This window comes from Paraburkholderia gardini, from assembly GCF_907164575.1.
GTDB lineage: Bacteria > Pseudomonadota > Gammaproteobacteria > Burkholderiales > Burkholderiaceae > Paraburkholderia > Paraburkholderia gardini.
The window spans coordinates 1-102,271 of the sequence record NZ_CAJQYY010000025.1; the positions used below are offsets into that span (position 1 = coordinate 1).

Genomic DNA, 102,271 nt, shown 5'->3' on the forward strand with positions numbered 1-102,271 from the left:
CGCGTGAATCACGCGTGCGGCCGCGCGCCGCCGCATGGGCGAGCGGCGACTGGACGCGCTCGTTCCATTCCGCGCCGGTGGCGCCGGGGCGTCTCGTCAATCATCTGTCGTATGGCCTGTATGTCCCACCGGGTCGCGCGCTCGAGGGTTTGCCGCTCGTCGTGATGCTGCACGGCTGTACACAGTCGATCGACGAATTCGCCGAAGGCACGCGCATGAACCTGCTCGCCGATCGTTTCGGTTTTGCGGTCGTTTATCCGGAGCAGTCGAAGCATGTTCATGCCCATCGCTGCTGGCACTGGTACGACGCCGGCGAGCAGGCGGGCGGCGCGGAGGCCCGCGCGGTGGTATCGCTCGTGGATACGCTGGTGGCGACCTACCGGTTCGACGGCGAGCGTGTGTATGTGGCGGGTCTGTCGGCGGGCGCGGGGCTTGCCTCGCTGCTGGCGCTTCTCTATCCCGAGCGTTTCGCCGCGGTCGGGCTGCACTCCGGTCCGGCCATGGGCGAAGCGCGTTCGGGCATCACCGCGATGGATGTGATGCGGCGCGGAGCCCGTCAGCATCCAGTCATGCTCGTCGATGCCGCCGTCGATATCGACGCCTATCCCGGCATGCCGGCGATCATCGTCCACGGCGATTCTGATCACGTCGTGGCGCCGGAAAATGCCGAGCAGCTCGCGATCCAGTTCGCGCGCCTGAACGGCGTGCTCGACGCGAGCGGCGAGCTGCGCGTCGGCGAAGTGCGCGAGGAACGGAAAGCCGGTGTCGTGACGCGCGACTACATCAAGGGCGGCCGGCGCGTGGTGCGTCTGTGCCGTGTGCAGGGCCTCGGACACGCGTGGAGTGGCGGCGACGACGCCGTTCCGTTCCACTCGTCAAAAGGGCCGGATGCATGCGCGCTGCTGTGGGAATTCTTCCGCTATCAGCGCCGCGTAACCGAAGCGGCACCGGCCCACGTGCCGTTGCACGCGGCGGCCGCACGACCGGCGTAGCGCGCGTCCAACGGTCGCATCAGATAAACATGGCAAACGATCAGGGTTTTCCCTATAATAAGGGTTATCCACTAGGGTAAAGCCCTGGATCATTTTCGGAGTTGACCATGTACCTGCTGACCCGCCTGTTCCTGTTCCTGACGAAATCGCCCGACCAGATCGCCAAAGAATACAACGACGAGTATCTCGCCGAAGCCACCGATCTGCACGACCTCGAATATCGCATGCGCAAGCTGGATCGCGAAGCGAATCGCCGCCAGCCGTCGTGGATGAGCCAGCACTAAGCTTTTTTTCAGTGCCCGGCCGCGTGCCTTGTAGTAAAGCTTTGCCGCAGTATCAGGTCGCTTTCCGAAGCGGGCCAGCGTGCGCTGACGCGCTTCGGCATGGTCGACCGCCGGTGATGGATAGTCTTTTCCCAACGTCACGCTTCATTTTTTCAGTTGTCCGGTTTTCGCCATCCATGGCGCATGGATCCACTTCGTGGATACGTCGGACAGTTGAGGCAAATAGCGCTCGATATGCGTTACCGGATTGAATATCCGGAATCAGGGTTGCGCGTCGCACCCAGTCGATGCCGCCCACTGCCATCCATCGTTATCCACCGAAAAATCGAAATCGTGCAGCAGCATGCGCGCACGGGTTGCGCCGCCAGTTTGGGGATGCAGGTGCGCGGATTGTCGTGCAGCACGATCAGATCATCGCCCATACGACCTGCTGTACTGACAATACCCTTGAAGCTGAACGCCGCATAGTCGGTCAACGGCGCCCATAGGGCGCCGCGCCGGCAATCTTTTACTGCACGCTGCAACGCAAGGCGGCGCTCAGACGATCTGCAGACGCACTGCCACGTTGTTGCGTGTTGCGTTCGAATACGGGCACACCTGATGAGCGGCATCGACGAGTTCACGTGCTGCGTCGGCGGCGAGGCCCGGCAGCGAGACGCGCAGTTCGATATCCAGTGCGAAGCCGCCCTTGTCGTTCGGGCCGACACCGACTTCCGCCGTGACGGTCGTATCCGCCGGAACCGCCTGCTTGCGCTGGCCAGCGACGAATTTCATCGCGCTCAGGAAACATGCCGAATAACCGGCTGCGAACAACTGCTCCGGGTTCGTGCCCTCGGCGCCGTTGCCGCCGAGTTCGCGCGGTGCGGCCAGTTTCACGTCCAGCACCTTGTCCGACGATACCGCGCGACCATCACGTCCACCGGTGCTCGTTGCCGTTGCCTTGTAAAGTACGCTCATGGTGTTGCTCCTTGAAAGTAGGTGCCACGCAGTGGGTGGCGGTCGCCATCGATCTGGCGTGTCGTTAAGATAGTACACAAATCATTTGTGTGCAAACTAATTTGGATATTTTTCGAAGCGTCGCCAGGCAACAGGCGGCTAGCTTTCGTTGTAGTCGTTGAGGGTGGTGCGCAGGCGCGTCAGGTCGTCGCGCAATTTGAGGAGGAATTCGGGTGTCTGCTGCGTTGCGCAGAAGATTTCGGCCGGCACTTCACGGGCGGTGCGTTTGAGCGCCGCGCCCGCCTTCGTGAGCCGGATATAGACGAGCCGCTCGTCGCTCACGCCGCGTGCACGTTCGATATAGCCCTGCGTCTCGAGGCGCTTGAGCAGCGGCGTGACCGTCGCCGAATCGAGATTCAGGCGGCTAGCGATGTCCTTGACCGTGATGTTGTCGGATTCCCAGAGCACCAGCATGGTCAGGTATTGCGGATAGGTCAGCCCGAGTTTTTCGAGGATGGGCTTATAAGCTTTCGTCATCGCAAGCGAAGTCGAATAGAGCGCGAAGCAAAGCTGCTCGTCGAGCGTGAAAGGGAAAACCGGGCGCTGGGTCATGGTGCTTACCGTCCAGAAAGTGTGCGCTAATCAATCGCGCGCAAATCATTGTGCACCAATCGCGGATGGCTTGCGAGTGGCTTGCGTCCCAAGTAGCGGCGAGCCGCGACGATGCGAGCGGTTCGATTCGGCGCGCCGCGGGTGCGGTTTCCAGCGAACTGCACGTCGCGGCGGCGCGGTTTCAGGCTGCTGGCGTAGTGGGTGAGCCCGGCGTTTCAGGCGACTGGATGCCGAAACAGCCGCGATACGTGGCATAAAACGAGCAGTACAGCATCGTGGTGACGACGATCGTCGCGGGCATCAGCACGACAAACGCGTATTCCCCGGCGCCGAGCGCCTGCATCAGCGTGGACAGCCCAAGCGAAACGGTGATCGCCATCGCAAACCACAGCGCGCCGAAGACGATGAACGCGCCACGATTGCGCCAGCAGCTCACGAGGCTGAAGAACATCGCCTTCACGGGCGGCACTTCGTGCCACGTAATCAGGATGGGCGAAAACCAGAACAGCATCGCGACCGGAATGTAGAACGCGAGCGCGGCCAGAATGCCGAGCGGAATATCGCTGCTGGCCATCGCCTCCGGCTCCATGGAGGCGGCGCCGATCATCACTTTCAGCAACGTGCCGCCGTCGGCGAGCGCCGAGCCGCCCAGCACGAGCGCCATCGCCACTACGTACAGCAGGCCGAGCGCGGCGAGCCGCTTCGCGGCCGTGCTGCCGTACGAGCGGAAACCGTCGGCGAGAATCGTCGGAAAAACCGGCTTGCCCGCGATCGTGTCACGACACGCCGCCATGAAGCCGACCGCCACGCCCGGAATGAACACGAGCGGCAGAAATCCGCCGATGACGGGAATCTGCGAGATCAGCATCATCGCGAGCAGATACGTGAAGAACAGCGTCAGGAACGCGAGCGGATTCTTGCGGAACAGCCAGATACCCTGCCGGAACCAGACGTAGCCGGTTTTCGCGGGAACTTCGATCAGTTGCATGGAGTGTGGATGCCTGGAAGTGCAACGCCGGACAGGCGCTCACGAAGAATGCGTTCGAAGTGGCCAGGATCGTGCGGCTTCAGCATTTCAGCTGCACGTGGCATGTAAAAGTCATAAAGGCGCGAGACCCAGAAACGGTATGCGCCCGCACGCAGCATGTCGCCCCAGTGACGGTTTTCCTGCGTGGTGAACGGACGCACGGTCTGGTACGCACGCAGCATTGCCTCGACGCGCGGCATGTCGAGCGCGCCTGTGGCGAGATCGGTGCACCAGTCGTTCACGGTCACGGCGACGTCGAAGAGCCACTTGTCGCAGCCGGCAAAGTAGAAGTCGAAGAAGCCGCCAAGGCGCACGTCGTGGCCGCTTTCGGGCGCCGCATGCGCGAACAGCACATTATCGCGGAAGAGATCGCAGTGGCACGGGCCCTCGGGCAGCGCGGCATAGTCGTCCGAGGCGAAGAACGCCTGCTGATGGGCGAGTTCCGTGCTCAACAGTTCGCGTTGCGCGCCGGTCAGAAACGGCAGCACCGCCGGCACGGTTTCCTGCCACCAGTCGAGGCTGCGCAGGTTCGGCTGATGGTTCGGGAAATCGCGGCCGGCGAGATGCATGCGCGCCAGCATCTGGCCGACTTCGACGCAGTGTTCCTCGCGCGGCGCGAGTTCCGGTGCGCCTTCGAGGCGCGTGACGATCGCCGCGGGCTTGCCGTGCAGCAGGCCGAAGAGCGCGCCGTCATCGCGCGGCATCGGGTCCGGCACGGGCACCTTGTGGGCGGCCAGATGGCGCATCAGATCCAGATAGAACGGTAATTGTTCCGCCGTCAGTTTTTCGAAAATCGTGAGGACGTAATCGCCGCGCGTCGTCGTCAGAAAGAAATTGCTGTTTTCGATGCCGGACTGGATGCCGCGAAAATCGACGGCTTCGCCGAGATCGTAATGACGCAGCCAGTGAGCGAGTTGGGTGTCGGTGACAGCGGTGAAGACGGCCATGCGGGAATGATGGAATCAGGTTGGTCGGACTGGCGCGTGTGGCCAGTACATTCGGAACGATCGCAGACGAAACCGGGGGCCGGCGCACCTCACGCACGCCATCCATCCGGGCATGCAGGCAGGCAGCGCACGCGCGCTGCCGCTGCACGATCAATAGTGCAGGTTGACCGACGGCAGGCGCGTGCTGGCGCGACCGTTGTCACGTACCTGCGGCGACGTGTCGAGCGGTGCGCTCATCTGGTAGCGCGTGCCGAAGTTCGAATGCACGTCGATTTCGACCGGTTTGCCCTTGTCGCGGTATTCGGTGATTTCGGTGCCGTTACCGCTGCGTTCGTAGAAACTCGGCGTGCGCGGCTGGTTGATTTCCACCTTGGAGCTGACTTCCGCGGCTGGGCGGTTGATCGCCTCCAGATCCGGCAAACCGGCCCGTTCGTTGGCGGCGTGGGCCTCGGCGGCAGCCTGGGCGTCGACGGCAGGCTGCGCGGCCGTCGCGACGCCGCTAAAGGCGAGCGTCAGCGCAACGGCGACGGGAAGGAGCGGCTTCATGGTAATTCTCCGGGTAGGTGCCCCGATTCTAGCAAATCCCACCTGCCAGAAGGGCGTGACCGCCTTATTTTGCGCTGCTTTCGCGACACCCGCCGGGATTTTCAGTACCCTTCCCGCGTGCGGGTTGCCACATCTGGACGTGTAATTTCCGTGGTAATGTCATCTCATCAAATGAGGCGATGAAGATGAATTACGACACGAACCCGCGCACTGTGCAGACGCCGGCCAGCGACTTCCCGACCGAGTCATTCGAAGACGCCACCGAAGCGGTCACGCGCCTGTCCGCCATTTACGAAGCCAACACATCGTTCCTGCGCGACGCGTTCGCGCGCTATCGCCGCAACGAGCCGTTCGAGCGCCGCGTGCGCGCGTGCTATCCGTTCGTGCGCATCCGCACCGAGGTCAATACGCACGTCGATTCGCGCCGCTCGTACGGTTTTGTGGCCGGCCCGGGCAGCTTTGAAACGACCGTTACACGCCCGGATCTGTTCGGCAACTACTATCGCGAACAGCTTCGCCTGCTCACGAAGAACCATCATGTCGCAATCGAAGTCGGCGTGTCGCAGTACCCGATTCCGGTTCACTTCGCGTTTGCCGAAGGCATTCATCTGGAAGGCGACCTCGATCGCGACCACCTGCTCGCGATGCGCGATGTGTTCGACACACCCGATCTCGCTTCGCTGGACGATCGCATCGTGAACGGCACGTACGAACCGCCACCGGGCGAGCCGCATCCGCTTGCGCTGTTCACGGCGGCGCGCGTCGATTTCTCGCTGCATCGTCTGAAGCATTACACGGCGACGTCGCCCACGCACGTGCAGAACTACGTGCTGTACACGAACTATCAGTTCTACATCGACGAATTCGTGAAGCTCGGCCGCACGATGATGACCGCCACCGACGACGAAGACCTGCGCGCGTATCGCAGCGAATACACATCGTTTGTCGAGCCCGGCGACGTGGTCACGTACAACGCGAACGTCGGCGAGCAGCAGGACGAGGGCAATGCGCCGCCGCGTCTGCCGCAGATGCCCGCGTATCACCTGAAGCGCGCCGACGGCAGCGGCATCACGATGATCAACATCGGCGTTGGGCCTTCGAACGCGAAGACGATCACCGATCACATCGCCGTGCTGCGTCCGCATGCGTGGATCATGCTCGGCCATTGCGCCGGTTTGCGCAACACGCAGCGGCTTGGCGACTATGTGCTCGCGCACGGCTATGTGCGCGAAGATCACGTACTCGACGACGATCTGCCGCTATGGGTGCCGATTCCGGCGCTCGCGGAAGTGCAGGTCGCGCTGGAACGCGCGGTCGCTGAAGTCACGAAGCTCGAGGGCATCGAGCTGAAGCGCGTGATGCGCACGGGCACGGTGGCGAGCGTCGATAACCGCAACTGGGAGCTGCGCGATCACCGCGAACCGGTGCTGCGCCTGTCGCAAAGCCGCGCGATCGCGCTCGATATGGAGAGCGCGACGATTGCAGCGAACGGCTTCCGGTTTCGCGTGCCATACGGCACGCTGCTGTGCGTGTCGGACAAGCCGCTGCACGGCGAACTCAAACTGCCCGGCATGGCCGACCAGTTCTATCGAGGGCAGGTCGACCAGCATCTGCGGATCGGCGTCAAGGCGATGGAGATACTGCGCACGAACGGACTGCACCGATTGCACAGCCGCAAGCTTCGCAGTTTCGCCGAGGTTGCGTTCCAGTAACGCGCCATGGCGCGCAGTTTGCAGCCCGCAATAGCAGGAAATAGCGGGGCATAGCGCGGATTAAAGCTGGCCGAATCCTGTCAGCCCGATCAGGCTGCCGGCGGCCAGCAACCACAACGGATGGATACGTGTGCGCCATGCAAGCGCGGCGCACACGCCTGTTGTTGCCCACGCGATCCACGTCGTATCGGACGCCTGCGCGATCAGCATGGCGCTCGCCGCGACGATGCCCGCAGTCACGGGCACCAGCGCCTTTTGCACGATCGTCCGCCATGGCCGGTCCTTGAAGCGCTCCCATGCGTGTAACGCAAGGATCGTCACGATCGAAGACGGTCCAAACTTCGCGATGGACGCGACCAGCATGCCGGCCCATCCCGCAACGTGCCAGCCGACGAGCGTCACCACCATCAGGTTCGGGCCCGGCGCGGCCTGGGCAAGCGCGAACAATGCGCTGAATTCGCTCGCCGGCATCCAGTGATGCACGTCGACGACCTGTCGCTGCATCTCGGGAAGAATCGTATTGCCGCCGCCGAACGCAAGCAGCGAAAGCTGCCCGAAAATCACGCCGAGCGAGATGAGGGTATCGGTCATCGTGCGGCCCTCACAGCGATGACGATGCTGAGCGCGGTGAGAACGAGCATCGTGGGGAGCAGTGGTAAACGCATGATCGCGATCGCGATGAAGCCAGGCACCGCGATGGCCAGCGCGACAGGATTGCGTCGCAACGGCAGCAGGATTTTCACGGACATCGCAACAAGGAGCCCCGCTGCGGCAGCGGCGAGCCCGGCGAAAAGATGCTTCACGTGCAGGTCGTTCTGCGTGTGTTCGTACAGCACGCCGAGTGCGATCACGACGAGCGAAGGGCCCGCGATCAGGCCGAGCAGGGCAGCCAGCGCACCGGACAGGCCTCGATATCGCATGCCGATCGCGACCGAAAGGTTAATGACATTTCCGCCGGGCAGGAACTGGCACAGGCCCAGCAGGTCGGTGAATTCGGCGGGAGTCAGCCAGCGCCGTTTTTCGACGACGATGTGTCGCGCGTGCGGTAGCGCGCCACCAAACGAGATGAATCCGAGGTTAAGAAAGCCGAGAAACAGGGCGACCGGCCCTGGTGCCGGCGCGGATCGGGTGGTGGACGTATCGTGATCCATATGTCATTGCGGGTGAAGTCTGAAGCTGTCGAGGTTATCGCGCTTCACACGCCGCGCAAAACGATTTTTACAGCGTCGTCTTGTGATCTAGAATCACAAGCATGGCCCGTGAACTTCCTCCCTTTTCCGCGCTGCGCGCGTTTGAAGCCGCCGCGCGGCACGAAACCTTTACTGCCGCCGCGAACGAACTGCATGTGACGCACGGTGCGATCAGCCGTCAGGTGGCGGCGTTCGAGGCGTGGGTCGGCGTGCAGGTATTTCATCGCAACGGCAAGCGCGTGCGGCTCACCGAAGACGGGCGCCGCTACCTCGCCACCGTGCAGGCCGCGTTCGACAGCATTGCAGTCGCGACGGAGCAGCTTCGCGATACGGGCGTCGTGCATGTGCTGCGTGTGAACGCGCTACCGACCTTCGCGATGAAGTGGCTGTTGCCGCGCCTGAACCAGTTTCAGCGTATCGCGCCCAGCGTGGAGTTGCGTCTCGCGACATCGAACGCGCCCGTTGAAGCGCTGGAGAACTTCGACGTGGCCGTGCGACGCGGACCGGCGCACTGGGCCAACTGTGCCAGCGGCCACTTTCTGGATGAGGCGGAGATACCGGTGTGCAGTCCGGCACTGCTGCAGCGCTCGCCGATCAACGTCGCCGACGATCTCGCGAAGCACGTGCTGCTGCATTCAGATACGCGCCCGGATGCATGGCGTCACTGGCTCGCCGCCGCGGGCGTCAAGGCGAAGTGCCGCAAGAAGCAGTCGTTCGATCACTTCTATCTGGCGTTACAGGCCGCGGTGGACGGTCTTGGCGTGGCGCTTGGGCCGTTGCCGCTGCTGTCGGAGGAACTGGCGTCGGGGCGTCTAGTATTGCCGCTCGACGGCCCGCGCATCGATGCGCGCGGTTACTGGTGGGTCGCGCGGCGCGAAGTGGCCGAAGCCCCGCTCGTCGCGCAGTTCTGCCGCTGGCTCGAGTCGCAGGCCGGGGCTGCATGAGGGCATGGCCCGTAAAGCCGCGAAGATCACGAAGCCATGAAGAGGGCGGCACGCGGCCGCCCATCGACATCAAAGATAAAACATGCGGTCTTCGTCGGACTTCGCCGGGGGATGTTCGCCTTCGTCGCGATCTTCGTAGAACGCGAGCACGGCTTCGAGCACCTGTTCCGGCTCGTCGATCACCTGCATCAGGTTCATGTCGTCGGGATTGATGAGGCCCATCGGCACGAGCGCTTCCTTGAACCACCCGAGCAGGCCGCTCCAGAACTCGCCGCCGACGAGAATGATCGGCACATGCCGCGACTTCTTCGTCTGGATCAGCGTGAGCACTTCAGCCAGTTCATCGAGTGTGCCGAAGCCGCCGGGCATCACGATCACGGCGTCCGAGTTCTTCACGAACGTAACCTTGCGCGTGAAGAAGTGGCGAAAGCGCAGCGAGATGTCCTGCCACTGGTTGCCCGACTGCTCGTGCGGCAGTTCGATGTTCAGGCCGACCGAAGGCGCCTTGCCCGCATGCGCGCCTTTGTTGGCCGCTTCCATGATGCCGGGGCCGCCGCCGGAGATCACGGCGAAGCCCGCGTCGGACAGTTTTCGCGCGATCTGCGTGGCGAGTTTGTAGTACGGCGAGTTCGGTTTCAGGCGCGCTGAACCATAGATGCTGACAGCCGGGCGGATCTCCGAGAGGTACTCGGTCGCCTCGATAAACTCTGCCATAATCGTGAACATCTGCCACGACGCGCGGGCCTTCTTGGCTGTCGCGCGCTCTTGATCTGCGAGTGATCGCAGACTCGGAATCACTTTTCTTTTGTTCATAATGCCCGAAGAACGAGTCCTTGAAACTGATCGGAATGCCAGGCTGGTAACTGGGCTGGAAGGTAAGACCCTGCTACTGGTGGACGGTTCGAGTTATCTGTACCGAGCCTACCATGCGATGCCCGATCTGCGTGGTCCCGACGGCGGGCCGACGGGTGCGCTGTACGGCATGATCAATATGCTTCGCCGCATGCGCAAGGAAGTTACGGCAGAGTATAGCGCGTGCGTGTTCGATGCAAAGGGCAAAACGTTTCGCGACGACTGGTATCCGGACTACAAGGCAAACCGGCCTTCGATGCCCGAGGATCTGGCGAAACAGATCGAGCCGATTCACGTCGCCGTGCGCGCGCTGGGCTGGCCGCTTTTGATGATCGAAGGCGTCGAAGCCGACGACGTCATCGGCACGCTGTGCTGTGCGGCCGCAAAATACGGCATGAACGTCGTCGTGTCGACGGGCGATAAAGACCTGGCGCAGCTCGTGACGGATCATGTCACCCTCATCAATACGATGACGAACGAAACGCTCGACCGCGCGGGCGTGCTCGCGAAGTTCGGCGTGTCGCCGGAGCGGATCGTCGATTATCTGTCGCTGATCGGCGATACCGTCGACAACGTGCCTGGCGTCGAGAAGTGCGGCCCGAAAACAGCGATCAAGTGGCTCACGCAATACGAAACGCTCGATGGCATCGTGGCACATGCGGACGAAATCAAAGGTGCGGTAGGAGACAATCTGCGCCGGGCGCTCGATTTTCTGCCGATGGCGAGAAAGCTCGTCACGGTCGATACGAACTGCGACCTGGCGGACCAGGTGGTGTCGATCGCCGATACGCTGCCGGCGCGGCCGGAATCGCGCGAGGAGCTGCGCGACGTGTTCACGCGCCACGGCTTCAAGACGTGGCTGCGCGAAGTGGAAATCGCCGACGCGGTGGAAGGTCCCGAGACCGACGTGCCACCCGCGCCCACCATCGAGGCGCCGGGCGAGCGCGAATACGACACGGTGCAGACGTGGGAACAGTTCGACGCGTGGCTCGCGAAGATCGAAGCCGCTGAGATCACCGCGTTCGATACGGAAACCACGTCGCTGGATCCGATGACGGCGCAGCTCGTCGGCCTGTCGGTGGCGGTCGAGCCGGGCAAGGCCGCGTATATTCCGGTCGCGCATCGCGGGCCGGATGCGCCGGTGCAGTTGCCGCGCGACGAAGTGCTCGCGAAACTCAAACCGTGGCTCGAAAACGCCGACAGGAAGAAGGTCGGCCAGCACATGAAGTACGACGAACAGGTGCTCGCGAACTACGGCATCGAGATGAACGGCATCGAGCACGACACGCTGCTGCAGTCGTATGTGCTGGAGTCGCATCGCCCGCATGACATGGACAGCCTCGCGCTGCGCCATCTCGGTCTGAAGACGATCAAGTACGAGGAGGTGGCAGGCAAGGGCGCAAGCCAGATCGGTTTCGACGAAGTCGCGCTCGAAACGGCCGCTGAATACGCCGCTGAAGATGCAGACATCACGTTGCGTCTGCATCAGGCGTTGTATCCGCAGATCGCCGTGGAGAAAGACCTCGATCACGTGTATCGCGCGATCGAACTGCCGACGTCCCGCGTATTGCGCAAGATGGAGCGCACGGGTGTGCTGATCGACGCCGAAAAGCTGCGCGTGCAAAGCGGGCAGATCGCGACGCGTCTCATCGAACTCGAAACCGAAGCGTATGTGCTCGCCGGCGGCGAATTCAATCTCGGCTCGCCCAAACAGATCGGCCAGATTTTCTTCGAGAAGCTGGAACTGCCGGTTGTCAAGAAAACGCCGAGCGGCGCGCCTTCGACGGATGAAGAAGTGCTGCAGAAGCTCGCCGAAGACTATCCGTTGCCGAAGATCCTGCTCGAACACCGCGGGCTGTCGAAGCTGAAGTCGACCTACACCGACAAGCTGCCGCGCATGGTGAACGCGCAGACGGGCCGTGTGCATACGAACTACGCGCAGGCCGTTGCAGTCACGGGCCGGCTTGCATCGAACGATCCGAATCTGCAGAACATTCCGGTTCGCACAGCCGAAGGCCGGCGTATTCGTGAAGCGTTTATCGCGAAGCCTGGCCACAAGCTCGTGTCGGCCGACTATTCGCAGATCGAGCTGCGCATCATGGCGCACATTTCCGGCGACGAGTCGTTGCTGCGCGCGTTCGCGCAGGGCGAAGACATCCACCGGGCGACGGCCGCCGAAGTATTCACCGTGACGCCGATCGAAGTCTCGAACGACCAGCGCCGTATCGCGAAGGTGATCAACTTCGGTTTGATCTACGGGATGAGTGCGTTTGGCCTCGCGTCCAACCTCGGCATCACGCGCGACGCGGCGAAACTGTATATCGACCGCTATTTCCAGCGTTATCCGGGCGTCGCGCGCTATATGGACGAAACGCGTCTGAGCGCCAAATCGAAGGGTTATGTCGAAACGGTGTTCGGGCGGCGCCTGTGGCTGCCGGAGATCAACGGGGGCAACGGCCCGCGCCGTCAGGCGGCGGAGCGCGCGGCGATCAACGCACCGATGCAGGGTACCGCGGCCGACCTCATCAAGCTGTCGATGATTGCCGTGCAGGACTGGATCGAACAATCGAAGATCGACACGCGGATGATCATGCAGGTTCACGATGAACTGATCCTCGAAGTGCCGGACAGCGAACTCTCCGAAGTGCGCAAACGTCTGCCCGAACTCATGTGCGGCGTGGCCGGGCTGAAGGTGCCGCTCGTCGCTGAAGTGGGCGCGGGCGCGAACTGGGAAGAGGCGCACTGATCAGGCGCGGGCTTGAGCCCGCTTCAGCGCCCGCGCACGCCGATATCGTCGTGCGCATGTCACACATGTGATTTGACAGCTTGTGACAAAGCGCATTGCTCGCTGACAATCGGTAATGGACGGCGTGTTACTGGCAGCGTGCGCCGTCCGCGACGCACAACCCCCGGTTAGCACGGAGAGTCTCGATGCATCGTTTCATTATCGTTGGTGGCGGGGCAGGTGGTCTTGAACTGGCGACACGTCTGGGCGATCGCTACGCTTCGCCCAGCAAGCGACACGCGGCAAAAGCGCAGGTGACGCTGGTCGACCGCTATCCCACGCACATCTGGAAGCCGCTGCTGCATGAGGTGGCGGCGGGCAGCATGGATCCGTTCACGCAGGAGCTCGAATACGCCGCACAGGCGCGCTGGCACGGCTTTGAGTTCCAGCAGGGCGAGCTTGCCGGGATCGACCGTGCGGCGAAGCGCATCACGCTCTCGGCCGTCGCGGACGATGACGGCGCCGAACTGCTTCCCCCGCGCGACCTCGAGTACGACACCCTGATCATCGCGATCGGTAGCACGACGGCTTTCTTCGGTGTGAAGGGCGCGGCTGAATTTTCGATCGCACTCGATACCGTGAGCGAGGCCGAGCGCTTTCGCAAGCGCCTCATCGCGGCCTGCATGCGCGCGGAGCATCAGGTGCACGAGCGCGTCGAGTCCGGGCCGGGGACATCGGCTTCCGGGGAACCGCGCATTCAGGTCGCGATTGTCGGCGGCGGCGCGACCGGCGTGGAATTGTCGGCCGAGCTGCGCAACACCGCGCAGGTATTGTCGGCGTACGGGTTGCACAAGCTCGATCCGCGTCATGACGTCGGTATCGTGCTGATCGAGGCGGGCTCACGGATTCTGCCCGCGTTGCAGGAGCGTGTTTCGACGGCCACCGCCGAACTGCTGACGCGGCTCGGCGTAAAAGTCATGACCGGCGAGACGGTCGCGGAAGTGGCGCCCGGTATCGTGCGAACCGCGAGCGGCAAAACGATTCGCGCCGATCTGACAGTGTGGGCGGCCGGCATCAAGGCGCCTCCGATTCTCGGCGAACTGGACGGTCTGCCAGTGAACCGGCTGGGCCAGATCGTCGTGCGCCGCACGCTGCAAACGGAAACCGACGACAACATTTTCGCGCTCGGCGATTGCGCGGCGTGCGCGTGGCCGGGTAACGAGCGCAACGTGCCGCCGCGCGCCCAGGCGGCGCACCAGCAGGCGAGTTTTCTGATGAAGTCGTTCGCGGCGCGCCTCGAGAACCGTCCGTTGCCGGAATTCACCTATCGCGACTTCGGCTCACTGGTGTCGCTCGGGCATTTCAGCGCTGTCGGCAACCTGATGGGCGGGGTGATCGGCGGCAACATGCTGATCGAAGGACTGTTCGCGCGCTTCATGTACATGTCGCTCTATCGTCTGCATATTGCCGCGCTGCACGGCTATCCGCGGATGGTGCTCGACACGTTCGCGCACTGGCTGCGTCGCTCGACGCTGCCACGCGTCAAACTTCACTGAGGTTTCCCGCGCTCCGCGACGGGGTCAGCGGGCTCCTGCGGCAGGATGGCGACGGTTGTATCCTGTCGACCAGAGTTCGCGCTTCAGCGCGTTACTCTGGTCCCATGCAAGGCACTTGCGGTCGACTGGAGTTCGGGCTTTAGCGCGTTACTCCGGTCCCATGCAAGAGGGTTGCTGTCTTCGTTCCCATGCCGTTCACACAAGGAGCTCGCATGCTGAAGCCTGATGTCGACAGTCTGGTCCCGCACATTCCTTTCGATCGCCGTACCTTCATCAAGGCCGCGCTCGGCACGGGCTTCGCCGCCGCCGTGATGCCGGTCTCGGCGCAGACCATCCATACCGATGACGAAGGGCTCGAAGCTGGCGAGATTGCAGTCCGTTCGGGCGGCACGATCGTACCGGCGTATCGCGCGCAGCCGAAGGGCAAGACGCATCTGCCGGTGATCATCGTCATCCATGAGATTTTCGGCGTGCATGAGCATATTGCCGACGTCTGCCGCCGTTTCGCCAAGGCCGGCTACCTGGCGATTGCGCCCAACCTGTACGAACGCGAAGGCGACCCGACGGTATACACGTCGATACAGCAGATCAACGACAACATCGCGAGCAAGGTGCCGGACGCGCAGGTCATGGGCGATCTCGACGCGACCGTCGCATGGGCGGCCGAGCATGGCGGCGATCTGAAGCGGGTTGGTATCAATGGCTTCTGCTGGGGCGGCCGGATTGCGTGGCTTTATGCGGAACACAATCCGCACCTGAAGGCCGCAGTGGTGTGGTACGGACGCGTGGTCGGCACACCGAATGCCGCCCAGCCGACGAATCCGCTCGATCGCGTCGGTGACCTGCGTGTGCCCGTGCTGGGCCTCTTTGGACGGCAGGACCAGAGCATTCCGCAGGACACGCTCGACAGGATGAAAGCGGCGATTGCCCAGGGGCCCGCGTCGGCACGTGGATCACAGTTCGTTGTCTATGACGATGCCGGGCACGCATTTTTCGCGGACTACCGGCCGAGCTATCGCAAGGCCGATGCGGAAGATGGCTGGCGGCGCGCGTTGGCCTGGTTCAGGCAACACGGCGTGGCCTGACCTGACCGGGCGACGCGACAACGCGCCATTGCCCGGGAGCAATGGCGCTTCACATGTTGCCTAAGGATTCGGGCCCGTTGCTACCGGACGCGACGGGTCGGCAACCCACTCGCTCCATGACCCACCATACAGCGACGCGCCGTGCAACCCGGCGATTTCCATCGCCAGCAGATTGTGACAGGCCGTCACACCTGAGCCGCATTGCACCACGACGCGGTCGGGCGCCGTCGTGGACAGCAGCGCGCCGAATTCCTCGCGCAGTGAATGCGCCGGCTTGAAGCGGCCGTCGGCGGTGAGATTGTCCTTGAAGAAGCGGTTCAGCGCGCCCGGAATGTGGCCGCCGACAGGGTCGATTGTTTCGTTTTCGCCGCGATACCGGTCGGGCGCGCGGGCGTCGACCACCATCAGTTCATGCGTGGTCAGATTGCGCTGGATCGCCTGCGTGTCGGTAGTCACCGACAGCGGCGCGCCAGGTGTGAAGTTGCCCTTCGTTTTGGCCGGTGCGTCCTTCGTGAGCGGCTGGCCCGCCGCCTGCCAGGCGTCCAGGCCGCCGTCGAGTACCGCGACCGAATCGTGCCCGACCCAGCGCAGCAGCCACCACAAACGGGCGGCATACATGCCGCCCTGAGCGTCGTATGCGACCACCTGCTTGCCGTTCGTGAGCCCGTACGCAACCAGCGTTTCGATGAACTTCGCGCGATCAGGCAACGGATGGCGTCCGTTTGAACCCGTTTTTGGCCCGGACAGGTCACGATCGAGATGCAGATACTGCGCGCCGGGAATGTGTTCTTTAGCCCAGGCCGTTTCGCCCGCGGCCGTATCGGCGAGATCGAAACGGCAATCGAAGGCCAGCACGCTGTCCGGCGCGGCAGCGAGCCGTTCCGCAAGATTCGTGGCGGAAATGAGCGTGGTGTAGTGAGTGTGCGGCATGACGACTCCTGAGACTGGCGTTTCCGGCGCGGCCGGCTGACGTTTCCAGTCTAAACAAAAAAAGACGGGCCGAAATCATATGGGGTGTTTCCGGCATACTTAATTCGCCCAGCTCTCCCGTTTCTGGAGCCGCAAGCGCACAATCCATGCCGCCGCCCAAGGCAAAAGACCGCTTAAGCCTTCAGCGGCGAAGCAGCCATCTCTTCGCGCGATTGCACCTGCAAAACCGCATCCCGCTTGTCGAGCAAATGCTGCCGGAGAATCGCGCTCAGCTTCTTCCCATCCCTCGCCTCGAGCGCTTTCAACATCTCATCGTGATCGTGAATCGCGCTATCCCACTTGGGGATCTGAAAATTCGACCGGAATCTCAACGCCTGCAAGCGCCGGTTAACGGCGACGTACGTTTGCCGCAGTGCTGAATTCCGTGCTGCTTCATTGATCTTGTCGTGAATTGCCTGGTTGCGGCTGTAGTAGCCAGCCAGATCGTTCTGCGTGCGACAGGCGAGCATCGCGTAATGCAGCGCCTTGATCTCGGCAAGCTCGGCAGCCGTCATCCGCTCTGCCGCCAGCTCTCCGGAAAAAGCTTCAAGACCACTCATCAATTCGAAGGTCTCGCGCAACTCCGCTACCGACATCTTCGATACCGACGCACCTCGATTCGGCGAAATCTCGATCAGCCCTTCCGCAGCCAGCACCTTCAGCGCTTCTCGCAACGGCGTGCGCGAAATCCCAAGCGTTTCGCATAGCTCGCGCTCGTTCAGTTTCTTGCCCGGTTCAAGTACCCCTTCGACGATAAAGCGGCGAATGTGCTCCACCACCGTGTCGTGCAGGCGCTGGCGCTCGACCTTTGGCATGAGCGGAGAAGTGACCACACCTACGTCGAAATTCGAATTTTGCATACAAAAATCCTCAACATCGTATGAGTCAGGATTTTATCGGAAGCGCGCAGATTAGTTAATAGCGAGGGTAAACACCGGTCTCAGCAGCCAATTTTCGGCTTGGGAATGCCGCCTTTCCTCTGATATAGTTTTTTGAATTCAAAATTCAAAAGGAGAAAACAGATGCTCAAGCTAGACTTTCACCCCGCTGGCCGTCACTTTCTGCAGATCCCGGGTCCGAGTCCGGTGCCCGATCGCATTCTCCGGGCGATGAGCTACCCGACTATCGATCACCGCGGGCCCGAGTTCGGCGAACTCGGTCTGAAGGTGCTGGAAGGCATCAAGAAAATCTTCAAGACGCAGCAACCGGTGGTGATCTATCCGGCCTCCGGCACCGGTGCATGGGAAGCGGCGTTGTCGAACACGCTGAGTCCCGGCGACCACGTGCTGATGTTCGAAACCGGGCACTTCGCGACGCTGTGGAAAAAGATGGCGGAAAGTCTCGGGCTGAAGCCTGAGTTTCTCGGCCTGCCCGGTATCGAGGGCTGGCGGCGTGGGGTTCAGCCGCAAATGATCGAGGAGCGTCTGCGCGCCGACACGCAGCACGCGATCAGGGCGGTATGCGTCGTGCACAACGAGACGTCCACGGGCGTCACCTCGGACATCGCCGCCGTGCGCCGCGCGATCGACGCCGCCGGCCATCCAGCGCTGCTGCTGGTCGACACGATTTCGGGCCTCGCCTGCGCCGACTATCGCCACGACGAATGGGGCGTCGACGTCACCGTGTCGGGCTCGCAAAAAGGTTTGATGCTGCCGCCCGGCATCAGCTTCAACGCAATCTCGCCAAAGGCGTTCGCCGCCAGCAAAGAGGCCAGACTGCCGCGCAGTTTCTGGGACTGGAGCGACATCGTCGAGATGAACAAGACCGGCTACTGGCCGTACACGCCGAACACGAATCTGCTATACGGGCTCAACGAGGCGCTGGAGATGATTCTCGGCGAAGGGCTCGAGAACGTGTTCGCCCGTCACGCGCGTCTCGCTGAAGCGACCCGCCGTGCGGTGCGGGCATGGGGTCTTGAGATTCAGTGTGCCGATCCGGCTGTGTATAGCCCTGTGCTGACCGGCGTGATGATGCCCGAGGGAATCGATGCCGATGCGGTGCGCAAGGTCATCTATGAACGCTTCGACATGTCGCTCGGCACAGGCCTCGGCAAGATGAAAGGACGCATGTTCCGCATCGGCCACCTGGGCGACTGCAACGACCTGATGCTGCTGGCGACGCTCGCCGGTTGCGAAATGGGCCTGCAGCTCGCGGGTGTGCCGCTCAAGGAAAGCGGCCTGCCTGCCGCCATGGCGTGGTTGAGCGAGCCGACGCAGGCCTCGGGGCTGAAAGCGGCGGCTTGAATGTTTCAGCGCGTCGGCGCCTGGTGCATCAGCGCAATGACTCAATGACGTGCAGCGACGCAGCAGGCATCTCGCAGCGAGGGAAGGCAGAGAGCGCTTCTCTCACGAAGCCGCGCATAGAACGCGGCTCATCAGCAACATGCAATGTCCCCGCAGCGTATGCCGCTGACGGGCGACGACGCAGCGCGCCATTCCTGGCGCGCCGTCGACAGACTGCAATGGAGAGAGACGATGAAGCGGTTTCGTGTAAGCAGTGCGACCAGTATTGTTCTAGTGATGCTATGCATCATGTACTTCATCACTTACCTTGACCGCGTCAACGTCAGCACCGCGGCGGCAGGTTTCGGCAAGGAGTTCGGGCTCTCGCATACGGAAGTGGGCCTGGTGTTTTCGGCCTTCGCGTATCCGTATCTGATTTTTCAGATCATCGGTGGCTGGGTCAGTGACCGTTTCGGTGCGAAGCGCACGCTGATTTTTTGCGGCGCTATCTGGGGCGTTGCGACTTTGCTGACCGGCCTTGCAGGTGGGCTGGTCTCGTTGCTGGCCGCACGCGTGCTGCTCGGCTTCGGCGAAGGCGCCACGTTTCCGGCCGCGACCTCCGCGATGGCGCGCTGGGTCGCGAAAGAAAAGCGTGGCTTCGCGCAGGGCATCACACACGCGGCGTCGCGTATCGGTAATGCGGTTGCACCCGGCCTGATCGTGCTGGTGATGGCGACCTGGGGCTGGCGCGAATCGTTCTATATCTGCGGCGTGTTTAGCCTGCTGTGGGTGGCGGTGTGGTCGTTCACGTTCACCGAACATCCGAAAGATCATCCGCGCATCACGACCGGGGAACTCGAAGTCTTGCCCCCGCCGAAGCCGAAAGCGACCAACGTGCCGTGGGGAAAACTGTTTCGCCGCATGTGGCCGGTCACGATCGTGTACTTCTGCTACGGCTGGACGTTGTGGCTGTTCCTCAGCTGGATTCCCCAGTACTTCCTGCACAGCTATCACCTGGAACTGAAAAAGTCGGCGATCTTCGCATCGGTCGTGTTTTTTGCCGGTGTGATCGGCGACACGCTCGGCGGTATCGTGACCGACTGGATCTTCAGACGTACCCGCAGCCTGAAGCGCGCACGTAGCTGGATGGTGTCGGCGTGCATGCTGTTCTGTCTGCTCTCGCTCATTCCGTTGATGTTCACGCATAACCTGTATCTGTCGATGACGTGTCTCGCGTCAGGCTTCTTCTTTGCCGAAATGACGATCGGTCCGATGTGGGCGATCCCGATGGACATCGCGCCGGAATACTCGGGCACCGCGAGCGGCATGATGAACACCGGCTCGGCGTTGGCCGCGATCATCTCGCCGGTGGTCGGCGGATTTCTGATCGACTACTTCGGCAACTGGCAATTGCCGTTCGCCGGCAGCATGTTGTTGATGGCGATTGGCGTGGTGCTTGCGTTCCGCATGCAGCCGGAAAGCAGGTTCGAGCGCGACGTGGGCGACAAAGCGCACATCGCGACGGGAGCAGGTGCGTAAACGCCATGCAGAACATGACGACAATTTTGAGTCAACGCCTCGCCGAGGCGCGCAGCAATCACCTGACGCTCAATGCGTTGCCGCTGGAGCAAACGCCCACTGACAGCGCCGCAGCCTACGCGATCCAGCACGCAATCCTGCGCGAACTGGGTGCGCCGGTCGGCGGCTGGAAGATCGGCGCGAAGTCGGACAGCGGGCCGGTTCAGGGGGCACCTTTGCCTGCCCCCGATCTGCATGCCGATGGCGCACGGCTACCGCGCGAAGCTTTTGCGCCATTGGGGCTCGAACTGGAGATCGCATTTCGTTTCGGTCGCCGCTTCGAGCCTTCGACAACACCTTATAGCGAAGCGGAAGTGCACGCGGGCATCGGCTCGTTCGGCGCGACCATCGAGATCGTGGCAAGCCGTTATGCAGCGTGGCCCAACGTCGACAAGCTGGCGCAACTGGCGGATCTGCAGAACAACGGTGCGCTGATCGTCGGTGAATTTACGCCGTATCGGGAAGACTTTCCGTTTGTAGCGCCGTCGTTGCAATTCAGTTTCGAGGGGGAGGATGTGGTCAAGGCAACACCTGCCAATCCAGCCGGTGATCCGCGGCGCCTGCTGACATGGCTCGTCAATCACGCCACGTCGCGTGGTATCGCGGTGACGCCGGAGATGGTCGTCACCACTGGCTCGTACACGGGAATGTTTTTTCCGCGGAGCGCGGGCACGGCGAGCGGACGCATTGATGGCCTTCCGCTGGTCAGCCTGACGCTGTACTAGCCGCTTTCTCATAGACCGACGATATGACGAACCCCACTTCCGCTTTACTCGTCAAGCCGATCCATCTGGTTCCTTCCACCGCGCGCCTGACGACGCCACTCGCGCAGCATCTGCGCAAGTCCTTGCGTGGCGACGTGTTATTCGACGCCGCGAGCCGCGGCCGTTACGCGACCGATGCGTCGATCTATCAGATCACCCCGATCGGCGTGGTGGTGCCACGAGATCAGGACGATCTGCGCATCGCACTGGAAATTGCGCGCAGCGAGAAAGTGCCGCTGCTTGCGCGCGGCGCGGGCACGAGCCAATGCGGGCAGACGGTCGGCGAGGCGCTGGTAATCGATACCAGCAAATGGCTGAACAACATCGTTGCATTCGATGCTGACGCGTGCACCGTGACGGTTGAACCGGGCATCGTGCTGGACCATCTGAACGCATGGCTGAAGCCGCATGGTCTGTGGTTTCCGGTCGATGTCTCGACGGCCGCGCAATGCACGATCGGCGGGATGGCGGGCAACAATTCGTGCGGCTCGCGCTCGATCGAATACGGCAACATGGTTCACAACGTCGAAGCCATCGACGCGATTCTCGCCGATGGCAGTGAAGCACGTTTTGCCTCGCTGCGCGAGGCGCCACAAGGCGCACGCCTGCAGCAGATATTCGAGGGCGTGAAGCAGATTGCCCAGCGCGAGCGCGATGAAATCGCGGCGCGCGTGCCAAAGGTCTTGCGTCGGGTAGCGGGCTACAACATCGACCTGTTCGATTGCCAGAACCCGCGCGCCTATACCGACGACGGCATCGCCAATCTTGCCCATCTGCTGGTCGGCTCCGAAGGCACGCTTGCATTCAGCCGGCAATTGACGCTGAAGCTCGTGCCGCTGCCCACGCACAAAACGCTAGGCGTAGTGAACTTTCCGACATTCTGGCAGGCGATGGATCTGACGCAGCATGTCGTCAAGCTGAAGCCGGTAGCGGTGGAACTGGTCGATCGCACCATGATCGATCTGGCGATGGACAATCCCGCCTTCCGTCCCGTGATCGGGAAAGCGCTGGTCGGTCGACCGCAAGCAATCCTGCTGGTGGAATTTGCTGGCGAGGACCGCGATGCGCAACTCGCGTCGCTCAGGCAGCTCACCGAACTGATGGCTGACCTCGGTTTGCCCGATTCGGTCGTCGAGATGCCTGCCGCGAACGAACAAAAAGCGTTGTGGGAAGTCCGTAAAGCGGGCTTGAACATCATGATGAGCATGAAGGGCGACGGCAAGCCGGTCTCCTTCATCGAAGACTGCGCGGTGCCGCTCGAGCATCTGGCGGAATACACGAGCCGCCTGACCGAGGTGTTCCACCGGAACGGCACGGAAGGCACCTGGTATGCCCATGCGAGCGTTGGCACGCTGCACGTGCGGCCAATTCTCGATATGCGGCGCGACGGCGCGCTCAAGATGCGCGCGATCGCCGAGGAAGCCGCTGCGTTGGTGCGCGAATACAAGGGGGCCTATTCGGGCGAACACGGCGACGGCTTGTGCCGGGGCGAATGGGTCGCGTGGCAATACGGGCCGCGTCTGAATCAGGCGTTTAGCGAGATCAAGGCACTGTTCGATCCGGATAACCGCTTCAATCCCGACAGGATCGTGCGTCCGCCGAAGATGGACGACGCGCGCAATTTCCGCTTTGCGCCGGGCTACAACGTGCTTCGGATCGAGACCGCGCTCGACTGGTCCGCATGGAACGTCGAACGCGATCCGTTGACGGGGCAGGAGACGCTGCCGGGCAGCGGCAACGATCTGTCAGGCGGGCTCGCGAAAGCTGTCGAGATGTGCAATAACAACGGCCATTGCCGCAAGTTCGACGCGGGCACCATGTGCCCGAGCTATCGCGTGACAAAGGACGAACAACATGTGACGCGAGGGCGCGCGAACACCTTGCGTCTGGCGATTTCCGGCCAGCTTGGCGAAGCGGGCCTCGCCAGCGACGAGGTCAAGGACACGCTCGATCTGTGCGTCTCATGCAAGGGCTGCAAGCGCGATTGTCCGACGGGCGTCGACATGGCCAGGTTCAAGATCGAGGCGCGGGCGGCACGCGTCAAAAGCCACGGCCTGGGTCTGCGCGACAGGCTGGTGGCCTTCATGCCGCGCTATGCGGCAACGGCGAGCCGCGTGCCGGGGTTGATGGCGCTGGCCGACAACGTGCCGGTGCTGTCGGCGTGGTTGAAGCGCGCGGTGGGCTTTGCGCCTGAACGCACGTTGCCGCGTTTCAGGAAATCGTTTCTGTCTGGCGCCGTGGCGGGCAAACTGGCTCAAGGCGGTGCGCTGAGAGAAGTGCTGTTGTTCGTCGATACGTTCAACAACAACATGGAGCCGGAAAACGCGCGCGCCGGGCAGCAGGTACTGGAAGCGGCCGGTTACACGGTGCACTTCAACACGCGACAGGGCGAGCGGCCGGTGTGTTGTGGTCGCACGTTCCTCGCTGCGGGTCTGGTCGACGAAGCGAAGCAGGAAGCGCGGCGCATGCTCGATCTGTTCAAGCCGTTCGTGGAGCGCGGCGTACCTGTTGTCGGACTGGAGCCGTCGTGTTTGCTATCGTTGCGCGACGAGTTTCTCCATTACGGTTTCGGCGAGGAAGCTGAGCGGCTTTCGAAGCAGGCTTTTCTATTCGAAGAGTTTCTGGTGCGGGAAGAAAAAGCCGGCCGTCTGCAGCTTGCGTTGAAGCCGTTGGCAAAGCGGCAGGCGCTCGTGCACGGCCACTGCCATCAAAAAGCCTTCGACGCGTTCACGCCCGTGCAAACCGTACTGAACTGGATTCCCGAACTGAATGTGTCGACGGTCGAATCGTCGTGCTGCGGCATGGCAGGCAGCTTCGGCTACGAGGCGGAGCACTACGCGACGTCTCAAGCGATGGCGGAACTGTCACTGCTGCCCGCGGTGCGCAAGATCGACGGCAATACGGTGATGGTCGCGGACGGCACGAGTTGCCGGCATCAGATCCACGATGGCGCGGGCGTTGATGCGATCCATGTGGCGCGAGTGCTGGCGATGGCGTTGGAGTGAGGGCAGGGCGCCGCCCTGCCGCTCTTCAGATCGTGCCGAGTTCGCGGCGCAGAAATTCGTGGAAGTGCTGCATGCCATCTTCCATCGGGCTCTGATACGGGCCGACCTGCGATTCGCCACGCTCCATCAGCGCACGACGCCCGGCGTCCATCCGTTCGGCGATTTCGTCGTCTTCGCGAGCCGTTTCCATATAGGCGGCGCGTTCGGCTTCGACGAATTCCCGCTCGAAGAGCGCGATTTCCTCAGGGTAATAGAACTCGACGACGTTCGTCGTTTTCTGCGGTCCGCGCGGAATCAGCCACGATACGACCAGCACATGCGGATACCACTCGATCATGATCCCCGGGTAGTACACCATCCAGATCGCACCGAATTCCGGCGGCGTGCCGTTGCGAAAGCGCAGCACTTCGTCGTGCCACTTGCGGTACGTCGGGCTGCCCGGCTGTTCCAGACCCTTGTGGACGCCGACCGTCTGCACGCTGTACCACTCGCCGAATTCCCACGTCAGGTCGTCGCACGAGACGAAGCTGCCGAGGCCCGGATGGAACGGCGCGACGTGGTAATCCTCCAGATAGACCTCGATGAAGGTCTTCCAGTTGTAGTTGCATTCGTGGACTTCGACGTGATCGAACATGAAGCCCGAAAAGTCGAAATGCTGCTTCGTGCCGAGCCCGGCCAGATCGTTCGCGACGTTGCGCCCCTGCGACTCGAACAGCAGGCCCTGCCAGTTTTGCAGCGGCGTGGCGCCGAGATTCAGGCAGGGGTTGTCGGCGAAATGAGGGGCGCCGAGGAGTTGACCGTTCAGGTCATACGTCCAGCGATGCAGCGGGCAGACGATGTTCTGCGTCTGCCCGCGGCCGTTGAGCATGATCGCCTGGCGGTGACGGCACACGTTCGACAGCAGTTCGACCTGCGACTGCTGGTTACGGACGAGCACACGCCCCTCGCTCTCGCTCGGCAAGGCAAAATAATTCCCCGCTTCGGGCACCATGAGATCGTGGCCGATGTAACGAGGACCTTTCCTGAAAAGGGTGTCGATTTCGCGCGTAAGCAGCGCTTCGTCAAAGTAAGCCGTGACTGGCAGCTGGCTGTGAACAGACTTTAGCTGCAATGCATTGCTCAGATTGGACATTCCCACTCCCGATGAAAACGTGAAAGCAGTGAACAACCCAACCATCGAAGATTCGATTTAGGGAGCCCGCAATTATACCTGTTTCCCCTTTCGGGGGGGCGCTTAAGTGCCTGATTTGGGTCAAAATTGTTACGAAAGCCCCCGATTTTGCCGTGCAATCGACCGGTTTTTTTCTATCGGGTGCAAGCTGTCGGCTAGTCGACGTGCGACCACGACCGGGTTGGGTTTTGCGCTTTTGCCGTAGAATGTCCGACTTGTTTTAATTTTGCGACGACTCATGGCGAAGACCGCACCGAACGACACCGCTGCAGCATCCGCGCAGGACGCAAGCGGCGTGCCGCTGCCCGAAAACTACGAGGCGGCGGTGGCGGAACTCGAAGGCCTTGTCGGGCGCATGGAAGGCGGCAGTCTGAGCCTCGAGGAATCGCTGTCCGCCTACCGGCGCGGCGCGGCGCTCGTGGCCTTCTGCCAGCAACAACTGGAAAAGGTCGAGCAGCAGGTTCGCGTTCTCGATGGCGAGACGCTCAAGCCCCTGCCGACGAACGCCGCAGGCACAGCCGCTGGGGAGAGCGGAGACGACCTATGACTTTCGAACAATGGATGCGCTCGGTACTCGACCGCGTCGAGACGGCACTCGATCATTACCTGCCGGCACAAACGACCGAACCCGCCACGCTTCACGAAGCGATGCGCTATGCCGTGCTGGGCGGCGGCAAGCGGGTGCGTCCGCTGCTCGTGCATGCGGCCGGCGAACTGACGGATGCGCGTGCCGAATGCCTCGATGCGGCGGCGTGCGCGCTCGAAATGATTCACGTCTATTCGCTCGTGCACGACGACATGCCGTGCATGGACGACGATGCGCTGCGTCGCGGCAAGCCGACGGTACACGTCCAGTATGACGACCCGACGGCACTGCTGGTCGGCGATGCATTGCAGTCGCAGGCTTTCGTCACGCTGACGGACGCCGTGCTGGCGCCTCTTCAACAGGCGGCGCTCGTGCGCGAACTGGCGCTCGCGAGCGGCTCGACCGGCATGGCCGGCGGCCAGGCGATCGATCTGGCGAGCGTCGGCCATACGCTCACGCGCACGCAGCTCGAAACGATGCACCGCATGAAGACGGGCGCACTGCTGCGCGCCTCGGTGCGCATGGGCGCGCTGGCGGGCACGACGCCTTCGGCGGACGCAATGAATTCGCTGGATGTGTATGCAGCAGCCGTGGGCCTGGCGTTTCAGGTCGTCGATGACATTCTCGATGTGACGACCGATTCCGCCACGCTCGGCAAAACCGCCGGTAAGGACGCGAAGGACGGCAAGCCGACCTACGTGTCGATTATCGGGCTCGACGCGTCGCGTGCGCTTGCCGCACAGCTGCGCACGGACGCGCACAACGCACTCGCGCCGTTTGGCTCGCGTGCGCAGCGTCTGGCCGAGCTCGCTGACCTGGTCGTCGACCGGGTGAGTTAAAAACGCGAAAGCCCGCCGCCGCGCACGATTCACACCGGGTGCGCGTAACGAAGTGCGGGCGCGTAAGTTTTCCTACACTGGAACGACGATGTACGACTTGCTGAAAACCATCGACGACCCGGCAGCCCTGCGCCGCCTCGATCGCCGCCAATTGCAACCGCTCGCGGACGAGTTGCGTGCCTTCGTGCTCGACAGCGTCTCGCAGACGGGCGGCCACCTGTCGTCCAATCTCGGGACGGTCGAACTGACAATCGCGCTGCATTACGTATTCGACACGCCGCGCGACCGCATCGTCTGGGACGTCGGCCATCAAACGTATCCGCACAAGATCCTGACGGGTCGCCGCGACCAGATGCATTCGCTGCGTCAGCAGGGCGGCATTTCGGGTTTCCCGAAGCGCGACGAGTCAGAATACGACACGTTCGGCACGGCGCATTCCAGCACGTCGATTTCGGCTGCGCTCGGCATGGCGATCGCGAGCAAGCTGAAGGGTGAAAACCGCACGGGCATCGCCGTGATCGGCGACGGCGCGATGACGGCCGGCATGGCGTTCGAGGCGATGAACAATGCGGGCGTCGAGGACGACGTGCCGCTGCTCGTCATCCTGAACGACAACGACATGTCGATTTCGCCGCCGGTCGGCGCGCTGAACCGCCATCTGGCGCGTCTGATGTCGGGCCGCTTCTACGCGGCCGCACGTGCGGGCGTCGAACGTGTGCTGCGGGTCGCGCCGCCGATGCTCGATCTCGCCCGCAAGCTCGAGGAACACGCGAAGGGCATGATCGTGCCGGCGACGCTCTTCGAGGAATTCGGTTTCAACTACATCGGCCCGATCGACGGTCACGATCTCGATTCGCTGATCCCGACGCTGCAGAACATCAAGGAACTGCGCGGCCCGCAATTCCTGCACGTCGTGACGAAGAAAGGCCAGGGCTACAAGCTCGCCGAAGCGGATCCGGTGCTGTATCACGGCCCGGGCAAGTTCAATCCGGCGGAGGGCATCAAGCCGTCCGCCACGCCCGCGAAAAAGACCTACACGCAGGTCTTCGGCGAGTGGCTGTGCGATGCGGCCGAACTCGATGCGCGCGTCGTCGGCATCACGCCGGCCATGCGCGAAGGCTCGGGCATGGTGGAGTTCGAGAAGCGCTTCCCGGATCGTTATTTCGACGTCGGCATCGCGGAACAGCATGCAGTGACGTTCGCGGGCGGTCTGGCCGCTGACGGCATGAAGCCGGTCGTCGCGATCTATTCGACGTTCCTCCAGCGCGCGTACGACCAGCTGATCCACGATGTCGCGCTGCAGAACCTGCCGGTGGTGTTCGCGATCGATCGCGCGGGTCTCGTCGGCGCCGATGGCGCGACGCACGCGGGCGCGTACGACCTCGCGTTCATGCGCTGCATTCCGAACATGACGGTGATGGCGGCCTCGGACGAAAACGAATGCCGGCAGATGCTGTACACGGCGCTGCAACAGCCGAATCCGACGGCCGTGCGTTATCCGCGCGGCGCGGGCACGGGCGTGGCGACGATCAAACAGATGGCGGCGATTCCGCTCGGCAAGGGCGAAATTCGTCGCGAGACGTCGCAGCCGGCGGGCAAGCGCATTGCGATTCTGGCGTTCGGCACGATGGTCGCGCCTTCGCTCGCGGCTGCCGAACAGATCGACGCCACCGTCGCGAACATGCGCTTCGTGAAGCCGCTCGACGCCGAACTGGTTCGCAAGCTCGCCGAAACGCACGATGCCATCGTCACGGTCGAGGAAGGCTGTGTGATGGGCGGCGCGGGTTCGGCCTGCGTGGAAGCCCTCCTGGAGAGCGGGGTTATCAGGCCCGTTCTACAATTGGGCCTGCCTGACCGTTTCATCGACCACGGCGATCCGGCGAAGCTCCTGTCACAATGCGGTCTGGACGCCGCGGGCATCGCGAAATCGATCCGTGAACGCTTCCTGGATCACGCTGCCGGCAAGTCGGTTAAACGCGTCGCGTGATGCCGCGGCCGTCCTGAGACGGCAATTTCTCTTCAGACGAACCGGCGGGCCGCGTGGCCCGTCGCGCAGCGTCGGCGGCATGCCGGCGTATGCGGTTGCGCGAATCGACACGCGCAGCCAGCGAGGACAACAACATGAACCAGATGAATCCCGCTTTCGTGATGCCCGACGTGCAGAGCACCGTCGATACACGCCAGATCGCGATCCAGCGCGTGGGTGTGAAGGCGGTACGTCATCCGCTCACCGTGCGCACGCCGCGCGGCGACGCCCAGCCGACGATCGGCACGTGGAGCCTCGACGTTCATCTGCCCGCCGAAGTAAAGGGCACGCACATGTCGCGCTTCGTCGCGCTGCTCGAAGAGAACAGGGCGCCGCTCGATACGGCCACGTTCCGCGCGATGCTGACGGCGATGCTGGAAAAACTCGAAGCCGAAGCCGGGCGTATCGAGGTGTCGTTTCCGTACTTCGTGAACAAGATCGCGCCTGTTTCCGGTGTCGAAAGCCTGCTCGATTACGATGTGACGCTGACTGGCGACACGCGCGATGGCGCGACGCGTCTGTTCCTGAAGGTGCTGGTGCCGGTTACGAGCCTGTGCCCGTGCTCGAAGAAAATCTCGCAGTACGGCGCGCATAACCAGCGCTCGCACGTGACGATCAACGTCGAGCTCGCGGACGACGTGCCGGTGGAAGACCTGATCCGTATCGCCGAAGAAGAAGCGTCGTGCGAGCTGTGGGGCCTGCTGAAGCGCCCCGACGAGAAGTTCGTGACCGAGCGTGCCTACGAGAACCCGAAGTTCGTCGAGGACCTGGTGCGCGATGTGGCGCAGCGTCTGAACGCGGATTCGCGGATCGTCGCGTATGTGCTCGAAGCCGAGAACTTCGAGTCGATCCACAATCACAGCGCGTACGCGTTGATCGAGAACGACAAGCGCACCGCGCGATAAGGATTGCGCCTGCGTTGAATGACAGAACGGCCGCTGATGCGGCCGTTACTGTTTGTGATGTCGGTCCGGTCGTAAGCTTCGATGCTAGCGGGCCAGCGACGACAGATCCCATCGCGGCTTCACCGTGAACGCGTAATCCTTGCCTGCCTGCTCCGGCCAGCGCTGCAGACGCAGCGCGCCCGCGAGCGCAATCATCGCGCCGTTATCCGTGCATAGCGCGAGATCGGGATAGTGCACTTCGAAGCCGCGCTTTTGCGCGGCACCTGAAAGTGCCTCGCGCAACTGCCGGTTCGCGCCGACGCCGCCTGCCACGACCAGCCGCTTGAGCTTCGTCTGCCTGAGCGCCGCCAGTGATTTCGCCGCGAGCACGTCGACGGCCGCATCGACAAATCCGCGCGCGAGGTCCGCTTTCGCCTGCTCGCAGACGTTGCCGCCGAGCTTTTTCGTCTGTGTCAGCACTGCGGTTTTCAGGCCGCTGAAACTGAAATCGAGGTCGCCGGAATGCAGCATCGGGCGTGGCAGCGTGACCGCCCCCGGCGTGCCGAACTCCGCCATCCGCGACACTTCCGGGCCGCCCGGATACCCGAGGCCGAGCAGTTTCGCCGTTTTGTCGAAGGCTTCGCCGGCGGCATCGTCGAGCGTCTCGCCAAGCGTTTCGTATTCGCCGACGTCGGTCACGCGCATCAGCTGCGTATGTCCGCCCGACACCAGCAGCGCGACGAACGGAAACGGCGGCGGCGCGTCGACCAGCAGCGGCGAGAGCAGGTGCCCCTCGAGATGGTGGATGCCGATCGTCGGACGGTCCCACGCCATCGCGAGCGCGTTGGCGATGCTCGCGCCGACAAGCAGCGCGCCGGCGAGCCCCGGCCCCTGTGTATACGCGATCGCGTCGATTTCGGTGCGCGCCGTGCCGGCCCGTTCGAGGACCTCTTCGAGCAGCGGCAGCGCGCGGCGGATGTGGTCGCGCGAGGCCAGTTCCGGCACCACGCCGCCGTATTCGCGATGCATTGCGATCTGCGAGTGCAGCGCGTGCGCGAGCAGGCCGCGCTCTGTGTCATAGAGCGCGAGACCGGTTTCGTCGCAGGAGCTTTCGATGCCGAGAACGAGCATGATTTTGGGGGGCTGGACGGGCGCCGCGAAGGCGGCCGAAACCGTAAGGGGAGCCTGAAAGTATAGCAGTGGCGGCAGGGGAGCGAAGGGCGGCAGGTACAATGCGCGCCATGGAATCCTTCGATATTGCGGTCATCGGCGCGGGCGCGGCGGGCATGATGTGCGCGGCGGTGGCCGGGCAACTCGGCCGGCGTGTGGTGCTGATCGACCACGCGCCGCGCCTCGCGGAAAAAATCCGCATTTCTGGCGGCGGCCGCTGCAATTTCACGAACCTGTACGCCGGGCCGGGCAATTACCTGTCGGCGAATCCGCATTTCTGCCGCTCGGCGCTTGCGCGCTACACGCCGCGCGATTTCATGGCGCTTCTCAAGCGCCATCGCGTCACGTGGCACGAGAAGCACAAGGGCCAGCTCTTCTGCGACCAGTCGAGCGAAGCGGTCATCGATGTACTCAAGCACGAATGCGACGCCGGCAATGTCGCGTGGCGCCGTCCGCTCGCCGTCGAGCAGGTGCGACACGACGCCGCCAGCGGTTTCACGCTCGACACCCACGCCGGGCCGATCCAGACGCGTGCCGTCGTGGTGGCGACCGGCGGGTTGTCGATTCCGAAAATCGGTGCGACTGACTTTGCCTACCGCCTCGCGAAGCAGTTCGGCCACAAGCTGATCGATACACGCCCGGCGCTCGTGCCGCTGACGTTCGCCGCTGACGACTGGGTGCCGTTTTCGGCGCTATCGGGCGTTTCGCTGGAAGTCCAGCTGACGACCGGCGGCAAAAAGACAGGAGGTGAGTTCGTCGAAGATCTGCTGCTCACCCATCGCGGGCTGTCCGGGCCGGGGGTCCTGCAGATTTCGAGTTACTGGCAACCGGGTGAGCCGATCCACCTGAACCTGCTTCCAGACCGTGACGCCACGACGGCGCTTCTGGAGGCCAAGACCGGCACGAAGCGGCAGATCGCGAACCTGCTCGCCGAGTGGGTGCCGACGCGTCTCGCGCACGTGTGGCTGGAAACGCACGCGATTCCAGCTGAGGCGCGCGTTGCCGATCTGCCGGACAGGACGCTGCGCCGGATCGGTGAGGCGCTTTCGCGCTGGACGCTCACTCCGAATGGCACCGAAGGCTATCGCAAGGCTGAAGTCACCCGCGGCGGTATCGACACGCGCGAACTGTCCTCTTCGACGATGATGAGCGCGCGTGTGCCCGGGTTGTACTTCATCGGCGAGGCCGTCGACGTCACGGGCTGGCTCGGCGGCTACAACTTCCAGTGGGCGTGGGCGTCGGGTGTTGCGGCAGGTCAGGCGGCCGCGGAGCAGGTTTTGGGGGCTTGACGGCGCGGTGTCTTTGTGCGAAACGTCTGCTATAATTTCAAACCTTTGCAAAGCTCCGTTATTGAAAAATGACGACTATCCGCGTAAAAGATAACGAGCCCTTCGAAGTCGCCATGCGCCGCTTCAAGCGCACGATCGAGAAGAACGGCCTCCTGACCGAACTTCGCGCGCGCGAGTTTTACGAAAAGCCAACGGCAGAGCGCAAGCGCATGAAGGCGTCCGCGGTCAAACGGCACTTCAAACGTCTGCGCAGCCAGATGCTGCCCAAAAAGCTTTACTGATTCCCTGTTCGCCGCAGTCGCTTTGAGCTCAGTGGCGGGCAACCGGTGATGGCATCCAGTCGATGTCGTCGCGAGCGGAAAAAACCCAGGCCGCGAGGCCGCACCGGTGAGGCCGCATCCATTACGCGAATTCGCGACAACCCGCTTGAGGAAGGTGTCCCAAGCGGGTTTTTGTCTTGACGCATGCGTCTTGCCGGACCGTTTTCAGGGCTTGTTCATCAGGCTTGTTTAAATCCAACGCATTCAGGTGAGTGATGAGTCTCAAGGACCAGATCAACGACGACATGAAAGCCGCCATGCGGGCGCGCGAGACCGAGCGTCTCGGCACGATCCGCCTGCTGCTTGCCGCGATCAAGCAGCGCGAAGTCGACGAGCGCATAACGCTCGACGATACGGCGATCACGGTCGTAATCGACAAGATGATCAAGCAGCGCAAGGACTCGATCAGCCAGTTCGAAGCGGCTGGGCGTACCGACCTCGTCGACAAGGAAGCGGCCGAACTCACGGTGCTGGCCGCCTACATGCCGCAGCAATTGTCTGATGCTGAAGTCGCCGCTGAAGTACAGGCCGCGGTCGCGCAGACGGGCGCCGCCGGCCCGCAGGACATGGGCAAGGTGATGGGCGTGCTCAAGCCGAAGCTCGCTGGCCGCGCGGACATGACGGCCGTGTCCGGGCTTGTCAAGGCAGCACTCGCGAAGTAATACCCCGTTCGTACCCCGGCAAGCCGCGCCGGCTTGCCGCCGGACTTTCATGTCATTCGAGGCCGCCTTTCCACTGTGATTCCACACGCGTTCCTGCAGGATCTGCTGAACCGCGTCGATATCGTCGACGTGGTCGGTCGTTTCGTGCAGTTGAAGAAGGGCGGCGCGAATTTCATGGGACTGTGCCCGTTTCACAACGAAAAGAGTCCTTCGTTTACCGTTAGCCCGACTAAGCAGTTTTATCACTGCTTCGGTTGCGGTGCGCACGGCACTGCGATCGGCTTCCTGATCGAGCATGCCGGGCTGACGTTCCCGGAGGCGGTGAACGAGCTGGCGCAATCGGTTGGCCTCACGGTGCCGCAGGAACCATCGCCGATGCGCGGCGGAGGCGGCGGTGGTGAAGGTTATGCGCCGGCGGTGTCGAAAGCCGTCACCATCGCGCTGTCCGACGTGATGCAGGTCGCGTGCGACTTTTACCGCAAGCAGCTGCGTGGCGCGCCCAACGCCATTCAATACCTGAAAAAGCGCGGCCTGACCGGCGAAATCGCGGCCCGTTTCGGGCTCGGCTACGCGCCGGAAGGCTGGCAGAACCTCGAATCGGCGTTCCCCGATTACCGGGACGATTCGCTCGTCGAGTCCGGGCTCGTGATCGTCAGCGAAAAGGCCGATGCACAGGGTCAGAACCGCCGTTATGACCGCTTTCGCGAGCGGATCATGTTCCCGATCCGCAACGTCAAGGGGCAGGTGATCGGCTTTGGCGGCCGCGTGCTGGACAGTGGCGAGCCCAAATATTTGAATTCGCCGGAAACGCCTCTATTTAACAAGGGCAGCGAGCTGTACGGCCTCTTTGAGGCGCGCCTCGCCATCCGCGAGCAACAGTACGTGCTGGTGGTCGAAGGGTATATGGATGTCGTCGCGCTGGCGCAGCTGGGATTCCAGAACGCGGTTGCGACCCTCGGAACGGCATGTACGCCGGTGCATGTGCAGAAACTGATGCGCCAGACGGATACGGTGATCTTCAGCTTCGACGGCGATTCAGCCGGCCGCCGCGCCGCGCGGCGCGCGCTGGACGCCTGCTTGCCGCACGCGGCCGACAACCGCACGATCCGCTTCCTGTTCCTGCCGGCGGAGCACGATCCGGACAGCTATGTGCGCGAGTTCGGCACCGAGGGTTTCTCGGAGCAGGTTGCCCGGGCGATGCCGCTGTCGCAGTTCATGCTGAACGAAGTGCTGACCGGCAAGGAGCTGGATCAGCCGGAAGGCAAGGCGCGTGCGCTCTTCGACGCCAAGCCGCTGTTACAGGCGCTGCCGGCGAACGCGCTGCGCGCCCAGATCATGCATATGTTCGCCGACCGGCTCGACGTGCCGTTCGACGAAGTGGCCGCGCTCTGCGAGGTCGATGCGCGGATTGCCGCGGCGTCGCGCGCCGCGCCGCCGCGCAAGGATCGTCGTAGCGTGACCGGAATCGAACAGCGGGCGCTGCGCAATCTGGTGATGCACCCGCGCATTGTCGCGGTGCTGGACGAAGACGCTGAGCAGGCGCTGCTGACGGTGACGCGTCACGGCGAACTGTTCGAAGAGGTGACGACCCATGCGCGTGCGCTGGGCGAATCGGCCGAGTTTCAGTTGCTGTCGGATCTGCTCAGAAACAGCGCCAATGCCCCGACTTTCGAAGAAATTTTCCGCGAAATTCTGGACTATGATGAAAACGTGCGTGACCTGCTGCTGAAGAATCCTGAGGACGAAACGGTCGCTGAGGAACGTCGCGAGCAGGAGCGGATTGTCGGCGAGGAACTGAAGGCGGCGATCTTCAGGATGAGCTATGACGCGTACAGCGCGCGGCTCGACCAGTTGTCGCGGCAGTCGCGACATACGCCGGAAGAGCTGGCTGAATACACCGATCTGAACCGGAAGCGGGCGGACATGAAACGTCAGCTCGGGCTCTAACGGAGGGTGCTGGAACCTGAGGTGCTATAATAAAAGGTTCCCAGCAGTTTGTTTGCAGTTTTTGTTTGTTTTCCAGGCAAGAGGGCGAATTGCGATGGTAAAGACTACAGGCGGAAAGAAAGCGACGGGCAAAGGCTCCGAGGAGCCGACCAGAAAGGTCACGCAGGCCAGGTCTGCTTCTTCTTCCGCGAAAAAAACGTCTGCCACGAGCGTCGCGCCTCCTCCTGGGAAAAGATCCTCGCCCACTTCTGCCGCGCGAGCGGCGCCGGTTGCGGCATCTGTAGCTAACGTGGCTGGCGCCACGAAAGCCTCAAAAGCCACGCAGCCAGCAACGAAGCGACCGGGTTCCAGAAGCACCAGGGAAGCGGCTGCCGCGCAGGACACTGCGGCAGTGCGCGAGACTCCAGTATCCACGGTTCAAACGGCTGTTGTCCAGCAGCCGCGAGTCGAGACTACAGCCGGTATGGCGAACTCCATGACGAAAAAGCTGAACGAAGTATCCGTCGATGACGACGCAACCCAGAACGCAGAGGCCGCAGCAGCGCCGGTCGTTCCGGGCAAAGTCGAAAAGGTCAAGGCACGCGACCGTCGCGCAAAGGAAAAAGCGCTGCTGAAAGATGCGTTTGCGTCCACGCAGCCGGGCACCGCCGAAGAGCTCGAGGAGCGTCGCGCGAAACTGCGCGCGCTGATCAAGCTCGGCAAGGAACGCGGCTTCCTGACGTACGCAGAAATCAACGATCACCTCCCGGACAACTTCGCCGAGACGGAAGCGATCGAAGGCATCATCAGCACGTTCAACGATATGGGCGTGGCGGTGTACGAGCAGGCGCCCGATGCTGAAACGCTGCTCCTGAACGACAACGCGCCGGCGGCTTCGTCGGACGATGAAGTCGAGGAAGAAGCCGAAGTCGCGCTTTCCACTGTCGACTCCGAATTCGGCCGCACGACCGACCCGGTCCGCATGTACATGCGCGAAATGGGTACGGTCGAGCTGCTGACGCGCGAAGGCGAAATCGAAATCGCGAAGCGCATCGAGGACGGCCTGAAGCATATGGTGATGGCCATCTCCGCATGCCCGACGACGATTGCCGACATCCTCGCGATGGCCGAGCGTGTTGCGAACGAGGAAATCCGCATCGACGAACTCGTCGACGGTCTGATCGATGCCGCCGCGGAAGATGCGGATGGCTTCTCCGAGAAGGAAGCGGAAGCGATCGAGGCTGAAGAAGAGGAAGCCGAAGAGGAAGCCGGGGAAGAAGAAGAGGACGACGGCACCGCGCAGGCTACGGCCAACGCGGCGCAGCTCGAAGCATTGAAGCGCGCGTCGCTCGAAAAATTCGCGTCGATCAGCGAATGGTTCGACAAGATGCGTCGTGCGTTCGAGAAGGAAGGCTACAAGTCGAAGGCGTATCTGAAGGCTCAGGAGACGATCCAGAACGAGCTGATGATGATCCGCTTCACGGCGCGTACTGTCGAGCGTCTGTGCGACACGCTGCGCGCGCAGGTGGATGAAGTGCGTCAGGTCGAGCGTCAGATCCTGCACACGGTGGTCGACAAGTGCGGCATGCCGCGCGCCGAGTTCATCGCGCGTTTCCCGGGCAATGAGACGGACCTCGAATGGTCGGAAAAGATCGTCGGCGAAGGTCACGCGTACAGCGCGATCCTCACGCGTAACATTCCGGCGATCCGCGAACAGCAGCAACGTCTGCTCGATTTGCAGGCGCGTGTCGTGCTGCCGTTGAAGGACCTGAAGGAAACCAACCGTCAGATGGCGGCGGGCGAACTGAAGGCACGTCAGGCGAAGCGTGAAATGACCGAGGCGAATCTGCGTCTCGTGATCTCGATTGCGAAGAAGTACACGAACCGTGGCCTGCAGTTCCTGGATCTGATCCAGGAAGGCAACATCGGCTTGATGAAGGCGGTGGACAAGTTCGAATATCGCCGCGGCTACAAGTTCTCGACGTACGCGACGTGGTGGATCCGTCAGGCCATCACGCGTTCGATCGCGGACCAGGCGCGTACGATCCGGATTCCGGTTCACATGATCGAAACGATCAACAAGATGAACCGCATCTCGCGTCAGATTCTGCAGGAAACCGGTCTTGAGCCGGATCCGGCGACGCTGGCTGAAAAGATGGAGATGCCGGAAGACAAGATCCGCAAGATCATGAAGATCGCGAAGGAGCCGATCTCGATGGAAACGCCGATCGGTGACGACGACGATTCACATCTGGGCGACTTCATCGAGGATACGAACACGGTCGCACCGGCTGACGCAGCGTTGCACGCCAGCATGCGCGACGTCGTGAAGGACGTGCTCGATTCCCTCACGCCGCGCGAAGCGAAGGTGCTGCGCATGCGTTTCGGTATCGAGATGAGCACCGATCACACGCTCGAAGAAGTCGGCAAGCAGTTCGACGTGACGCGTGAACGGATCCGTCAGATCGAGGCGAAGGCGCTGAGAAAGCTCCGTCACCCGAGCCGTTCGGACAAGCTGAAGTCGTTCCTCGAAGGGAATTGACCGGAAGCGGCTGGCTGCTGCCGGAGAAGGGGTTTCCAGATCGTTCTGCGCTACGCAGGGCGGTCCCGGAAGCCCCTTTTTTCGTGTACCATGTCGGCCACATCAGCGATCAGGCCCGGCTTCAAACCGGGTCTTTTTCTTGGGCCGGACGCCGTGCTGGTTGCAGGCAGCGGACTCATAATCCGCCTCCGAAAGGACATCGTCGGTTCGACTCCGACCCGGCCCACCAAAGGTTTCAGCGGTTTTTTCAACCGCAGTTATGACACAAAGCCAAACATTATCATCTTGGCGTCACCGCTTCGCCTCAAGCTCCGTTTCCCACGGACTTCGTCACCTTGCCAGTGTCGACAAGTCGCTATACCGGCGGCGCTCAGCTTGTCCCGGGCGAACCATTCGTACATGCGCCGGACGAGCGCCACTTCGGGAGCCGGACCGGGCGACATGAGTGTCCGGTCCGGCTGGATGTTCTTGTATTCGTGCCGTTCGGGCTGGCATTTGATATGTCGTTCGCCGTCAACCAGCATGCGACGAAGACCATACGTGATCTGGATATGGGCGCTGCGCGGCGCCTCATGATCTCACTGCCACCACTTGTTGATCAGGAAATTCAGACTCATCTGATAAAGCTCTCGCGCGGCAGGTGAGCGAAAATCCAGCCGAAGGTTCTCACAGAACAGGCCTTTCACCGTGAGAGGATCGAGCATGATGGGTTTTGTCTGGACGACGCGTTTGGCCATGTCGAGCGCATGACTGCCGAGTTTTACACGCTGCATCAGGTCTGCGCCCCCTCCATTTGACGACAGCCAGAGTTTCATCGACTCAACCACGTGCTCGACAGATAACCAGTCCCCGGTCATCTGCCGAACGAGCAGGTGCGACGCAACGAGATAGGTGAGCAACTCCGCGCGGGCGCGCAGATCGAGGTTAAGAGGCCGGTCCATAGTCGGAAAAGCCACCGTATTGTGAACGCGATTACGTCATTCTAGGCCAGACCTCGCGGGGCACCCAGGCTGTCCGATTCCGGCGCGAGTCGGCAAGCGACTTTCCGGCCCCGCAGTCATCGTTGGCAAGGGTTCGAGGAAAGGACAGCCTGCGTTCCCAATGGCTCGACGACGCGTCGTATCTGTGAACCGGCTCGCTTACTGCAAGCAGAAAAATCCTGCCGATTCTGAACGACTGCCCGCGCATCGATTGCTGCCGGTGTCGACAGTAACGGCGACACAACCAGGCCCAAGTGAAGCGATCTTTCGCCTGGAGCGGGTGACGCGCGACGCAACTTCCTCATTGGCGACTGACCACCGCCAGGAACAAAGTCAGGCAGTTTTGCCGTTGCTTCATCGAAAACTCTTCGACCTTGGACCGCTTGAGGCCGAAGTAGGGTGCGCATCCTGCGCTTCTTTACTGATGGTATTGAGTTGGGCCGCAAATTCGCGATGATGTTCACTCAACCAGCGGCCCACACGTTCGTTGCCGAGAAGGGTTGCAATATAAGCGGCTGATACCCTGCGCGATTTCTTAGTTGACCTTTCGTCTGAGAAATACGAAAAAGATGTGTGGGCGTATCTAACCGCGCACGCGTTGTTGGTATCGGCGCACCAGGATTTCCGTCCCGCTGGCCTCGCCGGACAGCGCACGGCGGGACAGGGGGCAGGTTCCGCGCATCGCTGACCTGCGCAGCACCGCACCCGCGTGTGCATTGGAGGCGGAAGCATGATGGACGAACACGATAACGCATGGAAGGGCGATGGCAGGCTAAACTGTCCCGCTCCGCTCCAGGCCTGTGGCGCTCTGCAAGGGCGGCTGAAACGGGCGGAGGCAGAAGTCGGCCGGCTCACCAGGTGCGTGCAGCTGAAGGACCAGCAACTCTGCGAGCTACGCAAGGTGTTGGCGCATTCGGCGACGGTTCACTATTCAGTCGAGGACCGTCTGCAGCGCGAACTCGACTCATTGCGAATAATTATGCTGGCAGAGGCGGTCGAGACGCGATCAGGCCAGTCCTGGCGCCACGTGTCACCCGGTGGTGTGGCGGTACGGCTACCGTACGTGACGTCGATACTGTCAGTCCTGTTTGATGCGATGTGCACGTTCTGGGCGGATTGCGGGCACGACCATCCGCCGAAGTCTTCAACCGTTGCGCATGCAATCGATGCACGTCTGGGGCTGAGCGCACAGCCTAATGGAGAGGCCTCACGAAGTGGGCAGACATACGCGTCGGCGATCCGGCCGGATTGGGTGAAGCAGGCGGACAACCGGCATCATTGCCGCCGCCCGGGGGCGGCGCGGTGATGTTCATGGGCAGCGGGTCGCTCGCGATCGTCGAAGGTGTGTCTGCCAATGCGGTGCAGGAAGCCACGCCGGGGAACGCGCGGTGGGGTCCGGGTCCTTCGGCCAGAGGACGTGACCGGGCACTGCAGGAGTACCGGTCTCCGAACCAGGCAATCGATCCGAGGAGATCGTCGGCGTCACATCGGAGCTTCGCAAACGTGGCAGATGTGAGTTCGATCGTGCAGGCAAGGAACTCGGGGTGGTGAGGTGGAGCACCTGCCGCGATGTCCCGTAGGTCGAGTCCGAAACGTCGGTAGAGCCGGGCGACGGAACGCGAGACCACACCGATCACACGTGTCGCACCAAACGATGCCACGAGCGCCAACGCATAAGGAAACAACGGCATGCCGGACACGGTGCCGGTCCGGTGATCCGTCATGCCCGATCCAGCGAATCGCGACAGTTCCCATACCGACGGCGATGCCGGTGGTGGACTGGAACCTGCAAGGGCCGGAAAGATATCCCTGAGCAGATAGGGGCCTGTGGTCGGCATCAGGCGTGCACAGCCGCAGACCTCCTCGCCTGATGCAAGGGCAACCAGATGGACTGTTCTGCCGTCATCGAACTCGTCCCATTCGCTGGTGGCATCCTCTGGCACGCTGGGTATCTCCCAGTGCAGGCGCTGGATAAAGACCTTGTGCCGGAAGATCCCGAGATGGTGACGGACATCCGATGGCAGGTCATCCAGCCTGCCGGCGATGATGTGTGACATGGCTCCCCCGCGCGTGATGCATTGGGGTCAAGCTATCAGGGTTGACCTGGTCCAGAAACTGGTAGCTTTTGGGGGGGCTGCATCATGCACGCAGGCACGCGTGTGCCTGATCCGGTGGCGGTAACCAGCGCCGGTGACTGTGGTGATGTCGCGCCGGAGAACCGGGGGTTCAGATTTGCACGAAGCCCTGCACGGTTGCATTCACGGCGGCGGCCGTGCGGCTGTGGACGTTGAGGCGCTCCATCGCTTCGCCGATGTGGTAGTCAACGGTATGGGGCGAGAGGTTGAGGATGCGGCTGATCTCCCACGAGGTCTTGCCCTGGGCAACCCATGCGAGGCATTCGCGCTGGCGCGGCGAAAGAAAGTGGGCCGGCCTGCGTCGAGGGATTGGGGCGAGGCGCTGCAGTTCCAGATGGAACTGTGTGCTGATGATGTAGGCCAGTCGGGAATCGATGGCAGTGTTGACGGAGTGCGGAGGACCCGACAGGCTGAAAAGAAGGATGCTGCCGCCGGGCTGATGAACCGGGATGCTGAGCCCTCCAGGCAGCCCGGCGTCTCTGGCTTCGTCGAGCACGCGGCGTTCGGCCCTGTTCATGCCCGTGATGTCCTGCCATCGGTAGGGTACCGCGCGTGCAAACGCGGCCCGATGCACAGGATCGGTGGATGCGTAGTTCAGGTGCTGGTAGTGCCGCAGCCAGTCGTCAGGGTATTGTGCGCAGATCAGCTCGAGGACCGTGCGTGGAGCGGAGCTTGAGCCGCTGCGCGCAACGCGGCTGATCACATAGTAGGGAAAACCGAGCGCATGGACTGCACTTTCAAATGAGTCAACAAGCGATGGAACGTCGACAGCGCATGCGAAAGGCATAGCCAGCGTCAACGCAGCCGCTTTCAGGCTCTTGCCTGCAGGCAGGAGACCAGACGACTCCCCGTTTGCACGGCGTGGAAGGACATGGTTCATCATCGCTACCCCGTCGACGCCCCCGCGTCCAGGCCGGTGTTGCCACGTGAGGTGCACATAGCCACTGATGGCTATGCAACTCATGCGGGGTTTATCCCTGGGAGCAAGGGGCAAGTCAGAGGGCTGCTGCCGCAGCTTTCACTCGTAGACGGGACGTAAGCGGATCCTTATTCGTCGACCGTTTCATACTTATTATAGTAAGCGGATTGGAGACTGCCGCATCGTCTTGCGTGACGGCCGACTGAATGGTCGTCCTGGGATAACGGGCTGCAGTTGCTAGCGGATAAACAGGGCTGCAGCAGAAAATCCTCCGACGCCCTGGGCAAATAGCAGGAAGGGTTTGCCCGAAACCAGATCGTTGCACTCGGCGAGATTGATGAAAGCGTCGCTGACCGTCACGTGTCCGATGCGGGAAAAATTCTTCGTGAAAAGCCGGTCTCCGGGCAGGCCGAGGGAACTGAGGAGGCGACGCCACGCCGGCAGATCCAGATGGTGCGGCAAAATGCGCTGGATGTCATCCAGCGTGTAGCGCGCATTGTGGGCCGCTTGTCCGATGAGATTGCGCGCTGCGAAGAAATATTGTCCAGCAAGGCGCTGCTCCTCGCCTCCGAGAGTCCCCCTCCAGCCCAGACCGCTGGCAGAGGTCGCGAGCGTGAGCAACCGGTTCACAGGTGCGTCGCGTTCGATGAGGGCAGCAAATGCGCCATCGCTGAGAAGTCCCCCGGATTGCATCAATCTTTCCGATTCAAGCGGCATGACGTCCGCCCCGGCAAGCAGCACGCGTCTCATATCAGGATGGGCAGTGAACGTCGCACGGATGACACGCAGTGCGCCGAGCGCGGACGCACAATGCTGCTGCGCGAACGAGAAGGCCTGAGCGTTCGTGAAGTCAAACTGGTCGCAGAGCATATGGGGTAGGGAGAGCGGCGGCGGGGCAACGCTTCCCTGGAGCGTATGCACATAGACCAGGCAGTCGATCGTATCCGGCGCGATGCGGGACGCATTCATCAGGGATCCAGTCGCCTTCGCCGCGAGCGAGATAGCGGACTGTCCATTCGCGTCATGGTAGTAGCGCACACCTGCCCGTTCCAGACGCCGCACAGTGGTGGAGTCCTGTTGCGTTCGCTTTCCCCAGTTGCGCACGTCATCGACGTGCTCGGGAAGATGGAAGGCGACGTGCGTGATGCCAATATGCGCGGTCATGAAAGGCACCGTGCGTCCTCTCGTACATACACGAAGGGCGCACCGCGTGCTTCGAGCAGCGCGCCGCCGACATAGCCGCCGAGCCCAAAACCCCACATGAGTATCACGGCCTGCTGTGGCAACGCGGTGACGCTGAGTGTCTGTGCGAGTCGTACGATGGACTCCGATGTACCGAGGTGAGCATGGTGTTGGTGCGGGAGGCCCGTGTCCGGCCGTCCAAGAGTCTTGCATACTGCGCTGGTCAACAGCGGACTTCCGAGATGCCCAACGACTTCATCAACCTCGTTCAGGCGATGTCCGTGGCGCATGAGCATTTCCCCGATCATTGATATCAATGCGGGTGCCCACGCGCTTTCGACAGCGCGCCGGGATTGCAGTTGAGAAGCGGCGAGCGGAGCGACGTTACGGGTTGACGCATCGACCAGCCGGAGGCCGCGTGCGGCCTCGCTGGCCCGTTCGACAAGCAGTGCGCCGGCAGCATCACCCTGCAGTATGTGTGGTGCGGCCCATCGGGAAAATGGCGGACACCACTTCTCGGCAGCGATGATCAGGATCGTGCAGACCTCGGGTTCGGCAATGAACAGATCGGCCGCGAGCCGCAGTGCGGTGAACACCGACACCCCCTGCTGCTGTGAGACCGAAAAGGGAAAGCAGGGTGTGCCAGCGACGGCGCGTAGTCGCCCGGCGGTTGTGGTCGATACGTGTTCGTCAAGGCTGCTGTGACAGAACATGACGATATCAACCGCGGGGGCATCCGGCGCACGCGCGGCACAGAGGGTGTTTGCCACCTTCGCCGCGAGCCCGGAGAGACCGGTGCCCGTTTCGACCGGCACCATGCCGGGCCCCGTCAGACCATGCTCCCCCGGAACAGGGCCATCGTTCCACGCATTCCAGTACGTTTCAAGGTACCGCTTGTAGTCCGGTTGCCACGACGTCATCCAGGCATTCCATCCTGGATGTTCAATGAGGCGAAGCCGTTTTTCGATGTCGTACCATTGAGACAGTGGCACAGCGTCGGGCACCCAGGTCGCAAGGGCCGTGATGACAGGGGCATTCATGAATCGCCCGGCGGTATGGCCTGGTTGCTGGCAAGCTCACCCGGCAGCAGGTCGTAGAGTACGCGGGCAAAGCGCGATCCATGCATGACATGGCAATCGCGCTGCGTGCCGACCGGACGGAACCCGAGGCGCTCGAGCAGGTGCCGGGAGCGCACGTTGCAGTCTACTGCCCACGCCGTGATACAGCGTAGCCGCTCGAACCTGAACGCATCCGCGAGGACCTGTCTGGAGGCGAGGAGCGTCATGTCGCTGCAGGTGGGGCGGTGGCTGTCACGAAGTACCCAGAAGGAGCCGGTTCCGAAGGCGTGCGACATGTCGGTGACGGCGACGATACCGCTCGCGGCATGATGGCCGGCCGGTCCGAAAACTCGCAGCCGGTGTCGCCCCCTCTGGAGCATGAGCTGCACGGCGAGCGCCGGCAGGGTCTGCCGGCCCTGCCCGAAATCGAACCACTGATTGATGGCGGGCTCGGCGAGCCAGGCAGCGATGTCATCGACGTCGTCGCGGTCGGGCTCCCGAAGCCACCATCCGCCGGGTACCTCACTGGCTGGCATGGAGTCATCGGTGTGGTGCGCAGTTTCGCGTGTCCAGTCGCGGTTGCTCACGCGGGTTCCCCATCAGGCGTACCAGGTCGCGCAGACGGGCTGAACACATCAAGGGCGGCGTCGACCTGCATCAGGAGCATCGCAAACCAGTGCATTGTCTGGAAACGTGCGGCGGGCAGGAGTCCTTCCACGTAGCCATGGCCGCCGCAAAGCTGCACAAGCTCCCTGCTGACGTCCATCGCTTCGGCCGCGGCATGGCGAGCCATCTGGCGGACAGTCGCGACCGGCGTGGCCGCGTCCTGCGCCGCCACCGATCGCAGAAAGAGGTGGACGCCATGCGCGGCCACAAGCATGTCGGCGAGGCGTGCAGCGACGAGCTGGTGGCTGCCGAGCGGCTTGCGAAACGTCTGGCGGCTCGTGCTGTAGTCGAAGGCAAAGTTCACACTGTGTCGCATGGCGCCGGAGAGCAGTGCACCAAGGTAGATGGCCGTCTCGACAAGCCATGTCTGAGCGGGATCGACACCATGGCGATCGGGACCCTTTGGCATGACCAGGAGCGGCGGTTCAATCGCGGGCGTGGGCCGGTATCGTTCGAGGGACAATGCCCCCAGTACGGCGACAGGGGCACCTTGCGAGGCGTACTGGTTTGCTGTCAGCGTGGCGAGCACCAGACGCGGGTGGTTGTCCGCGACCTGGACCGTTATCGTTCGCGAGGCCGGGTGCTGCCGTAGCAGCCATAGGCCTGAAGCGTCAACGTCCGGGATGCTCAGTGCAATCGATGTGGTGCCGTCGAAGTAATGCCGGATATCGCGCGCCGGCAAAAGCCCGAGTGCATCGTGGGCCCGAAGCGTCATCAGTGCCGCGCTGCTGAGAGTGAGCTCCACCGCCCGCTCGAGCGGGCCCGCCGCGAGCTCTTCGATGACAAGCGCCAGGTCGTGCCGGCTGATGGCCATGCCTCCCCTGTCCTCCGGCAGGATCATGGTTCCAAGCTCAAGCCCTGCAGCGAGGCTGACCGTTTCCTGCCATACGGCAGCGTCCGGCGACCGGGCGAGCAGCGGCTCGAGGCGCTTGCGTGCAAACTGCGTGACAGCCGCACACAGGCGCTGCTGGTCGTCGCTGAGTGTCCAGGACGCGGGTGCCAGGTCCGATATTGACGCTTCGCCGGAAAGCATGATGGTCCTCCAGTCGTCGCAGCATTACACGAGCATCTCGACGGGCTCGGGGTGGCTGAGGAAATGTATCGGGCTGGCCGAGCGGCCATACGCACCTGACTGGCTCACCACCACAAAATCCCCGATGTGAGCCTCGGGAAGTTCGACGTCATCTGCGAGCCGGTCAAGCGGGGTGCAGAGGCAGCCCACCACATGGCAGCGTTGCCGCGGCGCATCATCGGGGCGGTTGCCGAGGACGACGGGAAAGTTCCGGCGCAGGACCTGCCCGAAGTTGCCCGAAGCGGCAAGGTGGTGATGCAGACCGCCGTCAGTGATGAGGAACGTCCTGCCCGCCGACACCTTGTGATCGATCACGCGGCACACGTAGATGCCTGCTTCCCCGACGAGGTACCGTCCGAGTTCCAGGATTGCCTTCGTGCCTGGGAGTTTTTCATGAAGGGGCGGCAGCCATTCATGCATTGCCTCACAGACCGCTTCGAGATCGAGCGGTGCCTCGCCTGGAAAATACGGAATGCCAAAACCGCCGCCAAGATTGACGAATCGCGGGAGCGTGCGCAGACCGTCAGAGAGCTGCGCGATGAGCTCCGCGCTCTGACGCTGCGCCTGGATCACGGTCGGCGCATGCAGGCACTGGGAGCCCCAGAAAACGTGGAATCCGGCCAGCGCAATCTCGCGGGTTTCGAGTTCGCGCAGCAGGGCCGGCATCTGATCGACGTCGACACCGAACGGTGCTGCACCGCCTCCCATGCGCATGCCGCTATGTCCGACATGGAAATCCGGGTTGACCCGGATCGCGACATTTGGCTGCACTCCCAGTTCCCAGCCGAGTGCTGTGAGGAGCCGCAACTGGGTAGCTGATTCCGCATGGATATTGATCCCGCTGGCCACGGCCCGCCGCAGGTCGTCACGAGATTTGCCCGGGCCGGCGAAACCGATTTCCGTCGGCGCGGTTCCGGCATTAAGCGCGAGGGCCATCTCCGCTGCGGAAGCGACATCGAAGCCGTCGACCCGGGTGGCGAGATAGTGGACCACCGCAGGCATTGGATTCGCCTTGATCGAGTAGTGCAGGTGCATGCCGGAGGGCAGCATCGCGCGCAGTTTCCGTATGCGGGCGTCAATCGCGGAGCGGTCGTAGGCGAAGAACGGTGTACGCCCGGCGCGGTGGGCCAGTTGCCGCACATCGATGTCCGCGAACCGGAGATCAGGATTCTGTTCAATGAGGGTGCGACTCATGACCGTGTCTCCCCGGAACCGGCCGTGCGCGAGGCAAGCGTCGCGCGCAGCGCTACCCGGTCAAATTTCCCGTTGGGGTTGCGTGGTATGTCCTGACAGGTCACGATGCGCCTCGGCACCATGTAACGCGGCAGGCGCTGCGTGCACCAGCCAGGCAGATCGTCGGCGCTCGCGGAAGCTGTGGCCATGACCACCAGCAGGACGATTGCTTCGCCAAGCTCATCGTCAGGCACACCTACCGCGACCGCTTCCGAGACGAGGCCGCTTGCGTGGACCGTTTCCTCGATCTCCTCCGGGCTGATCCGGTAGCCGGAACTCTTGATCTGGGCGTCGTTGCGTGCGACGAAATAGAGATAGCCTTCGCTGTCGCGCCGCACGAGGTCGCCGGACCAGACCGCGATGTCGCGGGGCGCGTCACCTGGTTTGATCTCGGGCGAAGGCCGGTAGCGCTGCGCGGTGCGGGCAGCATCGTTCCAGTAGCCGAGTGTGACGAATGCACCGGTGTGTACGAGCTCGCCGGTCTCTTCCGGCTCGCATGGCGAACCGTCCTCGCGGACAACCAGTATCCGTGCATTGGGCACCGCCTTGCCGATCGAGTCCGGTCGCTGGTCAATCTGCGCCGGATCGAGGAACGTCGAGCGGAACGCTTCGGTCAGGCCATACATCAGGAAGGGCGTGGCGCGGGGAAACAGGGCCCTCAGTTTTTGCAACACGGCCAGGGGAAGACGGCCGCCAGTGTTTGCGAAGTAGCGAAGCGTGCTGCGTGACGTATCGGGCCACGTCGCTCCAGCGAGCTGCATCCACAACGGTGGCACGCCCGTGATGGCGGTGATGTGTTCACGTTCGCAGGCCAGGACGACATCGCGGGCGGTCAGATAATTGAGAAGGACAACTGTTGCACCTGCCGACCATGCGCTGGTGAGCTGGCTGAGACCCGCATCGAAGCTCAGCGGCAGGACGGCCAGAATGCGATCGGATGAATCGTGATGCAGATAGTCGGCAACGCTCCAGGCACCCTCGAGCAGGTTGCGATGGCTGAGCATCACCCCTTTGGGCAGGCCCGTCGAACCGGACGTATAGAGGATTGCCGCGAGGTCGGTGTCAACGCCTGAGGTGGGTGATACGGAGGCCAGGGTGTCGCGGCGGGCAGCTTCACCCGGGTTGGGCCAGCGATAAACATTCACGGTGGCAGCCAGGTGCAGGCTCGCCGCGTCAGGCTCATCCATGACGAGCACGTGGGATATCGCCGCCAGTCCGGTCGGGCCGAGTACATGCGCGCGCAGGGCAGTGGTCACCAGGCATGCGGCACCGCAGTCTTGAAGGATATGGGCCACCTGGCCTGGCTTCAGGAGCGGATTGATGGGGACGAACACATATCCGGAAGCAGAGGCGCCGAGTATCGAGACCACGGTCTCGATACGTTTGTCGAGAAAGATGGCGATGCGTGCGCCCGTTTCGAGACCGAGCGCGGACAGTGTATGGCTGAACGCGTAGCCGAGACGCATCAGTTCGCGATAGGTGATGCGGGCATCACCAGAGACGAGCGCCTCCGCATCGGGTGCGCGGCGTGCTGCTGTCTGGACGATGTCGGATAGGTTTCTCATGGGCGGGCAGGAGCGAAGGTCAGGGTCAGTGACGTATCACCATCGCGCCGAAGCAACCCGCGAGTCCGCTGGAGAACAGCAGCGACCAGGCGCCGGGCTGCCCGTGCGGGCAGGCGTGGAAGTTGATGAACGGGTCGGCACCGAAGACGTGACCGACGCTTCCGAAGTTCGCGGTGAAGAGCCGTTCATGTGGCACGGAAAGCATGGTCACGAGCCGCGACCAGCCTGGCAGGTTGACGTGGTGAGGCAGGATGTGCGCCAGTTCGCCGCCTGTGATCCCTGCCTGCCGGAGGGCCGCGCGCATGGTGGTGAATGCGGACCAGTAGTAGTGGTCGTCGGGTATTGGCTGCATGTCGTCATCGATACCGCGAGAAAAGCGGCCATCGGTGTACAGGTGCAGGCCCTGGATGCGATGGCGCGCGCTGCCACGCTCAAGCAGGATTGCGCAGGCTCCGTCGCTGTGGAGGGCGAGATCCTGGATCGCGCGCAGATGATCGCAGCCGGAGCCGATCACGTCAGCACAGACAACGATCGCCCGGTCGATCGAACGCCCGCCAGTGGCAAGCGTGTGCAGCATGCGAATGGCCGCCATCGGCGAGACGCAGTTCTGCTGCATGACCGAAAATGCCAGTGCCCGGTCCAGTCCCATGCGCGACTGGATGAACGCTGCGGTACCGGCAGGCGGTGCCATGACGCTCGTCTGGATCGTGTGGGTGTACACGAGCGCGTCGATGCTCGTGGGGGCCGTGCCCGTATTTTCGAGCAGGGTGGAAACCGCCTCGCACGCGAACGTCACAGGGGAGGCTCCGGCGGCATCGTGGAACTGCTGTACGCCGTTGCGCAGCAGCGCACAGGCGCGTGCTTCGGGAAGTCCGCAGCGACTGGTCCACGTGCTCGCGTGAACCGTTTTTTCCGGCAGGCTGAATTCGATACCCGAGAGTGACAGCGTGGCGCTGGCAGGGAAAGCTGACATCACCAGCTCCCCCGGAATTCCAGAATGGCGCAGGCGGCCTGTCCCTGAAAACCTGCGGACCACAGGAGAATATGTTGCCCATCGCGGGGCTCAAGCGACCGCAGCAGGGTGTCAAGCTGGGCAGGTGTGTCGGCGGCACAGAGATAGCCGGTGTCATCCGGGTCCGGATACCAGATGCGATCTGTTGCCAGTCCGGCGTGGGTGGTGATCGCGCGTGCCAGTGACGTACTGATGCGTGCGGGTACCGTCCAGTTGATCGCAGATGGTTGCAGTCCAGCCCGCGCGCAGGTTTCGTCAATGACCTGGACCAGGGCCGGTTCGTCGACGTATTCATCGTCTGGCGTGATCGAAGCCGCAGGGGCAGGCGTACGTACCGTTACGCTGCGCACGTACCAGCCCGCGCCTGTGCGCTGCTCGATCAGCGCAGCGGCTGCACCGTCACCGAATGCGGTCAGCGTGCCGACCACGCGGGGAAAGGGTGCGAGCCAGCGTTCGGCGCCGACGATCAAGACCGCATGCACGCGATTGTCGAGCGACATCATGCTGCACGCGAGCTGGAGCGCAAGAAGAAAGGATGCGCCCTGAAGCTGCCCGATCGCGAAGGGCGCGTTGGCTGACCGGAGTTCGCTGTGGAGGCGGCCTGCGCACGACAGGGCGAGATCGTGTTCAAAACTGGTTGCACAGACAACGATCTGGTCTAACGTGCGGTCCGGGCAAGGCGAGCGCTGAACAGCCGCCCGGGCGACGGTAGATGCCATCTCCGAGAGGCTCAGGTGTGGCTCTGTGGCGACGCGCCGGGGCACTGAAGAATGTACATGTCTGGATGGGTCGCTGGCCGCGTCGGATCGAACGACTGTGTGACGCCACCGCAGTGTGTCGGCATAGACCGATTGCATGACGGCCTCTCCCGCCGCTGCCGGAATGGTTGGCACATGACGTGCTGGCGCTTCCGGCTGCATACGGCTGGAAGGGATATAACGCGCGGTGGCGGAAACGCAGATTCCGGCACGCGCGCGGCTAGTTCTGGCGCACATGGGATTCCACGAAGGAGACCAGATTGATGAAACGCCCGAAGAGATCGGAGGACAGGTCTTCTGGCGCCAGCGTGAAACCGAAACGCTGCTCGAGTTGCAGCAGCAGCTCGGTCATGTTCATCGAGTCGATGCCCACGTCGAACAGGTTCGTGTCGTCGGCGATCAGGTCAGTGCTCATGGTGCTGCCGAGAACTGACAGCAGACACGTTCTGATCGTTGCGGCGATGTCTTCGCGTTGGGGGGCAGTCGGGATGCGGGTCATGGAATGTCTCCGGTGTGAGTCTCTGGGTGTTGAGCGACAGGGCGTGGCGCAGAATGCCCCTATGTCGGCGCCACGATGTCCCACGGACGCAATGTCGTTCTTTGCGCGGCACGGGCTATCATGAGTCGCTGCAGGTCACCGGTGCCTTCCATGATGTCGAACGCCTTTGCGTCCCGATAGCCCTGTTCGAGCGACGGGTAAGCCGTGATACCGTCGATACCGGCAAGCTCCAGGGCTGCGCGTGTGACCGTTGCCGCCACGCGTGAGGCGAAAGCTTTGGTCATCGAGGATTCCATCGAGGTTGCGATTCCGTGGTCGGCCTTCCATGCCGTGCAGTGGCAAAGCAGCCATGCCGAGGCAATCTGGCGGTCGATGTCCAGCAGCGATGCTGCGACGCTGGTCACGCGTTGCCGGTCGTTTGCGGGTTTGCCGCCCGCATCGAACCAGGCCGCGAGGTCATCGCGTATGCGTCGGCATGTACCAACCATGACAGCGGAGAGCAGCGGTCTGAAATAGTCCCAGGAGCGCTGCGCGCCGGAGAAGGCATCATCGAGCGGTTTTTCGTCGCCACGCATCAGGAGCGCCCCGTCGGGCACCTCACAGTCGGCGCAGGAGAGTACAGCAAGCTGGGTGGCGCGCAGGCCGGACATCCGCTCGACACGGATAACGGAAAGTCCCTGAGTGTTGCCGTCCACCAGGAATGCGCGGATACCGTAACGGCCCAACTGCCGGTTGACGGTCGCAAACGTGACCACGCAGTTCGCGCGGGCGCCGTTTGTGATGAAGCACTTGGTGCCGTTCAGTACCCAGCCATGCGCAGTCTTTCTGGCGGTGGTGCGCATGACCGTTGCATCGGAGCCGCACTCGGGCTCCGTGATCGCAAATGCGCCCCACTGTGGCGAATCGCATTGAAATCGACGGAAGAACTGTGCCTGCTGTTCCGCGCAGGCGAGTGCGACGACGGGGGGCATTGCCAGTCCCGGGCCGGGCAGGGCGAGTGCAAGGCTCGCGTCGGCATGACCGAGATACTCCATCAAGGTTGCCCGGGCGACGAGTGACTGGACAGCCGGACAACCGCCGTGCGCGACGGGGACGAGGTTCATGTTCAGCGCTCGCACATCCGCCGGCCGCCAGGGCGGCCCCGGGATGTTGCCGGTCGTGTCCGCGTCGCGACTCCATGCGCGCATGTTCGTTGCGAGCCGGTCGAGCTGGAGGCCACAATCTGCCAGACCTGCCCTGATGCTTTCAATGGCAGGAGCATGCTGCGACCCGAACGCGTCTTGCGTCATGACGGTTTCCCCCAGGCGGCGCACCTGCGCCGGACGCGCGGTATGCACGGGAAAAAGCCGGACTGGCGGGTGCATGCCGTTCGGTTTAGAGCGTAGGCATTGGGAGCCCGCATCGCCACCTGCGAACATTGGGAGGGTGCCGGTCAGGGATCCGTGGACATCGCTGCGTTCATGCGCGGACAGATGACCGATAATGGCGGCTAATATCAAACGATGAATGACCAACTACGGGTGCGAGGTATGGCAGGGCGAAAACAGACAACCGGAAAGAAGCCGTTGCTGCAGCCGGACAATCGGGGACCCCGCACGACCAAGCGGGGAGATCAGGTGGCCGAGCTCATCAAGAGCTGGATTACCGATGGCAAGGTGCGCCCGGGCGTGCGGTTGAGCAAGGAAGCCGAGCTTCAGGAGATGTTCAACGTCAGCCGGGGCTCGATGCGGGAGGCTCTCAAGGCGCTGGAAGTGCAGGGCCTGGTGAGCCTGAGCACGGGACCGGACGGAGGCGCGACGATCACGCGTGTGCCACTTGCGCGCGCCTTCCAGTCGCTACAGAACTATCTGTTCTTCGAGAGCATCAGTCTTGAGGACCTCTACGCCGTGCGCCGCGTGCTTGAACCGCTCCTCGCTGCAGGAGCGGTAGAGCATCTGACCGACGCGGACCTCAAGGCGCTGGAGCGTAGTGTTGAGGTATGCGAGCCGTTTGTCGCAAGCCTTGAGAGCGCGCTTGACCAGCGCCATGAGGACATCCACTTTCATGATGTGCTGGCGGCGGCCAATCCCAACGCATTCCTTCGCTGCGTGTGCCTGATCATCAACCAGATGCTTCACAGTCTCGTCATCGTGGCGGGCAACGTAACGCAGAAGGATTATCAGGCGTTCGGGCGACAGACCGTGGCTGCCCACAGTGCAATTCTGGATGCCGCCAGACGGCGCGATAGTGGTGCGGTTGAACAGCTCATGGCGGCGCACATGGAAGAAGCTGAAGGGCAGTTACGCAAGGTGCACGCGGCGCTGAAGCAGAAGCTGGTGCTGGATTCAGACCTGGATCTGCACGCGGGTAAAAAGAGACCATCCTGATGCAGCCCCGGCCCTGCGGGCAGGGGGCGGGAAATCGCCCGTGTTGGCCCGGCCTCAGGGCATTGCGCGGCCCGCCAGTGAGGACGTAAGCGTGCGTGTCATTTCGGACAGCGGGGCGCACCCGAACGCGAGTTCGAGCAGGTGGCTCGCCCACAGCACGAGTGCGTCCGCATGACGGCCCCCGACGATCTGTATGCCGATAGGCAGTCCTTCCGAAGTCGTGCCGGCGTAGAGGCTTGCTGCGGGAAGTCCGAGCTGGTTACACCAGGCAGTGAAATACGGGAAGAGTACTTCGCCGGGCGGGAGTTCCGTGAGACGCATGGCCACGCGCGGGTACACGGGGCAGATGACAAGATCGTACCGTTCAAAGAAGGCATTGACTGCGGCACCCAGCTCGCCCCGTTCGATCAGCGCGCCAAGTAGTGCGTGACGCGATATCCCGGCGCCTGCGTCGGCGTAGGCCAGCAACGAGGCGTCAAGTGCGGCGCCACCGTCCGCCATGCCCTCGGTGAGCTGGCGGCAGCATGCGGGCCAGAGCGTCGAGTGGACTGCGTTGCAGCGCTCGATTCCCGGGGGATCCTCGGACTGGACGCGGGCGCCCAGCTGGCGGAGGATGTCGGCCGCCCGCATGACGGCGTCGTGAACGTCCGCTTCGGGTGTGACGGAAAGGCCCAGCGCAGGACTGCAGGCAATACGGACGCCGCCAGGGACGAGCTGGCATTTGAGGCCGGTTTCGTAGTTATTGTCTTCGAATGGCAGCGCATACCAGTCGCGGCTGTCCGGGCGGCTGATTACGGTCAGGATCCGCGCGGCATCGGTCACGCAGCGCGTCACAGGGCCGACGTGACTCAACAGTCCGAACGGTCCGCGCGGAGCATGGGGGACGCGTCCGAAGCTGGGCTTGAAGCCGAACGTGCCAGTGAAGGCAGCGGGAATCCGGATGGAGCCACCGCCGTCAGTGCCGATCGCGGCTGGTGCCATGCCAAGCGAGACCGCGGCTGCGGCGCCGCCACTGCTGCCGCCAGGTGTGCGTTCCGGATCCCAGGGATTGCGCGTAACACCCGTAAGTGGACTGTCGGTGACGATCTTGTGGGCGAAATCGGGCAGGGTTGTCTTGGCGAAGCAGACCGCCCCCGACTCGCGAAGCCTCGCCACGCACGGGCTGTCGTGTGGTGCTGGCGCGTCGTCAGTGACGCGCGAGCCATATCGGGTGGCAAGGCCCGATACGGCGACGTTGTCCTTGATACTGACGGGCACACCATCCAGGGGGCCGAGCGGACTTTTGCGCTGCCATCGTGCCTCGGATGCGCGGGCCATGTCGAGTGCATCCCCGGCAATCTGGCAGAAGGCATTCACTGCCGGGTCGATCTGCTCAATGCGGTGGAGTACGGCTTCCATGACTTCGACCGGCGAGGCACTTTTCGCCTCGTAGAGTACGTGCAGTTCCCGCACAGTCAGCTCGCAGAGTTCGCTCCCCATTTCACCCCCCTTATTAATCATCACAAATAGACCATAGGCGCGGCCTGAAATTGTGTCAAGGACAAGTGTTCAGCAAAAATAATAGGGTAAACGAGCAGCAAAATGACGTTGACACTCAAATTCTACAAACGTAAATTTATGCTCATAAATTGGCGATGCGAGATGGACGTCGATGAAATCGGTAGTCTCGGCCTTTGTCGTGACGAGATTTTGTCGGCCGTTTGATGGAGGCGGGGTGCGGGGATGTTGCGTAGCGGTGTGCAGGTGCCGTGCTGTAAGCCTTGAACCCGGTATAGCAAAAGTATGCTGCGAGGGCTCAGGAAATCTTAGTTTATTCCTGTGCGATTAACTCGGCGCTGGCGAGGAGGGTCTTTTTCTTTTCCTTGCTTAGCCGCCCCGCAATCGCAAGCAGGCTCGCGATCAGGTCGTCTTCCTCGTAAAGGAAGCCGGTAGGCACGAGCAGCGCCCGCGCCAGGCGCTGGCTGGTCTGTATGGCAGGGGTATGTTTGCCCTTCTCGTACTGGTTCACGCGGGCGCTGGCGGAGAATTCATCAATGCCCGCCTGAATACCAAGCTGCTCTTGGGTCAGCCCCGAGCGTAAGCGCGCCTGCTTCAGGCGTCTGGGGAAGACTGCAAGTGTTGTCGTTTCACGCGGCATCCGGCGAGTTTCCCGGATTCGCTTGAGCATGTTGCTAAGTAATTCTTAGTCAGTGAGCTAAAAATTACTTTGTTTTTCGAACTGTGGAAGGGCCTTGTGCCAGTGTTTCAGCGTTGACGAGGAGAATTTTCTTCTTTTCCCTTGTGAACCTGGCAGCTGTCACGAGAAGGGCGGCGAGCAGGTCGTCCTCCTCATAGAGGAAAGAAGTCGGGACGTGCAAGGCTTTGGCCAGGCGCTGTCCGACCAGGAGATGCGGTAGGTGTTTGCCTCTCTCGTATTGGTTGATGCGGGCGCTCGCGGAAAATTCGTCGATCCCCGCATGGATGCCGAGTTGTTCCTGTGTCAGGCCGGAGCGCAACCGCGCCTGTTTCAGGCGTCTGGCAAAAACGAAGGATGTCGCGTCAGTACCCGGCATCCTGCAAGTTTTATGTAATTTCTTGCTATTTTTACTAAGTATCTCTTAGTTTATTAACTAAAGGATACTTAGGTTGGAGAGGAGAGAAAGACGCCCGTAGAGGGGAAATCCTCCATTTGCGTCGGCTCCGACGTGCGACCGGCACCAGCAAACGTGCAGACCTGGACTTACGGTAATGACGATAACCCTGAACATCCTCAGTTATGTGAGCATTCTGGTACTGGTGGCGCTTGGCCTTGCCATCGTATTCGGCATGATGGACATCGTGAACCTCGCACATGCCGAGTGGGTCACGATCGGTGCGTACACGCTTGCAGCCGTACAGGCAGTCGCAGGGAGGCAGGCGTTCTGGGTCGCCCTGGTGGCAGCGCCAGCAGTCGGGGCATTGCTTGGATGGTGTCTGGAGCGCTTCATCATCCGGCTGCTCTACGACCGGCCACTGGACACACTGCTTGCGACCTATGCGGTCAGCCTCATCGTACAGAAGGCGCTGGAGCTTATCTTCGGCACCCAGCCGATGCTGGTATATGCCCCGTTCGACGGCTCGATCCCCGTGCCGGGCGGCAGCTATCCGGCGTACCGGATCTTCGTGATCGGTGTGGCGCTGACTGTGACTGCCGGATGCTGGCTGGTTTTCGCCCGTACGCGCTTCGGCACGCAACTGCGTGCAGTGATCCAGCATCCGGCGATGGCCGAAGCAGTCGGCATCGATACCCGTCGTTTGAACCGGATCGCGTTCTGCGCGGGCGCTGCGCTCGCGTCGCTCGCCGGGGTGCTCGTCTCCCCGATGGTGTCGGTGGAGTCCCACCTCGGCGTTGCCTATCTCGCCAAGGCGTTCTTCGTGATTGTGCTGGGTGGCATCGGCTCCATCGCGGGCAGCATTCTGGGCAGCGCCGTTATCGGTACGGCGGAGACGCTACTGAGCTATCGCCTCGATCCCTCTTTCTCATCAGCCCTCGTGCTGATTCTCTCGATCATCGTGATCCGGTTCAGGCCGCAGGGGCTCGTTCCAGGATTCAGTGCTGCCCATCAGATTCTCGGAAAAGGATAAGCGCATGTCTCGAAAATATGCAGGCCGGGCGCACCTGTGGCTGTCGCAACCGCCCATCGGGCGGAAGGACATCGCGCCTGTGATGTTGTGGGGAGTCGCGGTGGCAGTCGTCGTGATCCTGCCGTTGTGTACCGGGCCGTACCTGCTCTCAACCATCCGCGACGCGCTGGTCATGGGGCTTCTCGCGCTGAGCTTTGCGTTCCTGTGGGGGCGGGCGGGCGTACTGACGCTGGGGCACACGACCTTCCTCGGTCTGGGCGCCTACGGCTTCGCTGTGGCGACCGTGCAGTTTGGACAGACACCGGTGACGGGGCTGGCTGCCGGCATGCTCTGCGCCGCTGCGGTCGCGGCCATCGTAGGTTACTTCCTGCTCTTCGCGGGAGTCCGGCTGCACTTTTTCGCGATCATCAGCATGGCCGTGCTGATTGTCATGCAGCAGCTCGCCACGAGCTGGCAGTCGGTAACAGGCGGTGACGCGGGCATTCTGGGCATCCCCGGTCTGTCGGTGGGTTTGGCCGGTCACGGATTCGATCTTGGCGGCCCGTGGGCGTCCTGGTACGCCGTGGCCGGTGTTCTCCTTGCCGCGACTGGCCTGATCTGGCTCGTATGTCGCAGCCGGTACGGCAGGGTGCTGACTGCCATTGCGAGCAACGAATGGCGGGCAAAGGCGTGTGGGTACCACACGTCGTTTCATCTGCTGCTGGTTTTCGTCGTTTCGGCGGTACTGGCCGCTATCGCCGGCTGTCTGATGGCTGCATGCTCGGGCGTCGTCGCGCCCGACGTATTCTCGCCGCTGCTCGCTACCGAGGTCATTCTCTGGGTGGCCATCGGTGGGAGAGGGACGACCGGCGGTCCCGTCATCGCCGCCATTGTGCTGACGCTTCTGAAGCAGATGGTCTCCAGCTACAGCACGGACGGCTGGCCCCTGATTCTCGGCGCCCTGTTTCTTGCCTGCGTGCTCTTCATGCCGAACGGCCTGCGCGTTGGCGGGGGCATGGCAGCCGCGCGCCGTATCTGTCGCGAGCGCCAGGGAAGGCTGCAACTGCGCCGCGCGGGGCGCGCGCAGGGAGGACGGTGATGAGCGCGGAATTCCTGAAGGGAACAGGGTTATGTCGCGCGTTCGGTGGAATCAACGCCGTTGCGGATGTGAACGTGGCGATCGGACCTCGCGACCTCCTGTGCGTGATTGGTCCGAACGGCGCCGGCAAAAGCACGCTGGTCGGCCTGCTCTCGGGCGCGATCGCGCCGGGCGCGGGTGAGCTGTATCTCGACGGCGAGCGGATGACTGGCCGGCCGATGCACCAGTTCTGCCGGCGCGGTGTGGTGCGCAAGTTCCAGGGCACCAACACGTTCCTCACGATGAGCGTGCGCGATAACCTGGTGGTGGCGGGGCTTGGCGTCGCCGCTTACCGGGGGGCGCGCATGCCCGACCCCGATGCAGTGCTGGAGGAGGTCGGCCTGTCCGGGCAGGGCGGCGAGCTCACCATGCATCTGTCCCATGGTGAGCGTCAGTGGCTGGAAGTTGGCATGGCGATGATGTGCCAGCCGGCACTCCTGCTGCTTGATGAACCCGCTGCCGGGCTGTCGGCGAATGATGCACAGAGGCTCGTGTGCCTCATTCACAAGCTGCGCGAGCGGTGCGCGGTCCTCGCCATCGAACATGACCTGAGCTTCGTGCGGTCACTCCAGTGCGAGACGTGGGTGATGCACCGGGGGAAGGTGGTGCGACAGGGCTCCTACACCGACATCGCGGACGACGAGGAAATCCGGCGGATCTATCTGGGACGGGGGGCGACGCATGCTACACATTGAGAATCTGTCCGCTGGATACGGCGATGTGGACGTGATTCACCAGTTCACGCTGGACGTGCTGCCTAACGAGGTCGTGGGCGTGCTCGGATGCAACGGGGCGGGCAAGACGACGCTGGTGAAGGCGATCATGGGACTGCTTCCGCGTGTGAGTGGAAAGGTGACCTTTCTCGGGAAGCCGGTGGCAGGCCTGCGTACGCACGAGATTGCGCGACGCGGCATCGGCCTCGTGCCCCAGGGGCGCTGGATCTTTCCGAAGCTCACCGTGCGCGAGAACCTGATGATGGGCACGCAGGCCGCCGGCAGAGCGGACATCCTCGACGAGGTGTTCGATTACTTTCCGGTACTCGGGTCACGCCTCGCGCAGCAGGGTGGCACCCTCTCGGGCGGCGAGCAGCAGGTTCTCGCAATCGCACGCGCCCTGTGTGGCCGCCCCAGGCTGCTCTTGCTCGATGAACCCTCTGACGGGGTGCAGCCCAATCTGGTTGAACGGATCGGGGAGGTCATCCCCGAACTCTGCCGCCGCTCGCAGCTCGCGGTGCTCCTTGTCGAGCAGAACCTCGATCTGGTCCTGCAAAGCGCGCAGCGATGCATCGTGATCAGGAACGGCCGGCTCGTTCACGCGGGCGCCGTTGAAGCACAACAGGGCGCGGCGGGCATACACCCGCTCTCGCGTTATCTCGCACCGGCGACGGATTGTGCGCCGGATTCCAGTCTCGAAAAGATCCAGTGAGAACCCGCATGAACCGTCGTGACTTCTCCCGAACACTCCTGCTTGGCGCGGCCGGCACGCTTGCTGCATCCGTGGTCTCACCGTTCGCCCGCGCGGCCGCGCCGCTGAAGATCGGCCTGCTCGCACCGCTCAGCGGCCCTCTGACACGGGTAGGTCAGACGAACCGGAACTGCGCAGCGCTCGCCATCGACGAGATCAACGCTGCAGGGGGGCTGCTCGGGCGGCCGCTAGAGCTGAGCGTCGAGGATACGCAGATGTCGACTGCGGTGACGCTCCAGAAGGCGCGGCAGCTTTTCATACGCGACGAGGTCGCGATGATCACGGGCATGGTCCTGCCGTCCGAGCGTGAAGCCGCCCTGCAGGCCGCAAGGGCAGCCGGCAAGCTGGTTGTCTATCCGAACTTCGACGAGGGGCGATGCGATGCCCAGCTACTCACGACAGGGCTGGCCGCGAGCCAGAGAGTCGAACCGCTGGTTGCATGGCTCATGCGTGATGGAGCACGCACCGTCTGCGCCGTGGTGTCGGACATCGGCAGCAACCGCAAAGTGCTGGTACCGCAACTGCAGGCTGCGGTGGCACGCCATGGCGGACGGTTTCTTGAGGTCTACTGGCTGCCGTTCGGTACGCGCGATTATGGCGCGGTGCTGCAGCGTGTCGCCAGCCTGAGTCCGCAGATTGTGTGGCACAGCATCGGCGACGATCCGGTTACCTTCGTCAAGCAGTACCGCTCATTTGCGATGAAGCCGCAACTCGTATCGGACATCGCGCACGAGTCGCTGTCGATTGCGACCACCGGTGCGTCGACGGGCACGATTGGCGTGTCGTCGTACTTCATGAGCATCGGTAACGCCGAAAACCACGATTTCCTCAGCCGCTATACCGCGCATTACGCGGCTGCGCGTGATCCCCGCCTGGGCCAGTATGCAGTGGTCCTGCCGCATGGGGAGAACACGTATGCGGGCATCCGCCTTTTCGCACAGGCGGTTCGTGTGGCTGGCAGCGTCGACGCCGGTCGTGTCAAGGCCGCGTTGCCGGGCGTGTCAGTAGCGCTTCCACGCGGCAAGACGGGCGTGAGCCGCGATGGCGGTCACGTGCTCTGCCAGACGCGGATTGGCCAGGCGCTTGCCGACAACAGCTTCTCGATTCTTGAGTCGACCGGCCCCGTCATGCCCGTCTGCGAAGGGTAGGCGCAGTACTTCTGCGCTCTGTTTTCCGGGATTTCATCCTGAATTTTCGATTAGGACTACATAGTGAATGACGTGGTCATGCTGGATGCGAGTCAACTCATAGCCAGTTTCCGGCAGCGCAAGCTGTCCCCGGTCGAGGTCCTGTGCGCAGTACTGGATCGACTTACGAAGCTCAATCCGCTCGTCAACGGGCTGTGTGGCCTCGATGAGGAGGGCGCGTTATCAGCCGCGAACGAGTCTGAGCGCCGGTGGATGCACGGAGCGCCGTGCGGTTTGCTCGACGGTGTGCCGGTCTCCGTCAAGGACCTTGTCGCGGTTGCGGGTTTGCCGACACGGCACGGTTCCTGGACGTCGTCACCGCAACGCGAGAATGCGGATGCGCTGGCGGTTGCGCGGCTGCGCCACTCGGGCGCGATCCTGTTTGGCAAGACGACGACCTCCGAGTTCGGTAACAAGATCGTCACCGACTGTCCGCTAACGGGTGTCACCCGCAATCCATGGGATACGCGGCTCTCGCCGGGCGGTAGCAGTGGCGGGTCCGCGGTGTCGGTCGCGCTCGGGATGGGTCCGCTCTCGCTTGCGACGGACGGTGGAGGCTCGATCCGTATTCCCGCGTGCTGGAGCGGTGTGGTCGGCTTCAAACCCTCCTTCGGGCTGGTGCCGGCCGGCGCCGCGTCATCCTGGACGGCCCTGTCCACGCTCGGGCCGATCGCGCGCAACGTGCACGATGCCGCGCTCATGCTCAGTGTGATGACGCATGAGGGCATCGACCGGCATTCAGGCATTGCCGGCAGTCCGGATTATTGCGCGGGGCTTGATGATGGTATCGCCGGCCTTCGCATCGGGTACTGCGCGGCACCGGCCGGCGTGCGCATCGAGCCGGCCATCGAAGCGTGCGTCAGGCAGGCGGTCAGCCTCCTGGAGGCGCTTGGTGCACGGGTTGTCGAAAGCGATGTGAGGTCACTTGCGGAGCATTACGGCGATGGTCGCATGCATTCGATCCAGTGGTCAGTGTTTTTCGCGCAGCGCGTCCGTCATATGGAGGCGGCGTACCGGAGACTGCTCGACCCCGACCTCAAGGCGCTTGCCGACGCCGGCGAACAGGTGGATACCGCCACGTTCGCCGACGCACTGCTTGCACGTCATGCACTCACAACGGCGATGGAGACATTTTTTCAGTGCCATGACCTGCTGCTCACGCCGACGTTTCACTGCGGGCCGCCGCCGGTACCGGGCCTGCCTGCCGGTCTGCGCACGGCGCCCGCGCTGACTGCGTGGTGCAACCAGACCGGGCTGCCGGCGGTGAGTGTGCCCTGTGGTTTCGCCGAGGGGCTGCCAACTGGCGTGCAGATCATCGGCCGGCGGGGAAGCGACGCCCTGGTTCTGCGGGCAGCGCGCGCGTATGAACGGGCGAGGGGCGCTTTCCCGGCACCGGGGGCAGCGCTGGAGTGCCCGGCCGGCGGGATGGAGGCGCAGCCATGAGCACACAGGTCACGAGGGTGATTGTCCACCTTGTCGAGCGATACGCAGAACTGGGGGTGCGGGTCGTGCCGCCGCATCGTCAGGTCGTCGCGGCTGCCGTACTGAACGTTGCGGACGCGGGCACCGACTGCGGACTTGACGCGCTTTACGCGACCGGGGCCGAGCTCGGAGCCCTGCTCACCGGGCGCGCACTGCAGGTCCTGGGTTGTGCGTCAACCGACGTGCAGGGCTACGGAAAGGGGGCGCTGGTGGGCACCGGCGTGCCGCTGGAGTGTGGCGCGGCGCTGCTTCATCCGCGCCTGGGCAAGGCGGTGCGTGAATGCCTGCCCGGTGCGAGCACGATCATGCCGTCGGTGACGAAACGTGGCGCGGCCGGTGCCTGTCTGGACATTCCCCTGCACGGGATCGCCGACATGTGGAGTTTCGACCATCTCGACACGGTTTCCCTGTCGGTCCCGGATTCGCCCGGCCCGGACGAGGTGCTGGTGGCCGTCGCGCTGGCGGAGCGCGGCAGGCCGCTCGCACGCGTCAGGCCCGGCTGAGACCACGTTGGGGCCGATCTGGTGAAAGGTGAAACCGCGGGACACAACATTTAAACGAACGGAGGAGAACGCATGCATACGGATTTTCGGGGAAAATGGCTGAAAGGTGTTACAGCGCTCGCGCTGTGCGCATTGACTGGGGCCGTGCACGCGCAGTCGTCTGTTTCTCTCTACGGGCTCGCCGATGCATTCGCGGGGATGGTACGCACGCCGGGTGCAACGGGCAAGGCATGGGAGGTCGGCTCGGGCGGGATGACGACGTCATACTGGGGCATGTCGGGCGCGGAGGATCTGGGCGATGGCCTGAAGGCGGTCTTCACGCTTGAAAGCTTTTACCGCATCAATGGTGGCCAGACGGGTTCCTTCGACGGGCAGTCGTTCTTCGGGCGCAGGGCATTCGTCGGTCTCAGCGGGCATTTTGGTCAACTGACGCTCGGGCGCAATGATTCGCTGCTGTTCGTGTCCACGTTGCTGTTCAATCCGTTTGGCAATTCGTTCGTGTTCTCGCCCATGGTGGTCCACACTTTCCTGGGCTCCGCGATGGGCGCCGCCTCGGTCCAAAGCGACACGGCAATCGACGACTCGATCGTGTACCAGACACCGGAGGTCGGCGGCCTCTCGGGAAGTCTGCTCTACAGTAACGCAGGCATCGCGGGACATGCGGGACAGGCCAACTACAGTGCGAACGCGCTGTTTTTTGCCGGACCCTTCTCAGCTACGGCCGCAGTCCAGAGCCTGCACACGGCGTCGCTGTTTCTGAATGGCGCGGCGGAGCAGACCGCATGGCTCGTCGGTGGCGCGTACCGGCTTGACGCGGTCAAGCTCTATTTCCAGTACGAACGGGTGGATAACAATAACGAGGTGACTGACGATACCGCACAGGTGGGTGCGAGTGCGCAGGTCGGGACCGGCAGCGTGCTGGTGTCATGGGCCGGCACGCACCGGCGCCCGGCAGAGGGCAGTGACATCCGCTGGTCGACGGTGGCGCTCGGCTACGACTATCCGCTCTCGAAGCGCACGGACGTGTATGCGGCATGGCGTTACGATACGATAACGAGCGTGTCGTCAGGCAACAGCGTCGGTGCCGGTATCAGGATGAAGTTCTAGCGCAGGCGGCCTTGACCATCTCGCGATGTAGTGAGGGCAACCGGAAGTGTGATGAAGCTATGGGTCGTTACGGGAACAGGATCGCGGCGAAGTGGCGGGTGCTGTGGATTACGTGAAGCACGTCGATGCGCCGCTCTGTCTCGACGACGCGGTAGAAAATCTGGTCATTGCCATCCACCCGATGTCGCACCCCCCAGGTGTTCATGCCGGAGTATGAGCGGAAACGCGAATGGGAGTTTCGCAAGGCCCACGCAGCGCTCGCGCACGAAGCTCAGCGCGCGGTGCGGATTGTCCAGCGCGATGTAGTCGCCGATCTGCTCAAGGTCATGTTCAGCTTCTCTCGTCAGGACGATGATCACTTCGACCGCTTCGCGAGCGACTGGTATTTCGCTTCCAGTCTGTCGAAAACGTCTCCGGCCGGCTTCGTCCGGCCGTTGTCTGCGTCTTCAACACTGCGGAAGATCGAGGCGTCGAGCGCGGCGAGCTGCGTTTCACGGTCCTGGATGAGCCGCACGCCTTCGCGAAGCACCTCGCTGCGGTGCGCCTTCCGCGAAGCCCGACCAGCCGGCCCGTCGGGAGATCCCGTCGATAAGACGGGTTTGGCTGACGGGCGCAACCGCTGCTTGAATGCCCTTGTGTTCCGGCCGTCTCGAGCCGGCGTCATTCTGGGGGCAAGCCATGTCCAGCAAACAAAACGAACCGATCGTGATCCTGCGTCGCCGGCAGGTCGAGGCGAGGACGGGGCTGTCACGGTCGACTATCTACCGGCGCATGCAGGACGGCACGTTTCCGCCGGCGATACCGCTGGGCGGCCGGATGGTCGGGTGGCGGGCTGCCGACATCGAGCAGTTTCTCGCGAATCCCGCGCGCTACCGGGCGCCGTCGCCGGAGCGCCAGGACAATGCGGCGTCGAGCTCATGAGCCGCGACCTTGCTGCGGCGCCATTCGCCCATCGCCTCGAGAACTGGGGAAACGCATCGCGTGGCGTCTACGATCCGGTCGATGCGGCACGCGTGACGAACGCCTGGCTGACGCTGCATCCACGGCACCGGGAAATGCTGAGGATGGTCTATCTCTGGCATGCGCGGCGCGAGGTTGTCTGCCGGCGACTGCGCATACCGCGCGGGCCGGCGCAACGCTTCGACCTGGAACTCGCGGCGGCACGCTCGGCACTGGCGCAGGCACTTGCTGGCGGTAACCAGGAAATTAACACCAGCGGGCTGCCGCCAGCAGGAGACCAATGATGCGCGCGAGCCTCCTTGCGAACCGTGATTGTCCGGCCGGCGTTTCAGTGATGGGTGTCGTCGGCCGGTGCTAACGTCGGTGTTGAGGCTCCCGCGCACGAAATTTTTTGGGAACACGAGGGAGTTGGCGGGAACACGTCGGTAAATGAACAAGCGTGGGGGCGTCTCCGGCCGCTTGCATTGCGCCTTGTGCTGACCTAGATTGAAGCCAACAACCTGATCCGGTCAACGTGCGAAGCACGACCGAGTACGCGTTAGCGGCCCCGAAGTACCGAAGTCACTGCGATGACGTTCACGTGGTGTGCCGCAAGCCATTCCCAAGCCTGCATCCGCAGGCTTTTCTGTTTTCTGGCCCGGATGGAACGATCCCCCGTTGAGCCCGCAGTCAGCCTTGCTGGCATCGCGGGTTCTTTTTTCGTCGCCTGTGACCTTCTGGTGTTTCGGCCGGCTTGCCGATGGGAATGACGGACCATGAAGACACTTCTGATTGCAGCAGAAAAAGGTGGTACTGGCAGGAGCGCACTGGTGTGCCAGCTCGCGCATTATCTGCGCCGGGTATGTGGCGCCAGGGTACTGGTGCTCGATCTGGCCGAGCCTGCCTGCAGCACCGCGTCGCTTACACGCACCGCACGGGCGGTGATACCTTGCGGCGAGCGTGTGCCCGCGAAGCCACACACGCAGACAGGCAGGGCGCGCACACCTCGCATCCAGGTACTGCCGGGGTGCGCGGCCCACGGACTCCCGTCGGAGGTGGGCGAGGGCCGCGCGCGCTACTACGCGAACATGCGACACCTGCTGCGCGTGGTGACGCCTTTCGTGGACGTCTGCCTGATCGACTGTCCGCCGCTGCCCGACCAGCGTGCCGTGTGTGCCGAGGCAAACGCGGATGCGATGTTGAGTCCGATCGTGCTGTCAAGGGAGGCTTTAGACAGCACAGACGATCTGATCAACGGTCCGCACGGCGTACGCAATGTTCGCGCGAGGCTCAACCCCGCGCTGCGTTTTTTCGGACTGTTGCCGAACATGGTGGAAGATACACCGCTCCAGCGGGCGCAGGCACGCGTGCTTCAGGCGCAGATGGGTGCGTGGCTGATACCGGATCCCCGAGACCCCGATGGCTTTCTTCAGATGCCCCACCTGGATGCGATTGCGCAGGCACAGGCCGCCGGGGTGTCGGTGCTCAACATCGCCTGGAGGGACGCGGCAGCACGCCCCGCGTGGCGCGCGATGCGCCACTGCTTCGATGCGATCGCGCTCCGGCTGGACTGCGTCGCAGCGCGAGGGCCGGGCGCGGGAACAGAGGGCGAACCTGGTGTGAATCCGGTTCCAGTGGAGGTGGTCCGTGTGTAGCGTGTCGATCCGTTCATGGGTGTCGCGCCTCATGCACTGCCTGTGGCTGGGACTTGCCTGCTTCATCGGGATCTCGTTGGTCGCACCCGGCTTCGCCCATGCAGACGACTGGGGCTGCCAGGTGATCCTGTGCCTGTCCAATCCTGGTGGGTCGCAGCAGTACGCCGAATGTGTGCCGCCGATCGAAAAGCTGTGGCGTGCGTTGCGGCACGGTGATCCGTTCCCGACGTGCGACTTCGGGCGAGGTGGCTCGCAGGGCACATCCGCGTCGGAGACCTTCGCCCGTGCAGCTTATTGTCGTGAGGATCTTCTTTACTGGGGCGGTCCCGAAGAGAGCGAGCTGCTCTGTGATGCGCGTGGAGCCATCAACGTCCATATCGACGGCGAGCTCCATACGCGGGTTGGGTGGGACGCGGATGGCAAGGACCGGACGGTCCCCGAGTTCCACGGTGCCGGAAGTATCGGGGCACCCTACGACGCGACGCAGTCGGCGCGCCTGCTTCCCGAGCGTATGGAGCGCGAAGAGGGCGGTGGGGGCGATAAGGGAGGCAACGGTTAATGATGGCGCTCGACCTCATGATGCTCGCACAGCAGTGTGCCCCGCGGGTTTCGCCGGCAACGATGGTGGCGATTGTGCGGACCGAGTCGTCGTTCAACCCCTACGCCATCGGCGTCGTGCACGGCCGGTTGCTGCGTCAGCCAGCCAGCCTCGAGGAAGCGAAGGCCACAGTGCGGGCGCTCGACGCAGGCGGGTGGGATTACAGCGTGGGACTTGCACAGGTGAACCGGGCGAACTGGTCGCGGTATGGAATGAGCGTGCAGAACGCATTTGATCCCTGCCTCAACCTGGCCGCCGGTGCGGCAATCCTGCAGGACTGTTACGCGCAGGCGCGCAAGTCGCGCCCCGAAGTTCAGGGTGCCCTGCGGGCGGGCCTGTCCTGTTATGCGAGTGGCGACTTCGCGACGGGATACAGGACGGGATATGTGCAGCGCGTGGTCCACAACGTGGTTGATAGCGGGTCCGGGTTTCCGGTCCCGACCGTACCGGCGATTGACCCGCTCGTGAGCCCGGTCCCGGTTGTGCCGCTGGGCCGAACCGGGTTTCCGGAGCGGGCGCAACACCCGCGCACGGCGCAACCGGAGGTCGCTGGTGTTCCGGGGACGCAGACACCGTCGGCCCGTGGGTCGGCGCACCCGCAGGGTGGACCGACCGACCGCAGCGCGGTAGTGTTCTGAAGCAGAGGTGAAGACCAGCGTTGGGTTGTCGGCACACAGGAGTTTGTCATGAATTTAGTCATCCTTATTGAAGATAGATCCAGAAAAACGATCCACGGGATCCGGGGATCCGGTAGTTGGACAGGAAAGCTCCTCGCAGGCGCCGTTCTGGCCGCGGGGCTGGTCTCACCGGCCTACGCACAGCTCTCCCAGGTCAACACGCTGCTGACCACGATCCAGACCACGCTGCTCGGGGTGGGTGGCGTGGTGTGCTCGATTTCGATCATCTGGACCGGATTCAAGATGATGTTCCAGCACGCCCGGTTCGGTGACATCGCTAACGTCTTCATCGGTGGCCTCTTCGTCGGCTGCGCGACGGTGATCGCCGCGATGCTGATCCCGACTGCCTGATCCCTGCGAGACGGAGCCGAACCATGAACCCGTTCAGGGATCCCGTATTCAAGGGCTGCACGCGTCCGGCGATGCTCTGGGGCGTGCCGCTTGTGGCTGCCCTGATGATCGGAGGTGGCATGCTGATCCCGGCCATCTGGGCGCTGCTGGCGAGTCCCCCGGTTGGGGTGGGCATTCTCTTCCTGATGATTCCCGTATTCGTCGCGATGCGGGTGATCACGCGCAACGACGACCAGCGGCTCGCGCAACTGGCCCAGCGCCTGCGCATGAGCGTGCGGCAGCGCAATCGCCGGTTCTGGGGTGCCCATGCCTATGTGCCGGTGCGCCTGAAGAGGAGGGCGTGAGATGGCCGCCGATCCGAAGCTCGTGGCCGTGGCGAACCGGGAAGTCGTGCTCGCCGATTTCATTCCGTATTCGACACATGTGAGCGATCACGTCATCCGCACGTGTGAGGGCGACTACCTGCGTGTCTGGAAGATCGCCGGTATTGCGTTCGAGACGGCCGACCCTGCCGACATTCTCGTGCGCCATGAGGGATTCAACCAGCTGGTGCGCGGGCTGCCCGGCGGACACGTGGGCCTGTGGGCGCACCGGCTGCGCCGGCGTGTTACGGATCACTTTGCGACGCCGTATGCCAACCGGTTCTGCGAGGAACTCGCGACACGCTATTACGCGAGCTTTGCCGGGTACCGGATGATGGCCAATGAGCTGTACCTGAGTGTCGTCTACCGGCCGAGCCGGACACGACTCGGGCGGCTGTTCAGCCAGGCCGCCCGGCGCACGCTGGACGACATCCAGCGCGACCAGCACGAGGCGCTCAAGGTCATGGCGGAAGTTGCCGCACAGGTTGAATCGGGCCTGAAGCCATACGATCCGGTGGCACTCGGGATCTATACGAAGCAGATGCAGTACACCGGGCGAGCGCGCCGCTTTTCCGCGGCGCTGGAATTCCTTGGCTACCTGGTCAATGCCGTGTGGGAACCGGTGCCGGTACCTTGCGGCATGATCCGCGAGGCGTTGCCGACCTCGCGGCTCTTCTTTCGCACCGAGAAGGTCGAAATCCGCATGCCGGCGGCGACCCGTTATGCCGCGTTGCTGGACCTGAAGGATTACCCGGAGGAAACCGAGCCCGGCATGCTCAACGGAATGCTGTATGGGGACTTCGAATACATCGAGACACAGAGCTTCACGATACTCGACCGGCCCACCGCGAAGGAGGCGCTCGAGCGGCAGCGCAACCAGCTCATGGCGGGCGAGGACGTGGCCGTGTCGCAGGTTACTGCGATGGACCAGGCGCTCAACGACCTGATCAATGGCGACTTCGTGCTGGGTGAATATCACTATTCGCTCGCGGTGCTTGGCGAGGCGTCACATGACGTAGCGAAGCACGTGGCGAAGGCACGCACCCAGCTGGCCGACGCCGGCTTCCAGGCCGCGCTGGTCGATCTGGTGGCGGACGCGGCGTGGTTCGCGCAGCTGCCGGGTAACTGGCGCTACCGCCCGCGCGAGGCGAAACTGACCTCGCGCAACTTCTGCGGGCTCGCGAGCCTGCACAACTTCGCGACCGGCAAGCGTGACGGCAACCCGTGGGGCGAAGCGATCACGATCGTCAAGACCCCAAGTGGCCAGCCGCTCTACCTGAACTTCCACGCGACGCCGGAAAAGAAAGTCTCGCTCGACGAGAAGGCGCTCGCCAACACGCAGATTATCGGCCAGGCGGGGGCCGGCAAGACGGTGCTCGAACTGATGCTGCTCGCGATGGCGATGAAGTTCGGCGTTACTGCCGTGCTCTACGACAAGGACCGTGGCACCGAGATCGCGATCCGCGCGATGGGTGGCATCTATACCGTGTTCCGCCGGGGAGAGCCAACGGGACTCAATCCCTTCCAGCTCGAACCGGATGAATTCGTGATCGACTTCTGGGAGCGGCTCGTACGCAAGCTGGTCGATAACGGGTCGCTGCTGCCGGCGAAGGACGAGCTGGATATTTCGCGGGCCGTGCGTGAGGTGGCCCGGATGGTGAAGCCGCTGCGGCGCCTGTCGGTGGTGCGTCAACTGTTGCCCAACGTCGGGGAGAACAGCCTGCATGCGCGGCTCGCGAAATGGTGCGCCGGCGGCCGGTTGGGGTGGCTGCTCGACAATCCTTCCGATCGTCTCGACTTTACCCGGGGAGGTCTCTTCGGGTTCGACGACACCGAACTGCTCGACAATCCTGAGGTATCGACGCCGCTCACGATGTACCTGTTGCACCTGACGGAGAGCCTCATCGACGGGCGGCGTTTCGTGTATGTGATGACGGAGTTCTGGAAGCGGCTCGGGGATCCGGTTTTCACGGACTTCGCGAACAACAGGCAGAAGACGATCCGCAAGCAGAACGGACTGGGCATTTTCGATACGCAGTCACCGGCAGACGTGCTCCGCAGCGACATTGCGCGCGCGCTCATCGAGCAGACGGCGACGTTCTTCTTCCTGCCGAACCCCCGTGCCGATTACGACGATTACGTGCGCGGCTTCAAGCTGAGCGAGGCCGAGTTCAACATCGTGCGCAACCTCGGCGAAAACAGCCGGCTCTTTCTCGTCAGGCAGGGTCACCGCTCGGCGATCGGCCGGCTGGACCTTGCCGGTCTTGGCGACGTGCTCGATGTGCTGTCGGGCACGACCGATAACGTCGAGCTGCTCGACGCCATCCGCGCCGGGGTTGGTGACGACCCGGATGACTGGTTACCCGTCTTTCACGAGCAGTTGGCAAAGCGTCGGGCCGCCGACGCGCAGGTGGCCACTGGGCTGTTGCCGCTGGCAGGGGGTGTGCGATGAGCGGGCTCTTCACCGCGGTCGGTGGCACGCTGGAAAACGGCATGGGCACGTATGTGACGAATGTCTCGTCGACGCTCTCCAGTGCGCTCGTGCCGGCGGTCACCACGGCGGTCACGATCTGGGTTCTCGCCTACGGCCTCGCGGTGGTGCGGGGTGAAGCGCATGAGTCGGTGCCCGCGTTTGCATGGCGTGGCCTGAAACTGGCCATCATCCTCGCCTTCGCGCTGGGCACGGGCATCTACCAGGCGCAGGTGGTCACCGTCGTCAATGATGTCACGGCGGGACTTGCGCAGACGATCCAGCGCGCGGCCGCCAATACCGGAGGTGGCAATCCGGGATGCGGCTCGGTCAGCGGCAGCAGCGTGACTGGTGAGAGTGTGGCGGGTATCTATCAGACGCTCGACTGCTACGACCAGCAGATCGATCTTGTGATGGACGCCTACTTCGACCAGGCGACGCACGAAGGTTTCAGTGTGAGCGGCATCGTCGCGGGCGTTGGTGACTTCCTGTGCGGGCTCGTGGCCGCGCTGGGCGGTTCCATCTTCCTGATGGTTCTCGCGTTCGAAGTCGCGATGGCGAGGATGCTACTGGACCTCGTGCTCGGACTCGGGCCGGCTTTTATTGCCTGCGGCGCGTTCGGCCCGACCGCACGTTTCTTTGAGGCGTGGACGGCGAAGGTCGTCAACTATGCGTTGCTGCAGGTACTGGTCGCCGCCTTTCTGGGCATGGCACTGACCGCCTTTTCCAGCGGCCTCAACACGTTCCATGTGACGGCATCCGCGCCTGGCGCGAATGCGGGCAGCCTCCTTGCCAGTATGCAGAGCAATCTCGGTGGCGTGGCCTCGCTCGCCTCGGCGCTGGGTCTGTTTGTGACCGGGGTGTTCCTCGCGATGGTGGGCTGGCAACTGCCGGCGGTCGCCTCGGGTCTCGCAGGCGGCGCGACGCTGGCGGGCTTCGGGGCATTCGTCGCCGGTCTTGCCTCGCGTCAGGTGATCAGGGGCTTCATGTCCGCGCTGCATTGGGGGCATGGCGAGCGGCGCCCGGGTGGTGCGATCTACAACCGTGGCGGCTCCGGTGGGGATCCCGGGGGCAGTACCGGCTCCCCGGGCGTTAGCGGCGAGGTGCTGGCGTATCAACGTGCGGCCCGTGAACATCTGGGTGGCCAGGGTGACTGAACCGAGGGCAAGCCTCATGAGCAAACCATACAGACTGATGCGCGTTGCCGCAGCGGCGGTCCTTGCTGCTGCCTTCGTGGGTCCGGTTCATGCACAGGGCATTCCGGTTTTCGACGCGCAGAACGTCGCGCAGGCCATCTCGACGGTCGCCCGGCTCGAGCAGGAAGTCCAGCAAGAGATCCAGCTCTACCAGTCGATGAACGGGTCCCGCGGATTCGGCGCGCTGCTCAGCAATCCGGTGCTGGCGAATTCCCTGCCGTCAAACTGGACGGGTGCCTATACGGCGATCCAGAACGGCGGGTATGCGGGTCTCACGGGCAGCGCGCAGGCGCTGCGTTCGGCAGACGAGATCTACAACTGCGAAGACCAGAGCGGGATCGACCGGCAGGTCTGTCAGCGCGCGCTGAACAAGCCCTTTCAGGACAAGGCGTTCGGCATGCAGGCGTATCAGACCGAGCTGCAGGAGCTGAACCAGATCCAGAGCCTCATGCAGCAGATCGATGTCACGCAGGATCCCAAAGGCGTTGCCGAGCTGCAGGCGCGCATCCAGTCGGAGAGTACCGCGGTCGGTAACGAGATGACGAAGCTGCAGCTCTTCAGGATGCTCTCGGATACCGAGGACCGGCTGATCGCCGAGCAGCAGGGTGAGCTCGTGATGAGTCGGGCTGGCAACACGGCACGGTTGCAGGACCAGATGGTCCCGGCCACGTTCGGCAACTGAAGGAGCGCGGCATGAAGAATCTGATGATGACCGCACTGATTTTATGTTTGGCCATCCTTATCGATGCATGTAGCGGAAATCCGGCGAAACCGGTGTTGCCCGACGGCTCGCATCGCGTGCCGGTGAATCGTGTGCCACCAGTGCCGCCGGCGGTGCCATCAATGGACGGGGGCGGCTCATGAAAGCCCGCCATGACTACCGGCACGTGCTGGATATCGAGGCTTCGCTCACGGATATGCAGGCACGTTCCGAGCGACGGGCATGGCACGTCGCCTGCGCGGCAGTGGGCGTCGCCGCACTCAGCGCAGTGGCGCTCGCGGTGATGGTGCCGTTCTACCGGGTGGTGCCGCTACCCATCGAGGTCGACCGTCTGACGGGCGAGTCACAGGTGATCGATGTGCTCGATGCGAAGCACGTGCATACGGGCGAGATCCAGGACAAGCACTGGGTCGACGTCTATGTGCGTTCGCGCGAGCGCTATGACTGGGGCCTGCTGCAGATGGACTACGACCGGGTGCTCAGCATGAGCGCGGATACGGTCGCACGGGATTACCGCCAGATCTACAGCGGCCCGGATGCACTTGACCGGCAACTCGGTGCCGGCACCGAGCGCCGGATCCGGATCCTGTCGATCACGCTGCCGCCGGACGAACCGGGGCGGGCGGTGGTGCATATCGAGTGCACCATGCGCAAACATGGCGAGGACAACGCCGAACCGCCACAGCGGTTCGTGGTGACGCTCGCCTACAGCTACCGACCGCCGGTGTTCACGCGGGAGAGCACGGCGGTTGAAAACCCGTTCGGCTTCACGGTGACGGCCTACAGCCGTGATCCCGAATACACACCACCCACACCACCCACACCACCGGCCTCGTCATCTGCAGCGGGAGGTGCCCGATGAATCCGCGCTGCCTGATGGTGGCGATGTTCGCGTCGCTGGCGACCCAGCTTGCACACGCCTACGACGTGCCGGGCTGGTCACGCGATTCGCGGGTGCGCCAGGTGCTGTACCGCCCGGACGAGGTGGTGCGCATCGACGCACAGCGCGGCTTTGCCACCCATATTGCGCTCGATCCGCATGAACAGATTCTGGTGGTCGCCCCGGGAGACCGCGACGGCTGGCTGGTCGTGGCGAACCGGGGCGATCACGACGTGTGGCTGAAGCCGCGGCTTGCCGCACACGACACGAACCTGGAAATCCGTACCGACTGGCGCAGCTACAGCTTCGATCTCGTGGTGCTGCCCCTGAAGGCGAAGTTCGCCAATGACGAGGAGGTGTACCGCGTCACGTTCAGCTATCCGGACGAAGTACAGGAAAAAGCCCGCACCAGTGCGGATCGCGCACTTGTGCAGCAGCGCCTTGCACAGCCGCCGGTTGTGCGCAATGCCCGCTACTCCATGCAGGTCATGCCGCACTCGGACGACATTGCGCCGGTTGCCGCATGGGACGACGGTCGGTTCACGTACCTGCGCATCCCCAACAACCGCCGCATTCCCGCGATCTTCCGGGTCGCGGAGGACGGCAGCGAGAGCGTGGTGGACCGGCACATGGAGGGCGACGTCATCGTCATCCATGAGATAGCACAGCGTTTCGTGCTGCGGCTCGCCGATGAGGTGGTGGGCATCTGGAACGACGCGTACGACATGGACGGCGTCCCACCGAAGGATGGCACGACGGTGACTGGCGTGAAGCGTGTCCTGCGGAGTGATGGCCATGAGTGACGATACCCCGCGCAACGTGATCGAGCCGGACGGTCCCGTTGACCGCAGCCGCGATCCTGGCAATCCAGGCAACCAGGAGAATCCGGCCATTGCCGAAGGTCCAGACCGTGCACCGCCCGAGCGCGGCATGCCGGAGCTGGGGCAATACACCAGTGGTCGTCCACGCACATGGTGGTTCACGCCGCTCGCCATCGTGGCGCTCGTGGTCGCAGGGGCGGTCTGGACCGTTCACGGCTTTCTGGCACGGCACGATGCGGCGGCTCTCGCCCGACGCGACGCAGCGCTTGATCAGCCGGCGCAGGGAAGGATCTTCGGCGACGAACCGGCGTCGGCCGCGCATCCCGCGAGCGCACCTGCGGGTCAGGGCACATCCGCTTCCGCAGTGGTGCTCACGCGTTCGCCGGCGAATTCCGGGCGCGTCCCGACCGTGCGCAGCTACTACGACGCGCCGTTACTGGCGACGGGCGGCTCCAGCAGTTCCGGGACACAGGACAGCGGAACGACCGGTGCGCCGCAGGGCGGTGCCGGCACGCCTGCGCCGGGGTCCGTGTCGGGCACCGTGACTACACCCAGTGCTGACCGTGGGCAGGCTGGCAGTCCACTGGGCCAGGCGCTGACGCCCTCATTGACATCCCGGGTCACGGCGGGGCTGCTTGGCAATCGCAACCTGATTCTGGCCCAGGGCGCGAAGATCGACTGTGTGGGTGACACCGCCTTCGATTCGACGGAAGCCGGCATCTCCACCTGCACGGTCACCCGGAACGTGTATTCGGATGACGGGCGGGTGGTGCTCATCGAGCGTGGCTCGCAGATCAACAGCGAATACCGCTCCAACCTGTCGCCGGGGCAAACCCGTGTATTCGTCCTCTCGGCCAGGATCAGGACGCCCCATGGCGTGACGGTCGAGATTGACTCACCGGCTGCCGACGCGCTGGGACGCATGGGTGTCGGTGGTTACGTGAACAACCACTGGGGAGAGCGGATTGGCGCGGCGATGCTGCTCGGCCTGACTCAGGATGCAATCGGCTACCTCGCGACGCGTGGCGGGAACAGCAATGGATCCGTCGTCTTCGAGAACACGCAGCAGCAGGGCAACGACATGGCCACGCGTGTACTCGACAGCACGATCAACATTCCGCCGACACTCACGCAGAGCCAGGGCGCAGAATTCACGATCATCGTCGCACGGGACCTGGATTTCAGCACGGTCTACGCGTTGCAGCCGGAGGCGCTCCGATGAACACGGGTGCGTCCACAGCAGACCGGCTTGACGAAGTGCTGCTCGCGCATCTGCCCGACGATGCGTCGGTGCGTGAGCTGATGCGCCCGTTTGCGCCGCTGCTCGATGACACGGATGTGACCGAACTGGTGATCAACCGGCCTCGGCGCGTGCTGACCGAAACGCACCTCGGCTGGCGTGCGCACGACTATCCCGATCTCGACTTCGAGCGGCTGATGTCGTTCGCGGTGGCCATTGCGACGCTCACCAGCCAGGCGGTATCGGCCGAGCACCCGGTGCTTTCGGCGCTCCTGCCGGGCGACGCGCGCATCCAGATTGTGGTGCCGCCCGTGGTGCCGCCGCGCACCGTGTCGGTCACGATCCGCCGACCCTCGTCAAAAGAGAAGACGCTCGACAGGTATCGGGCCGAGGGCCTGTTTGACGACACGTCGTGGCTTCGTCCGGCGGGGCTCGATGACGACGCCCTAAGGTTGCTGCGGTCATCGGATCGCCAACTGGTGCGCCGGCTCGACGAGCGTGACTTTGCGGCCTTCTTCGCGCAGGCGGTTACCGGCCGTCTGAACATCGTGATCGTCGGCAGTACGGGATCGGGCAAGACCAGCTTCATGAAGACGCTGTGCCAGCACATTCCTGCGGTCGAACGCATCGTGACCATCGAGGATGTCCGGGAGCTGTTCATCCGGCATATCGAGAACTGCGTGCATCTCGTCTACAGCAAGGGTGGCCACGGCCAGGCGCGGGTGACGCCCGCAGACCTGATCGCCAGCACGATGCGCATGCGTCCTGACCGCGTGCTGCTGGCCGAGTTGCACGGGGCGGAGGCATACGACTTTCTCAAGTTGCTGACGACCGGGCATTCCGGTTCGATCACGAGCTACCACGCCTCCAGCGCCGCAGTTGCCATCGAGCGGTTTGCGCTGATGGCGAAGGAACATCCCGAAGCGGCCGCCTACGACGATGTGGCGCTCAAGCGTCTGCTGTTTCTCACGATCGATGTGGTTGCGCACATGGAGGCGCAACCGGTGTTTGATCAGACAGGCACCCAGACCGGCAAGCGCTGGGCGATGACCGAAATCTGGTTCGATCCGCTGCGCAGATACCGGACCGCGCCCGGGCAACCGGGAACTGGAAGGAGGCATTCCGATGAAAACGTCAGTTCAGACGCCCGCTCCACAGTCTCTGATGCAGCCTGCCGCGCAGGGTAGGGCCACGTCTGCCACAGCAGCGATGACGATGCCGGCTGGACCGTGGACAGGTCGGCATGAACTCTGGCAGCACGCCCGCGGCGGCGCGGTCACGCTGATGGTGCTGGCTGCATTCATCGCTGGTCTCGCGGCCGCCATATGGTTCGCCTCGTTTTTCCTGTACGCGAGCGTGCGGGTCAATCCGTTCCATGCGGGGATGTGGGGCTGGATCGATGCAGCGCGGGCCTGGTACGCGGGTGGCCTGCCGAAGGAAGGCCGGCGCATCGCCGGTTCCGCGCTGTTCGGGCTGCTGCTGGCGTATGGCGCGCCGGGCGCTGCGACATACGCCCTGTGGGGTTCCTCCGGCCGACGGCATCTGTATGGGAGTGCGCGCTTCGCGAGCGAGGCGGAAATCCGCGCGGCGGGGTTGCTGTGAGCGCGCCCGTGACACGCAACGCGGGTCCCTCACTCGTTGTCGGCGTGTGGCGCGGCCGCTATCTGCGCCTTGCAGGACAGCAGTTCGTGCTGCTTGCGGCGCCGGCGCGCTCGGGCAAGGGCGTGGGCATCGTGATCCCGAACCTGCTCAGTTACCCTGACTCGATAATCGTGCTCGACATCAAGCAGGAGAACTACAACGTCACCGCCGGGTTCCGGCGTGCACACGGTCAGGCGGTGTATCTCTTCAACCCGTTTGCCGAGGATGGCCGCACGCACCGTTACAACCCGCTGTCGGCGATCTCGGGCGGCGTATTTCGCGTTGGAGACATCCTCGCCATCGGCTACGCACTGTATCCGGTCGGCGGTCACGACGACTTCTGGAAGGACCAGGCGCGCAGTCTCTTTCTCGGTATTGTGCTGCTCCTGTGCGAGTGGCGGGACGCGCGCCGCGCAGGCAACGTGGATGTGCCGGACCATCCCCTCACGATGGGCGAGGTTCTGAGGCAGTCCTCGGGCAACGGCATGCCGGTGAAGGCGTACCTGCAGAGGGCGCTGCTGCAGCACCGCAGTCTGCTGACCGGTCCCTGTGTCGATGCGCTGAACCGCTTTCTCGCGAACGACGACAAGGTGCTCGCGAGCATCCTCGCGACCTTCAACGCGCCGCTCACCATCTGGGCCAATCCCATTGTCGATGCAGCGACGAGTGCCAACGACTTCGATCTGCGCGACGTGAGGAAGCGTCGCATGTCGATCTATATCGGCATCACGCCGGATCACCTGACCGAGGCGGCGTTGCTGGTCAACCTCGTGTTCTCGCAGCTGGTCAATCTCAACACGAAGGAGTTGCCAGAAGCCAATCCCGTGCTGAAATTCCAGTGCCTTCTGCTGATGGACGAGTTCACCTCGATCGGGAAGATCCAGATCATCGCGCGGGCCGTTGCGTACATGGCAGGGTTCAACCTGCGCATGCTGTCGATCGTGCAGTCGGTCTCGCAGCTCGAGTCGGTATACGGGCGCGCCGATGCGCGAACGTTCGTGACGAACCACGCGATGCAGATCCTCTATGCGCCGCGCGAGCAGAAAGATGCAAACGAATATTCGGAGATGCTTGGCACCTTCACCGACAAGTCCCGCAGCGTGAGCCGCCCGAATGCGATTTTCGGTGGCCGGGGCGGCTTGAGCGAGAGCATCTCGGAGCAGCGCCGGCCGCTGCTTCTGCCGCAGGAACTCAAGGAGCTCGGGCGTGGCAAGGAAATCATCGTGCTCGAGAACACCAAGCCCATCCTCGCCGACAAGATTTGCTACTGGCGCGATCCTGCCTTTATCTCACGCCTTGCGGCGCCACCGAAGGTCGCGGCGATGGATCTTGCGCGCTTTGCCGCGCAGGCCGAACGGCGCCTGCGCGATCTTGACCCGTCAGAGGTCGATGCTGCCGGAGCGGGACTCATCAATGTGCCGGTCGAATATCTGGAGGTGCTGCAGGCCTGGGATCCACGCGATCTGCCAGCGCATCTGGCCGACCTCAGTGAGGACGAGGTGAGTGCCTATGTCGAGCGGCATTTCATGCTGCTGGGTGTGCCGCGCGATCGCATTGTGGCGGCGAGGCACACGCTTTCGCTGTCTGAACTGGACGTGGCGGAACTACGTCCGGCGCCGGCTATCCGGAAACGGCGCACGGGCGGGGCAAAGGATGAGGCCGGCCCGGCTTCACGACCGGATCGCAAGGCGGGGCGCAGGCGTGAGTCGAAGGTCGTGCCGATTAGGGGCGACCGTTGATGAACGCACCCTATGTCGATGAAACGAACCGTGTTCGTGCCGCGCTCGCGGTGATCCCGGCCGACGACTACGCCACCTGGGTGGACATGGCGTTCGCCGTCAGGCAGGGACTGGGCGATGCGGGCTTTGAAATCTGGGATGAATGGAGTCGCAGCGCGCATAACTACAACGAGCGTGCGGCACGCACGACGTGGCGCTCGGCACGCGCGTCGGGCGGCAAGACGCTGGCTTCCCTTTTCTGGCTCGCACAGCAGCACGGCTTTGATGTGAAGGCGTCGCGCGTGCCGGGCACGGGCACCGCGGCCTCATCAGGTCCGGACCGCGAGGAGCTCGCGCGTCGCGCCCGGGAGGCGGCACGCGAAGAGGCCCGTGTGCGTCTGCGCCACGCAGCTGTGGCGCAGACGGCCGTGTCGATCTGGGAATGGGCGCGGCCCGTTGCGCCCGAGCATCCATATCTCGTGCGCAAGCAGCTCGAACCGGTTGCAACGTTGCGCGAACTCGAGGCGCTCGAACTGAAGGCGCTGCTCGGCTACACACCGGTGAGTGAGGAAGAGCCGCTCGCGGGCCGCGTGCTGATCGTGCCGGCATGGGTGGGCGACGCGATGACGACGCTCGAGCTGATCGACGGTACCGGACGTAAATCGTCGCTGGCTGGTGGTGCAAAAAAGGGCGGCTACTGGATGAGCGGGGTAAGCGGAACTTTAACGGCAGACGCGGGCGGCATGCCAATCCTGATCGCGGAGGGCGCGGCGACGGCACTGTCAGCACATCGGGCAACCGGCTGGGTTGCGGTGGCGGCGCTGTCCGCCGGCAATCTGCCCCAGGTTGCTGTAGGCCTGCGTGAGCGATACCCGCGTGCCCCTCTCATCGTCCTTGGAGAACCTGGCAAGGCAGAGAGCTTTGCCCGCCAGGCCGCGCAGGCAGCACAGGCGTCTCTTGCACTGCCGTCGTTTGCGCAGGACGTGCGGATCAACGGCACGCAGCCGACTGATTTCAACGACATGGCGGTGTTATCTGGTCTGGATGCCGTCGGTGAGCTTTTACGGGATGTCGCCAGCAGGATCAATACGGACGACCCTGCGGTGACCGGTACACCACCCGGTGCCGATGCAGGGTGGGTGGCTTGCGGTACAGCGATTGAATGGTTGGAGGACACAGACATGAGACGCGTGATAGAGGAACTCACGGACGCAATGACGGATGAAGCCGCGGGCACGAAGCGGCGCAGGACCGGCCGCAGGCAGCAGACACAGGATGCGCACGAGCCGGCAGCGCGGTCGGAAGCGGGCGCGTCCGGTGTGCCGCAGCAGGATGCCGGTCATGCAGGCGCGGATACCGACAGCGGGCCCGCGTCCGGACCGGTAGCACAGGACGCGCACGCAGCGGGCCACCCGGGTGAGGAGCGATCCCGCACTGCACCGCGTCGTGAGATCGGGCAGGCGTTGTACGGGCTGGAGGATGTGCCAGGTGAAATCCGGGCGCTCGCGCAGCACCGGTTCGGCGCGCAGATCCGGATGGCGACGCCGCGGGAGAACGGTGGCCCCTATCGCGGCGAGGTGTTGAACGCCGAACACTATGTGATCCAGGAGGTGGCGACGCGAAGCGTGGTGTTCCACCGCAAGGACCGCATGGAATTCGTCTCGGACCGCCTGAAGTGGATGGACCAGAACCAGCGGATGAATGGCGCCGAAGTGCAGATCGGCTACGACGGTGACCGGCCGAAGGTCTATCCGTGGGACCGTGCGCGCGAGCAGCTTGAGCGCGTGGTGACATCGCTGAAGAAATCGGCGCGCGAGGCAGGTTTCGGCGCGGACCTCGACCCGACGCTCGAGCAGTTGCAGTCGGTGTCGTGGACACGGTTTCGTGAGGCGCGTGCGGCAGCGCTCGCGCAGGCCCGTGAGCGTGCGGGACGCGAGCCTGGCGGAAATCACGACCGGTAGGGTGTGTCTTTGATCGGGCAGGGCCCGGGAACGGACCATATGAGGTTAGATCATGAGCGAAACGACTTTGGCTGAGGGCGCTGCACAGGATCCGGTAATCAACGTGATCGAACGGGCACCGTCGCTCGAAGGCGACGGCGCGGGCGAAGCCAGGGAAGCTCTGGACCGGGCGGCGCGAGAAGCAATGGAAGCGCGCAGGCGCGGGGAATTCGACGCGGTGCGTGCGCGTCTGCGTGAGCAGGCGATGCGCGACGATCCCTGTCAGACGCAGCCCGGCGATTCGCAGCAGGCGATGGGTGCCGGCACGCCTGCAGCGGATGCCCGCAGCCGGGCCGCGGACAAGGCTTCGGCGCGGACCTGGACGCCGCTTGGCGAGGCGCCCGAGCGCGTGCGCAAGCGCTATCTGCGGGCGGGCAACCAGTATTTCCTGAAGGATGCACCGTATCAGATGGCATTTGAGGATCTCGGGCCGTACCTGGTGACCCAGCACAACCGGCCCGACGTGGTCGAGTCGATGATGGACATGGTCGAGGCGAAATCGTGGGATCGGATTCGCGTGTCCGGGCACGAGGCGTTCCGGCGTGAAGTCTGGTTGCAGGCGACGCTGCTCGGTGTGCAGGTGAGCGGCTACGAGCCGAAGGCAGCCGATTTTGCACGGCTTGGCGAGGGACGGCGCGAACTCATGAACAACCGTGTCGCGTATGCCGGGGAGAATCCTCCGCGCACAGATGGCACGCGTTCCCCGGCTCCCATTGCTGATCCGGCGCCTGCTGCGCAGGCAATGCATGCCACACCGCATTCGGGTGTAGCCGGGTCGCGTACACAGATCGACGCTGCGGATCGGGCGGCTCCTGGTGGCGCGCGTGAATCTGCGCCTGTCCCGGCGGACCACCGCGCAACCGGAAACGAAACGAGGAGCGATACGGGCCATGAGGCAGGGCGCACGATGGAGCGCAACACAGGCGGCCAGGAGGAACCCGATGTCCATCACTATACGGGTGTGCTGGTCGAGTATGGCGTTGCGCCCTACCAGCACAATCCGGCACGCAGCGATTCGTACTATGTGATCTATCGGGACGATGCAGGGGCGGACCACGTCGTATGGGGCGTGGATCTGGAGCGGGCCACCGCTGAATCGGGGGCGAGGCTCGGTGAGCGCATCGCGCTGCAGAACCTTGGCAAACGCTGGGTGAGCGTTGATGTCCCGGTGGTTGATGCAGCGGGAGAGATTACCGGGTACGAGGAAAAGGAGGTGTACCGCAATACCTGGCAGGTCGACGTCGAGGGACGGGAGCGTGCAGCCTCATCCTCCTCGCGCGGCGTATCCGGTCATGAGTCCGGGCGTCGGTCGGGGCGTGAATCGGCGCACGAATCTGTGCACGAATCGCCGGCCGATGCGGGAGGCAGTAGTCCCGCAGTCTCCCGCACACCGCGTCGAGGTCATTCCGGGGATGCCCCCGACGGTCAGCGGGCCATGCAGATGGCGGTGCTCGTCGCGGCCATGCGTGCCCAGGGGTTCAGTGACCGGTCAATCGCGCGGGTGGAACAGCACGCCGGGAAGCTCTACGACACCTTTCGCGCCGAGGGCGTGCGTGTCCCCACGCCGAGAGTGTTTGACCCGAAGGCCCCGTCCGCGCGTTTACGCGCAGGGCGCCCGGCGCCCGGGCGTACCACCGCGCGTGGGGTCGAGCATGAGGTCGAGCGTATGCCGTCCGGCCCTGAGCAACCGTCGCTGTAGGAGCAGCGGTGAAGTCCCGTTCACGCCTGTGTGTCGAGCTCGGCGAGACGAAGCCGCGCTGGGACGACTGGTGCGTCCTGCATGAGGTGACACCAGCCGAAGGTGTGCGGCAACTGATCCTTGACGCGATTGCGGCGCACGAAGAAGCGCCTCCGGCTGAAGGGACCGGCGTCATGCGCTGGACTCCCGTGGGTGAACATCGTGAGCGTCTCGAGATCCGCCTGACCGCCTCCGAGCTGCACGTGCTCGGGCAGCAGGCGACGTCGTCCGGATTCACCGCGAATCGTTGGGTCGTCGCGCTGATCCGGGCGCAAATGACGCGTGCCCCCCAGTTTGGCGAGCAGGAAATGGCCCTGCTCGTCGCTTCGAATCATGCGCTCGCGACGATCAGCCGGTCACTCGGACCGGTGCTTCGCGAGGTGGAACGGGAAGGAAGGGCTGCCGGTGCGGGTAACGGCAGCCTGCTCGCGCAACTGAAGGCGCAGATCGATGCCCATCTGCGCGCCGTGTCGGATCTGGTCCGCGCGAATATTGATCGCTGGAGCCGTTAGCATGTCCTTTCCGAAGATCTACATCGACGCAATGCTGCTGAACTGGGGCGACCGGCTGTTCCACGATCCGTTGCGCCACGTCGGAGCGCCGCGGCTTTCGCGTGTCCAGATGGGGAACCAGGCGGCACGTGTGCGCGAGCAACTGGTGCGCACGCTAAGACGTACGCCCGAGGTGATGGTGAAAATCACCAACAAGGCAGCCAGTGCGCAGGGCATGGGTGCGGTGCGCCGGCATCTGCGCTATATCTCCCGCAACGGCAAGGTCGAACTCGAGGATCAGGACGGGCGGGCTATTAGGGGCGCCGCCGTGCTGAGTGACCTGGCTGATGACTGGCAGTTCGGTGGCTGGGGCATACCGGAGAGCAGTGCGCGTCGCGAGATGTTCAACATCCTGCTGTCGATGCCGCCGGGTACGGACCGCCGGGCACTGCGTGATGCGGCGCGGGATTTTGCGGCGCTCGAATTCGGGGACGGTCGCGCTTACGTCTTTGCGGCACATGACGACGAGGCGCATCCGCATGTGCATCTGAGCGTGCAGGCAAGGGGCCCGGATGGGCGACGGCTCAATCCGCGAAAGCGCGACCTTCAGCGCTGGCGGGAGCGGTTTGCGCAGCAGCTCCAGGCACACGGTGTGGAGGCAAATGCAACGTCACGGCGCACGCGCGGGGCGACGCATCGTTATCTGAAGCAGGCCGTCGTGCATATGCTGGACCGTGGAGAAACGTCACGGCACTGGTGTGCGGTGGCGACGGGTGCGCAGCGGCGCGTGAGCTGGGAGGCGCATTACGACGTGTTCGCGGCGTGGCGCGAGATGGCGCAGGCGATGGCCGCGTCACGGGAGGCCGGTGACCAGCGCCTGGCCGTGGAGATTGTCGACTTCGTACGGAGTATGCCGGTGCAGCAGGATGAGCCACTGGTGGCGCCCATGGAGCCGGCGCGAAATGAACGGTCAGACCGGCCCCGGCCGGATCGTGGTAGTCAGCCAGACGCTGGCGGCCCGGAAGTGGCCCGCTGATACGCGAGGTGATGATCATGGCAATACCAGTTATTCCATGGATTGGTGGCAAGCGACGTCTCGCCGACATCCTGATTCCGCGATTTCCGAAGCAAACTGCGACGTTGAGGTCTTCGCGGGTGCCGCGGCGCTCTTCTTCATGCGCCCGCGCGTGGAGGTCGAAGTCCTGAACGACGTGAATGATGGGCTAATCAACCTGTATCGCGTGGTGCAGCATCACCTGGAAGAGTTCGTTCGGCAATTTAAATGGGCATTGAGCAGCCGGCAGGTTTTCAGATGGCTGAGTGATACGCCACCGCATACGCTGACCGATATCCGGCGCGCCGCGTGGTTCTATTGTCTGCAGCAGATCTGTTTGGGTGGCCGGGTCGAGGGGCGAAGTTTGGCATCGCGACGACGTCGCCGCCAGGCCTGAATCTTCTGCGCCTGGAGGAGACGCTGTCGCTCGCGCATCTCGGATTGTCGGGCGCGTATATCGAAAATCTGGACTGGCAGGCTGTATCAGCCGGTGCAACCGGCCGCATACGTTCTTTTCGTTGCCCCGCCTTACTGGAAGATGGAAGGTAACAGTGTTCCGTTCGACTTTTTGCAGTACGAACTGATTGTCGAGGTCGTCCGGCAGTTGAAAGGGGGCGGCGATCATTACGCTCAACGATCATCCCGACATACACGCGCTGTTCTCCACATTCGAGACTGAACGCGTCGATATCCAGTACACGGGGGGTGGATCCAGCAGTATGGTTTTGGTTCGCGGGAGAACTGATTATCTATAGCTGGGACCGCTCGGATGACCCGGTGGGACTGCTTTGAGCGTTTGGGTAAGTGTACTGTCACGCTGTGTATCTGCGCTTCCCGGCGCAGTACCCGGGCCGGGGATCCTGCGTCGTTGCGATGAGCGCCGGTACCTGGAGCAGCTAGCGGTCGACGATACGGACGGTGCGCGTCTGTCTCGCTGCTACAAACTGCAGGAATAGCATAATGAGTACGCCGGGCACGAACAGCAGGGCAGCCGTTGAGAACAGCGTCATCTGCAGTGCCGACCCGGCGAGGCCGTGAATCAGGCCCGTTAGCCGGATGTTCTCGTACATCATCCAGAGTACGGATCCGATACCGGCCGCAAACAGGATGAGCGCACCCGAAACCGGGGTATGCTGGCGCAACGCGATCTGGAGGAAATAGTTGCCACCCCGCATAAAATCAACCCCGACGGCAGCCTGACAGAACGCGCGCAGTGTGAAGAACGTATGGGCGAACCTGCGATCGAAGCGGTGGTTGAACTACACGATCGCCTTGGCGACGCCGATGAGGATGCTGCTGATGATGAGTATGAGTTTAAGGATTCCCATCGTGTTTGCTGTGCTGATCACCGACAAGGCCATCCGCAGGGGCTCGTTTGACTCGGTCAAGCAACTGATCAGGCGTATCGATCAGTTCGTTTCCCACTACAACGAAAACTGGGCGGCGCCAATTGTCTTGGCCGGCCAAGCTTGTATGTGCAAACGGAGCATCAACTGACCAACGCCGTGGCGAATGCCGCGATCAACGGACGTTTGGTCCGTCGACCGGCCGCTCGCAATTCATCGGGCCGGTCGGCATGCAAACGGTGTTCTGATCAACGGATACCGGGAGACGACGTGTCGTCTTGCCGGTATCCAGTCCTGTGAGCCTCGGTGTTTCCCGAGGCTCACGACTTCGCGCGATTCACTCGACAGACGCCAACTGTCGATCCAGCGCTGCAGCCACCCGCGTCAGCGTACCTTGGACATGCTTGCGCAAAAGCCGACCTGCCTTTTCCTTCTCGCGCCCGATTGCCGCTTTCATCAACGCCTCGTGTTCGTTGTTTTTGTGACGCTCTTCTTTCCGATTTAACGCGGAAAATCGACGGTAGCGCTCCGCGCGGTCGAACAACGATGCCACCATGTTCGACAGCAGTGCGCTTGGCGTTGCGGACAGCAAGGCCATGTGGTATGCCCGGTGCCGCTCGGACCAGTCGTCGTCCAGCGCCACCGGGCCAGTGCCGAGGCGTTTTTCAGCGAGGCTCAGGCGATGGAAGGCCGTGAGTACCGCGACCTCCCACTCGTCGTCGCCATGCTCAATTGAGTCCATCAGCGCCTCGTGCTCGAGCAGCACGCGAAGACGCGTAATGTCATTGAAGTCATCGACACTGATTGGCGCAACCCAGAATCCGCGGTTTTCCGTGGCTTGCACGATTCCGTCCTGCGCGAGCCGATTCAGCGCTTCGCGAATGGGCGAACTGCTGAGTCCGTAGGCCTTCGACAGGCTTTCGACTTTCAGGCGAGTACCAGGTTCGAGTTCGCAACGGATGATTGACGTTTTCATCTGTGCGAATGCGACATCGATGAGCGGGGCACCGTTCGTGGCAGGCATCGAGTCCATGGCGTGAGGATTTGCGCTGATTGTAATTGAGGTAATTTTATGCGCAAAACCGCACTATATGCAAGATGTCGATGATTGAATGCTCAAATGAAAATGGGCGCGAGGGCCTGCCGTCTCCGCGTCGCCGTGCGTCACGTTCCCGTTCGGGCTCTGGTGACGGGGTCCTTACGGTTCTGAGGGTGATCTGCAGAGCGCGCCACGACCAGCTCCCCGATCAGTTCGCATGCCTCTTGGGGAGGGCGGCGTGCACCGTACACGTAGTAATCGGGGCGGCCGATGACGCCGCCGCAATCGTGTTGCTGTAGCCAGCATGCCGCGGACATCGTGGTACGCGTGCTTCGGTGCGTCGTGCGAGAGGCAGGGAGTCGGCCAGCACAAGCTCGACCGGCAAACGCCGCAGTGGCTCGCATTCGCGCACGACCTATGCCACGGTTGCGGCATCGACATTCGCGTTCACGACGATCCGGAATGTCGCTCCGGTTACGCCGGCGAGTAGGCGTCCGTCGCCGTTGACCCTTTTGACGCGCGGCTGAGGAACAACTGGTCGCGCGGACCATGATGGGAAGCGGACAGAAAGCCCGCATTCAGCCCCGGAATGAGTGACTGCCGGACGGTTCCCTGCGAATTGGCCGCCATTTCCGCGTGCAGGCGCTCGTTGTGCCGACTCACAACGGCAGGGTCACGTTTGCAGATCAGCGTGCCGAGTTCTTTTAGTGACGAGCGTGGTTTGTCTGGCGTGAGGTGCCCGCTCGGTCTCATAGGTATCGAGCAGCGAGGTGGTCGCCGCGTGTTGCTTGACCGCCGCCAGTTTCCAGATGCGGTTGGACGTGTCGCGAATGCCCCGGTACATGCCTCAGGCCGGGGAGGGAGGTGTCATGTGCGCGGTATCGCCCTGGGAAAATATCCGTCCGCGCGTCATGATCGAAGCGCCAGTGCGTTGGAGCGGTCGGAGGATGCCCGCCAGATCTCATACTTGTCACCTTCGAGCCAGCGCGAATGAGCTTATGGACGACCTCCGGTTGTGACATCTGCTTCGGCGTTTCGTCCGGATTGGTCATGAACTTCCAGCGACGACGTCGGCCGGTCCCAATGACGAACGCGGACAGACGCTCGACCTCGCAGTGTCGCGCGCTGGACTTCGGCAGGCTGTCGTCGCATCCGTCGATGAGGATGACGTCGACGACCAGCCAGGGTTCGTCGAGCTCGAGATTTCCGTGTCGAGTCCGAGCCGGGTGGGGATCGGGGGCATCCCACCGTCGCATACGAGCGCGCAGCGATGGCAACGCACTTCTGTCGAGCTGTTCCGTTATCAGGAGAAAAGCGCATATTGCGCCTCGTCGCGTATTCTTTATCACACGTCGCGCCGGACATTCCTGAAGGGCGAACGAGCGGAAAGTCCGCCAGGTGGAATTCTCCGGTTGTGGCAGCGCGCAGCGAGCGACGAAATGCCATCATGTCTGTAACGACCACTGGCCATCCGCGCCAATGAATGTATGAAATTGCGGCGGCCCGGGTCCGTTATGTCCGCCGCAAAATTCGCATGCTGTTGCTCAAGAAGGGCTATCAGGTCAGAAAGAACCGGCCTTGTCGCATGCGTCACACGTCACGAGGAATGGTTGTTGCCGCGGGACAGGCCCGCATTTCGACTGTCATGCTCTCTGTGAGCTTGAACGCTCGAACAGCCTCTTTGAGCGTCGTCGCATGAGCGTCGAGTGCCAAAGTGACAGCCGATGCCTGTTCTGCAAGTGCGGCGTTCTGTTGCGTGGCTTCATCGATTCGCCCAATCGCGTGATTGACCTGCCCGATGCCCTCGCTTTGCGTTCTGGACGCAGTAGCGATTTCGACGACGATGTCCGAGACATGGCGGACCGCCAGCGTTGCCTGTTCCATGGTGGCGGTCACCCGCGTTGCCCGTTCAGCACCGTCGCGAATGACGCTGACGGATGAAGCGATCAGTTCCCTGATTTCTTTCGCAGCTGCCTCAGAGCGTTGGGCGAGATTTCGAACTTCACCAGCTACTACGGCAAAGCCGCGTCCCAGTTCGCCCGCCCGCGCGGCTTCCACTGCCGCGTTGAGTGCGAGAATATTCGTCTGGAAGGAGATCCCTTGGATGACGTTGATGATCTCCGAAATCTTGCCGGAACCGCTGGCGATCTTTTGGATTGCCAGGACGAGATCCTGTACCTCAAGGCCGCTCGCCTTTGCCATGTCCATGGCCCGGGCGACGAGTTCGCTGGCTTGTCGGGTATGATCGGCGTTCTGCCTGACTGTGTCGCGCAGTTCTAGCATGCTCGCCGCAGTTTGCTGAAGTGATGCCGCCTGTTCTTCGGTGCGACTCGACAGATCGATATTTCCCGTCCGGATCTCGTGTGCGGCATCGCCGACCAGGTCAGTCGTGCCTTTGACCGCCCGCATCGCTTCTTCGATGCGCCCAAGCAGCGAGTTGAACGCGAATGCGGCACGCCCGATCTCATCTTCCTTGCGAATGGAAGTTCGGCGTGTCAGATCGAGCGACTCGCTCATGCCGCCGAGCGTCGTTTCGATATCGCGCAGACCGGAACTGAGTGCGCGCATCTGGCGCCGGACTCCCCAGCCGAGCAGCGAGCCGCCGACAAACACGAGCACGGCCATCGCCGCCAGCGTCACGCGATAGTCGTTGACGCCGCTTTGTTGCGCAAGCTCGAAGTCGTTGCGTAGTACAGGGAGCAAGGATTCGATGTCGGCGCTTTCCGCCATGCCGGGCGGTCTGACTTTTGTCTGCAGCGTGTTCCAGGCTCCCTTCGTATCGCCGGCTTTCGCGAGTTGGATGGCTTCGCTCATGCTGCTCATCGACAGTTGCCGATCCCGGTTGAACCGGTTCGCGAGCTCGACTGCGTCGGCGGGTTTGGCGCTATGCTGAAAAAGCTCGAATTGCTGGTTGGACAAACGCTGCATCGCTTCGGCAAACTCGGCGTTGCCTCGTTTCGCGTCAGGGTCGGGGTCGACAATCACATCCGTCACTGCCAGCGCAGTGAGCAGCTGGAAGCGGTAGCTGCTGTCGAGGTATTGGGTCGGGAGCGTGAGACTCTCATACATCTGCAGTGCGCGGCTGTTGGCAGTGACCATGCCCCACGTTCCAAGCGCCGCCAGAAGTACGCATAGCATGCCAACGCCACCGAACAGCAGCGAGACCCGTGTCCTGATACTTTTCATTGTATGTCCTTGGCGACGCTTGGGATCGTATGCGTGCGCGACGAGTGGTCCGGGAGAAACGTACAGGCCATGCATCGACGATGAGAAATCTAGGTGCGCTGCAAGGGCTGGATCTGAGAGCGGTGAGCTGGTGCCGGACTTCTGCATGTTGACTGTGGCGACCTTGCATTGAACGGAGGTAGCGAGTTGGCGTGCTGAGGTTTTTATAAGGTGTAATGCTTGGGCCGACGATGCTGGTCCGGTCGAAAACGTCCGGCGCCGGGCATTCTGAAGCCACCACGGCGCCAGGGAAGTTACGGCGTCAACGAGCGGCGACGGCCTCCAGCGGTTTCGCTGCCGATTGCTCCTCGGCGACAATGCGCAGTTCGATGAAACGTCGAGCCCGGCCCGATCCACCATCGTTCGGGAGAAGCACCGGCTGAAGCTGCATCAGTTCGTTTTGACCGATGATCTGCTGTTGCCCCTCGATGATCGGCTTGTCTTCTGTGTTGAAGGCGAGTTCTACCAGCTCTTTCAGATGCGACGTCAATTCGTGATCGTCGAGCGCGAAAGTTCGGGCTGACCCCCAGAAATAGTGCGTAGTCCACTCCGTTTCCGGTGTGGTGATGTTGGGGTTGCACGTGTCGTAGCCTTCCTCACGCGGACGTCCAACCGGTGTTACACCATAGAAAGTCACCATAGTGCCGGGTGGATCGCATCGCATCTCGAGCCAATGGTCGACCTTCTCGGGAATGCCGGGAATGGCCTTGAAGAAGACTGGCGTGGACATGCCAGAGTAGAAGAGCCGTGTCCAGATCGTGCCATCTTCTTCCGTGAGCTTGAATATCTCCCGCGCCATCTCGCGCGGCTCGAGCGTTTTGACGTGAACGAATGAAGCGTGCGAGAGGTCCGTCAGATTGTCGTTCACCAGCAGATAGTTCGCGTTCAGCTTGAGGTATCCGTGCATCGACGCGTAGTGGGTGGTGTCGGTCAGCCACGGCAGATCGGGGATCAGATCTGGATCGGCGAACTCGGGGTCGCCCATCCAGATCCAGACCATTCCCCATCGCTCGTGAAGCGGATAGCTTCGAACCTTGGCGGCTTTCGGGATGAGTCCGGCCCCGTTCGGATTGTCCGTGCACGTTCCGCTGCAGTCGAACCTCAGGCCGTGGTAGAGGCACTCGATCTGGTCGTTCAGAAGCGTTCCCATACTGAGTGGAGCGAAACGATGCGGACACCGGTCGGCGAGCGCGACCGGCATGCCGTCCGCCTTGCGATACAGAACGACCGGCTCGTTCAGGAACCGGCGGGTGATCAGCCTGTTGCCGAGTTCGTCACCCCAGATAGCGCCGTACCACGCATTCTTGAGAAACTTCATGCCGTTTTCCTCCTTGTTGTGTGATATCCGCTCATGCACAAGATGCTTAGGATGCTGGCCGCGGCACTCGGCCCCGGATCTCATGGATGCCGCTTGTCGAACGCAGCTCCAAGCGTAGGGCTCCGCGGCAGGTCAACGGACGAATGTGCGAACGGTTCCAGCCAGCAGCGCTCGTCATGCCCGGCCACTCTGCTCATTTAGAATACTGAATAGTATTTAAAAACCTAAAAGTATTCCAGTGATGGCGGTTAGGGGTTTTCCCATATGTGTGCGCAGGTCGCTACAGTCCCCACGCCTTGAGCTTCGCGTCGAGTCGCGGATAGACACGTCGTGCGTTCGTTTCGCATACTTTTTGCCTGTCCTCGGTCGAGAGCGCGGTTGCGTTGATGTATCGCCGCGTGTCGTCGAACGGAAAACCGGTTTCCGGATCGATTCCCCGTACCGCGCCCATCATCTCCGAACCGAACAACACGTTGTCCACACCGACGACCTCGAGCAGCAGGTCGATGCCGGGCTGGTGGTAAACGCATGTATCGAAGAAGACGTTGTTCATGAGATGCCGACGCAGATCGGGCTTTTTCAGCATGTCGGCGAGACCCCGGTAGCGTCCCCAGTGATACGGGACCGCGCCGCCGCCGTGAGGGATGACAAATCGCAACTCAGGGAAGTCGCCGAACAGGTCCGCCTGCAGCAACTGCATGAATGCGGTGGTATCCGCATTGATGTAATGCGCACCGGTGGTATGAAAGCAGGCGTTGCAGGAGCCTGAGACGTGAATCATTGCCGGCACGTTGAGTTCGATCATTTTTTCGTACAGCGGATACCACGCTCGATCCGTCAACGGGGGCGACGTCCAATGGCCGCCCGATGGATCCGGGTTGAGATTACAGCCGACGAAACCGTGTTCGAGAACGCAGCGCTCCAGTTCCTGGATCGAATTTTCGATCGGTACGCCCGGGGACTGCGGGAGCTGGCATACGCCGATGAACTGCTCGGGAAACAGATGCACGATTCTCGCGACCAGATCGTTGCAGGCGTGGGCCCACGCGAGGCTCGTTTGCTCGTTGCCGATGTGATGTCCCATGCCTGCCGCGCGAGGGGAAAAAAGCGTGAGGTCGATGCCACGCTCATTCATCAGCCGTAGCTGATTCTGTTCGATCGAAGCGCGGATCTCGTCATTGCCGATATCGGAATAGGAAGGAGCGTGCGCGTGCCCGTGCTGAAGATGTTTTATCTGTGCGTCGCGAAACGCATGGTGTGCCGCGGGTTCCGTCGTGTAATGGCAGTGACAGTCGATGTTCATGGCGTGAGACGTCCGGGAGTGAAGGGTCCAGTTCCGACTGAAAGCATACTTAATAGTTTCTGGATACCGGATAGTATTTAAGAGCGGCGGGCGGCTGTCAATACGCGACGAACCCGCATGCTTCGCCCCATGCGGGAAAACCCCTGCGTTTCAGATGTGGAATACCGATAGGTTTATGCATACCATATGGTATCTGAATTTTGTCAAATCGCTCCATTGGTGCGGACTTCCGGTTGGACGAGGACAGGTTCAAGCAATGCTGAGGCTGGCTCGAACAGGTTTTTGAATGAAAGCGATTCGAAATAAAAAGTAGGATGACGAAATAAGTTTTTTCAGTGGTATGGCCGCCATTCGTGCGCGTTTTAAAGACTTCGTTAAGAAATTACAAGAGGAGACAAGGAAATGGATTCGACAGGAAGGCACGACCGTGCCTATGAGTTTAAGACGCTGTTCCTGCTTGCGTTGGGCTTTGGCCTCGTCGGGCTCGACCGGTGGATGGTGGCGCCGCTGTTTCCGTACATGATGCGGGACCTGGGCTTGAACTTCCAGCAACTGGGCAATCTGATTGGTGTGCTGGCTATAGCGTGGGGCGTCTGGGCCATAGCGATCGGCCCGATCTCAGACCGGATCGGCTGCAAGCGAATCCTGGTCGGGACAATGATTGCGTTCTCGCTGCTGTCAGGATTTTCCGGAATGGCTACGGGCTATCTGAGCCTGTTGCTGATCCGCGGCATCATGGGCGTGGCAGAAGGTGCCTTTACGCCGGCCAGTGTAGCGGCCACCGGCGAAGCATCGCTGCCGTCGCGCCGAGGTTTCAACCTCGGGTTGCAGATGAGCACGTTTTCGCTGTTTGGCATGGGCATCGCACCTATCCTTGCCACTCAATTGCTTCGCGTCTTGCCGTCATGGCATTGGGTGTTTCTCGTGTCCGCGCTGCCGGGACTGATCGTGGCTGCCTTGATTGCAAAGGTACTGCACGACCGGCCGCAGAGGCAGGAAACCAACCTTCACGTGCATCGACCGAAGACCCAGTGGCGTGCCATGTTCCGCAGCAGAAATGTGATTGTGGCCATGCTGGGAATGCTATGCGCGATGGCTGGCATCTTCGTGATCGGTGCGATGGTGCCTTCGTACCTCGTAGCGGTACTGCATCTCGACACCCAAAGCATGGGTTTCGTGGCATCCGCGCTTGGTTGGGGCGGCTTCATCGGCTCGTTCGCCCTGTCCGGAATCTCCGATTATATCGGGCGCAAAGCCGCTGCCATCGGCGCTTTCGCGGGCGCTGCAGCACTGCTGTTCCTGTTTGCCAGAACCGGTGCGAATCCCACCATGCTGTTCGTGCTCCTGTTCGGCATCTCGATGTGCTCGATCGGTCTGCTCAGCCTGCTGAGCGGCCCCATCGCGACTGAAGCGGCGCCTGCGGGGCTCATAGCGTCCACGATTGGGCTGGTGTCCGGAATTGGCGAGATTTTCGGCGGCGGTGTGGCGCCAGCGATCGCGGGCTACATCGCCCAGAACTTCGGCTTGCCGCACGTTTTCGACTTCGCACTGGTGGGCCTTGTGCTCGGTGTGTTCGTGACTGCGGCACTCGTCGAGACGGCGCCTCGGCGCAGGTACGCCGCCGCTGCCTCGGGCGAGGATCCTCAACGGGTGGCGTAGGCCGGCCGGGGATCGATCGAACGGGGAAGACGTTCGAGGTGGCAGGCTAAAACCGTACCGGGAAACCCCTTGGGGGGACTTTCACGCAGTCGAACGACGCGAGGCAGTTAGCTGGAATTCTGCTGATGCCGCGCGCCTTTTTTGAACGCAAGGCGAATGGGATGCCGCATCAATTCGCAGACGCCGACGCGCAAGAAGCTAACGAAAGAGTACAGCGAATCGACAACACGCTCGACGTCCACCACGCAGTTTTCGTTTTTGAAGTTCCAACATAAAGATTCAGGAGATGAAATGAAGTTGAATGTGATTCTGGTCGTTGCCGGCCTCGCCGTCGCTGTGAATGCGCAGGCTCAGAGTAGCGTCACGCTGTTTGGCCTCATCGATGCCGGTGTGAGCTACGTGAGCAATGAGGGTGGTAAGGGCAGCCTTAAATTCGACGACGGGATTTATACGCCGAATTTCTTCGGTATCCGCGGTACCGAGGATATCGGTGGCGGCACGAGCGTGATCTTCAAGCTCGTTGACCAGTTCGATGTCGGGACGGGCAGCATCATTTCCGGGCAGACGTTCTTCGGTCAGGAGGCTTACGTTGGACTGCAGAACGACCGGTTCGGCTCGATCAGGCTGGGTGAACAATATGACTTCATGTCGGAAGCGTTGCTGTTTACCGGGACCGATGGCACGCTGTATGGCGGTGGGTTCTACAATTTCAGAAATGGTCCGTTCGACAACCTGCAGATTCCGAACAACCCAACTGGCGCGATGAGCTGGGACCGCCTGAACGGGGTGCCGATCGACAACTCGGTGAAATACACCTCGCCTGTGTTCGGCGGCTTCACGTTTGGCGCGATGTATGGGTTTGGGAACGTTGCGGGAAGCATATCGAACAACAACGCGTACAGCTTTGGCCTGACGTATCGCAGCAGTTCATTGTCCGGCGGAGCGGCCTATACGAGTCAACGCTACACGGGTATCGAAACTGGCGGCCCGCAGGTGCGGATCGCCAACTGGGGAGTCGGTTTGCGCTACAGCTTCAGCACCCTAGCCGTGAACGGACTGGTGACGACGGTAAAGAACGAGTTCACCGGTGCTGCGGCGTATGTGGGGCAGATCGGCCTGACATGGCAGCCGTCTCCGTTCTGGTCGTTCACGACGGACTACATGTACATGAAGGGCAATGAACAGCTGAACAACAACCACGCACATCAGCTGACCGCGGCGTTGACATACCAGCTCTCGAAGCGCACTGGCGTCTACGCGGAAGCGGTGTATCAGCGCGCCAACAGCGGTGCGCAGGCACAGATCAACGGCGTGTTCGTACCGTCGGGTTCGCCTTCGCAGGCCATTGGGCGAGTTGGCATCAAGACGATGTTCTGACGTCAGACGAGCTGTCGGCACATTCGGGTAACCGATGTGCCGACAGAGCCAAGAACAGTTCGATCAGGCGCGGCGAGCACCGATCAGGATGAAGGCCATCGTGGTGACGCGATCGCTGTGGTTACGCCAGGCATGCCGGGTTCCGCATTGAATCGCAATGTCTCCGGCGCGCATGTAGGTCAGGTGGCCATCGTCGAGCTCGAGCCAGATCTCGCCGTCGACGACGATATCGTAGTCGATCGACTCAGTCGTATGCATGCCCGGGTGGTCCCGTTCGAACAACTCCGCGAGCCCGGGCAGATGGGTCGCAAATTCTTCTCCCGCTGCTGCAGGATCGAATCCGGGGGCGGCCATGACGCTGTCCGGGGGAAACTTCACGATCAGAAGACGTGTTTCTCCGTACGCCGGTGTTACCACGAGCCCCGGATGAGCTGAGTCTGTCTGGCCGGCAGGCAGTTCGGGGTGGCTGGACGTCGCCCACGCCAACGCGGAGACGAGGCCCGGCGTTGCCGCATGGAGATGGGCGTTCGGCACGAGGCCGTCGCTGACGACCACTGACTTGCCGCCACGAACGCCGGTAACGATCCGGCGCGGCATCTCAGAACTGGCTTTTGTATTCGACATATTGAAGACCTCCTTCGGCAAGTTGTGACCGCATGTTGTTGATGTCCATACTGAGTTCACCGTTTGCGTATCGATCGCGCTTGATGGCCTCGTCGCGTTCGCGGGCACACGCGATATCGAGCACCTGCGTTGCCCGAGTCCTGGGGACGACGCAGACGCCGTCGTCATCCGCAAGCAGGACGTCGCCCGGATGGATCAATGCGCCGGCGCAGACCACGGGTACCTGCACGTTGCCGAGCGTGTGCTTGACCGTGCCTTGCGCGCTGACGCAACGCGACCATACGGGGAACTGCATGTCCGTGAGCGATGCAACGTCGCGTACGCCGGCGTCGATGATCAGGCCACGAACGCCATGAGCCTTAAGCGACGTCGCGAGTAGGTCGCCGAAGTAGCCGTCTTCACAGACCGATGTCGGCGCAACCACCAGTATGTCGCCGGGCCTCGCCTGTTCCACTGCGACGTGGATCGTCCAGTTGTCGCCCGGCGCCACCTGGCATGTAAGCGCGTTGCCCGCGATTCGTGCGCCGCGATAGATAGGCCGCATGTAGGACGAGAGAAGTCCAGTGCGTCCCTGTGCTTCGTGCACGGTGGACACGCCGAGCGACGCAAGGCCGTCGACGACCGACTGATCGGTACGGGGGGTATTAGTGACTACGATTGGCATGCCTGTTTCCCTCACGTTCTCAAGGAACGATCACGTAATTGCTGAAGCCGCCATGGCGCGCCCCGATACCCGAAATCGCGCGGTTGATGTCGTCGAGCTTCGCCACTTCGTGCTGCAGGATCGACAGATCGATGGTTTGCGAACGCAACATTTCGACGATATCGTATCCCTCGGTTGACGTGAACCACGCCGACCCGATGAGTTTCATCGAGTTGTCCATCAGCCACTTCATGTCGATTGCCAGCTTGCCGACGGTTCCGCCGATGTTGACGATCGTGCCGCCGCGAGCCACGCCGTGCATCGCATCATCGAATATATCCAGCGATACGGCCGCGCCGAGCGTGTCCACCATGAAATGGGCGCCATGACCATCAGTGCGTGTGCGGACCCAGTCGCTGATGCTGCCGTCTTCAGTCGAAAAAACTTCGATCCGGTTGGGTGCGAGTGCCCGCACGCGCTCGAGCAACGTGTGGTTTCTGCCGGTTCCGAAGATGCGGCTCGCGCCCATGGCCAGTGCGAACAGCGTTGCGCTCAGGCCGAGCGTGCCCGACACGCCGTTGATGATCAGCGACTTGCCCGCGAGGTGACCGAATTTGCGCAAGGCCGAATAGGCCGTACCCATGTAGCCGAGGCGTGCGGCCTCTTCGAACGACATGTTGTCGGCGAGCTTGATGATCGCGCTCTGGGGCGCCCCCATGTATTCGCAGAAACCACCGTGCGGATAGAGATCGTAGATGGTTTGCGATTTCTCTTTCGAAAAGCCGAAATAGCCATTAAATACGAAGTACTCGCAGGCGACACGATTGTCGGACAGACATGCCGGGCACGAACCGCACGCCCGCACCGGATTGACGTAGACGCGATCTCCCGGTTGAAGCCCCACCACCTGGCTGCCGACCTCCACGATGACGCCTGCCGGGTCCAGCCCGAAAACCGCCGGCAGGTCGGGCTGCGGCAGATGCGGGCACCAGGCGGGCCAGTTGGCGAGCACGTTTCCGAGGTTGGGGACCATCCCGCATGCCTTGACTTCAACGACTACGTCAGTGGCTTGCGGAACCGGGCGTTCGATCATATCGATCTGCATTGGCTGACCGACGGCGTGCATTCGCGCAGCACGCATCATCTTGGACGGCATTTCGTCTCCTGTTGTCTGTCTGGATCACATTGATGGTCGTCGGTACAAATGCTTGACATTCCGGCGAGTATTGACATACTACTAAGTATCCGAATGCGTTGCAAGAATCGCGGCGCTCTCACCCGACACATATATACGGAGGCAACCCCCATGACATCGGGTCCTTTTCTGAAAAACGCCTGGTACGCGGCAGCATTGGGCGAGGAGCTGAGCGAGACGCCCATTTTCCGGCGCCTGCTTGATGAACCGATGGCGCTGTACCGAGGTGCCTCGGGGCGTGCGGTCGCTTTGTACGATCGATGCCCGCACCGGTTTGCGCCGCTGCACAAGGGGCAGGTGTTCGGTGACGATCTGCGTTGTCCGTATCACGGCTTGCGCTTCGCTCCGGACGGGGCCTGTGTGCACAACCCCATCGGCGAAGGCAAGATTCCGAAAGCCGCGTGTGCGAAAAGCTTTCCGCTCGCGGAACGCGACGGGATCGTGTGGCTCTGGTGGGGAGATCAGCCTGTGGATGAGTCCACGATTCGCCGCTGGCGGGAGTTCGAGGATCACGCCAACTACCGCGCGGTTCAGGGCTATATCAAGGTTCAGGGCAACTATCAGTTGGTGTCGGACAACCTGCTGGATCTGAGCCATGCGGAGTTTCTTCATCCGTACCTCGCGAACGAAGGTTTTAACCGCCGCACGCAATATTCGATGGAGCAGGCGGGCAATACGGTGATCGCGAGGAACTGGCGTCCTAATGAGCCGATCAGCCAGTTGTTCGCGTTTGCCTACGGAGAAAATGCGCCGTCGCACGTCGACCATCTGTCGATCGTCCGCTGGGAAGCGCCTTCTACGCTGCGGCTGGAGATCGGCGTGACGCGCGTGGGGCAGTCTCCCGAGGAGGGCCCGCGATCGTACCAGGCGCATCTGGTGACGCCGGAGACTGCGGACACCTGTCACTACTTCTGGAAGTGGGGGAGAGACTTCAAGCTTGAGGACGAGGAGTTCAGCGTTCGCCTGCAGGCGAATATGCAGAAGGCCTTCGAGACTGAAGACGGTCCAATGATTGAGGCACAGGCCCAGTATATGGACGGACAATCGCTCGAATCGCTGAAGCCCGTTCTGCTACTGACGGATTCCGCATCGCTGCGCGCGCGGCGCGTTCTTCAGCAACTCATCGAAGGACAGAACGGGTCATGATCGAAACAATCGTATCGCGCCGCAGGGTTGAAGCGGACGGTATCTGCAGTCTTGAACTCGCGGCGGTTGACGGCTCCGCGTTGCCGCCCTTCGAGCCGGGTGCGCACGTCGATGTCCATCCGCGGGAAGGAGTGATCCGGCAATACTCGCTTTGCCCGGAAGCCACTGCTGCAGGCCGCTATCTGATCGCCGTGCTGCGCGAGCCCGAGTCGAGGGGCGGCTCTGCTGCGATGCACGCGCTGCAGGAGGGAGACCGGCTTCGCATTGGCGCGCCGCGGAACCTGTTCCCGCTGGTTCGTGATGCACGGCGATACGTGCTTGTCGCAGGGGGAATCGGCATTACGCCGCTTTTGGCCATGGCCGAATATCTGGTCCGCGGCGGAAAAGAATTCGTTTTGCACTACTGTGCAAGAGACTGCTCGAGGATGGCGTTCACCGATCGGATACAAGGTGGCGGTACCGGCCCCCATGCGCATCTGCATCTAGACGACGGCGCGGCTCAGCAGAGACTGGACCTGGATCGCGATCTGGGAAATCCTGAGGTAGGTGTGCACGTGTACATTTGCGGTCCGTCGGGATTCATGGACTGGGTGCTGTCCGGCGCGGCGGCGCGCGGCTGGCCGCCGGAACAGCTTCACCGTGAATACTTTGCGGCGCCCGTGGCTTCGAATGACCCGGACGCCGCTGCCTTTGAAGTGCAGATCGGACTAGAAGGCGCCACCTATACCGTTGCAGCGGATCAGTCCGTCGTCGAGGTGCTGGCCCGGCATGGGGTCGATGTTCCCGTGTCCTGTGAACAGGGCGTGTGCGGCACCTGCCTGACACGGATCCTTTCAGGCGAACCCGATCACCGTGACAGCTTTCTCACGGATGCGGAGCGCGCCGCGAACAACCAGTTCACCCCTTGCTGTTCCCGCGCACGCAGCGCGAAGCTGGTTCTCGATCTTTAGGCTTCGTTGCCGGCCAATTCTAATATATCAGGAGACTTCAAATGACGGGTACAACATCACAAGCGAGCTTCAAGATCAGCCTCGCGGGCGGCGCCCTCGGCTTCAACTGGCTGCCGATCTTCGTCGCCAGAGACAACGGCATCTTTTCGCGGCTGGGTCTGGACGTGGAATTGCGGCGCCTCGGCAGCGTCGACAAGGCGACGGCCGCAGTACGCTCGGGCGAGGCTGATCTCGCGATTACGCCGCCGGAGGGCGCATTGGCTGACGCCGTGGCGGGCGGCACGCTCAGGCTGATTGCCGCGAACTGCAACTGCCTGCCGCTTACGCTCGTGGCGAAATCGTCGATCAAGACCATCGCCGATCTGAAGGGCGCCGTGCTCGGTACATCGTCGCTCACTGAAGGCACGGCGCTGTATACGCGTGAGATGCTCGCACAGCATGGCGTCGAATATCCGCGCGACTACTCGTTCGCGGTGGTCGGCGTGCATCAGCCGCGCTGGAAAGCGCTGCAAGAAGGGACCATCGACGCGGCTGTTCAGCCGGCTCCGTTCAATTTCCTCGCGATCGATGCCGGGTATAGCGATCTCGGCGAGGTCAGCGACAGCATTCCGGAGATCGCATTTACGACGATGATCGGCCGGCTGGATTGGCTCGAAGCGAACTCGCAGGCGATGCTGGCGCTGCTGGTGGCAATCTCGGAGGCGACCGCGATGACCTATGAAACCAGCAACGACGAGATGCTGATACCCATCATGATGGAGGTGACGCAGTCCGATGCAGCGTACTCGAAGCGAGCGCTCGACTATATGCGGGAGAAAGCGGCGTTTGCGCGTTCGCTGGAGATCCCGGCCAACGCGCTGGAAAAGTCGCTGCAACTGATGATTGTTTCCGGACTGCTTGCTGTGGACGACAAAGAGCGGGCACGTGCAGCTTCCGATGCGCGATGGGCCAGGCAGGCAGTCCAGTCGAACGTTCACTAAAGCGAGGGCGTCATGTCAGTCATGTTCTTCGAGCCGCTGGATTTGCTGCGCGTCCTGTGCGGCGTATGGTTCATCCCGCACTGCGTTGGAAAGATTCGTAATATTGGGCCGGCCTCGCAAACCTTTGCAAAAGCGGGACTGTATCCGCCGCGTGGCTTTGTCGTTTCGACTATCATTCTGGAGATCGTTGCGGGCGTCGGACTGGCTGCGAATTTCCACGCGAAATTCGCAGCGGCGCTCGCTGTTATCGTGCTTGCGGGAGCCAGCTTCGCCGTGCTGAAAATCAACGGGTTTCATTGGCGCTGGCAAAAGCAGGGCCCGGAATACATGCTATTCTGGGCGGTCGCATGTGTGTTGTCTGTATCAGGTTAACGTAACTTGTCGCGAATCAAGGGGGATGAGTGGCGCGCATGTCGAGGCAGGAAAGCCGGGCTCTTACCAGAGCAAAACTATTGGCTTCGGCTAGGGTGGTTGTAGCCCGGGAGGGCTACGAAGGCGCCTCGGTCGATCGGATCGCGGAAGACGCGGGCTTTAGTAAAGGTGCGTTCTACTCGAACTTCAACAGCAAGGAAGACATCGTCCTCGAACTGCTGGAGACTCATTCGCAGCAGGACGTGGCGGAGATAGGGGGAATCCTCGGCGACTCGAAAGATCCCATCCATATGATCGAGGTGATCAGCAGGTGGTCGCATGAGCGCTCTGTCGATCCGACGTGGGGTTTGCTGGCGCTCGAACTGTTTCGGCGGGCCAGACGCGATGAGACGTTTGGCGAGCGCCATTCGAACCTGTTCCGGCGGCAATGGGCTGGGCTCGGCGAGATCCTGCTGAACCTGTTTCCTCCGGGTGAGGCACCGGCCGATCCGGAAACGCTGGGCGGCATCATCATGGAGCTGACCTACGGGGCAGCCTCGAGTTACAAGGCAGGCCCGACTGCCGGCGAAATGGTCAAGCTCGTCCTCGTCAGTTTTCACAAGGCGTTTGGCAAAAAGGTCCGTAGCAGCGTGTCGAAAGATGCGGTTGTTCAAGCGCCTGTCAAGCGGCGGCCAACTGGAGCACGTCCGAAGCGGGCGGCTGGTTAGAGGCCGTCTTATCTTTGGGGCTTGGTTTCTGCCCGATACGCGCGCGAAACGCCGCAGCCGCCTAAAGCGGTCAGCGGCGTTTTTTATGTGGGTCGTCATTTGACGGCAGGATGCTGCCGCTTTCCTTTCCTCTTGCTTGCGTTTTCGCTACACGTCTGCTGACGAGATGAACATTTGTTGTTATGTATACCTAAATAATATTTAAGCTGATTCAAGCCGCGCAGATGGCAGATTGCCCGCGCGATTTTCATTCGGGAAACTTGATGTCCGTAGAAACCCCTATGCACATATAAATGGAATACTAAATGGATTTCAAATACCATTTGGTATCTAAATATTGAGCGCGACGCGAGTGTGATTGACGATATGTCACATACGACGGAGCGAAGACGCGTTGCTCGCGCAGCTGAAAGCAGTGACATCGTAGCCGTGGAAAGGAGTTCTTCTGCGGAAGCACCGGTTATACCTTTGACGAGAAAACATGAAGACCAAAGCAGCCATCGCATGGAAAGCGGGCGCACCGCTGACGATCGAGGAAGTCGATCTGGAAGGGCCGCGCGCGGGTG

General features: G+C 62.6%; 99 protein-coding genes, 1 tRNA gene and 3 pseudogenes. 62 read left to right on the top strand and 41 right to left on the bottom strand.

The window, feature by feature from the left end:
- Together LPA34_RS19735 and LPA34_RS19740 are read left to right on the top strand one after the other, a co-directional pair.
- A partial coding sequence (locus LPA34_RS19735) for an extracellular catalytic domain type 1 short-chain-length polyhydroxyalkanoate depolymerase (protein ID WP_228981329.1) occupies window positions 1–992 on the top strand: 992 nt, incomplete at its 5' end.
- A gap of 107 nt (window positions 993–1,099) precedes the next feature.
- Window positions 1,100–1,276: a DUF3563 family protein gene (locus LPA34_RS19740; protein ID WP_228981499.1), complete on the top strand. Its 177-nt coding sequence runs from the start codon at window positions 1,100–1,102 to the stop codon at window positions 1,274–1,276.
- Between the two features lie 60 nt (window positions 1,277–1,336).
- Here the strand turns inward: LPA34_RS19740 and LPA34_RS19745 are convergent.
- The 7 genes and pseudogenes from LPA34_RS19745 to LPA34_RS19775 all read right to left on the bottom strand — a co-directional run.
- Window positions 1,337–1,615, bottom strand: a pseudogene (locus LPA34_RS19745) (FAD-binding domain-containing protein); the annotation flags it as partial.
- Entirely contained in the window at window positions 1,516–1,752 is a 237-nt protein-coding gene (locus LPA34_RS19750; protein ID WP_228981514.1) for a hypothetical protein, read from the bottom strand. The gene LPA34_RS19750 and the pseudogene LPA34_RS19745, both read right to left, overlap by 100 nt.
- A 61-nt stretch (window positions 1,753–1,813) precedes the next feature.
- Window positions 1,814–2,233, bottom strand: a complete 420-nt coding sequence (locus LPA34_RS19755; RefSeq protein ID WP_090536660.1) for an organic hydroperoxide resistance protein — start codon at window positions 2,231–2,233, stop codon at window positions 1,814–1,816.
- Window positions 2,234–2,371: 138 nt separating this feature from the next.
- Complete coding sequence (locus LPA34_RS19760; protein WP_228981330.1) at window positions 2,372–2,824, bottom strand: MarR family winged helix-turn-helix transcriptional regulator; 453 nt, start codon at window positions 2,822–2,824, stop codon at window positions 2,372–2,374.
- 181 nt (window positions 2,825–3,005) lie between these two features.
- Window positions 3,006–3,812, bottom strand: a complete 807-nt coding sequence (locus LPA34_RS19765) for a BPSS1780 family membrane protein (protein WP_228981332.1) — start codon at window positions 3,810–3,812, stop codon at window positions 3,006–3,008.
- Complete coding sequence (locus LPA34_RS19770; protein ID WP_228981334.1) at window positions 3,803–4,798, bottom strand: homoserine kinase; 996 nt, start codon at window positions 4,796–4,798, stop codon at window positions 3,803–3,805. Before LPA34_RS19770 ends, LPA34_RS19765 begins: the two co-directional genes overlap by 10 nt.
- Before the next feature lie 150 nt (window positions 4,799–4,948).
- Window positions 4,949–5,344: a hypothetical protein gene (locus LPA34_RS19775; RefSeq protein WP_228981335.1), complete on the bottom strand. Its 396-nt coding sequence runs from the start codon at window positions 5,342–5,344 to the stop codon at window positions 4,949–4,951.
- Between the two features lie 185 nt (window positions 5,345–5,529).
- On the opposite strand from LPA34_RS19775, the gene LPA34_RS19780 reads away from it, so the two are divergent.
- The gene (locus LPA34_RS19780) at window positions 5,530–7,056 is read left to right on the top strand and encodes an AMP nucleosidase (protein ID WP_228981337.1); all 1,527 of its coding nucleotides are present in this window, start codon (window positions 5,530–5,532) and stop codon (window positions 7,054–7,056) included.
- 60 nt (window positions 7,057–7,116) lie between these two features.
- Here the strand turns inward: LPA34_RS19780 and LPA34_RS19785 are convergent, their stop codons facing one another.
- Together LPA34_RS19785 and LPA34_RS19790 are read right to left on the bottom strand one after the other, a co-directional pair.
- Window positions 7,117–7,647, bottom strand: a complete 531-nt coding sequence (locus LPA34_RS19785) for a chromate transporter (RefSeq protein ID WP_228981339.1) — start codon at window positions 7,645–7,647, stop codon at window positions 7,117–7,119.
- Entirely contained in the window at window positions 7,644–8,207 is a 564-nt protein-coding gene (locus LPA34_RS19790; protein WP_228981341.1) for a chromate transporter, read from the bottom strand. The genes LPA34_RS19785 and LPA34_RS19790 overlap by 4 nt, the downstream gene beginning before the upstream one ends.
- Before the next feature lie 101 nt (window positions 8,208–8,308).
- Between LPA34_RS19790 and LPA34_RS19795 the strand changes: the two genes are divergently transcribed.
- Window positions 8,309–9,190 (top strand): transcriptional regulator GcvA, encoded by an 882-nt coding sequence (locus LPA34_RS19795; protein WP_228981343.1) that lies wholly within the window; start codon window positions 8,309–8,311, stop codon window positions 9,188–9,190.
- A gap of 69 nt (window positions 9,191–9,259) precedes the next feature.
- Here the strand turns inward: LPA34_RS19795 and LPA34_RS19800 are convergent, their stop codons facing one another.
- Window positions 9,260–10,003: an LOG family protein gene (locus LPA34_RS19800; RefSeq protein WP_228981346.1), complete on the bottom strand. Its 744-nt coding sequence runs from the start codon at window positions 10,001–10,003 to the stop codon at window positions 9,260–9,262.
- Window position 10,004: 1 nt separating this feature from the next.
- On the opposite strand from LPA34_RS19800, the gene polA reads away from it, so the two are divergent.
- The 3 genes from polA (at window position 10,005) to LPA34_RS19815 (ending at window position 15,408) form a co-directional block, all read left to right on the top strand.
- Window positions 10,005–12,788 (top strand): DNA polymerase I, encoded by a 2,784-nt coding sequence (gene polA, locus LPA34_RS19805; protein ID WP_228981348.1) that lies wholly within the window; start codon window positions 10,005–10,007, stop codon window positions 12,786–12,788.
- A gap of 185 nt (window positions 12,789–12,973) precedes the next feature.
- Window positions 12,974–14,323 (top strand): NAD(P)/FAD-dependent oxidoreductase, encoded by a 1,350-nt coding sequence (locus LPA34_RS19810; protein ID WP_228981350.1) that lies wholly within the window; start codon window positions 12,974–12,976, stop codon window positions 14,321–14,323.
- A 212-nt stretch (window positions 14,324–14,535) separates the two neighbouring features.
- Window positions 14,536–15,408, top strand: coding sequence for a dienelactone hydrolase family protein (locus LPA34_RS19815; RefSeq protein WP_228981353.1), 873 nt, complete (start codon window positions 14,536–14,538; stop codon window positions 15,406–15,408).
- Window positions 15,409–15,468: 60 nt separating this feature from the next.
- Here the strand turns inward: LPA34_RS19815 and LPA34_RS19820 are convergent, their stop codons facing one another.
- Window positions 15,469–16,338, bottom strand: a complete 870-nt coding sequence (locus LPA34_RS19820) for a sulfurtransferase (RefSeq protein ID WP_228981355.1) — start codon at window positions 16,336–16,338, stop codon at window positions 15,469–15,471.
- A 173-nt stretch (window positions 16,339–16,511) separates the two neighbouring features.
- A complete protein-coding gene (locus LPA34_RS19825) occupies window positions 16,512–17,237 on the bottom strand; it encodes a GntR family transcriptional regulator (protein ID WP_228981357.1) in 726 nt (241 codons plus the stop codon).
- A 162-nt stretch (window positions 17,238–17,399) separates the two neighbouring features.
- Here LPA34_RS19825 and LPA34_RS19830 point away from each other — a divergent pair, with 162 nt between their 5' ends.
- From LPA34_RS19830 to LPA34_RS19845, 4 genes are all read left to right on the top strand, one after another.
- Window positions 17,400–18,620, top strand: a complete 1,221-nt coding sequence (locus tag LPA34_RS19830; protein ID WP_228981359.1) for a pyridoxal-phosphate-dependent aminotransferase family protein — start codon at window positions 17,400–17,402, stop codon at window positions 18,618–18,620.
- 231 nt (window positions 18,621–18,851) lie between these two features.
- Window positions 18,852–20,138: an MFS transporter gene (locus LPA34_RS19835; protein WP_228981362.1), complete on the top strand. Its 1,287-nt coding sequence runs from the start codon at window positions 18,852–18,854 to the stop codon at window positions 20,136–20,138.
- Between the two features lie 14 nt (window positions 20,139–20,152).
- Window positions 20,153–20,902 (top strand): 2-keto-4-pentenoate hydratase, encoded by a 750-nt coding sequence (locus LPA34_RS19840; RefSeq protein WP_228981363.1) that lies wholly within the window; start codon window positions 20,153–20,155, stop codon window positions 20,900–20,902.
- A 23-nt stretch (window positions 20,903–20,925) separates the two neighbouring features.
- Window positions 20,926–23,946, top strand: coding sequence for an FAD-binding and (Fe-S)-binding domain-containing protein (locus LPA34_RS19845; RefSeq protein ID WP_228981365.1), 3,021 nt, complete (start codon window positions 20,926–20,928; stop codon window positions 23,944–23,946).
- 25 nt (window positions 23,947–23,971) lie between these two features.
- Here the strand turns inward: LPA34_RS19845 and LPA34_RS19850 are convergent, their stop codons facing one another.
- Entirely contained in the window at window positions 23,972–25,078 is a 1,107-nt protein-coding gene (locus tag LPA34_RS19850; RefSeq protein WP_228981367.1) for an aromatic ring-hydroxylating oxygenase subunit alpha, read from the bottom strand.
- A 277-nt stretch (window positions 25,079–25,355) separates the two neighbouring features.
- Between LPA34_RS19850 and LPA34_RS19855 the strand changes: the two genes are divergently transcribed.
- The 4 genes from LPA34_RS19855 to folE2 all read left to right on the top strand — a co-directional run bounded on the left by LPA34_RS19855 (window position 25,356) and on the right by folE2 (window position 29,473).
- On the top strand, window positions 25,356–25,664 hold the full coding sequence (locus LPA34_RS19855) for an exodeoxyribonuclease VII small subunit (RefSeq protein WP_228875824.1): 309 nt from the start codon (window positions 25,356–25,358) through the stop codon (window positions 25,662–25,664).
- Window positions 25,661–26,542: a polyprenyl synthetase family protein gene (locus LPA34_RS19860; protein WP_228981369.1), complete on the top strand. Its 882-nt coding sequence runs from the start codon at window positions 25,661–25,663 to the stop codon at window positions 26,540–26,542. Before LPA34_RS19855 ends, LPA34_RS19860 begins: the two co-directional genes overlap by 4 nt.
- Before the next feature lie 88 nt (window positions 26,543–26,630).
- A complete protein-coding gene (gene dxs / locus LPA34_RS19865) occupies window positions 26,631–28,529 on the top strand; it encodes a 1-deoxy-D-xylulose-5-phosphate synthase (protein ID WP_228981371.1) in 1,899 nt (632 codons plus the stop codon).
- A 134-nt stretch (window positions 28,530–28,663) separates the two neighbouring features.
- The gene (gene folE2, locus LPA34_RS19870; RefSeq protein ID WP_228981374.1) at window positions 28,664–29,473 is read left to right on the top strand and encodes a GTP cyclohydrolase FolE2; all 810 of its coding nucleotides are present in this window, start codon (window positions 28,664–28,666) and stop codon (window positions 29,471–29,473) included.
- An 84-nt stretch (window positions 29,474–29,557) separates the two neighbouring features.
- Here the strand turns inward: folE2 and tsaD are convergent, their stop codons facing one another.
- A complete protein-coding gene (gene tsaD, locus LPA34_RS19875; protein WP_228981376.1) occupies window positions 29,558–30,583 on the bottom strand; it encodes a tRNA (adenosine(37)-N6)-threonylcarbamoyltransferase complex transferase subunit TsaD in 1,026 nt (341 codons plus the stop codon).
- Window positions 30,584–30,693: 110 nt separating this feature from the next.
- Between tsaD and LPA34_RS19880 the strand changes: the two genes are divergently transcribed.
- The 6 genes from LPA34_RS19880 to LPA34_RS19905 all read left to right on the top strand — a co-directional run bounded on the left by LPA34_RS19880 (window position 30,694) and on the right by LPA34_RS19905 (window position 37,590).
- The gene (locus LPA34_RS19880) at window positions 30,694–31,911 is read left to right on the top strand and encodes a BaiN/RdsA family NAD(P)/FAD-dependent oxidoreductase (protein WP_228981378.1); all 1,218 of its coding nucleotides are present in this window, start codon (window positions 30,694–30,696) and stop codon (window positions 31,909–31,911) included.
- 68 nt (window positions 31,912–31,979) lie between these two features.
- On the top strand, window positions 31,980–32,192 hold the full coding sequence (gene rpsU, locus LPA34_RS19885) for a 30S ribosomal protein S21 (RefSeq protein ID WP_228981379.1): 213 nt from the start codon (window positions 31,980–31,982) through the stop codon (window positions 32,190–32,192).
- A 254-nt stretch (window positions 32,193–32,446) separates the two neighbouring features.
- Window positions 32,447–32,893: a GatB/YqeY domain-containing protein gene (locus tag LPA34_RS19890; protein ID WP_228981380.1), complete on the top strand. Its 447-nt coding sequence runs from the start codon at window positions 32,447–32,449 to the stop codon at window positions 32,891–32,893.
- A 75-nt stretch (window positions 32,894–32,968) separates the two neighbouring features.
- Window positions 32,969–34,840, top strand: a complete 1,872-nt coding sequence (gene dnaG / locus LPA34_RS19895; protein ID WP_228981382.1) for a DNA primase — start codon at window positions 32,969–32,971, stop codon at window positions 34,838–34,840.
- 94 nt (window positions 34,841–34,934) lie between these two features.
- The gene (rpoD, locus tag LPA34_RS19900; RefSeq protein WP_228981385.1) at window positions 34,935–37,361 is read left to right on the top strand and encodes an RNA polymerase sigma factor RpoD; all 2,427 of its coding nucleotides are present in this window, start codon (window positions 34,935–34,937) and stop codon (window positions 37,359–37,361) included.
- Window positions 37,362–37,502: 141 nt separating this feature from the next.
- Window positions 37,503–37,590 (top strand) — tRNA-Ile (locus LPA34_RS19905).
- 349 nt (window positions 37,591–37,939) lie between these two features.
- Here the strand turns inward: LPA34_RS19905 and LPA34_RS19910 are convergent.
- From LPA34_RS19910 to LPA34_RS19975, 13 genes are all read right to left on the bottom strand, one after another.
- Window positions 37,940–38,302 carry a hypothetical protein gene (locus LPA34_RS19910; protein ID WP_228981387.1) on the bottom strand — a complete coding sequence of 121 codons (363 nt, stop codon included), beginning with the start codon at window positions 38,300–38,302 and terminating at the stop codon, window positions 37,940–37,942.
- A gap of 1,232 nt (window positions 38,303–39,534) precedes the next feature.
- Window positions 39,535–40,398 carry an acyl-homoserine-lactone synthase gene (locus LPA34_RS19920; protein WP_228981389.1) on the bottom strand — a complete coding sequence of 288 codons (864 nt, stop codon included), beginning with the start codon at window positions 40,396–40,398 and terminating at the stop codon, window positions 39,535–39,537.
- 169 nt (window positions 40,399–40,567) lie between these two features.
- Entirely contained in the window at window positions 40,568–41,359 is a 792-nt protein-coding gene (locus LPA34_RS19925; protein WP_228981390.1) for a helix-turn-helix transcriptional regulator, read from the bottom strand.
- A 273-nt stretch (window positions 41,360–41,632) separates the two neighbouring features.
- Window positions 41,633–42,559, bottom strand: coding sequence for a 3-oxoacyl-[acyl-carrier-protein] synthase III C-terminal domain-containing protein (locus tag LPA34_RS19930; protein WP_228981392.1), 927 nt, complete (start codon window positions 42,557–42,559; stop codon window positions 41,633–41,635).
- Window positions 42,556–43,617: a 3-oxoacyl-ACP synthase gene (locus LPA34_RS19935; RefSeq protein WP_228981394.1), complete on the bottom strand. Its 1,062-nt coding sequence runs from the start codon at window positions 43,615–43,617 to the stop codon at window positions 42,556–42,558. The genes LPA34_RS19930 and LPA34_RS19935 overlap by 4 nt, the downstream gene beginning before the upstream one ends.
- On the bottom strand, window positions 43,614–44,222 hold the full coding sequence (locus tag LPA34_RS19940) for a GNAT family N-acetyltransferase (RefSeq protein WP_411179012.1): 609 nt from the start codon (window positions 44,220–44,222) through the stop codon (window positions 43,614–43,616). Before LPA34_RS19940 ends, LPA34_RS19935 begins: the two co-directional genes overlap by 4 nt.
- Window positions 44,219–45,334 (bottom strand): acyl-CoA dehydrogenase family protein, encoded by a 1,116-nt coding sequence (locus LPA34_RS19945; protein ID WP_228981396.1) that lies wholly within the window; start codon window positions 45,332–45,334, stop codon window positions 44,219–44,221. Before LPA34_RS19945 ends, LPA34_RS19940 begins: the two co-directional genes overlap by 4 nt.
- 24 nt (window positions 45,335–45,358) lie before the next feature.
- Window positions 45,359–46,567 (bottom strand): pyridoxal-dependent decarboxylase, exosortase A system-associated, encoded by a 1,209-nt coding sequence (locus tag LPA34_RS19950; RefSeq protein WP_228981398.1) that lies wholly within the window; start codon window positions 46,565–46,567, stop codon window positions 45,359–45,361.
- A complete protein-coding gene (locus LPA34_RS19955; protein WP_228981400.1) occupies window positions 46,564–48,171 on the bottom strand; it encodes an acyl-CoA ligase (AMP-forming), exosortase A system-associated in 1,608 nt (535 codons plus the stop codon). Before LPA34_RS19955 ends, LPA34_RS19950 begins: the two co-directional genes overlap by 4 nt.
- Before the next feature lie 25 nt (window positions 48,172–48,196).
- On the bottom strand, window positions 48,197–49,144 hold the full coding sequence (locus LPA34_RS19960) for a beta-ketoacyl-[acyl-carrier-protein] synthase family protein (protein ID WP_228981402.1): 948 nt from the start codon (window positions 49,142–49,144) through the stop codon (window positions 48,197–48,199).
- Window positions 49,144–49,902 carry a 3-oxoacyl-[acyl-carrier-protein] synthase III C-terminal domain-containing protein gene (locus LPA34_RS19965; protein ID WP_228981404.1) on the bottom strand — a complete coding sequence of 253 codons (759 nt, stop codon included), beginning with the start codon at window positions 49,900–49,902 and terminating at the stop codon, window positions 49,144–49,146. Before LPA34_RS19965 ends, LPA34_RS19960 begins: the two co-directional genes overlap by 1 nt.
- A gap of 259 nt (window positions 49,903–50,161) precedes the next feature.
- The gene (locus LPA34_RS19970) at window positions 50,162–50,440 is read right to left on the bottom strand and encodes an acyl carrier protein (protein WP_228981406.1); all 279 of its coding nucleotides are present in this window, start codon (window positions 50,438–50,440) and stop codon (window positions 50,162–50,164) included.
- A 59-nt stretch (window positions 50,441–50,499) separates the two neighbouring features.
- Window positions 50,500–51,729 carry an acyl-CoA dehydrogenase family protein gene (locus LPA34_RS19975; RefSeq protein WP_228981407.1) on the bottom strand — a complete coding sequence of 410 codons (1,230 nt, stop codon included), beginning with the start codon at window positions 51,727–51,729 and terminating at the stop codon, window positions 50,500–50,502.
- Between the two features lie 240 nt (window positions 51,730–51,969).
- Here LPA34_RS19975 and LPA34_RS19980 point away from each other — a divergent pair, with 240 nt between their 5' ends.
- Window positions 51,970–52,806 carry a FadR/GntR family transcriptional regulator gene (locus LPA34_RS19980; RefSeq protein ID WP_228981507.1) on the top strand — a complete coding sequence of 279 codons (837 nt, stop codon included), beginning with the start codon at window positions 51,970–51,972 and terminating at the stop codon, window positions 52,804–52,806.
- 54 nt (window positions 52,807–52,860) lie between these two features.
- Here LPA34_RS19980 and LPA34_RS19985 read toward each other — a convergent pair whose 3' ends face one another.
- The 3 genes from LPA34_RS19985 to LPA34_RS19995 form a co-directional block, all read right to left on the bottom strand.
- Window positions 52,861–54,285, bottom strand: coding sequence for an amidase family protein (locus tag LPA34_RS19985; protein WP_228981409.1), 1,425 nt, complete (start codon window positions 54,283–54,285; stop codon window positions 52,861–52,863).
- 331 nt (window positions 54,286–54,616) lie between these two features.
- Window positions 54,617–54,943: a helix-turn-helix domain-containing protein gene (locus tag LPA34_RS19990; RefSeq protein ID WP_228981509.1), complete on the bottom strand. Its 327-nt coding sequence runs from the start codon at window positions 54,941–54,943 to the stop codon at window positions 54,617–54,619.
- Window positions 54,944–55,007: 64 nt separating this feature from the next.
- Window positions 55,008–55,358, bottom strand: a complete 351-nt coding sequence (locus LPA34_RS19995) for a helix-turn-helix domain-containing protein (RefSeq protein ID WP_228981411.1) — start codon at window positions 55,356–55,358, stop codon at window positions 55,008–55,010.
- A 175-nt stretch (window positions 55,359–55,533) separates the two neighbouring features.
- Between LPA34_RS19995 and urtB the strand changes: the two genes are divergently transcribed.
- The 8 genes from urtB (at window position 55,534) to LPA34_RS20035 (ending at window position 63,269) form a co-directional block, all read left to right on the top strand.
- Window positions 55,534–56,409, top strand: a complete 876-nt coding sequence (gene urtB, locus LPA34_RS20000) for an urea ABC transporter permease subunit UrtB (protein WP_228981413.1) — start codon at window positions 55,534–55,536, stop codon at window positions 56,407–56,409.
- A gap of 4 nt (window positions 56,410–56,413) precedes the next feature.
- Window positions 56,414–57,487, top strand: coding sequence for a branched-chain amino acid ABC transporter permease (locus tag LPA34_RS20005; protein WP_228981415.1), 1,074 nt, complete (start codon window positions 56,414–56,416; stop codon window positions 57,485–57,487).
- Window positions 57,487–58,221: an ABC transporter ATP-binding protein gene (locus LPA34_RS20010; protein ID WP_228981417.1), complete on the top strand. Its 735-nt coding sequence runs from the start codon at window positions 57,487–57,489 to the stop codon at window positions 58,219–58,221. The genes LPA34_RS20005 and LPA34_RS20010 overlap by 1 nt, the downstream gene beginning before the upstream one ends.
- Window positions 58,208–58,951 (top strand): ABC transporter ATP-binding protein, encoded by a 744-nt coding sequence (locus LPA34_RS20015; protein ID WP_228981420.1) that lies wholly within the window; start codon window positions 58,208–58,210, stop codon window positions 58,949–58,951. The genes LPA34_RS20010 and LPA34_RS20015 overlap by 14 nt, the downstream gene beginning before the upstream one ends.
- A gap of 8 nt (window positions 58,952–58,959) precedes the next feature.
- Window positions 58,960–60,138 carry an ABC transporter substrate-binding protein gene (locus LPA34_RS20020; protein WP_228981422.1) on the top strand — a complete coding sequence of 393 codons (1,179 nt, stop codon included), beginning with the start codon at window positions 58,960–58,962 and terminating at the stop codon, window positions 60,136–60,138.
- Between the two features lie 63 nt (window positions 60,139–60,201).
- Window positions 60,202–61,620 (top strand): amidase family protein, encoded by a 1,419-nt coding sequence (locus tag LPA34_RS20025; protein ID WP_228981423.1) that lies wholly within the window; start codon window positions 60,202–60,204, stop codon window positions 61,618–61,620.
- On the top strand, window positions 61,617–62,162 hold the full coding sequence (locus LPA34_RS20030; RefSeq protein ID WP_228981425.1) for an amino acid synthesis family protein: 546 nt from the start codon (window positions 61,617–61,619) through the stop codon (window positions 62,160–62,162). Before LPA34_RS20025 ends, LPA34_RS20030 begins: the two co-directional genes overlap by 4 nt.
- Window positions 62,163–62,234: 72 nt before the next feature.
- Complete coding sequence (locus tag LPA34_RS20035) at window positions 62,235–63,269, top strand: porin (protein ID WP_228981427.1); 1,035 nt, start codon at window positions 62,235–62,237, stop codon at window positions 63,267–63,269.
- Between the two features lie 164 nt (window positions 63,270–63,433).
- Here the strand turns inward: LPA34_RS20035 and LPA34_RS20040 are convergent, their stop codons facing one another.
- Window positions 63,434–63,628: a type II toxin-antitoxin system RelE/ParE family toxin gene (locus tag LPA34_RS20040; protein WP_324251760.1), complete on the bottom strand. Its 195-nt coding sequence runs from the start codon at window positions 63,626–63,628 to the stop codon at window positions 63,434–63,436.
- Window positions 63,625–63,933: a ribbon-helix-helix domain-containing protein gene (locus tag LPA34_RS27000; RefSeq protein ID WP_324251761.1), complete on the bottom strand. Its 309-nt coding sequence runs from the start codon at window positions 63,931–63,933 to the stop codon at window positions 63,625–63,627. The genes LPA34_RS20040 and LPA34_RS27000 overlap by 4 nt, the downstream gene beginning before the upstream one ends.
- A 14-nt stretch (window positions 63,934–63,947) precedes the next feature.
- Between LPA34_RS27000 and LPA34_RS20050 the strand changes: the two genes are divergently transcribed.
- The 22 genes and pseudogenes from LPA34_RS20050 to LPA34_RS20155 all read left to right on the top strand — a co-directional run bounded on the left by LPA34_RS20050 (window position 63,948) and on the right by LPA34_RS20155 (window position 84,613).
- A complete protein-coding gene (locus tag LPA34_RS20050) occupies window positions 63,948–64,190 on the top strand; it encodes a helix-turn-helix transcriptional regulator (RefSeq protein WP_228981429.1) in 243 nt (80 codons plus the stop codon).
- Window positions 64,187–64,513: a hypothetical protein gene (locus tag LPA34_RS20055; protein WP_228981431.1), complete on the top strand. Its 327-nt coding sequence runs from the start codon at window positions 64,187–64,189 to the stop codon at window positions 64,511–64,513. Before LPA34_RS20050 ends, LPA34_RS20055 begins: the two co-directional genes overlap by 4 nt.
- Window positions 64,514–64,984: 471 nt before the next feature.
- The gene (locus LPA34_RS20060; protein WP_228981433.1) at window positions 64,985–65,863 is read left to right on the top strand and encodes a ParA family protein; all 879 of its coding nucleotides are present in this window, start codon (window positions 64,985–64,987) and stop codon (window positions 65,861–65,863) included.
- Between the two features lie 31 nt (window positions 65,864–65,894).
- A complete protein-coding gene (locus LPA34_RS20065) occupies window positions 65,895–66,422 on the top strand; it encodes a hypothetical protein (RefSeq protein WP_228981511.1) in 528 nt (175 codons plus the stop codon).
- The gene (locus LPA34_RS20070; RefSeq protein WP_228981435.1) at window positions 66,422–67,099 is read left to right on the top strand and encodes a lytic transglycosylase domain-containing protein; all 678 of its coding nucleotides are present in this window, start codon (window positions 66,422–66,424) and stop codon (window positions 67,097–67,099) included. The genes LPA34_RS20065 and LPA34_RS20070 overlap by 1 nt, the downstream gene beginning before the upstream one ends.
- Before the next feature lie 48 nt (window positions 67,100–67,147).
- The gene (locus LPA34_RS20075) at window positions 67,148–67,489 is read left to right on the top strand and encodes a TrbC/VirB2 family protein (RefSeq protein WP_228981437.1); all 342 of its coding nucleotides are present in this window, start codon (window positions 67,148–67,150) and stop codon (window positions 67,487–67,489) included.
- Window positions 67,490–67,512: 23 nt separating this feature from the next.
- Complete coding sequence (locus LPA34_RS20080) at window positions 67,513–67,833, top strand: VirB3 family type IV secretion system protein (protein WP_228981439.1); 321 nt, start codon at window positions 67,513–67,515, stop codon at window positions 67,831–67,833.
- Between the two features lies 1 nt (window position 67,834).
- Complete coding sequence (locus LPA34_RS20085) at window positions 67,835–70,303, top strand: VirB4 family type IV secretion/conjugal transfer ATPase (protein ID WP_228981441.1); 2,469 nt, start codon at window positions 67,835–67,837, stop codon at window positions 70,301–70,303.
- Window positions 70,300–71,478: a TrbL/VirB6 family protein gene (locus LPA34_RS20090; protein WP_228981443.1), complete on the top strand. Its 1,179-nt coding sequence runs from the start codon at window positions 70,300–70,302 to the stop codon at window positions 71,476–71,478. The genes LPA34_RS20085 and LPA34_RS20090 overlap by 4 nt, the downstream gene beginning before the upstream one ends.
- 37 nt (window positions 71,479–71,515) lie before the next feature.
- Window positions 71,516–72,199: a P-type DNA transfer protein VirB5 gene (gene virB5 / locus LPA34_RS20095; protein WP_228981512.1), complete on the top strand. Its 684-nt coding sequence runs from the start codon at window positions 71,516–71,518 to the stop codon at window positions 72,197–72,199.
- 11 nt (window positions 72,200–72,210) lie between these two features.
- Window positions 72,211–72,381 (top strand): hypothetical protein, encoded by a 171-nt coding sequence (locus LPA34_RS20100; RefSeq protein ID WP_228981446.1) that lies wholly within the window; start codon window positions 72,211–72,213, stop codon window positions 72,379–72,381.
- Window positions 72,378–73,100, top strand: coding sequence for a VirB8 family type IV secretion system protein (locus LPA34_RS20105; RefSeq protein WP_228981447.1), 723 nt, complete (start codon window positions 72,378–72,380; stop codon window positions 73,098–73,100). The genes LPA34_RS20100 and LPA34_RS20105 overlap by 4 nt, the downstream gene beginning before the upstream one ends.
- A gap of 14 nt (window positions 73,101–73,114) precedes the next feature.
- A complete protein-coding gene (locus LPA34_RS20110; protein ID WP_411179017.1) occupies window positions 73,115–73,921 on the top strand; it encodes a TrbG/VirB9 family P-type conjugative transfer protein in 807 nt (268 codons plus the stop codon).
- Window positions 73,914–75,161 carry a type IV secretion system protein VirB10 gene (virB10, locus tag LPA34_RS20115; protein WP_228981452.1) on the top strand — a complete coding sequence of 416 codons (1,248 nt, stop codon included), beginning with the start codon at window positions 73,914–73,916 and terminating at the stop codon, window positions 75,159–75,161. The genes LPA34_RS20110 and virB10 overlap by 8 nt, the downstream gene beginning before the upstream one ends.
- The gene (virB11, locus tag LPA34_RS20120; RefSeq protein ID WP_228981454.1) at window positions 75,158–76,366 is read left to right on the top strand and encodes a P-type DNA transfer ATPase VirB11; all 1,209 of its coding nucleotides are present in this window, start codon (window positions 75,158–75,160) and stop codon (window positions 76,364–76,366) included. The genes virB10 and virB11 overlap by 4 nt, the downstream gene beginning before the upstream one ends.
- A gap of 22 nt (window positions 76,367–76,388) precedes the next feature.
- Window positions 76,389–76,781: a hypothetical protein gene (locus LPA34_RS20125; protein WP_411179013.1), complete on the top strand. Its 393-nt coding sequence runs from the start codon at window positions 76,389–76,391 to the stop codon at window positions 76,779–76,781.
- 8 nt (window positions 76,782–76,789) lie between these two features.
- On the top strand, window positions 76,790–78,559 hold the full coding sequence (locus LPA34_RS20130) for a type IV secretory system conjugative DNA transfer family protein (protein ID WP_411179014.1): 1,770 nt from the start codon (window positions 76,790–76,792) through the stop codon (window positions 78,557–78,559).
- On the top strand, window positions 78,559–80,499 hold the full coding sequence (locus LPA34_RS20135) for a PriCT-2 domain-containing protein (RefSeq protein WP_228981460.1): 1,941 nt from the start codon (window positions 78,559–78,561) through the stop codon (window positions 80,497–80,499). The genes LPA34_RS20130 and LPA34_RS20135 overlap by 1 nt, the downstream gene beginning before the upstream one ends.
- Window positions 80,500–80,551: 52 nt before the next feature.
- Complete coding sequence (locus LPA34_RS20140; protein WP_228981461.1) at window positions 80,552–82,237, top strand: LPD7 domain-containing protein; 1,686 nt, start codon at window positions 80,552–80,554, stop codon at window positions 82,235–82,237.
- An 8-nt stretch (window positions 82,238–82,245) separates the two neighbouring features.
- Window positions 82,246–82,788 carry a plasmid stabilization protein gene (locus LPA34_RS20145; RefSeq protein ID WP_228981464.1) on the top strand — a complete coding sequence of 181 codons (543 nt, stop codon included), beginning with the start codon at window positions 82,246–82,248 and terminating at the stop codon, window positions 82,786–82,788.
- A 1-nt stretch (window position 82,789) separates the two neighbouring features.
- Window positions 82,790–83,803: a relaxase/mobilization nuclease domain-containing protein gene (locus LPA34_RS20150; RefSeq protein WP_228981466.1), complete on the top strand. Its 1,014-nt coding sequence runs from the start codon at window positions 82,790–82,792 to the stop codon at window positions 83,801–83,803.
- 17 nt (window positions 83,804–83,820) lie between these two features.
- Window positions 83,821–84,613, top strand: a pseudogene (locus LPA34_RS20155) (DNA adenine methylase).
- 104 nt (window positions 84,614–84,717) lie between these two features.
- Here LPA34_RS20155 and LPA34_RS20160 read toward each other — a convergent pair.
- Window positions 84,718–84,996, bottom strand: a complete 279-nt coding sequence (locus LPA34_RS20160; RefSeq protein WP_228981468.1) for a hypothetical protein — start codon at window positions 84,994–84,996, stop codon at window positions 84,718–84,720.
- A gap of 79 nt (window positions 84,997–85,075) precedes the next feature.
- On the opposite strand from LPA34_RS20160, the gene LPA34_RS20165 reads away from it, so the two are divergent.
- Window positions 85,076–85,318: a hypothetical protein gene (locus LPA34_RS20165; RefSeq protein WP_228981515.1), complete on the top strand. Its 243-nt coding sequence runs from the start codon at window positions 85,076–85,078 to the stop codon at window positions 85,316–85,318.
- A gap of 186 nt (window positions 85,319–85,504) precedes the next feature.
- On the opposite strand, the gene LPA34_RS20170 is transcribed toward LPA34_RS20165, so the two are convergent.
- Window positions 85,505–86,200, bottom strand: coding sequence for a GntR family transcriptional regulator (locus tag LPA34_RS20170; protein ID WP_228981470.1), 696 nt, complete (start codon window positions 86,198–86,200; stop codon window positions 85,505–85,507).
- A gap of 310 nt (window positions 86,201–86,510) precedes the next feature.
- Here LPA34_RS20170 and LPA34_RS20175 point away from each other — a divergent pair, with 310 nt between their 5' ends.
- Window positions 86,511–86,696, top strand: coding sequence for a hypothetical protein (locus tag LPA34_RS20175; protein ID WP_228981472.1), 186 nt, complete (start codon window positions 86,511–86,513; stop codon window positions 86,694–86,696).
- Window positions 86,697–86,879: 183 nt separating this feature from the next.
- On the opposite strand, the gene LPA34_RS20180 is transcribed toward LPA34_RS20175, so the two are convergent.
- From LPA34_RS20180 to LPA34_RS20200, 4 genes are all read right to left on the bottom strand, one after another.
- Window positions 86,880–87,050 (bottom strand): FAD-dependent monooxygenase, encoded by a 171-nt coding sequence (locus LPA34_RS20180; protein WP_228981475.1) that lies wholly within the window; start codon window positions 87,048–87,050, stop codon window positions 86,880–86,882.
- Window positions 87,051–87,796: 746 nt separating this feature from the next.
- The gene (locus LPA34_RS20190; RefSeq protein ID WP_228981482.1) at window positions 87,797–89,392 is read right to left on the bottom strand and encodes a methyl-accepting chemotaxis protein; all 1,596 of its coding nucleotides are present in this window, start codon (window positions 89,390–89,392) and stop codon (window positions 87,797–87,799) included.
- Between the two features lie 301 nt (window positions 89,393–89,693).
- Window positions 89,694–90,833, bottom strand: a complete 1,140-nt coding sequence (locus LPA34_RS20195) for an aromatic ring-hydroxylating dioxygenase subunit alpha (protein WP_228981483.1) — start codon at window positions 90,831–90,833, stop codon at window positions 89,694–89,696.
- A gap of 196 nt (window positions 90,834–91,029) precedes the next feature.
- Window positions 91,030–92,052 carry an amidohydrolase family protein gene (locus tag LPA34_RS20200; RefSeq protein WP_228981484.1) on the bottom strand — a complete coding sequence of 341 codons (1,023 nt, stop codon included), beginning with the start codon at window positions 92,050–92,052 and terminating at the stop codon, window positions 91,030–91,032.
- Between the two features lie 402 nt (window positions 92,053–92,454).
- Between LPA34_RS20200 and LPA34_RS20205 the strand changes: the two genes are divergently transcribed.
- The gene (locus LPA34_RS20205) at window positions 92,455–93,711 is read left to right on the top strand and encodes an MFS transporter (RefSeq protein ID WP_228981486.1); all 1,257 of its coding nucleotides are present in this window, start codon (window positions 92,455–92,457) and stop codon (window positions 93,709–93,711) included.
- Window positions 93,712–94,002: 291 nt separating this feature from the next.
- Window positions 94,003–95,088, top strand: a complete 1,086-nt coding sequence (locus LPA34_RS20210) for a porin (RefSeq protein ID WP_228981488.1) — start codon at window positions 94,003–94,005, stop codon at window positions 95,086–95,088.
- Between the two features lie 63 nt (window positions 95,089–95,151).
- On the opposite strand, the gene LPA34_RS20215 is transcribed toward LPA34_RS20210, so the two are convergent.
- From LPA34_RS20215 to LPA34_RS20225, 3 genes are read right to left on the bottom strand one after another with little or no spacing between them, the layout of a single operon-like run.
- A complete protein-coding gene (locus LPA34_RS20215) occupies window positions 95,152–95,712 on the bottom strand; it encodes a cupin domain-containing protein (protein WP_228981490.1) in 561 nt (186 codons plus the stop codon).
- Window positions 95,687–96,376 (bottom strand): 4-carboxy-4-hydroxy-2-oxoadipate aldolase/oxaloacetate decarboxylase, encoded by a 690-nt coding sequence (locus LPA34_RS20220; RefSeq protein ID WP_228981492.1) that lies wholly within the window; start codon window positions 96,374–96,376, stop codon window positions 95,687–95,689. The genes LPA34_RS20215 and LPA34_RS20220 overlap by 26 nt, the downstream gene beginning before the upstream one ends.
- Before the next feature lie 19 nt (window positions 96,377–96,395).
- Window positions 96,396–97,511, bottom strand: a complete 1,116-nt coding sequence (locus tag LPA34_RS20225) for an alcohol dehydrogenase catalytic domain-containing protein (RefSeq protein WP_228981493.1) — start codon at window positions 97,509–97,511, stop codon at window positions 96,396–96,398.
- A 150-nt stretch (window positions 97,512–97,661) separates the two neighbouring features.
- Between LPA34_RS20225 and LPA34_RS20230 the strand changes: the two genes are divergently transcribed.
- From LPA34_RS20230 to LPA34_RS20255, 6 genes and pseudogenes are all read left to right on the top strand, one after another.
- Window positions 97,662–98,696, top strand: coding sequence for an aromatic ring-hydroxylating dioxygenase subunit alpha (locus tag LPA34_RS20230; protein WP_228981494.1), 1,035 nt, complete (start codon window positions 97,662–97,664; stop codon window positions 98,694–98,696).
- Window positions 98,693–99,646 carry a PDR/VanB family oxidoreductase gene (locus tag LPA34_RS20235; protein ID WP_228981495.1) on the top strand — a complete coding sequence of 318 codons (954 nt, stop codon included), beginning with the start codon at window positions 98,693–98,695 and terminating at the stop codon, window positions 99,644–99,646. The genes LPA34_RS20230 and LPA34_RS20235 overlap by 4 nt, the downstream gene beginning before the upstream one ends.
- Window positions 99,647–99,687: 41 nt before the next feature.
- Entirely contained in the window at window positions 99,688–100,626 is a 939-nt protein-coding gene (locus tag LPA34_RS20240) for an ABC transporter substrate-binding protein (protein WP_228981496.1), read from the top strand.
- A 12-nt stretch (window positions 100,627–100,638) separates the two neighbouring features.
- Entirely contained in the window at window positions 100,639–100,998 is a 360-nt protein-coding gene (locus tag LPA34_RS20245) for a DoxX family protein (protein WP_228981497.1), read from the top strand.
- Window positions 100,999–101,036: 38 nt separating this feature from the next.
- Entirely contained in the window at window positions 101,037–101,705 is a 669-nt protein-coding gene (locus LPA34_RS20250; RefSeq protein ID WP_228981498.1) for a TetR/AcrR family transcriptional regulator, read from the top strand.
- A 481-nt stretch (window positions 101,706–102,186) separates the two neighbouring features.
- Window positions 102,187–102,271 (top strand): annotated as a pseudogene (locus LPA34_RS20255) (zinc-binding alcohol dehydrogenase); the annotation flags it as partial.

Coding starts and splice junctions, on each gene's coding strand:
- LPA34_RS19740 (WP_228981499.1), top strand. CDS start 1,100: ATGTACCTGCTGACCCGCCTGTTCCTGTTCCTGACGAAATCGCCCGAC.
- LPA34_RS19755 (WP_090536660.1), bottom strand. CDS start 2,233: ATGAGCGTACTTTACAAGGCAACGGCAACGAGCACCGGTGGACGTGAT.
- LPA34_RS19760 (WP_228981330.1), bottom strand. CDS start 2,824: ATGACCCAGCGCCCGGTTTTCCCTTTCACGCTCGACGAGCAGCTTTGC.
- LPA34_RS19765 (WP_228981332.1), bottom strand. CDS start 3,812: ATGCAACTGATCGAAGTTCCCGCGAAAACCGGCTACGTCTGGTTCCGG.
- LPA34_RS19770 (WP_228981334.1), bottom strand. CDS start 4,798: ATGGCCGTCTTCACCGCTGTCACCGACACCCAACTCGCTCACTGGCTG.
- LPA34_RS19775 (WP_228981335.1), bottom strand. CDS start 5,344: ATGAAGCCGCTCCTTCCCGTCGCCGTTGCGCTGACGCTCGCCTTTAGC.
- LPA34_RS19780 (WP_228981337.1), top strand. CDS start 5,530: ATGAATTACGACACGAACCCGCGCACTGTGCAGACGCCGGCCAGCGAC.
- LPA34_RS19785 (WP_228981339.1), bottom strand. CDS start 7,647: ATGACCGATACCCTCATCTCGCTCGGCGTGATTTTCGGGCAGCTTTCG.
- LPA34_RS19790 (WP_228981341.1), bottom strand. CDS start 8,207: ATGGATCACGATACGTCCACCACCCGATCCGCGCCGGCACCAGGGCCG.
- LPA34_RS19795 (WP_228981343.1), top strand. CDS start 8,309: ATGGCCCGTGAACTTCCTCCCTTTTCCGCGCTGCGCGCGTTTGAAGCC.
- LPA34_RS19800 (WP_228981346.1), bottom strand. CDS start 10,003: ATGAACAAAAGAAAAGTGATTCCGAGTCTGCGATCACTCGCAGATCAA.
- polA (WP_228981348.1), top strand. CDS start 10,005: ATGCCCGAAGAACGAGTCCTTGAAACTGATCGGAATGCCAGGCTGGTA.
- LPA34_RS19810 (WP_228981350.1), top strand. CDS start 12,974: ATGCATCGTTTCATTATCGTTGGTGGCGGGGCAGGTGGTCTTGAACTG.
- LPA34_RS19815 (WP_228981353.1), top strand. CDS start 14,536: ATGCTGAAGCCTGATGTCGACAGTCTGGTCCCGCACATTCCTTTCGAT.
- LPA34_RS19820 (WP_228981355.1), bottom strand. CDS start 16,338: ATGCCGCACACTCACTACACCACGCTCATTTCCGCCACGAATCTTGCG.
- LPA34_RS19825 (WP_228981357.1), bottom strand. CDS start 17,237: ATGCAAAATTCGAATTTCGACGTAGGTGTGGTCACTTCTCCGCTCATG.
- LPA34_RS19830 (WP_228981359.1), top strand. CDS start 17,400: ATGCTCAAGCTAGACTTTCACCCCGCTGGCCGTCACTTTCTGCAGATC.
- LPA34_RS19835 (WP_228981362.1), top strand. CDS start 18,852: ATGAAGCGGTTTCGTGTAAGCAGTGCGACCAGTATTGTTCTAGTGATG.
- LPA34_RS19840 (WP_228981363.1), top strand. CDS start 20,153: ATGACGACAATTTTGAGTCAACGCCTCGCCGAGGCGCGCAGCAATCAC.
- LPA34_RS19845 (WP_228981365.1), top strand. CDS start 20,926: ATGACGAACCCCACTTCCGCTTTACTCGTCAAGCCGATCCATCTGGTT.
- LPA34_RS19850 (WP_228981367.1), bottom strand. CDS start 25,078: ATGTCCAATCTGAGCAATGCATTGCAGCTAAAGTCTGTTCACAGCCAG.
- LPA34_RS19855 (WP_228875824.1), top strand. CDS start 25,356: ATGGCGAAGACCGCACCGAACGACACCGCTGCAGCATCCGCGCAGGAC.
- LPA34_RS19860 (WP_228981369.1), top strand. CDS start 25,661: ATGACTTTCGAACAATGGATGCGCTCGGTACTCGACCGCGTCGAGACG.
- dxs (WP_228981371.1), top strand. CDS start 26,631: ATGTACGACTTGCTGAAAACCATCGACGACCCGGCAGCCCTGCGCCGC.
- folE2 (WP_228981374.1), top strand. CDS start 28,664: ATGAACCAGATGAATCCCGCTTTCGTGATGCCCGACGTGCAGAGCACC.
- tsaD (WP_228981376.1), bottom strand. CDS start 30,583: ATGCTCGTTCTCGGCATCGAAAGCTCCTGCGACGAAACCGGTCTCGCG.
- LPA34_RS19880 (WP_228981378.1), top strand. CDS start 30,694: ATGGAATCCTTCGATATTGCGGTCATCGGCGCGGGCGCGGCGGGCATG.
- rpsU (WP_228981379.1), top strand. CDS start 31,980: ATGACGACTATCCGCGTAAAAGATAACGAGCCCTTCGAAGTCGCCATG.
- LPA34_RS19890 (WP_228981380.1), top strand. CDS start 32,447: ATGAGTCTCAAGGACCAGATCAACGACGACATGAAAGCCGCCATGCGG.
- rpoD (WP_228981385.1), top strand. CDS start 34,935: ATGGTAAAGACTACAGGCGGAAAGAAAGCGACGGGCAAAGGCTCCGAG.
- LPA34_RS19910 (WP_228981387.1), bottom strand. CDS start 38,302: ATGGACCGGCCTCTTAACCTCGATCTGCGCGCCCGCGCGGAGTTGCTC.
- LPA34_RS19920 (WP_228981389.1), bottom strand. CDS start 40,398: ATGTCACACATCATCGCCGGCAGGCTGGATGACCTGCCATCGGATGTC.
- LPA34_RS19925 (WP_228981390.1), bottom strand. CDS start 41,359: ATGATGAACCATGTCCTTCCACGCCGTGCAAACGGGGAGTCGTCTGGT.
- LPA34_RS19930 (WP_228981392.1), bottom strand. CDS start 42,559: ATGACCGCGCATATTGGCATCACGCACGTCGCCTTCCATCTTCCCGAG.
- LPA34_RS19935 (WP_228981394.1), bottom strand. CDS start 43,617: ATGAATGCCCCTGTCATCACGGCCCTTGCGACCTGGGTGCCCGACGCT.
- LPA34_RS19945 (WP_228981396.1), bottom strand. CDS start 45,334: ATGCTTTCCGGCGAAGCGTCAATATCGGACCTGGCACCCGCGTCCTGG.
- LPA34_RS19950 (WP_228981398.1), bottom strand. CDS start 46,567: ATGAGTCGCACCCTCATTGAACAGAATCCTGATCTCCGGTTCGCGGAC.
- LPA34_RS19955 (WP_228981400.1), bottom strand. CDS start 48,171: ATGAGAAACCTATCCGACATCGTCCAGACAGCAGCACGCCGCGCACCC.
- LPA34_RS19960 (WP_228981402.1), bottom strand. CDS start 49,144: ATGTCAGCTTTCCCTGCCAGCGCCACGCTGTCACTCTCGGGTATCGAA.
- LPA34_RS19965 (WP_228981404.1), bottom strand. CDS start 49,902: ATGGCATCTACCGTCGCCCGGGCGGCTGTTCAGCGCTCGCCTTGCCCG.
- LPA34_RS19970 (WP_228981406.1), bottom strand. CDS start 50,440: ATGACCCGCATCCCGACTGCCCCCCAACGCGAAGACATCGCCGCAACG.
- LPA34_RS19975 (WP_228981407.1), bottom strand. CDS start 51,729: ATGACGCAAGACGCGTTCGGGTCGCAGCATGCTCCTGCCATTGAAAGC.
- LPA34_RS19980 (WP_228981507.1), top strand. CDS start 51,970: ATGGCAGGGCGAAAACAGACAACCGGAAAGAAGCCGTTGCTGCAGCCG.
- LPA34_RS19985 (WP_228981409.1), bottom strand. CDS start 54,285: ATGGGGAGCGAACTCTGCGAGCTGACTGTGCGGGAACTGCACGTACTC.
- LPA34_RS19990 (WP_228981509.1), bottom strand. CDS start 54,943: ATGCCGCGTGAAACGACAACACTTGCAGTCTTCCCCAGACGCCTGAAG.
- LPA34_RS19995 (WP_228981411.1), bottom strand. CDS start 55,358: ATGCCGGGTACTGACGCGACATCCTTCGTTTTTGCCAGACGCCTGAAA.
- urtB (WP_228981413.1), top strand. CDS start 55,534: ATGACGATAACCCTGAACATCCTCAGTTATGTGAGCATTCTGGTACTG.
- LPA34_RS20005 (WP_228981415.1), top strand. CDS start 56,414: ATGTCTCGAAAATATGCAGGCCGGGCGCACCTGTGGCTGTCGCAACCG.
- LPA34_RS20010 (WP_228981417.1), top strand. CDS start 57,487: ATGAGCGCGGAATTCCTGAAGGGAACAGGGTTATGTCGCGCGTTCGGT.
- LPA34_RS20015 (WP_228981420.1), top strand. CDS start 58,208: ATGCTACACATTGAGAATCTGTCCGCTGGATACGGCGATGTGGACGTG.
- LPA34_RS20020 (WP_228981422.1), top strand. CDS start 58,960: ATGAACCGTCGTGACTTCTCCCGAACACTCCTGCTTGGCGCGGCCGGC.
- LPA34_RS20030 (WP_228981425.1), top strand. CDS start 61,617: ATGAGCACACAGGTCACGAGGGTGATTGTCCACCTTGTCGAGCGATAC.
- LPA34_RS20035 (WP_228981427.1), top strand. CDS start 62,235: ATGCATACGGATTTTCGGGGAAAATGGCTGAAAGGTGTTACAGCGCTC.
- LPA34_RS27000 (WP_324251761.1), bottom strand. CDS start 63,933: ATGACGCCGGCTCGAGACGGCCGGAACACAAGGGCATTCAAGCAGCGG.
- LPA34_RS20050 (WP_228981429.1), top strand. CDS start 63,948: ATGTCCAGCAAACAAAACGAACCGATCGTGATCCTGCGTCGCCGGCAG.
- LPA34_RS20055 (WP_228981431.1), top strand. CDS start 64,187: ATGAGCCGCGACCTTGCTGCGGCGCCATTCGCCCATCGCCTCGAGAAC.
- LPA34_RS20060 (WP_228981433.1), top strand. CDS start 64,985: ATGAAGACACTTCTGATTGCAGCAGAAAAAGGTGGTACTGGCAGGAGC.
- LPA34_RS20065 (WP_228981511.1), top strand. CDS start 65,895: ATGCACTGCCTGTGGCTGGGACTTGCCTGCTTCATCGGGATCTCGTTG.
- LPA34_RS20070 (WP_228981435.1), top strand. CDS start 66,422: ATGATGGCGCTCGACCTCATGATGCTCGCACAGCAGTGTGCCCCGCGG.
- LPA34_RS20075 (WP_228981437.1), top strand. CDS start 67,148: ATGAATTTAGTCATCCTTATTGAAGATAGATCCAGAAAAACGATCCAC.
- LPA34_RS20080 (WP_228981439.1), top strand. CDS start 67,513: ATGAACCCGTTCAGGGATCCCGTATTCAAGGGCTGCACGCGTCCGGCG.
- LPA34_RS20085 (WP_228981441.1), top strand. CDS start 67,835: ATGGCCGCCGATCCGAAGCTCGTGGCCGTGGCGAACCGGGAAGTCGTG.
- LPA34_RS20090 (WP_228981443.1), top strand. CDS start 70,300: ATGAGCGGGCTCTTCACCGCGGTCGGTGGCACGCTGGAAAACGGCATG.
- virB5 (WP_228981512.1), top strand. CDS start 71,516: ATGCGCGTTGCCGCAGCGGCGGTCCTTGCTGCTGCCTTCGTGGGTCCG.
- LPA34_RS20100 (WP_228981446.1), top strand. CDS start 72,211: ATGAAGAATCTGATGATGACCGCACTGATTTTATGTTTGGCCATCCTT.
- LPA34_RS20105 (WP_228981447.1), top strand. CDS start 72,378: ATGAAAGCCCGCCATGACTACCGGCACGTGCTGGATATCGAGGCTTCG.
- LPA34_RS20110 (WP_411179017.1), top strand. CDS start 73,115: ATGGTGGCGATGTTCGCGTCGCTGGCGACCCAGCTTGCACACGCCTAC.
- virB10 (WP_228981452.1), top strand. CDS start 73,914: ATGAGTGACGATACCCCGCGCAACGTGATCGAGCCGGACGGTCCCGTT.
- virB11 (WP_228981454.1), top strand. CDS start 75,158: ATGAACACGGGTGCGTCCACAGCAGACCGGCTTGACGAAGTGCTGCTC.
- LPA34_RS20125 (WP_411179013.1), top strand. CDS start 76,389: ATGACGATGCCGGCTGGACCGTGGACAGGTCGGCATGAACTCTGGCAG.
- LPA34_RS20135 (WP_228981460.1), top strand. CDS start 78,559: ATGAACGCACCCTATGTCGATGAAACGAACCGTGTTCGTGCCGCGCTC.
- LPA34_RS20140 (WP_228981461.1), top strand. CDS start 80,552: ATGAGCGAAACGACTTTGGCTGAGGGCGCTGCACAGGATCCGGTAATC.
- LPA34_RS20150 (WP_228981466.1), top strand. CDS start 82,790: ATGTCCTTTCCGAAGATCTACATCGACGCAATGCTGCTGAACTGGGGC.
- LPA34_RS20160 (WP_228981468.1), bottom strand. CDS start 84,996: ATGCGGGGTGGCAACTATTTCCTCCAGATCGCGTTGCGCCAGCATACC.
- LPA34_RS20170 (WP_228981470.1), bottom strand. CDS start 86,200: ATGGACTCGATGCCTGCCACGAACGGTGCCCCGCTCATCGATGTCGCA.
- LPA34_RS20175 (WP_228981472.1), top strand. CDS start 86,511: ATGCCGCGGACATCGTGGTACGCGTGCTTCGGTGCGTCGTGCGAGAGG.
- LPA34_RS20180 (WP_228981475.1), bottom strand. CDS start 87,050: ATGTACCGGGGCATTCGCGACACGTCCAACCGCATCTGGAAACTGGCG.
- LPA34_RS20190 (WP_228981482.1), bottom strand. CDS start 89,392: ATGAAAAGTATCAGGACACGGGTCTCGCTGCTGTTCGGTGGCGTTGGC.
- LPA34_RS20195 (WP_228981483.1), bottom strand. CDS start 90,833: ATGAGATCCGGGGCCGAGTGCCGCGGCCAGCATCCTAAGCATCTTGTG.
- LPA34_RS20200 (WP_228981484.1), bottom strand. CDS start 92,052: ATGAACATCGACTGTCACTGCCATTACACGACGGAACCCGCGGCACAC.
- LPA34_RS20205 (WP_228981486.1), top strand. CDS start 92,455: ATGGATTCGACAGGAAGGCACGACCGTGCCTATGAGTTTAAGACGCTG.
- LPA34_RS20210 (WP_228981488.1), top strand. CDS start 94,003: ATGAAGTTGAATGTGATTCTGGTCGTTGCCGGCCTCGCCGTCGCTGTG.
- LPA34_RS20215 (WP_228981490.1), bottom strand. CDS start 95,712: ATGTCGAATACAAAAGCCAGTTCTGAGATGCCGCGCCGGATCGTTACC.
- LPA34_RS20220 (WP_228981492.1), bottom strand. CDS start 96,376: ATGCCAATCGTAGTCACTAATACCCCCCGTACCGATCAGTCGGTCGTC.
- LPA34_RS20225 (WP_228981493.1), bottom strand. CDS start 97,511: ATGCCGTCCAAGATGATGCGTGCTGCGCGAATGCACGCCGTCGGTCAG.
- LPA34_RS20230 (WP_228981494.1), top strand. CDS start 97,662: ATGACATCGGGTCCTTTTCTGAAAAACGCCTGGTACGCGGCAGCATTG.
- LPA34_RS20235 (WP_228981495.1), top strand. CDS start 98,693: ATGATCGAAACAATCGTATCGCGCCGCAGGGTTGAAGCGGACGGTATC.
- LPA34_RS20240 (WP_228981496.1), top strand. CDS start 99,688: ATGACGGGTACAACATCACAAGCGAGCTTCAAGATCAGCCTCGCGGGC.
- LPA34_RS20245 (WP_228981497.1), top strand. CDS start 100,639: ATGTCAGTCATGTTCTTCGAGCCGCTGGATTTGCTGCGCGTCCTGTGC.
- LPA34_RS20250 (WP_228981498.1), top strand. CDS start 101,037: ATGTCGAGGCAGGAAAGCCGGGCTCTTACCAGAGCAAAACTATTGGCT.